The sequence below is a fragment of the Aquibacillus halophilus genome, assembly GCF_009649745.1.
GTDB classification, from domain to species: Bacteria; Bacillota; Bacilli; order Bacillales; family Amphibacillaceae; genus Aquibacillus; species Aquibacillus halophilus.
Window position 1 is genome coordinate 1 of sequence record NZ_WJNG01000004.1, and the last position, 115,343, is coordinate 115,343.

Sequence of the window (115,343 nt, forward strand, 5' to 3'; positions counted from 1 at the left end):
TAACTACTACATTAAACCAACCAGAGTTAAATACTTATAATGGTTGATTGTGGTGTAGACAATCGACTCTAGAGTGAAAAGTAACAAAGGTCTCATGCGACGAGTAAGCGCAGGTATTTTCGAAATGTCTATGGATTCCGTCTACGCTAGTAGTAGTGTTTTTTTATTAAAGAAAAACCCATGAATTTATTGTCTCAAGGATCCACCCTTGAACAGTGAGCTACTCAAAGCGGAGGAAAAATACGACACTCCTATGGGAAAGGAACAGTCTGAAGACCCCGCAGTGAGTGTTCTTTACGAGCGAGGAGGCTGAGGCGTTCCCCATGGAAAGGGAGTGTTTTTCCGCAGCGGCGAAATAGCACTATTCCCAATAAAGACCGTAAGGAAGTCAGATAGTTACGTCGGAGTTTATAGGTATTCTGTCATAAACAATCTTTTTTCTAAGTCAATTCTACCTAGGTTTCCTCTTAGCTTATATTCGTCTAAAACCCTCTTGTTGAAGATAATCAGCAGCACCATTATAGGTTGCATAGCTTCCGTCTAACATTTCCCCAGCATAAACATTCCACGAATCAAAATCGTTAATTACCTTTAGGGTCTGATTTTCAGAATTTACCCATGTTTCCTCAAAAGGTTCTTGTTCAGAGAGGGATTCAATTGACTGCTTTATTACTTTTCGAATTTCCTGCTCAGAAAAGTCACGAATATTTACCATTCCTTTATTGTCAATAACATAATCGTCATTTATTAATTCAGCATAGACAAATCCATTCCCATTTGGGTGTAGATGATAGACTACAAGCTTTTTATCAATTACACTTTCTTCAAAATGGTAATTGTGACGACCCAAAGATACATCTTTCCGTTGTAATTCAGTGAAAGATTCTATAATTGCTATTTTTTCATTATATGTAAGCATGTTAGCCTCCAATTAGTGTAGTTTCCTGTATTTAAATCGTATTATAACACTCAAATTTTTAAAAATACTATTTTCTTAATCCGATTTTTATCAGCCTGTTTCAGTGAGTGCTCTTTAAACTAATTCCAACTAAGCAAAAGTATCCTTTTAAATCAAGGTTAGATTCGTGAGATAGAAAAAGATTCATCTTTTATAGAAAAACAAAAAAGGCAAACCGATTTTTGGGCTTGCCTTCAACTATATTTATAAAATGTAGCAGGTTATCCGCGTCTTCCGCCTCTACCGCCCCGTTTTGTTTCGGTGCTACGTTTAAGATTATATAAATTTTCTTCACTAGTCTTTAGGAATTTTGACATTTTATCTTCAAAACTTTCCTTTGGTTTAAAGTTGCTTTTTGAACGGAAGTTTTTGGAATTCCTATCGTCTCTTCCTTGGCGCGCTGGGCGTTGGGAATAAGAAGAGGTTTGTCCTTCAGGTCGATCTATCGCTTTTTTGATGGACAAGGCAGTTTTTCCGTCCTTCTCACTGATTACTTTAACTTCAATTTGGTCGCCAACTTTAAGATGATCATTAACATCTTTTACATAGCTATCTGCTACCTCACTGATGTGAACAAGACCTGTCGAGCCTCCAGGTAATTCTACGAATGCTCCAAAATTGGTGATGCCTGTTACCTTACCTTGTACCTTGCTGCCTACTTCGATTGACAAAAAAAGTTCCCCCTCAATAATTTTAAAACCAATTCATTATAACAAATTATAGCAATTTAATCAAATGGTTATAAGTATTAAAAATAAAGTTGTATCACTATTCTTTATAGATTATAAAAAATAAAGTTGTGTTTTTCAAGGGATTTCCTTGTTTTTATTATGACCAGTGTTTTTATTTCTAAAATAATTAAATATGCAAGTATAAGAGTATGCCCCAAAAATTCCTTTTATTTAATTAGTTATTATACCTTACTTCTGGACTGAATTCCACCAAGAAAAGACAGTATAGTGGTATTAACTGGTAATAAAGTGTATACTGATTAAAAAAGGGTAAGCCCTTTGGTCTTCTGGTGGTTCAACTCATCGGCAGAGGGTTTGAGACCAATACGAAAGGATGACCAAAATGACAGGTATGTTATATCAGGCAAAAATTGGTGATGGATTTAAGAAAAAGGGATTGAATAGAAGAGGTACTTTTTTTAAAACACCAAAAGAAGCTGTATCAGAAGCTTTGGCTTTAAAGGAAAGTATTGATCAAACGTATAAGAATGGAATAGAATGGGACTATAACGGTAAAATGACAGGTTCGGTAAAGAAGGTTAAAATATTGCGAGGATTTTTAAATGGTGACAGAGAGTCGGAACCATTTTATTTACAAATTTTAACTGTCAAAAAAGAGAAGAGTAGCGCTGTAACTCCTAAGAAACCAAAAACAGTTACGACGAAGGATAAGAAAGTATTAGATAAGGTTATGGAATTGTTAAAGTAAAATAACAGTAATATTTGAATATAAAAAAACCGCTTTGATAATAGGCGGTTTTTTATATTCTAGTGAAACTATTCTAATACACTTATTATTGGCGGTCTATTTACCTTTTATTTTGTTCTGTTTTACCCCTATAAGCGTTTAGTCTTAAAGTGAGTTAGGAATTTTTAACAGGGGGAATCCTATGGATCAATTTAATCAGTCCCTTGAATTTCTAATAGAAGGTACTGGATGGTTAGCTCCAGTTCTTTTTATCCTATTGCATTTATTTCGGCCGTTTTTCTTCCTTCCGGTTATTGTCGTTTGTATTGGAGGTGGGGTATTATTCGGTTTTATTAAGGGTGCATTATTATCTTTTATTGGCCTTTCTCTCATGAGTTTAGTTTCCTATCAGTTGGTTATTAAATTTCCAAGATTTCGTAAAGGCGTCACCCATTTAAAGAAAAAAGTATTTCAAGATCGAACTGTTTCGGTTAGCCAGGTGATGATTTTACGTATTATGCCGTTCGTCCACTTCCATTTACTTTCTCTTTATCTAATGGAAATGTCAAAATCATTCAAGGAGTATATGTACTTTTCAGTTTTAGGTCAAATTATGCCAGCTGTTCTTTATACAGCTTTTGGTGAGGCTATTACTGAGCTACCTTGGTACTCAACTGGAATTATGGTTATTATATTAGTTTCCATTTATGGCTATCTTGGTAAAAGGAACAAAGCACATATAAAAGGTAGTTGAATGGATTAGGAGTGGATGTAGGCTATTGCTTATGTATTAGTAAATAATAGAAGTGAAACACAATACTTTTTAACTAATCCCACTTAGCTAACTAAATATATAGTAAACTGAGGAAATTAAAGTAATATTTTGTTATAGTAGAGTAAAAAGTGGAGGTATATCATGGCAAAAGATAGTTCATTTGATGTTGTATCAGAAATTGACTTACCCGAAGTTATAAATGCAGTCACAATGGCAACTAAAGAAATAAAGACTCGCTACGACTTTAAGGGAAGTAAAAGTACTATAAATGTAGAAGATGAAGAGCTTGTGTTAGTTTCCGATGATGAATACAAATTGGAGCAGCTTAAAGATGTATTAATTAGTAAATTGATTAAACGTAATGTTTCCACAAAAAACATTGATTATGGCAAAATCGAAAATGCTTTTGGGGGAACTGTACGCCAACGAGCAAAGCTAATTCAAGGTATTGATAAAGAACAAGCAAAAAAAATAAATAAAATTATTAAAGATAGTGGACTTAAAGTAAAGAGTCAAATTCAAGATGACCAAATTCGTGTGACTGGAAAGAATCGTGATGATTTACAAGCTATCATGGCAGCGATTAGAGAAGCCAAACTGACGATTGATGTACAGTTTATAAATTATAGATAAAATATTTTTAATGAATTAAACCTTTCTGCTAGTAATGTGGAAAGGTTTTAATTTTTTTTTAATATTTTTTAAATATGTAATGTTAATGGGTGCATAAGCCTAATTTATACATATACTAATAAAAGGTAATTGGTGATATCTATACTTAACCTCCTTCAATTGATCTTTTTTGTAAGATTTATACTCCATAAGAAAAAAGGAGAGGATTGTGTGAAGTTTAGAATTCAATATCTTCCACTAAGCAAGATTAGACCTGGTACATCTATTAGAATGACAGAGGAAATAAAAAAGCTCCATATCTTAATGTTAGATTGTATGCATCTTCTAGTTGTGAGAAAAAATAAACAAGACAATAACTATACTATCTTAAGTGGTCTCAGTCGATTCGAATATCTCCGGAAAAATGATGGCAAAAAGTATGTACCCTGTATTGTTGACGAACAAAGGGATTTAAATTTAAAGTCTTTAGTTATTCATTTAAACAATAAGTTTTATTCAAACGAAAATTCAATCCTCCATAGTTGGTCAATAATTAAATCTTTTCAAAAGACCGATCGGCGGTTCGATCAATTGTCCATGGTACAAAAAATGAAGGTGCTTTTTATCGGGATACGATATAAGCGAACAGTTATTTCTGCTATGAAAAAAAAGATTGATCATTTTGAGAAGTGAACGATTTCCCATTAATGCTTGTTTTTTTCAGTGGATGAGCAGTAAACCTTTTGGATAATAACTAATAGTAGGACGAGCAATTATATAAGGTAAATCTAAATTCCTAGTTAATTTAAATGGGAGAAGGTGATTAAAGTGCAACTGATCGATGAACTGTTAGATGATTTAATAGAGGTAGCTAGCAACTATAACAATGAGTTTATTGATAAAATTGAACTTGATTTAAAACTACAATTACTCATATCGAAAGTTGATAGAATTGAAATAAATTTTAAGGTTACTCCATTGCAAAAGCTGGTTGCTAGAAGACACACAAAATCATTTAATCAGCTATTATACAGGTCTAAGTATAAGGCTACTGAATCTTTATTAAAGTTGAAAGGGGCAAGTAATAAACGTTTATTTAATAGTAAATTAGATCAAATTTTAGCGAATAGTCTAGAGTTTAATTATCTATACAACATGTTAGATGCAAGCTGCAACGCTTATATAACGAGAAACCAATTGGAACCACTTCCAAAACCAATTCAAATTTTTATGTACACTAGAAGAAGCGATTAAATTTTTCTAGTAAGATTGAATGGCAAACCGGTAATATTCCAATGTGGCTTTTAGGGATTCCCAGTGGTAAGCATACAGCTCTGGACAGTCTTCAATAATCTGACTGAGATAAAAGTTTAGCTTATGATCCCTGCATGCATCAAGAAAATCATTATACTGTTTTAATCCACACTCTAACTCCTCAAGTAGTTCAAATTTATTTCCTTCGTATTCCTCCTCTAGATCAATAATAATAGCGTTCACTACGGTGTTATATATTTCTTCCATTATAGTTTCTCCTTCAGTGAGTTGTATTTTATTCAGTAATTCCTCATTTCCCACTGATATTCCTCCAACTGTAAGCAAATCTATTTACACAGCTTTATTTATTCTCGCCTTTATAACAAAAAGTTGTTCAATAACTATTAATAAAGCTCGTAATCTTCTAATTTAACAAATTCAAACCCCAGGTCCTTTAATTGAGGAACTGCAATAGCAACTCCTTCTGCGGTACCAGAGTTAGGTTGGTTCATATGAAGAATAACGATGGAGCCTGGCTGTGCTTGGAGGAGAGAATTTTTAACTTGATTGGCTGTATAGGTAGCACCTGCGTCACCGTTAATATCAAAGTTGACTACTTCAACTCCTAAATTGTCTAGTAATGAGACAGATACTTCATCATAGTGTGCCGTCCCTGAACGGAAATACCTAGGTTTCTTGCCGGTAATCTGGTATATTTTTTGGTAGTTTGTCATTACTTCTTCCAAAACCTCAGACGGAGAATTTGTGCCATTTATCCCATATGCTTTCTGACCATCTATACTCAGAGGTTTATGGTGGGTACCATGATTTTCAATTTGGAAGAGATCTATTCCTGCCAAAAATAAAAATGTTTCCTCATTTGCTGTAATCCAGCGTTCATTAATGAATAGAGTAGCTGGAATTTCATTATCTATTAAAAAATTAATCAATTGTCCATCAAAGCCATTTCCGGTGGAAGAGCCACAAGCATCTAATGTTAATGCAATAATAGGCTCTTCTGTATTTATTCGATTTTTCACACCGGAGACATGTAGCCCCCATTCTTTTGGTGAAGGATAGACTTGCAGTGATAGATATTTTATTGTTCTTTGTAATTCATGAAAAATAACAGCTTGAATGAGAGGATGATCATCTGAGAAGTCTTTTTGATGGGGAAATCTGTCGGATTCAGAAAGTGATTTTGCCGAAAGTGTTCGATTATTATTTGGATAAGCAATGGTAACAATCACAGAAAGTGAAATGAGAAAAATGATGATCCTTTTCATTTGAATCCCCCGTTCTAGATTAACTGATTTCATTATAGTGGATTATTAAATTATAAACTAGTAACCTATTAAGAAACCTGAATTTTATTAGTTGTTACTAACCTGTTTGGTTTTTACCCTAATTCATGTTAAATGACAGAAAAAATAGAATTTTATCCTCATGTATGGCATTACTAAGATGGTGGAAGATTAGTAAGTGGTGACACTCTAGTCGCATACAAAAATGTTACTTAAACAGGACTTGAATAAACAATTCCAATTATTCGTCAAAAATTCAACTACAATCTTAAATTGGAAATTTAGCCAAGTAACAGATAAACTAGAAAATAAATTAGTGTGACTAGCATTGAAGTAAAGTGGTGGAGGGCCTTAAGTTTTTGGGGAAGATTGCTTAACTCCCGTGGCATTCATAGAAACAAAGACGATAAGGAATTCTGTTCATGTTATACGAAAGTCCATCCAATGTTACTTTGCAGGAAGTATATAGAAGGGGATTGATAATAAGTGACTTATTTATTTTTAATTATAGGTTTTGCTTTGTTAATTAAAGGTGCAGATTTTTTTGTTGACGGAGCATCAAAAATGGCTAGAGCTTTCCATATCTCACCACTATTGATAGGACTAACCATCGTAGCATTTGGTACTAGTTCACCGGAGGCAACCGTGAGTATAGTTGCCGCACTAGAAGGCAATGCTGGTGTAGCTATTGGAAATGTTGTTGGAAGCAATATTTTTAACATTACTTTAGTAGTTGGATTGACTGCGATGATTAATCCATTAAAAGTTGACAGTGTAACAATTAGAAAGGAAATTCCATTTACTTTACTTGCTAGCATAGCATTATTGATCCTAATTAGTGATATAAGCTTCCAGTTATTGAGTGAGAACTTTATTACCAGAGGCGATGGCTTTATTCTTTTATTGTTTTTTACTATTTTCTTATATTACATATTTGAGGTAGCAAGAAATAATCGAGAAAAAATAAAAGAAGATAGCGGCGCAAATCAGGAGAGTTCCCCATGGGGGAAGAATATAGTTATTACACTAATTGGTCTCGCTGGAATTATAATAGGTGGGGATGTAGTAGTTAATAATGCAACTACAATTGCAGTGTCGTTTGGAATGAGTGAAACTTTAGTTGGTTTAACAATTGTAGCAGTGGGGACATCATTACCAGAATTAATTACTTCAATAACAGCAGCCCTTAAGAAGGAAAGTGAAATTGCATTAGGAAATATTGTAGGGAGTAACATTTTTAACATATTATTTGTACTCGGTTCAGCCTCGGTTATTGCTCCACTTGCAGTAGAGGGAAAAATATTTGTTGATGTTCTATTAATGATACTGCTAACTGTAACTTTATTAGTTTTTTCTCGAACATCTTTCAGGATTGGAAAACAAGAGGGAATTATTCTAACTGTTGCTTATATAGCTTATATGATATTTATTATCATGCGTAATTAGGGTTTTATTTGAATGGTTTCTAGTAATGGAAACAAGGAGTTACTCTGACGCCTTTCAACATTCAGTCTTTGTAACCTTAGTTATAGTCGGTCAATTGATTAGTCTTGAAAAATCAATTTGTCTCATAGGTAGCTGAACCATACCCTTTAGCTATTCCATAAATCAACATACAATTTTTTTAGGTCAATTCATCCAACGTACTTTGCAGCTTCAATTACAAAATATCTTTGGTTTGATTAATGCTCATTATAATTCGATTTCCTCTTTCTTTCTTGGTGAAGGATGGGCAAACACAAAAGTTATGAGATTGAGGTGCTTAGTGCTACAATTATGGGTGGAATTGTCACATAAATTAGTGAGGGTGAATCCATGTACTTAACAATTAAAGAGGCTGCAGAGTTCATTGAAATACCTGAGAGTCAAATTAAGAAGTTTATTGACCAAGGGCGAATTCGTGCAATTCATGACGGGGAACAATATGTAATTAACAAAGAGCAATTTACTACACATATGGAACAATTGGAAAATTATAAAAAACTAGTGGATGAATTTTGGAATGAGCCAATTCCAGAAGATATCGATATCAAGGATGAAGATTAATTATTTTAAAAGTGGGGCCAACTAGGAGGAAATTATTGATCGTGAAAAACAGACAGAACAAATCAACAAAAAATGTGGCTAAACCTGAATTGTATATTGTTGAAGAGGAAGCTGAATTGTTACCTTTCCTATTAGATACTTTATCAAATCGAAGTCGTAACTCGGTGAAGTCTATTCTTACTCGTGGCCAAGTGTACGTGAATGGTGAGGTTATAACCAAACATAACTTTCAACTGGAACCCGGTTACAAAATTTCGATTGAAAAAAATATAGTAGCAAAAGCAGCTTCTTTTACTGGATTGAAAATTGTCCATGAGGATGATGACATCATTGTCATTGAAAAAGAATCTGGGTTATTGTCGATCTCCTCACCAAAAGAAAAGTCACTGACAGCCTATAAGCAACTAATGACATATGTACAGAAAATAAATCCGAAAAACAGAGTTTTTGTCGTTCACCGATTAGACAGAGATACTTCAGGAGTAATGATGTTTGCTAAGAGCGAGAAGGTAAAATTAAAGTTGCAAAATTCATGGAAAGATATAGTTGAGGAACGTGCTTACATAGCTCTTGTTGAAGGCGTAATTAAAAAACAAGAGGGAACAATAACTTCCTGGTTGAAGGAAAGCAAGACATTAAAAATGTATTCCAGTTCCAATCCAAACGATGGACAACATGCGGTCACACATTACCAAAAAATCCAATCAAACACTAACTTTACATTATTGAACGTTCATCTTGAAACTGGAAGGAAGAATCAAATTCGTGTTCACATGGAGGATATTGGTCATCCAATCGTAGGAGACAAAAAATATGGTTCAAAGGTCAATCCAATAAGTAGACTTGGTTTACATGCGAAGACTTTAGCCTTTAAACATCCAACAACAGATGAAATAATGAGGTTCGAGTCAAATACCCCTAAGTCTTTTTTTGATAGTTCTAAATAAGACCAACTAAGATATTTTCCTTTGTTTATTACAATGATTTTAGGAGAATCTATAAGTTAACGTTGTAGAATGATGAGTTTGGAGATTCTTTACATTATTTCAGGTATATCAGGAATGATATGGTTGAGGAGGTGAGAAGAAATGCCTAACCCATTTGAAGCAGTTTGGAACTCATTAAAGTTAGCTATTGATAATACAGATGAGCCTAAATCGCCATTACATGTAATCGAAGTAGGTGATTGTTGGAAATATGTTACGATGGTGGAGGAATTTATTCGGTATGAGGAAATTGGATTAAATACCTCTTCAGATGATGAAATAATAGAAATGTTGACAGATGCAGTACAATTGTGTGAATCCCATGTGAAAAAGATGAGTCAATTTATGAGGCAGGAGGGAATTTCCTTGCCAGATGTCACATCATCAAAACCTAACTCAGATTCAAAGGAAGTACCTTTAGGGGTAAAGTTGACAGATAGTGAGATTTCCAATGGAATTGCTTTTAAATTAGTAATATGCATGCAGCATTGTGCTAAAGGACAAGCTGACTCGCTTCGTAATGATATGGGTATGATGTGGCTTAACTTTTATTCAGAGTGGGTTACGTTTAGATCAACTTTAAAAACGCTGATGCGAAAAAGAGGTTGGATTAAAGTACCTCCGTATTACTATCCACCCGGCTATCCGAATCAATGAACCTACAAAAACCAACTCTTAGATCTGGAGTTGGTTTTTGTAGGTTAAAGCCCAATTCTAATTACTCCAAATAAGCTTGTCACTGGAACCTAGTAAAAATTGAGATTATAATAACTATTATATACTTTTATTGACATGTCAAAAAGGAGGATAATAATGAATTTGGATTCGGGTGTTGCTATCTTTTTGATCTATGTTTTTCCTTCATTGTTGTTTGGTTTGGGTCTTTTTTTAATTGCTCGTTTTTATTCTAAAAGAAGAAAACTAATTTATCCTTTGATTACAGCTAATACAGGAATTGTCCTTTATTATCTCGCAATGCTAATGAGTGGATGGATGATTTTAATACTAATACTAGCTGCTATTATGTTACTCGTTGTCGGCTGGTTAACTTTTGTTATTATGCATTTAACATCCAGGGCAAAGAATTAAGAATGAAGGAAGAACGGATTGCAATGATGCTACCCTTTTCCCAATTAGTCAAGAGAGTAAGGGATAGTATCAAAAATTGATACTATCCCTTCGTATAACCATCATTCATTTTTTTGCCATACCATCAAACATCATAACTAATCTAGTTAAAGCATAACCGACGATAGTATAAATAATAGTAGCGAATAATGCGGAAAATTCAATTACAAATGTACCATCAAGATTGGCGGTTGGGAATATTCCTTCGAATGGATAAAGTAATGGCGCACTTGTTTCATAGATCCATCGAACAAACGGTGCAGTTTCATTGGCTCCAAATAATCTTAAAACAATCCTTAGCCCCAAAATCAACTGAGCAATTCCGATTACTATATTTATTAAATGGATAATAATTGGTTTCCCCTTGATACTATCCCTCCTAATAAGTTTGTTTTATATAACCTTCCCAGTTTGTAAGAGCTTGAAACAGGTAGAGACAAACAACCCTAACATTATTTGCCTCTAGGATTTAAAATCTGGTATGCAACTTATCCGTCCGAATACTACTATTTTATAATATGAAGTCAGAATTATTTATTGAATACAAAATTTTTCTGGCCAAAGTAATTAAGAATAGTATAGATTGTAGTTCCAAAAAATATGGCTAGATATCCACTGTAAAATGATGGAAGCAATAATAAATTTTGAAGCAACCAGATAGAAGATTGTTTTCCAATATAATAAGCAAATAAATAGCACAGGATTACCACAAGGAAAAAACGAAAAATGGTTTGTAAAACGGATTTCTCGCTGCGAAAAGTAAAAGTTTTGTTTAATAGGTAACTAACACAGGCACCTACTAGATTTCCGATAAATGTTGAAATCCAATATGACAACCCACTAAAGAATAGGAAGTACATAAGTGTTAAACTGACTGCTGTGTTGACCAGACCCACTAAAACAAACCGAGAAAAGGGAGAAATATTCTTCATATTATTTCTTCATTTGCAGTTTTTTTCCAGGGATTATTGTACTAGTTGTGGTTCTTAAATACTGGAACGGGTCCTTATCCGTGTACAAATCTATATCTATTGCATATTTTGGTCTTTTTTTTACCTCCATAAAGATTCTGCCGATATATTCACCAATAATTCCTGTACCCATTAATTGTAGTCCACCTAAAAGCCAGATGGAAATCATTAATGAGGTCCAGCCTGCATCAGTATTTCCAATTATTTTTTGTATAATAGCATACATACCGGCAATCCCGCCTAAAAAAAATAAAAAGAAACCTAAATAAGTAATGAAACGAATCGGAGCAATGCTAAATGATGTAATTCCATCAAATGCAAACGATAACATTCTTTTTATAGGATATTTGGTATCGCCTGCATATCTTTCTTTTCGATCGTACATTACTTTAGTAGTTTTAAAACCAATCATCGGAAGAATTCCTCTTAAGAACAATTTTTCCTCCTGGTATTGATTAAGCTCCTCAAGCACTCGTTTACTCATTAAACGATAATCTGCATGATTATAAACTAGATTAATCCCAAGTTTATTCATAACCCGATAAAAACCTTGAGCAGTTATCCGTTTAAAATGTGTGTCGGTTTTTCTACTACGACGCACACCATAGACAACATCATACCCCTCATGATACTTCAAGACAAAATCACGAATAACATTAATGTCATCCTGTAAATCTGCATCGATAGAAATAGCACAGCTAGATTTTTCTTGGGCTCGTTTTAATCCAGCAATAAGAGCCGTCTGATGTCCTACGTTACGGGAAAGCTTTAAGCCTGTAACATACCTATTTGTTGCACATGCTTTAGCTATTAATGTCCATGTACCATCCTTACTTCCATCATCTACGAACAATAGCTTGCTTTTATCCGAAATTAAATTTTCTTCTACAAGTTTATTTAATTGTATCGTTAGTTGTTCAATGGTTTTATTTATGACTTCTTGTTCTTCATAACAGGGTACGACTATAGTCAATAAAGTATGTGATATCTTCAATCTTTTTCCTCCTATTAGGATGTTTAACTAAGATGTTTGATATAAGTAAATTTTCCAAACTGATTCGGGATGTGTAAACTCTTTTACCAATCTAATATTATTTTCGTTGGCGTTGTTAATTGGTACAGCGGAGATAAAGTAACGTCCACCCATCTCTTTAAAGACTTCAGTATTTAAATTAAGATTTTCGATTTGTTTATTTGAGTTTTTTCTGAAATCATAATTCTTCCCTAATTCATCTACAAAAATGTAACACCGGCTGCCCCATTCATCGTAATACCTTTTTAATGTTTTGTTCTTATCTAATTCCTCAGAAATTATTCTTCTAAATTGATGTTTATAAGAGATAGGGTAAAGGTTATTGTAAGTATCTAATGTGTAAAACCCATTATATTGTGAAATGGCAGGATGAATCCCAATACTTGCGACCCGATAGGATTCCTGAGGCTGACCAATATGTTCTTTAATATCCTTGAACTGCTCCTCCGCATAAAATTCCCGAAAAGAAGGCGACTTATGATAGAAGCCATAATGTATTTCCTCGTTAAATGGAAGGAGTACAACTAACTGAGCAATAATAGCGATAACAACAACTTTTCGCCACCTTTCACCAAGCCTCCATAAAATCACACATGCAAGGGCAAAACTAAGGTAAATGATTAAAGGTCTTAAGAAGTGAAAGCGAGCAAAATTAAATGTAACGAGTATATCTATTGTTCTTTTTAAGGGAATCCAAATGTTGTTAAACCACATCGCATACCATAGAGAGAGAGCGTAGTTGGTGACGAACAGGAGTATAAACAACTTCTCTGTTTTCTTCTTTTTGTGAAAAAAAATAATACCTAGCGTTAAAAATAGTAAAGGAATAATAACTAATGTGTGTACGGTCATTACATGGGTGTGACCTAAAAAGAAATTTTTAAAAGAAAGCCGTATTGAGTGCCAAAAATCATGCCTCGAGGATATAAATTCAATTCGATGCATTGGTTCTAGAGCTGACAGTAGTGATAAAACAAGTCGGTACTCAATAAATAGAAACATTCCAGACATCAGTCCGATACTTGCTAGAAATGGTACATTCCAATTCCGCTTAAAAACAAGGTCAAATACCCATATGGTAGCAACTAATACTAGAAAAAACATAAAGCCAAGGACAAGACTAGAGTATAGCGGTAATAGAATGAGTGTTAGCCAATTAACCCACCTGTAGTTACCATTTCTAATGTTTAAAAATGCCCATAGTGCAAGTGGATGGCCTAAGGTACTGAGCATTCCTGACGGCCAAAAAGGTGTTAAAGCAAATGCTAATGCAACCCCTACTCTTATCATTGTGGCATCTTCATCACGAACAAAATGTCTCATTAAGAGTAAGTACATACCGATAAAAGCAACCACTCTAGTTATCGTCTGACTTATGGCATAAGCTGTCATCGTTGGAAATAAAGCGTGTAGCCATACAATTCCACTAAATTCAGAGCCAAATGCATTTCTTGGTAAGCCATTAGTCACCTGTGGAATTGTCGAACCAACTTCCCCGAAAATTTCTCCACTTTCAGTTAGTACTTTGTACCATGCCAAATTAGAATCCAGATTATCATGAACTCGAATGTGAGCATCTTCCCCAAGTAAATAAAGAGGTGATAGGAATAATAGTAATATTAAAAAAGCTATTGATAAATAAACTCTCTCTTTTCTACTTTTTTCTAAACCAAATGACAACATCCTTACACATCCGTTACTTTTTTTAGTTAATATAATCACATGTCAAATTTAGTATTGGCTCTAACGTTTTGGAAAATGTATATAATAAATGAAAAATTTTCTTCGTTAATAATATAACCATTTATGGCCCCAATAATTGCAACTAATGGGTAAACTTGTTACTATAAAGTTAATATTGCAAATAGCAATAGTTATCTCTAAGGAGTTGGATATAAAATGGATTTTAATTTATTTATGAATGACGCAGTGAATTCTGCGCGAAAAGATATTACTGAAGCAGGATATGCTGAATTATCTACACCTGAAGAGGTAGATGAAGCTCTAAATCGTAAAGGTACAACATTAGTTATGATCAATTCGACTTGTGGATGTGCTGGAGGGGTAGCGAGGCCAGCTGCTGCTAATGCAATCCATTACGATAAACGTCCTGAGCACCTGGTTACAGTTTTTGCTGGACAAGATCGAGAAGCCACAGAACGAGCAAGAGAATTCTTCGAAGGATATCCACCGTCGTCTCCATCATTTGCTCTTTTAAAAGATGGTAAAATTGTCACAATGGTCGAGCGACATGATATTGAAGGGTTTGGTCCAGTAGATGTAGTTGGTCGCCTTCAAAAAATATTTGATGAGCATTGTGAAGAACTATAATTGAATGTTTATTAAACAATAAGTTCCTTTGTCGTCACAATCTGGCAAAGGAACTTTTTTTCTTATCCTTTATAAGACTTGAATGATAAGAGCTTAATTTAAACTATTGAACATTAAAATAATAATTAGGGAGTTATTAAGTTGAGAATTGGTTACCGAACAATAAAGACAGCCATTGGTACACCCTTCGCCATTTGGATAGCAGAGCTGTTATCACTTGAAAACTATGTTTCTGCTGGAATCTTAACTCTTTTATGTATTCAACCAACGAGGAAACGATCGTTTTTGAGCTCTTGGCACCGATTAGGTGCATGTCTTTTAGCTATGGTATTTGCATTTGTTGTATTCGAATTAGTAGGTTACCATCCAGCGTCTATTGGTATATTATTAATTTTATTTATCCCGGCAACTGTAAAATTAAAATTAACACCAGGTATTGTAACAAGCTCTGTTATCTTATTACATCTCTATAGTTCACAGTTTATTACTTGGAATTTAATCTGGAATGAATTGGGCTTAATTGTCATTGGTATTGGGACAGCCCTGTTATTAAACCTGTATATGCCAAGTCTAGATACGAACCTAATAGAAATGCAGAAAAAGCTGGAAGATAATTTTAAAATTATTTTACAAGAAATTGCTATTTATTTAAGAGAAGGAAGACAAACATGGACCGGAAAAGAAATTACTGAAACAGAAGATCTATTGAATGAAGCAGAGAGAATGGTATTACGAGATTTAGAAAACCATTTACTCAGAGGTAATCATCCCTATTACGATTATTTTATAATGCGGAAAAAGCAATTCGAACTTTTAAGGAGAATGTTACCATTAATTAGTCAAATGACAGTCTTATATGAGCAATCCTACCGAATGGCTGATTTATTTGACGATTTAGCTGACTCAATACATCCAGGTAACACGGCTAGTATTCATTTACAAACAATTCGAGAATTAAAACAACAATTTGAAGGAGATGAATTGCCCAAAACAAGAAAGGAATTTGAAACCAGGGCAAATTTGTTTAGGTTACTTTATGAAATAGAGCAATACTTAGTTTTAAAGAAGAATCGTACACCAAGGCAAAATGTGAAAACTACCTAACTCATTAAATTTCTTTAAACGGTTAAACTATTCATAGAACATCAAGAAATGAGGTGGATTTCACGAAAAGTTTAGTATTATTGATGTTATTCTTATCTCCGTTATGGCCCTTAGGAGAGAATCCGACACCATATGCCCCTCTTGTAATTGTTAATAAACAAACAAACGAACTTGCATATATATATAAAAATCAAATACAGGAAATCTACCGTGTCGCCACTGGTGCTACTAATGAACTAACACCAAACGGGTTGCACACTATTCTTATAAAAGCTGTTGACCCATACTATCGTAAAAAGAATATTATAGGGGGATCTCCAGAAAACCCTTTAGGAAGTCGTTGGATTGGATTTGATGCTAAGGATACCGATGGAAGGATTTATGGTGTACATGGGACGAACCAACCAAACTCTATTGGAGAAAATGTTTCTGCGGGATGCATTAGAATGAAAAATGAAGATGTTGAGAAGCTGTTCTCACAAGTGCCAGTTGGAACCAAAATATTTATTACAAGGTCTGATCAGGACTTTGAATCGATTGCAAAACAACTGAACGGAATAAAAACAGACTGAATAGGGAGAGAACTCCATAATTCAGTCTGTTTTTTTGTGTGATTGAATGGTTCTATATTAAAGAAACATCGCTAAACCTGCTGTTAGAGTCGATAAAACCATAGCAATTACCATGATATAAACAACTATTTTAATGCGTTTTTGACGTTTGGATAACTTTCTTGTTGCCATTGTTTACTCCTCCTTCATGCCCTGTGCTACTAGTATTTTAACTTGAATTGTCTAATTGGACAAGTCCATAATTTTTTTAATACTAACTTTGATTGTTCAGAATATATATAAAATATGGCTAATTTTATAACATCAAGGAGTGACTAAACATGAGTGGTCCTCACAATGGTGGTAAGAGCGAGGGGAATATAAGCGATAATAAACACAACGGCATTAAAAATCACCCAAAGGAAATAGATATCTTATATACGAATTCAGGAATTCCTATAGAGTTTATATACAATAAAAAAAGTCATATTCCAAATACTTTATCAGGAGTTTATCCATATACAAGAGGAATTCACCCATATATGTATCGTAGTAAACTTTGGTCAGTTAGACAATATTCGGGTTTTGGTTCTGCGAGTGATTCGAATGCTCGCTTACGTTATTTATTAAATCAAAGGCAAAACGCTTTATCAGTCGCATTTGATTTACCAACCCAAATAGGCTATGATTCTGATCATCCATTTGCAGAAGGTGAAGTCGGTAACGTTGGAGTGGCTATTGACACATTACAAGATATGGAAATGTTATTTAATAACATACCTTTGGAAAAAGTTAGTACATCTATGACTATAAATGCGCCCGCAGCTATTTTATTTTGCATGTACGTTGCAACAGCCGAAAAAAGAGGAATTTCACCTACACAACTTTCAGGAACAATTCAAAATGACATTTTAAAAGAATACGTTGCTCGTGGAACATATATCTATCCCCCAAAGGCTTCTATCAGGTTAGCTACTAACCTTATTACCTACATTAATATACATTTCCCTAAATTCCATCCAATTAGTATTTCTGGTTATCATATAAGAGAAGCAGGTTCCACTGCTATCCAGGAGGTAGCTTTTGCTTTTGCAAATGCGAAGGTTTACTTAGATGAAGCTTTAAAACAAGGTGAAATAGTCGATCACTTTGCACAAAGGCTATCTTTTTTCTTTAGTGCAGATAATGATTTTTTTGAAGAAGTGGCAAAATTTAGAGCTGCTCGTAGAATTTGGGCGAAAATTATGAAAGAACATTATCATGCGAAAATGCCTAAAAGCTGGCAACTCCGATTTCATACGCAGACAGCAGGATCAAGACTAACTTCACATGAACCGGATAACAATATTGTTCGAGTAACCATCCAAGCTCTCGCAGCAGTTTTAGGCGGTACTCAAAGCCTACATACTAATTCAAAAGATGAAGCATTAGCTTTACCAACTGAAGATTCTGTTCGTATCGCACTCAGAACTCAACAAATAATAGCTGAAGAAAGTGGAGTAATTAAAACTGTCGATCCTCTAGGTGGTTCGTATTTTGTTGAATACCTGACAGATGAAATTGAAGCAGGTGTAGTCAAGCTTCTTGATGAAATAGAACAAACTGGAGGTATGATAAAGGCTATTGAAACGGGTTTTATCCAGCGGGAAATAAATGTAGCTTCTTATCAGTCATTTAGGCAAACAGAAGAAAAAAAACAAAAGGCAGTTGCATCAGAAGGTTTTTCTCTGGATAATCAAATGACATTACACGAGAATAATCCTTTATTAGAAAAAACCCAAATACACTCCCTTAACGAGATAAAACTAAATAGAGATAATCTACTTGTCTCTCTATGCTTAGATAACCTTAGAAAAGCCAGCTACGATGAACAGGCTAATCTAATTCCGTTCATTATGGAGGCTGTAAAAGCTTATTGTACTGTTGAAGAAATATCAAACGTATTTAGAACCGTATTTGGTGAATTTAAAGAGGGTAATCCCAATGGGTGATTCCGTTCGTGTGCTAGTAGCCAAAGTTGGTTTGGACGGACATGATCGAGGTGCTAGAATTCTAACAAACATACTAAGTGCTAGTGGGATGTTTGTTTATTATACGGGCATCAGGAAAACACCAGTTCAGATTGCAGAAATAGCGGTAGAAAATAAAATCGATGTAATTGCTATATCGATTTTATCAGGAGGACATAATCACTTGATTCCCAGGTTGATAGAGGAATTGTGTAATGGTGGAGGCAGCGAGATTCCAGTTATCATTGGTGGAATTATCCCTGAGAAGGACAGAGGATTTCTTATTGATTTAGGTGTAAAGAGAGTGTTCAACGGAAGTGAATCCGTGTCAGAGATAATTAGGTTTATAACGGATATAGGGAAGAAACAATTTAATCGCTAACGTGTTATTAAGATACCTGTTTCTAATTGACAATTAGCAGTCGTTTCGCTAACGTACTAATTAATTGATACTACTAGGAGGATATTTCATGATAGCAATTAATCAAGATAGGTTAGTTAATGAATTTATTGAATTAGTTAAGATAGATTCTGAAACGAAAAATGAAGGAATGATTGCGGAAGTTTTAAAGAAAAAGTTTGAGTCTCTAGGCCTAGAGGTTCATGAAGATAATAGCAAGGCCCAAACTGGTCATGGTGCTGGTAACCTGATTTGTAATTTAAAGGGAAAAAAGAATGACGCGGATACAATTTATTTCACATCTCATATGGATACAGTTGTTCCAGGTAAAAACATAAAACCATCAATAAAAGACGGCTATATCGTCACTGATGGTACAACGATACTTGGTGCGGATGATAAAGCCGGTTTGGCGGCAATGCTTGAAGCGATTCGAGTGCTACAAGAAAACGATATAGAGCACGGAGATGTTCAATTTGTAATCACTGCTGGTGAAGAATCAGGGCTTGTTGGTGCAAAAGCATTAGATACTTCTTATCTAAAAGCAAAATACGGCTATGCGGTTGATAGTGATGGTAAGGTCGGGAATATCATTATTGCAGCGCCTACACAAGCAAAGGTACATGCGATAGTTAAAGGGAAAACTGCACATGCAGGTGTAGCCCCTGAAAAGGGCGTATCGGCAATTACGATTGCCTCCAAAGCAATAGCTAAGATGCCATTAGGTAGAATTGATTCAGAAACAACCGCAAATATTGGTCGCTTTCAGGGTGGATCGCAAACTAATATTGTTTGTGATCATGTGGAAATTCTTGCAGAAGCAAGATCCCTAGTTCCTGAGAAAATGGAAGCTCAAGTTAACAAGATGAAAAAGGCGTTTGAAGAAGCTGCTGAACAAATGGGTGGTAGCGTTGAGTTAGATACATATGTAATGTATCCAGGGTATAAACAAGAAGCTGGAGACCATGTTGTTGAAATCGCTAGGAAAGCCGCAAAAGCAATAGGAAGAGACAGTGAATTGAGAAAGAGTGGAGGAGGAAGTGATGCGAACGTTATTGCTGGACACGGTATTCCTACTGTAAACCTCTCTGTAGGATATGAGGAGATTCATACTACTAATGAGCGCATAGCGATTAAAGAGCTAGTTAAAATAGCTGAATTTATTACTTCGATCACTCAAGAAGCTGCTAAGTAAAAAGAATGTTAACCGCTGGGATAGAACACCTTATCCCGGCTTTTTTTATTGTTTTACATTTAAGCAAAGCAGTTGTGAATCTATATTGATTACCGCTTCCGACTATATGGTATAATAGATAGAACAACCGTTCTTAAAAGGAGATAGTTATGTCAAAATGGTATCCAAAAAAAGGACGCGTCATTTTTCACGTTGATATGAATAGTTTCTATGCTTCAGTAGAAGCGGCTTATGATCCTAAACTTAAAGGCAAACCTATAGCTGTTGCTGGAAATCCTGAAGAAAGAAGAGGGATTATTGTTACAAGTAGCTATGAAGCAAGAGCTAAGGGTGTTAAGACCACCATGCCACTCTGGGAGGCTAGACGGTTATGCCCAGAGTTAATTGTCATGCGCCCTAATTTTGAAAGGTATAGAGCTGCTTCTAAAGAGATGTTTAAAATACTGTCAGAAATAACTCCAAATGTACAACCTGTATCAATAGATGAAGGATATATGGACATTACTGAATGCCAAGATTTAGGTAGTCCATTAGAGATTGCTGCAAATATACAAAACAGAATTGCAAATGAGCTAGATTTACCTTGTTCAATTGGAATAGCACCAAATAAATTTTTAGCTAAAATGGCATCAGATATGAAAAAGCCAATGGGGATTACTGTGTTAAGAAAAAGAGACCTACCCAAGAAATTGTGGCCGCTAAAAGTCGAGGAAATGTATGGTGTTGGATCCAAAACAGCTGAAAAACTAAATGGGATAAATGTTCATACAATTGAGGACTTGGTCTCTACCGACGTTTACCAGCTTAAGCGTTTGCTAGGAATTAATGGTGAACGACTAAAAAATAGAGCGATAGGAATTGACCCTAGTCCAGTAGATCCTGATGCTGTTTATGATTTTAAAAGTATTGGAAGTTCGGAGACATTACCTAATGATACTGTTGAAGAAACTGAAATAAAAAGGTTGTTTCGAAATTTAGCAAGGAATGTGGCTAGGAGATTAAAGCGAAAGCAAGCAGTTGGTCGAAGTGTTCAAATTATGATTAGGTTTCATGACCGAAGAACCATTACTAGAAGTGTAAAACTCCCCAATTACCTTGAGGATGAAGATGAAATATTTGCTGTCAGCAATGATTTATTTGAGCAGAATTGGAACGGTGATCCAATCAGATTGCTCGGTATCACAATCCAAGATGTTGCAGAAAAGAAAGAAATCGCACATCAGTTAGATTTATTTACTTATGAGCAGGAAGCTAGCAAAGAAGGTCTTTATAAAGCAATTGATAAGTTGAATGAAAAATATGGAAAAAGTACTTTCATAAAATTAAATTCTAATCAGGAGGATAATCAACCTCGAACTAGTTTCCAAAAGGATTTTCTGGATGATTATAAAAAATAAAACCCAATCCTCCTACAAAGGAATTGGGTTTTAACTAGTTAATTTAGGAATTTAGCCAATCTAACGCTTGATCCCTTTGACCTCGATCAAAATGTTTAGTTTCAATTTTAGGTAAATAACTACCTATTTTTGTTGCTATTTCTAACCATTTTTTATCACTTGTTACTGCAATTTTATTTACATCTTTCCAATGATTTGCCTCAAATTTCAGATCTTCAATTAAACCCTGCATCGAGTAACCTTCTATCTCTTTTATAACTAGTAAAAGATTTATTTTACCATCGGCAGCTTTTTTTAATTTAAAATATTCTTTGAATTCCTCCATGTCAGTTTCAGTAATTTTGCCATCTACGTTGACTTCAACTACAGATTCTAGGTTGTTAGTAGTTAAGGTAATCATTGAAATCCTCCTTTAAAAATCTCTTGTTATAAATTACCCGTCAAATAGATTTGTAAACAAGAAATTATTAAATCAGAAAATTTTTAGTTAAAAGTGGACAAAAATACGATTTGTCACTGAAAAGTTGAAAACACTCAATTATTGTCAATTTTTAAAGAACTTTGCGCTTTCCCAGGAAATAATTAAGTTTTTTTATAAAAGAATTCCCACACAAATTTTCTTCGTTTATAATTACCTACATTTATTTTAAATTGTCACATTGCCTATGGTATTTCATAAAATACAATAGAAAAGGTTTTACAAAGATTCGAGGTGAATAGGTTGACTCAAAAAAACTTACATCCATCAATAAAAGAGTTTAAAGAGTTTGTAAGAGAACATCCTGGCATTATAAAAGAAGTTAGGAATAATGGGGATAAGTGGCAAGATTATTATGAAAAATGGGTCCTTTTAGGGGAGGATGACCCCTCATGGGAAAAGTATAAAAAAACAGGTACTTCTACTTCAAAGACATCAGATTCAACTAATACTGAATCAAAGAAAGATAAACAAGAGATTATGAATCAGATGATGAAAATGGTTGAAAATGTTGATTTAAATAAGGTTGAAGGTCATATAACTCAATTAAATGGGGCAATTACTAATATTCAATCATTAATTGGACAGTTTAAAGAAGCGAAAAAACAATTCCCATCCAAGAAGAATAATGAAAGATCACCATCACCATTTAACATAAATAGAGATTAGGAGGTGTCCTAAGTGGAACCCAATCTTTATCAATTTCTGCGTTCGCGACCAGAATTACTAAAATTTATCCGTCTTAATCCACAGTGGTATAGAGAGTTAACGAGAAATCCTTCTCGCATACAGGATTTAGAGAAAGAAGCGAATGTATTTTATGGGAGGACTGTACCACAAAGAATAGAAAAGATATCGAATCAAGTGCAAATGGTTTCCATGTTAATACAAATGGCAGGTGCAATGAAAGATTAGATTTCACTTGCCTCTTTTATTTATTGATAATAATTGGTATGATAGTGTCAGTGGAGGTGGGAGAATGTTAGCCACAATAGAAATTGTTGATATTTTAGATCAATCAGAACAACTTGGTCAGTGGATTCTTAAATCTGACGTTATGCAAGAATACAATAAAGCAAAAGACGCTTTATCTAATGATAAAGAGGCTCAAAGCCTCATTTCTAACTTTTCCAAAACAAAAGATCAATATGAGGAAGTTCAACGTTTTGGTAGATACCATCCAGACTACAGTTTTATTATGAAAGAGATTCGGGCAACGAAACGAGAAATGGATATGAACGAGCTCGTTGCCTTATATAAGATTGCAGAAAGAAATCTACAAAATCTGTTAGATGAAGTAAGTGAAGTAGTTGCCCATAGTGTTAGTCACCAAGTGAAGGTTCCTAGGGATGGAGCATTGCTTAAAGAAGGTGGCTGTGGTTGTGGATCAGGAAGTAGCGGCTGCGGTTGTGCATCATAGATGTTTTAATCGAACTAAAAAAGTCTATCTTGAAAAAGATAGACTTTTTTAGTTATTTTCGGGAAGCTATTTTCTTGTTGTCAACTGTTAATTCTCTTAAAATTCTAGCGATTCTAATAATCAACGTTGATGAACTTCAATTATTTTGATAAACTAATGTAAAGTAGTTATAAGTGAGGACTTATTATGAGAACAAAACGCCAAGGAATTATTGTTTGGTTTCAGCATATGAAAAATGTAAAGCAAATTAAACGATTTGGACATTTAATTTATGTTTCAAGAGAGTTAAGATATGCTGTTATCTATGTTGATCAGGAAGAGGTAGAGGACAAACAGGATAAACTAAATCTACTTCCTTTTGTTTCAAAGGTAGATTTGTCTTATAAACCATTTATTAGGACAAACTTTGAAAATGCTAAAATGGATAAAGCAAAAGAGTACGATTATAAAATGGGAATATAACGATAATGAAACTCCCCTTAACAATTTGTTAGGGGGAGTTTCATGTTAACTAACCTAGATTTTAAAAAATTATTGGTATGGCTTTAAAAATCGGTTCATTCTAAAAATACCTAATAAATATTGATAATATAAAGACTTATCATGGAAAAAAGTGGACGGTTTCACAGTTATTTCTCTTATTTGCTGATTGGTTTGATTCGCTATTTGCTCAAATAGCTGATATCTTTTCGTCACTTTATTTGCTGGATTTGGTACGCCTTCAAAACATATATAGATAGGCTGGAAGTCTCCTTCAGCACCTGGCTTCATAATAATTGCTAATGATGTTAATTCCTGTCCGTTCTTATTAGTATGAATGGCAATAATTTTTTCAATTCTTGTTTTCATATAGTTAGCCAAGTCTACTAACTCGTAGACGTCAGAATATCCGTCTCCTAGTTCGATAAAACGCTGTATCATTCGTATGTACACCTCTTTTTAATTAATCTTATCATGGTGAATAAAAAAAGTGAAAGTATTAAAGTTATAAAAAAAAGCCTGCAGAAATAATCTGCAGGCCCTTTTTGCTTTCAATTAAGAAAAACAAAAAGGCAAAGGGAGAGGAGAAACCGGAGGAAGAACTTATGGGGAAACGTAAGTCTTCTCCGTGTTCAGAAGCAACTAATAGGATTGTTAGCTGCCTCAATAATATTATGGACTTCGTCTAAAAATATATACATGCTTAAAAAATTTTAAAAGAGGGTGTTTTTAAAAGATTGGTGTTTTTACAAAAAAACCATAGATGCGACGTAACCTTTTATTAATTTTTTTTACTACTTTTTAATCGACTGCTATATAACCGCTTCGGCAGAATCCTACGCTTTCCGTGGGTACGATCTCAGCTCTCGATGGCAGAGTAACTGCAGGCCAAAGAGCGATTCTTCCGAGGAAGGTGAAGCGTTGCCCGCGTAAAGCGACTGCCTTAAGTGGAATTCAACATACAGTCGCATTTTTCATCAATAGTAACAAACAAGAATAAAGAGCCTTAAAATAAAATATATTTCCTGATTAAAGACTTTTGTGGTAGCATTAATGTCGAAATATGATAGAAGGGTTGTCCTATATGAGAGTTATTTCAGGTATACACAAAGGGCGTCAAATTAAGGCGGTACCAAACCAATTAACTAGACCTACCACTGACAAAGCAAAAGAAGCGTTGTTTCAGATAATTGGCCCATTTTTTGAGGGTGGTCAATGTTTGGACTTATTTGCTGGTAGTGGTTCATTAGGTATTGAGGCTTTGAGTCGTGGTATGGATCATGCTATTTTTGTTGATAAACATCCCAAAGCTATACATACTATTCATGATAATCTTAAAACATTAAAATTAGAAGAACATGCAGAGGTTTTTCGCAATGATGCTTTTCGTGCGATAAAAGCTGCGGCAAAAAGAGAGTTAGTCTTTGATCTTATCTTTTTAGATCCACCATATGCAAAAATTTCCTATGAGGATCTTTTGGATGAAATTAGTAAGTTTAACCTTTTAGCTTCAGAAGGTTTAATTATTTGTGAGCATGATAAAAGGAAAACATTACCAGAAAATTATAGTGGTTTTGTTAAATTAAAATCAGAGCTCTATGGTAGTGCAACTGCAATTACCTTATTCGAAAAAGGGGATAATACACATGAGTAGGTTAGCTATTTGTCCAGGAAGTTTTGATCCTATTACCTATGGTCATCTAGATATCATTCAACGAGGAGCAAAGGTTTTTGATCAAGTCATCGTAACAGTATTTAATAACCAATCAAAACAGCCTTTGTTTTCTGTTGAGGAAAGAATGGAACTTTTGAAAGCTGTTACAAAAGATCTTGAAAATGTAAGGGTTGATACTAGTAGTGGTCTGTTAATGGATTATGCAAGGGAGCAAAACGCACAAGTCATATTAAGAGGTCTACGGGCAGTAAGTGATTTTGAATATGAAATGCAAATAACATCAATGAATAGAAAGTTGAACGAGAATATTGAAACCTTTTTCATGATGACAAATAATCAATATTCCTTCTTAAGTTCTAGCATGGTGAAAGAAGTAGCAAAATATCATGCAAATGTGTCAGATCTTGTTCCTGAAGTAGTAGAACAAGCCTTAAAACATAAATTTGCTCAAAATAAATGATAAAACTGGTAGATTTTAATCTACCAGTTTTATTTATAAAAAAGGTTATATACTACTGATATGTTTAGCAAGACTCATAAGTACTTTTGCTTAACAGTTAACCTTAGAGTGATAATCAAAGCAGCTAATGATAATGAAAATAAGGTTACCGCTGGTCCAAGGGATTGTAAAGTGTGTAATGCATCTAACCAAGGATCTGGATTCTCTTTTGGGAGAAGCACAGGTATATCTTGATAACCAAGGACCTTTTTATTTAAATACAAGGGTTTAAACAAGATGGCTGCCAACAAACTTGCAAAAATTCCATGGAGTATTCGAGCGAAAAAATAAGGACCAAAACGTATGTCTGTTTCAGCTAGAATGCTTGCAACTTGTGCTTGAACGGAAAAACCATTAAATGCAAGTATAAAACTAATAACAATTGCTTGTGTATAGAGGCTAGTTGTATCTGATTGTGATATTAATTGTGATCCAAGTGTAATCTCGAATAGACCAGAAAACATTGGTAAGGCAAGTTCAGGTGGCAAACCTAGCCCTTTTAAAATTACGGCTAATCCACCAGCCAAAATATTAGAAATCCCAACAAGGAAAAGTAGTTTTGTAAACACTGAAAATAAGATGATAAAACCGCCAATCATTAACAACGTTTGTACGGAATTAGTGACAGCATCTCCTAATATTTTTCCGAAGGGCCGAGTATCTTTTAACCGTGTGCGATGAAGCTCTTGGAGTGCTTTGTAAATTGATACTTTTCGGTCCTTTCTCCTGGACATTTCAACAGTATCTTTACCGTAAAACCTCATGCAAACTCCCACTAAAGCATTACCGGTATAATGACAAACAGCTAGTAGGATTCCAAGTTGAGCGTCATGAAAAAAGCCTACGGAGACTGCTGCAATAATGAACAATGGGTTTGAAGCATTTGTAAACGAAACAAGTCGTTCTGCCTCAATTTTTGTCAATTGTTTTTCTTGACGCAGTCTTGCTGTCAATTTTGCACCGGAGGGGTATCCACTCGCCATTCCCATTGCCCAAACAAAACTCCCAACACCTGGTACATTAAATAATGGTCGCATAATCGGTTCAAATAGTACTCCTATAAATCGAACTACACCAAAACCAATAAGTAATTCAGCAGTGATAAAGAAGGGTAGAAGAGAAGGGAATACAGTTCCCCACCACATATCTATTCCACGGGTACTTGCTTCTAACGTTTCTCTTGGAAATTTTATTAGCGCAATAGCAATAAATAGTGCCACTCCTGCTAAACTTATTGACTTTACTTTTGATTTCAAGATTAGTGCCTCCTAGCTATGAATTTCACACATTTCTGTACTTATTATTTTGATAATAGTAGAATATGAATAGCTTCCTAAAAGGTACAAGCATTTCTTTACAATATACGCTCATAGTTAGTTTTTTTATGCCATATTATATAAAAACTGTTTTTATTTAAGTGCGAATTCATGTAACTCCGTGTTAGAATCCTGTAAACAACCCTGGGATTGTGTTGGAACTGTCCCTAATTAAACATAAGGGTCCGGGGTGATTTTGTACTGATGATCAACATATAGATAATTTTATACTCCATGGATATATGGAAGGGGAAAAGTAATGAGGTTTAGCCGTCGAAGTTTTATACTTAGCATCATAGTCATTATAGTAATGGCTTTTTTAGTAGGGTATCGCCTTCCGTACTATATATATAAACCTGGTGGAGCAGACGCTCTTAATCCAATAGTTGAGGTTAGTGAAGGATTTACAAGTGAGGGTGACATGCATCTGGTAACAGTAAGAGGTGGTATCGCAACCCCGATTCAGTATTTATTGGCATCAATTAGACCATATCAAGACATACAACCCATAAGTGAAGTGTTTCCAGAGGGAATTTCACAAGATGATTACTTTCAAGTCCAGTTGCAGATGATGGAAAGTTCTCAAGAAGCTTCAACTGTAGTTGCTTATCAGGCTGCTGAAAAACAGATTGAAATAGAATATGAGGGCGTTTATGTTGTAGCAGTTATTCAGGATATGCCGGCTGATGGAATATTACAATCAGGAGATAAAATTCTTGGAGTTGATGAACTTTTAATAGAGCAAACAGACGAGTTGATTGATTATGTATCAGCAAAAGAAGTTGATACTGTTATAACTGTAACCATTGAAAGAGATGGAGAAGAATTAACAGAAGAAATAAAGTTAGAGTCCTTTCCTGGAATGGATGATAAGGTCGGGATTGGTATTCAGTTGGTGACAAATCGAAATGTCAAAGTTGATCCAGAATTAACTTTTGCGAGTGGTAATATTGGTGGACCTAGTGCTGGTTTAATGTTTTCTTTAGAGATATATGATCAATTAACTGAAGAAGATATCACTAAGGGATATCAAATAGCAGGTACGGGAGAAATTAGTTATGAAGGTGAAGTAGGTAGTATAGGCGGAATTGATAAAAAAGTTATAGCGGCTGATAAAGAAGGATGTGATGTATTTTTTGCGCCGAACGAGGGCGGTTTGGAAAATTCTAATTATCAATTAGCATTACAAACAGCGGAAGATATAGGCACTGATATGAAGGTGGTACCTGTTGACACATTTCAAGATGCATTGAGTTATTTACAAGGCTTGGAAGCGAAATAAAGAAGTTAGGTTTGATTGGTTCTAATCAAACCTAACTTCTTTTGTTTAATATATAAGGCGGGTTAAGTTCTTGTTTATATAACTTTCTCCGTTGAATTGGACTAACAACACTGTAATAAGCATAACTAGCCTGCGATTCAATAGCTGAAATTTGATGACGCCCGTTTTTTAATCCAGTTATAATTGGAATTTCCATACTTTTTTTTATTTGATTCAGATATGCTTGACCCTTGTCTGTCATGGCAAGTAAACGAATGTATGGCAATTTTTCTTCAGTTAGAGATACTATTGATTCTTTTTTTGTATTTACTAGGATATGCGCAAACATCCGCTGTAACCTTGTCCATGTATATCGTTTTGTTTTGACGTCATTCATCCAAGAATCAAAGCTAGTAGCTTTAGATGCTGTTCGTTTTAGTCTGTATTCTAAACCCTCGTCTACACCATGAACTTGACGGAGTTCCGCCTCAGTCATTGTGAGTACACGATATTGTAATATGTTAAAGTAATGCTCCCAGTGGTGCCACAAACCCGAATATTGCTTATACTCATCTAATCCTTCTATCATTTTAGATGGAAGTGCTTCTTTTGCAAGTGTTGTAACTTTATTATAAGCCACTAATTCTTTACGTATACTTGTAGCACTAGCTATTTCGTTTTTGATTTCTTTATCATGGTAGTTATTTTTTGTTCGTTTTATTGTCATAGGTCTAATAGAAAAATTGTTTTGGTAAATACTTTTAAGGTAACTAAACCCTAGAATATTGTTCGGCTGAGATAAATCAATACTACCTTGTGTTAAACCGATTGCTTGGTATGCTTGTCTACTAGCTTCTGGAAAAGATATTCCGTAGGACAATTGCTTTTTTAATTCAAGCTTATAGCGTTCTTGTTTATTTTGGAATAGTTTATAAGCGTTAATGAAATCGTTTATCTGTCCGCTTTCACTTCCAAAACAAAGAGATTTAACACCAAGTGCTGCCAAAATCGAGACTGCACCTCTTGCAAATAAATCACTGTTTTGGACGGCATAAATAAAAGGTAACTCTACGACGATATCAACTCCCTGTTGAACGGCGACACGTGCACGGTGGAATTTGTCTGTAATGGCCGGTTCCCCTCGTTGTAAAAAATTACCGCTCATGACTGCTATCATACAATCAGAATTAGTAGCCTGTTTGGACTGTTCTAGGTGATAATAATGACCATTGTGAAATGGATTGTATTCGACGATCAATCCGCATGCATTCATAGTTAACAACCCCTATATGTGTTAAACTTATTATACCTTTTTTTTAGGTTATGACCAAGCTGTGAGGCCAGTTGTAAAATGGAATTAGGATATGTTAGGCTATGTAAACATGATCCTTGCAAAAAAAATGTGTACACTGTTATGGTCAAATAAACATCTGTAAAGAAAAAATATTGACAAAAAGCGTTATTCCTAATAAAATAACCTTTGTTGCCTAGAGGTGATAGTGATGAAAATTCCTGTTCAAAAATTGAAGTTTAATGGGGCAGAACCATTACACTTTGAAGAAGATGTAGATGTTTCTGACATTGTAGAAATGAATAATGATATTCGACAAATCGACCCTGTTCAGGTTAAAGGAAATGCAACCATGCAGGGAAATGAAATTACTTTTCATTTTTCAATTGATGGTACAATGATTTTACCATGTGCAAGAACCCTAGTTGATGTAAAATATCCTTTTCAAGTGGATGTAATAGAGGTTTTCTCTACTTCTCCTTATTACAAAGAAGAAGATGAATCAGAAATTCATCCTGTAAGTGGAGAAATGCTTGACTTAACTCCGTATATCAAGGAAAATGTTTTATTGGAAGTTCCTTTTCGTGTGTTTTCAGATGATAAGGAAGTTCAGGAAAATGCATTAACAGAGGGGGAAGGCTGGGAATTACTATCTGAAAAGCCAACTGAACAGAAAGTAGACCCACGTCTTCAGAAATTGCAATCATTACTAGATGATAACAATGAAGAGGAAAATCGGTGAGGTAAAGTGTTATGAAGAACTCTGCCTTTGCCTTATTTATGATTACGGATAAGGATGATTTTCGTTTCGTGTATAAAGGAGGTGTAAGACATGGCAGTACCAAAAAGAAAAACTTCTAAAAAAGTAAAGAATCAACGTCGTACGCACAAAAAGCTACATGTACCTGGCATGATTGAGTGTTCTAATTGTGGTGAGCTTACGAAATCACACCATGTTTGCAAATCATGTGGACATTATGATGGTAAACAAGTGGTTGAACAATAATATCGATATTAAAAAGATGACTGTAGCATGCAGTCATCTTTTTTTTGGAGAATTCTACACACAACTATAGAATAAAAATAAAATTATAAATGTTATTACAAATATCAATAACTTAATAAAATAGAAAAGAAATTATTCTATCACTCCTATCGTTTGCATACATTGATAGCAAACGTCTAAATAGAGGAGGGATGAGATGAATAATACGAGACAAGATGCATGGAGCCAGGATGAAGACCTACTTCTTGCTGAGACTGTGTTGCGATATATAAGAGAAGGAAAGACTCAACTAGAAGCTTTCAAAGAGGTAGGTAAGCGTCTGTCCAGAACACCTGCTGCATGTGGTTTTCGTTGGAATGCATCCATCAGAAAACAATATCAAAAAGCTATTAATATTGCCAAAAAGGATAGAAAGCAACAAGCTGAAACCTACCAAACGTTATATTCTAATACTGAACAGAATGAAGAAGGAACACTTGATGCTGCTATTTCCTTGTTAGAAAAAATGAAAGTAAATTATTATCCAAATGAACAAAAAAGTAGTTCCTTAGAAAACAACGTACAATTACTTACTGAAGAGATTAATGAGTTGAAGCAACAATTGAAAAGATATGAGCAAGCTTGGCAAGAAATGGGCCAATTGTGGCGTTGGATCGAACCTAACGAGAAAGGGAAGAGCTATACCGAGTGATTATCTCTAATTAATGTCTTATTATATAAAATCAAACCCTCGCTGATCATCATTACGAATGACGGCAAGGGTTTTTAAAGTTAGTTTTAAATAACTATATGTATCAAAAACAGTTTCGTTGAGAAGAAATCCCCTCTGGTTTCCAAATTAAAGGGTTCTCACCTAAATCACTCTCCGTTTGATATTTAGCCTTCTTAAAGACCGTTTTATCCTAGAATCCATCAGAATTAACTCTTGGGTTTGTTTTTAAAGGTAACATGTAACTTTTAGCGAAAATCCACTTATTGCCTGACCGCATCCTTTACACCACAATTTGGCAAACCCTCTAGTTTCCATAATTGAAGATTGTCTTGTGGAGGATAGAAATGCTTATCGTATTTAGCGCTAACCTTATAAAGACTCATTTATGCCACTAAAGCGTTTCTAATGACGTAAAATGGGAATTCACTATTTTCAATTATATTGTCTTGTAAATCCTCTATCATCGTAAGCTTCTGCCCATATTTTCTGAAGTTTTTAAATTTTTCTAATGTTGATAACTCACTAACAGTCTTTCAATTTCAACAGATTCCATTCCCCTTTTCTGTACAATTTTTAAAATGTTATAAATTACTACGAGATAGTTACTCTACCATTTGAACAAGATGAAACATATTGTTTTGTTTTTTCTGTGTTTTATATTTGTTTAAATTTTATATTGTTTGTACAATTATATAATAGGAGAAATCATATTTTGTGTGGAGTTGTATATTAAATGAAAATTGGAATTATTGGTGGGGGATCAATTGGTCTTCTGATGGCTTCTATTTTAGCAGGACATAATAACGAAATTACACTCTACGTTAGAAGAGTGGAACAAATGGAAACCATAAATAAGAATGGTATAACCATATTTCCTAACAAAGAAACATATAAAGTAAGGTCGTTGTTATTAGACGATATTGATTTAAGTGATGAAATGTTACTAGTTTGTGTGAAACAATATCAATTAACAGATATTTATCCTTTCCTACTTAATAGCACCTGTCCATTAATCTTTTTACAAAATGGTATGGGACATATTGAAGATATCCAAGATTTTAACTTTACCAATGACGTATTGTTGGCTACCTCCGAGCATGGTGCAATTCGCGAAAGTGATTCTATTGTAAGGCATACTGGTAAGGGGCATATAAGCATTGCTAGTCTATCTGGAATATCTTCTATTTTAGACGAAATACATAGCTTATTAGTTAATGAAGATTTTCCTATTAAAATCGAGGGAGATTGGTTTACAATGCTTGCTAGAAAATTAGTGATTAATGCAGTAATTAATCCTATAACCGCCATATTTCAAGTTGAGAACGGGGAGATCATAAAGAATCCATACCTTAAAAAACTTAGCGAGCAGTTGTGTAAGGAAGTCTGTAGTGTGCTTCAGGTCGATTCATTAGAACATTGGAACAGAGTAGTATCAGTTGCTTCAAATACCCAAAATAATCATTCTTCTATGAAGGTGGATGTTTTTAAACGCAGAAGAACAGAAATAGATGGCATATTAGGTTACATCCTTAAGCAAGGTGAGGTTAATTTTCCATATACTTCATTTGCATATAATAGTATTAAGGCTCTCGAATGGAATTATAAACAGGAAGTGAATTTAAAGTGAATGAGATATCTTACTTGATTGGATTAGTCATAACAGTTCCGATCTTACTAACAATGATTACTTATATAATTGCTAGAAATCTATATAAAAATAAATGGAAAGCCATTCATATATCGGTAAATTATACAACGATGTTTTACATATTTTCAGTTGCAACGTTAATTCATGTAATTTTTAATATTAATTTTATTGGTCTAATTCTTATTGTTTTAATAACTAGTCTAGCTATTTCAGTAGTTATACAGTGGAAAGTAAAAGAAGAAATAGTGTTTCGTTATGCGTGGAGGGGATTCTGGCGATTTTCCTTCCTTCTGTTTGGGTGTAGTTATATTGGACTCATTTTAATAGGAATCACAATGAAAATTTTAAACTTGTAAACAGAATATGTGAATTTGTAAGTGCTTTTATGTAAAATACTTCATAGTAAGGGAAATTATAATAGAAGGAGCAAGTATTCTATGCGGATCGACCCGATCAAGTTAGAAACAAAAAACAAATTAATAGATGAATACCGTAATAACGGTGAAATTATGAATAAGTTTGATTACCTGCCTTTTGAAGCGTCAACCTTTCAACAACGTTTTACTGATTTACAAGAGAGGGAGTTCGACAGAGAAGGACTTGCAACTGTATTGCAGAAATTAAATGATAATTGGGGAGCACCTGCTGCTACTTTAGAAAATATAGAAAGACTAAAGGACAAAGATAGTGTTGTCGTTATTGGAGGTCAACAATCTGGACTACTAACAGGTCCACTTTACACGATCAATAAGATTATTTCGATTATTAATCTTGCTAAGCAACAGGAACGACAACTAAAGGTACCGGTAGTTCCTGTTTTTTGGATCGCTGGTGAAGACCACGACTTTGCCGAAATCAACCATATTATGCTTGAAAAAGGTTCTAGAATGAAAAAGTATAAAATACCGCAACGGGTTAGTTCGAAAACTTCAATGTCAGAACTTGACCTTGATAAAGATATTGCTAAGGCATGGTTGCACCGAGTTTTTGGGGAGTTACAAGAAACGGAATTCACGAATTCTTACCTTGAATTGTTTGAGAAATGTTTAAATGAATCTAATACAACAGTAGATTTTTTTGCTAAGGTAATCTTTAGTATATTCAATAAAGAGGGCTTAGTCTTAATTGATTCAGGAAATAAGTTGGTCAGACAATTAGAAAGTGAACATTTTGTAACAATGATTAAAAATCAACAGTCTGTTAGTGAGGGTGTTTATCAAGCAAATCAAGAAATTAAGCAATCGGGTTATTCTATATCGATGGATGTGGAAGAGAATGAGGCTCACCTTTTCTATCATAAAGACGGAGAAAGAATACTATTAGTTCGGTCTGAAGATGGTTCTTGGATTGGAAAACAAAATGAGTGTGAATTTACTACAGATGAACTTTTACATATAGCAAAAAATAACCCAGAATTGTTAAGCAATAACGTTGTCACTCGTCCCTTAATGCAGGAGTTGTTATTTCCCACGTTAGCGTTTTTGGGTGGTCTTGGAGAAATTGGTTATTGGTCTATTTTAAAACCAGCATTTCAGACGTTAGAAATAAAAATGCCGCCTATTTTACCAAGATTGTCGTTGTCTCTAGTTGATCGATCAACCGACAAGAAACTCAAGAAATTTTCTATTCCTCCAAATCAGATAGTTAATTTTGGCGTTGAATTAGAACGGGGCAATTGGCTAGCGACTCAAACTTCATCCCCTATTGAAATGTTGACTGATCAAGTTAAGTTTTCGATTGAACGTGCTCATAGGCCATTGAAAGAGCTAGCGAAAGAAATACGTTCTGATTTGGGCGATGTAGCAGAAAAGAACTTATTTTATTTATTTCAGGACATAGAATTTCTTGAAGACAAATTGATGAGAGCTTTGGAAGAAAAGTATCACCAAGGATTAGATGATTTTGATACTTTACAAACGATGCTGCGACCAGAGGGTGGTTTGCAAGAGAGGTGTTGGAATATCATCCCGTTTCTAAATCTTTATGGTGATGCCTTTATTGATCAACTATCAGAACAGTCGTATGATTATAAAGTAGATCATTATCTTATATATTTGTAAATAAAGATATTCTCCCACTCTCCACCACTATTTTAAAAATAAAATATGAATGGACCTTTAACGCTAGATGGCTCTTGCCATTCTAGCGTTTTTTTGTCTATAGAATAACTCTGGATCTACGAGACAACCAAAGAAGAAAACAATTTTGTTTGTAAATTCTAAAAATGAGTGGTGAAAGGTGGGGGATTGTGGTACTATGGAAAAAGAAAGTGGGGCGAACTATATGTTTATGGGAGAATTCCAACATACTATTGACGCTAAAGGTCGCATAATCGTCCCAGCTAAATTTCGTGAGGGACTCGGAGATATGTTCGTGGTCACCAGAGGTTTAGATCAATGTTTGTTTGCTTATCCCATGAACGAATGGCGCATCCTTGAAGACAAGTTAAAAAAACTCCCACTTACTAAAAAAGACGCCCGTGCTTTTACACGTTTTTTCTTTTCTGGTGCAGTTGAATGTGAAGTAGATAAACAGGGTAGAATAAACATTCCGGCACCTCTTAGAAAATATGCAACTCTTGATAAAGACTGCGTTGTTATTGGTGTCTCAAATCGTATTGAATTCTGGTCTACCAATGAATGGGAAGCTTATGTGGAGGGTTCTGAAGAATCTTTCGCTGAAATTGCAGAGAACATGCTGGATTTCGATATCTAAAGTTCTCGGTAGTTTTTAACACCTAACACGAAGAAATATACCTTGTAGTAAAAGCAGGTGATGAAATGTTTGAGCATTTTAGTGTATTGAAGCAAGAAGCTGTAGAAGGCTTGAATATAAAAAGTGATGGTACCTATGTAGATTGTACTCTGGGTGCAGGTGGTCACTCTGAAGTGATTGCTAAAAAGTTGGGTAAAGATGGTTTATTGGTTGCATTTGACCAGGATTTAGATGCTATAGCAGCAGCAAAAGAGCGTCTTAATCAATATAGTGACCGAATTTTATACATACATTCAAATTTTAGATACTTAAAAGAAAAACTAGAAGAGCATAACATTCAACATGTTGATGGAATATTGTTTGATCTAGGAGTATCTTCTCCTCAATTGGATCAGGAAGAGAGAGGGTTTAGCTATCAGAATGATGCCGCACTAGATATGCGAATGGACCAAACTCAGGAAATCACCGCATACGAAGTGGTTAATCAATGGTCATACGAACAATTAGTAAAGATATTTTTCAGGTATGGCGAGGAAAAATTTTCTAAACAAATTGCCCGAAAGATAGAGGCGAAGAGAAATATAAACGAAATTCGAACCACGTTCGAATTGGTTGAGATAATAAAAGATGCAATTCCGGCTCCAGCACGCAGAACAGGTGGACATCCAGCAAAACGCGTGTTTCAAGCAATTAGAATTGCTGTAAACGATGAGTTGAATGCCTTCTATGATGTATTGCATCAGGCGGCAGAAGTAGTAAGTGTTGGTGGAAGAATATCTATTATAACCTTTCATTCTTTGGAGGATAGGTTGTGTAAACAAGCATTTAAAAAGTGGAGCACTTTACCCCCAATTCCAAGGAATATTCCAGTAATTCCTGAGGGCAGTAACCCACCATTTAGATTAATAAACAGAAAACCAATATTAGCTAATGATGAAGAGTTAGAACTAAATAGAAGGTCTCGTTCAGCTAAGCTACGAATCATAGAAAAAATGAAGCCTTGGGACCAGAAATTCATGTATCAGGAAGGGCGGGGTAAATAATGAGCTCAAGTCAAGCTAGAAATTGGCAAAATTCATGGCAAGAACAACCTGTTAATCCAACTAGACAAACAGATACAAAACAAAAAGTAAAGGTAAAAGTCAAGAAAAGTTGGATTACAACAGGTGAGAAATTTCTTTATACTTTTTTAAGTGCAGTTGCTCTCATTGTATTATATTTTACTGTATCATTCAGCGCGACTACTGATTCATTGAATCGTGACGTTCAAAAGCTTGAATCTGACGTTAAACAACAAGAAGTACAAAATGAGAACTTACAATATAAAGTTAAGGAATATAGCAATCCAGACAGAATTTTACAAATAGCAAAGGAAAATGGCTTGTCAATTCAAAATACTCAAGTAATTCAAGCGACCCAAATTTCCAATTAAAGAGACAGGACGGGGATATCGGTGAAGAAAAACAAAACTACTCAGAACATGTCATCTCTGTTAATGTTTGTTTTTGCGGTAATGTTTTTAATCCTGTCAGGTCGATTTCTATACATACAAGGTACAGCTGAAGTGGCTGGTATTTCTTTGCATGATTGGGCAGATAAAAAACGGACAAGCTCCTATGAGCTACAAGCGCAAAGAGGAACAGTTTATGATCGTAACGGGATGGAGCTTGCACAGGACCGAGCTACCTATCGTATTTACGCCATAGTTCGAGAAAGTTATACTTCAGACCCTAAGGAGCCAAAGCATGTTGAAAATTCGCAAGAAACTGCGGAAATGCTGGCTCCTTTCTTAAATATGGAAACATCTGAAATAGTATCTGCAATTGAAAAAGCTAAAGATGAAGAATTATTTCAGGTTGAATTCGGTGTGAATGGAAAAGATCTTTCTCAAGAACAAAGAGACGAAATTGAAAATTTAAAATTACCCGGGGTTGAATTTATAAAGGAATCAAAAAGGTACTATCCAAATGGAATGTTCGCATCACATGTGATTGGATTGGCACAGAAGAAGGAAGTTGTTACTAAAGATGAAAAAGGAACAGAAGTTAAAGAGTTTATCACCAAGGGTGTGATTGGTATTGAACAACAAATGGATGATGCTCTAAAAGGTGAAGACGGAAGAATCTCTTATAAGCGGGATAAATACAATACCAAACTATTAAAACCTGAAGAAGTAATTAAAGAAGAGCAAGATGGAAACGATGTCTATCTTACTATTGATCAAAAAATCCAAACACTACTTGAGGATGCAATGTCACAGGTTGAAGAACAATATAACCCTGAAAGAATGACGGCAGTAGTGATGGATCCAAATACTGGTGAAATATTAGCTATGAGCAATCGTCCTAGTTATAATCCTAACCAAATCGGTAATGTTGAAAACTGGTACAATGATGTTATATCATCCCCCTTTGAACCAGGTTCAACGATGAAGATATTCACCCTAGCTGCCGCTATTGAAGAGGGGTTATATAACCCTGAGGAAATCTTTCAATCTGGTAAATATAGAATAGATGAAAACTCATCTATTAACGATTGGAAAATAGGTGGGTGGGGTCCTATTACTTTTCGAGAAGGAATTCAACGTTCTTCAAATGTAGCAGCGGCCATTTTAGCTTATGATAAAGTTGGACCTGAAAAGTTTTATGAATACTTACAGGCTTTTCGATTTGATCAACCTACAGGAATTGACTTGCCAGGTGAATTAGTAGGGAAACTACAATATACCTATAAAAGTAATAAAATTACAGCCTCCTATGGCCAAGGATCAACAGTAACGCCGATCCAACAAATGATGGCTGCCAGTGCCATAGCTAATGACGGAAATTTAGTACAACCATATATAGTTTCAAAGGTTGTTAATTCAGAAACAGGTGACATCCTACAAGAAAGTGGACCCACTATTGTTGGGAATCCTGTGTCTGCAGAAACTGCCATGCAAGTAAGAGATGAATTAGAAACAGTTATCACTTCAGAAAAAGGTACGGGACAAATGTATAAGTTAAATGATTATTCACTAGCAGGAAAAACAGGAACTGCTCAGATTCCGGATCCAGAAGACCCGCCATACATGAATGGCAATGGAAATTACATATATTCCTTTCTGGGTATGGCACCAAAGGATGACCCTGAATTAATGATGTATGTTTCAGTCAAACAGCCAGAATTAAGCGGAAATGAACTGGGGTCGGAACCAGTCTCATTTATATTTAAGACAGTTATGGAAAACAGCCTGCACTATTTGAAAATAGAACCAGACAACGTGATTAAAGAAGATATACACACGGTAAAGATTCCTGAAATTGTTGGTGTTTCTTTAAGTGAAGCGAAAGAACGACTAGAAAACTATGATTTACAGTTGGTTACAATAGGAACTGGTAATACAGTTAAAATGGTTGATCCACCAGTGAATGATGAGGTACTTCCAAATGAGAAAGTAATTTTATTAACTGATGATCCTAAAATGCCTGATCTGACGGGTTGGTCTATCAGAGATGTGATGAGACTTGGACATCTATTAAACTTGGAAGTTGAAATTAAAGGTAGTGGTTATGCCATATCACAGAGTATAGAAATGGGCAACGGTATAAGTAGTAAAAATCAACTAGTTGTTGAGTTTGTCCCGCCTAATAAGGAAATCGATAGTAATAATAGTGGTTGAAATGAGGAAGATGTTAATACCGAGAATCCCGAGGTTAATTAAGCAGTACATAAGCAGTGTTCTATTCAGTTTCATTAATTCATATATTGGATACAAGCATACCTGTAAGTAAGGAGATGTTCTATGAAACGAGTATCCAATGTAACGATGAGGAAACGATTAGTCACTGTTTTTCTTTTGGGAATTTTAGTATTTACAATTATTACCATTCGATTAGGCTATGTCCAATTTGTAATTGGGGACGAGCTGATGAATCGGGCGCAAGAGTCATGGAGTAGGGACATTATCTTTGAACCTGAGCGTGGAAAGATTTTGGACAAGAATGGCGAGATTATCGCAGAGAATGTCTCAGCTCCAACTGTAATGATTGTTCCTCGACAAATTAAGGAACCACAAAAGGTTGCCGAACACTTAGCAAGTATTTTAGATATGTCAGTTAAAGATGCATATCAAGAAGTAACCAAAAAAGCAAGTATTGTTAGGATACACCCAGAAGGAAGAAAGATTTCAGAAGAGAGAGCAGATGCGATTCGAACGTTAAATCTTGATGGAGTTTATATAGCTGAAGATTCTAAACGCCACTACCCAAATGATGAATATTTGTCTCATGTTTTAGGCTTCAGTGGTATTGATAATCAAGGTTTAATGGGTTTGGAGTTGTATTATGATGATTTGTTAAAAGGTGAAAGAGGGACACTTTCCTTTTTCTCTGATGCAAAAGGACATCGTATGCCGAAAATGGCTGATGTTTATGAAGCCCCAGTAGACGGTAATAATCTACAGTTAACTATCGATTCCAGAGTTCAAACAATAATAGAAAGAGAGTTGGACTTAGCAGAGGCTAAATATAATCCGGACGGGGCACTAGCTATCGCTGTTGATCCAAATACTGGTGGTGTTTTAGCCATGTCTTCACGACCTAACTTTAACCCAGAGGACTATCAAAAGGTTGATCCAGATATCTACAATAGAAATCTACCAATATGGAGCACCTATGAGCCAGGCTCTACATTCAAAATTATTACGTTGGCAGCCGCCCTAGAAGAAGAGGTTGTTGATCTTCATGAAGATGAATTTAATGACGATGGTTCCATTAAAGTGGGAGGAGCAACACTTCACTGTTGGAAAAGCGGGGGGCATGGTCATCAAACTTATTTAGAGGTTGTACAAAACTCTTGTAATCCAGGCTTTGTTACTCTAGGGGAGAAATTAGGTGCCGAAAGATTATTTTCTTATATCAATCAATTCGGCTTTGGTCAAAAAACTGGAATAGATTTACAAGGTGAAGAAAATGGAATTTTATTTAAACCTGAACAAGTAGGCCCAGTTGAATTAGCAACTACTGCTTTTGGTCAAGGGGTATCGGTTACACCAATTCAGCAGGTGATGGCTGTTTCAGCTGCTGTTAATGGTGGGTATTTGTATGAGCCATACTTAGCTGACGAATGGCTGGATCCTGTTTCAGGGCAGACTATTTCGAAAACAGAACCTACTTTAAAGGATCGGATTATATCAGAGGAAACATCTGAGGAAATTAGAAATGCATTGGAAAGCGTAGTTGCTGTAGGAACCGGTAGAGGGGCTTATGTTGAGGGATATCGAGTGGGTGGTAAAACAGGTACTGCTCAAAAAGTTGGCGATGATGGAAAATATATGAGTAATAATCATGTGGTTTCCTTTATCGGTTTTGCACCTGCTGATGATCCTGAAATTGTTGTCTATTTAGCAATCGATAATCCCAAGAATACCGTTCAGTTTGGTGGAGTTGTAGCTGCTCCGATTGTTGGTAATATCATGGGGGACAGTCTAAGAGCTTTAGGAGTTGAACGCAGGGAAGATGGTTTAGAAAAAGAATATAGATGGCCTGATGAACCCTTAGTAGAGGTTCCAGATTTACGGGGACTGACTAAAAAGGATTTACAGGAATATTTAGTTAATTTGTCAATCGAGGCTAACGGGTCTGGGGATTACATCATTGATCAGGCACCAGAACCGGGTGTGAAAATACCGCAAGGAGAAGAAATTCGGATTTATTTCGATGAAGAAAAACCAGACTAAAAATGCAATGTTCTATTCTGCAAGTTCTGTTATAATTAAATGACACTTTCTTTAGTTTTTTATAATTTTAAGGTTACAATAATTGATAGAGATAAACACCTAGCGAAATATAAGAAAGTGTTATTTATATGAATTAGGATGTGTATGGATGAAACTTAAAGATATTGCAGAAGCCTTACATTTTTATAAGGCTACGTCTAATCTAGATGATATTGAAATTACTGGCATAGAAATGGATTCAAGGAAAGTTAAGAGAGGTAATCTTTTTGTTTGTATTGCAGGATTTACTGTTGACGGACATGATTATGTTAATGATGCTATAGAAAGAGGAGCAAGCGCAATAATTGGTGAACGTTCGATAGATGTAGTTGTTCCGGTTATTATTGTAAATGATTCATCTAGAGCTTTAGCGCTTGTTTCCAATAAATACTATGACTACCCAACAAATAAGTTGAAATTAATTGGTGTCACCGGAACAAATGGTAAAACTACTGTAACACATTTGTTGAAAGAAATTTTTAGTAGGCACGACCAAAAGACAGGCTTAATTGGCACAATCCAAATGGAAATGGACAATGAGGTTTTCAATGTAAAAAATACTACCCCAGATTCTTTATTCTTACAAAAGAGTTTTGATGAGATGATAAACCGCGATATACAATCCGTATTTATGGAGGTTTCTTCACATGCATTGGATTTAGGCCGAGTATTTGGATGTGATTTTGATATTGCTGTATTCACTAACTTGACACAGGATCATTTAGATTATCATGATACAATGGATGATTATCTTCGGGCTAAATCCTTATTGTTCTCGCAACTTGGTAACAGTTATGATGGTAAACGCCCTAAATTTGCAGTGATTAATCTTGATGATCAACATAGCCCATTTTTGATAAAAAGCACACCTCAGCCAGTAATCACATATGGAATTGACTCTAGTGCGGATGTGACGGCATCTAATATAAAATTAGATGCCAGTGGATCTGAATTTATATTAAACACGATGGATGGTGATGTGTTAATCCGTAGTAAACTCATGGGTAAATTCAGTATCTATAATATGCTAGCAGCAACAGCAACAGCTATTTGTGCTGATATCCCATTAGAAACTATTAAAAGTGCTCTAGAATCGACAACTGGAGTAAATGGAAGATTTGAACCTGTGGTACTTGGCCAATCATTCGGAGTAATTGTTGATTATGCACATACCTCAGATTCTCTTGAAAATGTTTTAACTACTGTTAGATCATTTGCTAAAGGTAACATTTACGTTGTCGTTGGCTGTGGAGGCGACAGGGATCGTAAAAAGCGTCCGCTAATGGCCGGCGTGGCCACAAAGTATGCTGATACAGCGATATTTACCTCAGATAATCCTAGATCTGAAGATCCTGCAGCTATTGTTGATGACATGGTTATGGGAATTGGTAAAGACAATTATTTAATTACTCTAAACCGAAAAGACGCAATCGATCTCGCAATTTCTATGGCTCAAAAAGATGATATTGTTCTAATTGCTGGAAAAGGACATGAGACTTATCAAATTATTGGGGAAAAAGTTATTGATTTTGATGATAGGAAAGTTGCATCGGAAGCGATTAGGAATAAGTTTGATAAGGAGATTTAATTGATGTTATTTAATACGAGTTTTTTATTTGATTTATTCCCTGATACTAAGGGAGCTGTTGCTGATGGTATTCCAATTCTGGAAGTAACTACGGACAGTAGGAAAAAGACTAAAAAGTCACTTTTCATTCCACTACGTGGAGAATCTTTTGACGGACATGAGTTCATCAAAGACGCATTTAATAATGGTGTAATTGCTACGTTATGGGAGAAGGGTGTTGATTTACCTACTTTTCTGCCTACGGACTTTCCAGTGTTTTTTGTCGAAGATACTTTGTTAGCTTTACAGCAACTCTCTAGACGTTACCGTGAAGATATAGATCCTATTGTTGTTGGTGTCACCGGTTCTAACGGGAAAACCACTACCAAAGACTTAATAGGAACGGTGTTACAATCCTATTATAAGACCCACCGTACAAAAGGGAACTTTAACAATCACATTGGCCTGCCTCTAACCATTTTATCGATGCAACGAGATACTGAAATACTTGTTCTTGAGATGGGTATGAGTCATTTTGGGGAGATTGAACTTTTATCCAACCTTTCTCAACCGGATTTTGCTGTAATTACAAATATTGGGGAATCTCATATTGAATATCTAGGTTCTAGGGAAGGAATCGCTCAAGCGAAAGCCGAGATACTAGCGGGTTTAGAAGAGAACGGTTTACTATTAATTGACGGGGATGAGCCCCTTCTTCAAGGTTTGCGCAATCAAAAAAATGTAATGGCAATCGGTTTTGATAAACAGAATGATGTTGTTATTGAAAACTATTCAATGACCTCTAAGGACACATCATTTCATTTAAATGATAGCCATCAGTATCAACTGAACTTATTAGGTAAGCATAATATTAAAAATTCAGTTTTTGCAATTAAAATTGCTGAATGTTTAAATGTACCAACTGACAATATTCACCAAGCCTTAAGGAACATAGAACTAACTGGGATGCGTTTTGAAATAACAAAAGGTAAAAATAAGGTTACAATTATCAATGATGCATATAATGCTTCACCAACCTCTATGAAGGCATCAATTGAAATCATCAAACAAATGAAAGACTTTAAAACAAAATTACTTATTCTTGGAGACATCTATGAGCTTGGGGAACATTCAAAAGAACTTCACAGAACTGTTGCAGAGGTTATAACGAATGAGATAGATGTTGTGTTTACAGTTGGGGATGACGTAAATGAAATTTCTGATCAAGTTATCCGAAATAAACTTAATATTGAGGTAAAACATTTTAAAAACAAACAGCAATTAGTGGAAAATTTGCAACAGTATTTAAATGAACAAACAATTATCCTTCTCAAAGCATCACGAGGAATGAAATTTGAAACAATACTAGAAAAAATCATAAATAAGTAATAAAATAAATGGGCGGTTTTTTGTAGCAAAGGAGGAAAACAATGAGTGTTTACGTATTAATAATAACTATGGCAATTGCCTTTTTGATAACCGTCCTAATTTCACCGGTCTTTATCCCGTTTTTAAGAAGGTTGAAGTTTGGTCAGAGCATTCGCGAAGATGGGCCAAAATCCCATATGAAGAAGATGGGTACACCTACGATGGGTGGACTTATGATATTGTTAAGTGTAACTGCAACAACCTTTATTATGACTGGGAAGTTCAATCCTGGTTCGGTTAATTTTGAATTACTATTATTGTTATTGGTATTGCTAGGTTATGGTTTATTAGGATTTCTAGATGATTTTATAAAAGTTGTGCTAAAAAGAAATTTAGGTCTAACATCTAAACAAAAGATGGCCGGACAAGTTCTTATTGCAATTATTTTTTATTACATACTAAGTTATCATGGTTTTCCTACTTATATTCAAATTCCAGGGACAAGTATCCAATGGGAGCTCGGTTGGGGTTACGCTATTTTGGTAGTGTTTATGTTGGTTGGTGCATCGAATGCAGTTAATTTAACAGATGGTCTTGATGGGCTACTAGCCGGAACAGCTGCAATAGCATTTGGAGCATTTGGAATCCTTGCTTGGTTTGCCTACCCTCAATTTGAGGTAACAATATTTTCTCTGGCAGTTGTTGGATCGTTATTAGGATTTCTGGTGTTTAATGCTCACCCTGCAAAAGTTTTTATGGGCGATACAGGGTCCTTAGCCTTAGGTGGTTCGATAGCTGCTGTCGCTATCTTAACAAAATTAGAAATTTTGTTAATCATTATTGGTGGCGTATTCGTGCTAGAAACTTTATCAGTTATTATTCAAGTTATATCATTTAAAACTACAGGAAAACGAGTGTTTAAAATGAGTCCACTACATCATCATTATGAGCTGCTAGGCTGGTCAGAATGGAGAGTGGTTACAACCTTCTGGCTTATTGGATTGATTTTTGCTGCACTCGGAATTTATATTGAGGTGTCGTTATTTTGAACTATTTAACTGATTTTCCATACAACCACGTACTTGTATTAGGTTTAGCTAAAAGTGGAACTGCCGCTGCGAAACTCTTAAAAACCAGTGGGAAAAAAGTGATTGTCAATGATTTAAAAACTAATAGTGGTGCACCAGAAGTTGCTACCCTAAAAGGGATGGGGATTGATGTTGTCTTGGGCAGCCACCCTTTAAGTGTGTTGGATGGGGTAGAGATACTTGTTAAAAACCCAGGAATACCTTACGACAATATCATTATTAAAGAAGCAACAGAAAGAGATATTCCAATTATTACTGAAATTGAATTAGCATCGCATTTATTAAAAGGTTCTCTAATTGGAATAACTGGTTCGAATGGAAAAACAACAACAACGACGCTTATTTATGAAATGATCAAGCAGAGCAATAAAGGTGTTAAAATTGCTGGCAATATTGGAAAAGTCGCGACTGAAGTTGCGCAGACAATGACTGAAGAAGAAACAATGGTCATTGAACTCTCTTCCTTTCAATTGCTTGGAATTCAAACATTTAAGCCTAGGGTAGCGGTCTTGCTCAACCTTTTTGAAGCTCATCTTGATTATCACAAAACACTAGAGCATTATAAGCATGCCAAGGCAAATATATTTTTGAATCAAACGGAAGATGACTATTTAGTTTATAACTTCGATGATGAAACTGTCTTAAGTATGGTTAAGGGAGCTAAAGCAGAGAAGATACCTTTTTCGACTAAACTAAAGATGGAAAGTGGAGCTTGGGTTGATGAGCACTATTTGTATTTCAGGCTGGAAAGAATAATAGCATTAAATGACATTGCATTAGTAGGAAAACACAATTTAGAAAACATTCTAGCTGCTGTATGTGCTGCTAAGCTTGATGGCGCTTCAAATGACGGTATTATTCAGGTTTTAAAGACTTTTACTGGTGTAAAACACAGGTTGCAATTCGTTGAAAATGTTAAGGGAAGATTGTTCTATAATGATTCCAAAGCAACAAATATCCTAGCTACTTCTAAAGCATTATCATCATTCAACCAACCAACCTTATTGTTGGCAGGAGGTTTGGACCGTGGGAACGACTTTGACGGTCTAATACCATACTTGGAAAATGTGAAGGCAATGATAGTGTTCGGAGAAACTTCTGAAAAGTTAAAAACAACTGCCTTAAAGGCAGGAATAAAGACGATAGAATTCGTCGATAATGTAAAATATGCCACTGAAAAAGCATTTCAGCTTTCTGACATTGACGATGTTATCCTTTTATCTCCGGCGTGTGCGAGTTGGGATCAATTCCGCACTTTTGAAGAAAGAGGGGACATGTTTATCGAGGCTGTGCATACATTAAAGTAGGGGCTTGTTTTACTTTTTACTATCAAAGGAAAATATATTAAACGATAGTATAGGAAAAAATGAATCGCAATAAAGATATGTAAAAGTAAGGTTATTTAATGACTTACTTTTTCAAAGATCTATATGGTGATAATCATTTTTTCTGATGAGCCCCATGTTCCAATGTTTCGGAAATGGGGTGTTTTTTTGTCTAAATCAAAGCAAAAGTCGCTAAATGCACCTGATTTACTTTTAACTATTTCTATTTTTACCCTTTTAATAGTTGGGGTAATTATGGTGTATAGTGCTTCAGCGATATGGGCGGATTACAAGTTTAATGATTCTTTTTATTTTGCTAAAAGGCAACTCTTATTTGCAATAACTGGAATTTTGGCGATGTTTTTTATCATGAACATTCCATATCTAACTTGGAGAAAGTACGCTAATCCAATTTTAATTGTTTGTTTTATTTTACTTATTGCCGTCTTAATTCCAGGGATAGGATTGGAAAGAGGGGGAGCACGAAGCTGGATAGGTGTAGGTGCATTCAGTATTCAACCGGCTGAATTTATGAAACTTGGCTTAATTGTTTTCTTGTCTACTTATTTGGCGAACAATCAAAAGTATATTACCTCCTTTTCAAAAGGATTTATTCCATCCTTGTTATTAATTTTTGTTGCGTTTGGCTTAATTATGCTGCAGCCAGACTTAGGGACAGGTGTTGTCCTTGTTCTCACCTGTTTAGTTATGATATTTGTAGCAGGTGCTAGAATTTCTCATTTTATCGGCTTAGGTATTATTGGGTTAGTTGGATTTCTGGGTTTAATCATTTCCGCACCCTATCGAATTAATCGAATTACAGCATTCCTAAATCCTTGGGAAGATCCTTTAGGAAATGGCTTTCAAATTATTCAATCTCTTTACGCAATCGGTCCAGGTGGGTTAATGGGTATGGGATTGGGTCAGAGTTTACAAAAATTTTTCTATTTGCCTGAACCCCACAATGATTTTATCTTTGCGATTTTGGCAGAAGAGTTAGGATTTATTGGCGGAACGTTTATCCTACTGGTATTTCTTCTGTTATTGTGGAGAGGGATTCGAGTCTCATTGGCAGCACCAGATACATTTGGAAGTTTATTGGGCCTAGGCATTATTGGTATGATATCCTTACAAGTTATGATTAATATTAGTGTTGTAATAGGATTAATCCCCGTTACTGGTATCACGTTACCTTTTTTGAGTTACGGTGGATCTTCACTAACACTTACGCTTTGTTCAATTGGAATTTTATTGAATATTAGTAGATATGCAAAACTTTAGAATAAACCACATAAAAACAGTCCTTAACTATCACTAAAGGTAGATAAGGACTGTTTTTATGTGTAAAAATATAGAAAAAAAGAATTATAATCCATATACATGTAAAAATGGAATACGTGTACTATAAAATATGATATAATTTTAACTATATCAAATGGCATTTTATGTCCACTAATTTAAAGGAATATTAAAAAAATGGGAAAAAAGGGAAGAATTATGGAATGAGTCAAAAAAAGATTGTCTCCATTGAGGATCGAATTCCTAAATTAAAACAAGAAAGAAAGAAAAAAGCAAATAGACGATTAATATTTTATCTCTCCATATTTTTTGTGTTAATATCAATTGTGGTTTATCTTCAATCTTCCCTAAGTCAGGTACATTACGTTGAAGTTTATGGAAATAATTATGTTGCCGATCAGGATATTACTACATTAAGTGAAATTACTACCAATGATAATTTTTGGAGTGTTAGCAAAGAAAGCTCGGAACAAAGAGTGGGCAAACATCCAGAGATTAAAGAAGTAAGTATTTCTAAAAAGTTTCCTACTACAATAATAATTAATGTACAGGAATTTGAACGAATTGGCTATGTGAAAAAGGATAATTCTTATTTTCCGTTATTAGAGGATGGCTTACTTTTAACATCACAATCTTTAAATTCCATTAAAGGTGATGCACCACTATTAACAAACTTTAACAAACAAACATACTTGGAAGAATTAATTGGAGAGATTCAAAATCTCCCAGAAAGTATTGTAGATTTAATTTCTGAAATTAGTTGGGCACCTACGGAAGGCAATCCATACAAAATACTAATGTATATGAATGATGGATTTGAAGTAGAGGGATCGATAAGGAACCTCTCTAAAACAATGAAGTCCTATCCTTCGATTGTTGGCCAACTAGATCCTGACAGCGAAGGTATAATACATATCGGTGTAGGAGCTTACTTTGAATCATATAGAAATAATGAAGAGGTAGAACCCACACAAGAGGAGAATCAAGATGAAGTTGAAGGGTAGACATCTAGTATTGTCTCTTGTCCTTTTAGTTTCTGGTTTTCTTATTGCGTTTAGTTATCAGCATACAAAAAGTGAATCTAGAGTAATTCAATTGTCAGATCAGGAGTGGGAGAAAGACTACTATTATCGACAACAATTGATAAGTTTAGAAGATAAGAATAAGGAACTACGTGGAGAGCTAGAGGGTAATCGACAAATTATTCAACAAATAGAGAAACAACTTGGTCAACAGGAAGAAGCAATAGGTAATTATGTCGAGCAGAAAAAGGAACTGCAGATGCTAACTGGCGAGTTGCCAATTAAAGGAAAAGGTATGCAAGTTACTTTGAGAGACGCTAATTATATCCCTTCAGAGGAAAATGCTAACCAGTACATTGTTCATGAGCGACATATTCATTTGATAGTAAATGAATTATTTAGTGCAGGTGCGAAAGCTATATCTATCAACGGACAAAGACTCTTTAAGGATAGTTTCATTTCTTGTGTAGGTCCCGTAATATCTGTAGATGGCTTCCAATATTCAGCACCTTTTGTTGTGTCTGCGATTGGTAATCAAGATGCACTAGATGCTAGTTTAAATTTGACGAATGGTGTTGTTGACATATTAGTTGGGGATAATATTGAAGTAGCTATTGAAAAACTTAATACTATCGAAATGAATGCAAGGGTTAACTAAGAAAGGTGATTTTTAATTGAAGATAAGAAGTAAAATAACCATTTCTTTAGTATGTGCTTTTGCTGGTCTTATGATTGCTATTCAACTGCAATCAATTCAAGAACCAAATGAACGCGATACTAGAGACTTATGGGAGATTAGATCACAACTACAACTAGAACAAAAACAACAACAGCAACTATACCAGCAAATATCTGAATCGGAAAGTGTATTGGAGCAATACATGGAATTATCTGAACAAGAACAATTAGATACATTAAAAGAAACGATTGAAGAACTAGAGAAGGAGTCTGGATTGACTGAAGTAACTGGAAGTGGAGTTGTAATAACAGTTACCCCATTATACACAGGGATGGAAAACATTCAAGAATATCCTACTGTAACACCGGACTTACTCAACAGACTTCTCAATGAATTAAACATATATGGTGCAACCGATATATCGATTGGGAATGAACGTATTATTAACGTAACACCTATCCGTTTTGTGAATGGTAAAACCTATGTGAATAATCACGCGCTCCCAACTGTTCCTATGGAAGTAAAGGTATTATCTAATAATCCTAACCGTTTGTTAGACTATATACAGGTTAGTCAATCAAGAGATGATTTCGCAATTGAAAATCTAGAGCTGACCCCTGTTGTTGTTGATAACATAACATTACCTAAGTATGAAGGAACTATTCAAATGGATGAAGTAGAAGTAAATGAATTAGAAGAAACAGGTGAAAATTAATGTGGCTACCAGCATTATTTTTGGTAGTTGGTTTAACTCTAGGGTTATTAACTAACATAACGATCCCAGACCAATATACGAATTACCTCTCTATAGCCCTTCTGGCAGCGTTTGACACTTTATTCGGGGGTATACGAGCTCATTTAGAGGGGAAGTTCAGTGACAAAGTCTTTATCACTGGTTTTTTCTTCAATGTTAGTTTAGCAGCTCTTCTAGCCTTCTTAGGATTGCAATTGGGTATAGACTTATATCTTGCGGCGGTCTTCGCGTTTGGTGTAAGATTATTCCAGAATATAGCAATTATAAGAAGTAAAATAATCGATGAAAAAATTATATTGAAGAAAATACGAAATTTTAAAAGAAAATAAGAGGAAAATAGTCGTTTTATGTTGAATATTGTATATACTTGAATTAAATCCAAAAATAAAGAAAAAAGGGTCTTTATAGTAGAGATGTAAAAAAAAGTAAATAATACATTTTTTTTTATTTTAATTAAATCAATTGTAATTTAATTAAATATTCGATACTATTTGTACTATTCAGATCCCTTAAGATTAGGAGGTGCCTTACTTTGAACAACAATGAAATTTTAGTCAGCCTTGATATAGGTACATCGAAAATTAAAGTGATAATTGGTGAAGTCCATAACGATTCCTTAAATATTATAGGGGTTGGCACTTCTAAATCAAATGGAATGAAAAAAGGTGCTATTGTCGACATAGATCAAACAGTTCAATCAATAAAAACAGCAGTTGAACAAGCTGAGAGAATGGTTGATATGCAAATTGATCGTGTAATTGTGGGCATTAATGGAAACCACATACAATTACAGCCTTGCCATGGTGTTGTTGCTGTATCTAGTGAAAACAGAGAAATAGGCAATGAGGATATCAAAAGGGTCATTGATGCTGCACAAGTTATTTCTGTTCCACCGGAACGGGAAATTATTGATGTCATTCCAAAGCAGTTCATCGTCGATGGATTAGATGAAATTAATGATCCGAGAGGAATGCTTGGTGTTCGGTTAGAAATGGAAGGGACAATTATTACTTGTTCCAAAACAATGCTACATAATATATTGAAATGTATTGAGAAGGCTGGTCTTCAAGTGTTGGACGTTTGTCTACAGCCGTTGGCTACCGGATCCATTGCTTTGTCGAAAGATGAAAAGAATCTTGGAGTTGCCTTAATTGATATTGGAGGTGGAAGTACCACAATATCAGTTTTTGAAAATGATCATTTAGTTTCGTCGAGTGTGATTCCTTTAGGTGGAGACAATATTACAAAAGACCTTTCAATTGGTTTGCGTATATCTTCAGAGGAAGCAGAAGAGCTTAAAGTAAACCATGGACATGCTTATTATGATGATGCAAGAGAAGAAGAAACTTTTGAAGCTTCGATAATTGGTAGTAATAAAAAGCAAACATTTAATCAATTGCAGATTTCTGATATGATTGAAGCTAGATTAGAAGAAATTCTTGCTTATGCTGAACGAGAAATAAGAAAAATGAGTTATAATGAATTACCTGGTGGTTTTGTACTTACTGGTGGCTGTATGAGTATGCCCGGAGCTTTGGAACTCGCTCAAGACTTATTTCAATCAAATGTTCGTATTGCAATTCCTGATTATATAGGTGTGAGAGAATCTCAATTTACTTCAGGGGTAGGCATCTTGAAATTTGCCTATCGGAATGCAAAGATACAAGGCAAAGAGATTTCCGAGTCGGTTAGGATAGTTGAACAACAACCATCAAAACCCCAGAAAGTTAAAAGGTCAGCCAAACAAAACGATTCAACTCCAGGTAAGAAAAAAGAATCTGGAATCGCTAATTTGTTTAAGTACTTTTTTGACTAAACAAGCGTTCCCTAAACACATATTTAAATGAACTTCAGTGAATCTTGTAATCTTGCAAATTAGGAGGAACGAAAAATGTTAGAGTTTGATACAAATATGGATCAGCTTGCGACGATTAAGGTAATCGGTGTCGGTGGAGGTGGAAGTAATGCTGTAAACCGAATGATCGAGCATGGTGTACAAGGTGTTGAATTTATTGCAGTAAATACGGATGCTCAAGCCTTAAATCTATCTAAAGCTGAAGTTAAAATGCAAATTGGAACAAAGCTTACTCGTGGTTTAGGTGCTGGTGCGAATCCAGAAGTGGGTCGCAAAGCTGCCGAAGAAAGTAAAGAACAGCTAGAAGAAGTGTTAAAAGGTGCGGATATGGTCTTTGTAACTGCTGGTATGGGTGGAGGAACAGGAACAGGTGCTGCCCCTGTGATAGCTCAAGTTGCAAAAGAACTAGGTGCATTAACAGTGGGAGTTGTTACTCGTCCATTTACTTTCGAAGGGCGTAAACGTTCTGCTCAAGCTGTTACTGGAATTGATGGTTTAAAAAGTAGTGTAGATACATTAATCGTTATTCCTAATGATCGTTTATTAGAAATAGTTGACAAAAACACGCCAATGTTAGAAGCATTTCGTGAGGCAGATAATGTACTTCGTCAAGGTGTACAGGGTATTTCTGATTTAATAGCCGTACCGGGATTAATTAACGTAGACTTTGCTGATGTGAAGACTATCATGTCTGATAAAGGTTCTGCACTTATGGGGATAGGAATTGCAACTGGTGAAAATAGAGCAACGGAAGCTGCAAAGAAAGCCATTTCATCTCCCCTTTTAGAGACTTCTATTGATGGAGCACACGGTGTATTAATGAATATCACTGGTGGGACAAACTTAAGTCTTTATGAAGTTCAGGAGGCTGCGGATATCGTTACTTCTGCCGCTGATCAGGAAGTAAATGTTATTTTCGGTTCAGTAATAAATGAAGAACTTAAAGATGAGATTGTAGTAACTGTAATTGCAACTGGATTTGTTGAAACGCAGGCAACGAACCCTGCACAGCCTAAACAAAGGCCTGTGGCTACTGCAAATCAGCATTCAGGTGAAAGAAAAAGAGACGATGCTCGTAGGGAAGCACCTACTCAGCAGAAAGTAAAGCAAGAAGAAGATACGTTGGATATTCCTACGTTCTTACGTAACAGAAACCGTAGAAGATAATAGTAAGTTTAAAAAGAGCCACCTGAAACTAATGTTTCAGGTGGCTCTTTTTTTGAACAAATTATTAAAACACGATTGGTCCGTAAAACTCACTTTAAAAATATAAAGTATCACTGTATGACAAATTCACTAATAACTTCTGAAAATAAGTTGTGAATGTACCACAAAATATGACAGACTTCTAAATTTAACTTCGATATACTAACTACAAATCCTTTAATGCAAGACTAATGAAAGGAAGAATCGAGTGACTATCTATTTAGATGCGATTTGGTTACTTAACTTTTTACTAGATTGGATGATTCTACTGTTGACACAATCCCTTGTAAGAGATAATACCAAATCGCTAAGAATTATTTCTGGGGCATTCGTTGCCTCAGTTTTAGTACCTATCACGTTATTTTTTCCGGATTCTTTTTTTTCATCAACAGTAGGAAAGGGACTTTATTCTTTACTAATAATAATGACGGCGTTTGGATTTAAAAATATACGTCAATTTATTAAAAAGTTATTATCATTTTACTTTATATCTTTTGCACTCGGAGGTGGATTAATTGCATTGCATTTTATGTTAGGTAAACAAATTTCAGCTTCTAATAATGGCATATTAACATTTCAATCAGGCTACGGTGATCAGATAAGTTGGTTATTTGTAGGTATAGGATTTCCAATTATCTGGTGGTTCACAAAGTCGCAAATGGACAAGCAAGCTTTACAAAACTTTCGCAATGATCAGTTGTATAATGTGACAATTCAATTAAAGGGAAAATCATTTACTACAATTGGATATGTAGATAGTGGTAATCAATTAGTTGATCCTTTTTCTAAAAAGCCCGTTGTTATCTGCGATCAGTCATTTTTAAGTCATTGGTTTACAGCTTATGATTTACAGTTACTAGAAAGCGCTCAAGTGAATTTAGATTTTGAACAAATTCCTAGCGAATGGGAGGATGTCATACATTTAGTCCCATACCAAGGTGTAGGTGGAAATCGTACCTTCATGATTGTGTTAAAACCGGATAAAATTCTAGTAAACTATGAAGATAAGGAAATTTCAACAAAAAATGTACTAATTGGGATACAGTTTGGGGACCTAGCATCTGATGGAAGTTATCATTGCTTGTTACACCCAAAACTATTTAAACATTCGGTAGCAACTTCCGCATAGCAAAGAGAAAAGGAGATGTTCACAGATGAATACATGGAAGTTAAAAATCCAATTATGGTGGTATAAGTTATTAATCAAGTTGGGATTTAAATCAGACGAAATATATTACATAGGTGGAAGTGAAGCGTTACCTCCGCCATTGTCCAAGGATGAAGAGCAAGAATTATTAAAAAGGTTACCAGTTGGAGACAAAGCAGCAAGGGCAATGCTCATTGAAAGAAACTTGAGATTAGTTGTTTATATTGCAAGGAAATTTGAGAATACTGGTATCAATATTGAAGATCTTATTAGTATAGGGACAATTGGGCTGATTAAAGCAATTAATACCTTTAATCCGGAGAAAAAAATAAAATTAGCAACCTATGCATCTCGCTGTATTGAAAATGAAATATTAATGTATTTAAGGAAAAACAATAAACTAAAGTCTGAGATATCCTTTGACGAACCATTAAATATTGACTGGGATGGAAATGAATTGTTATTGTCAGATGTGCTAGGAACAGATGACGATGTTACGATTAAAGATTTGGAAGCCAATGTAGATAAGAATTTACTTAAAAAGGCATTGTCACAGTTGAACGATAGAGAGAAGCAAATCATGGAACTACGATTTGGTTTAATTGGTGAGGAAGAAAGAACTCAAAAAGATGTTGCAGATATGTTAGGTATATCACAATCATATATTTCCCGTCTTGAGAAAAAAATAATACGACGATTAAAAAAAGAATTTAATAAAATGGTTTAACCCTTATACCACAATGTTTTTAACTTATTTACGTCATTCTAGCGTGAAATGTCCTGCATAAAAGTTCTTTCGGACGGAGATACTGTTCCTTGAATAGCATCTCCAACCGGGAGGGTAGATCATGACAAGACATAAAGTAGAAATTTGCGGAGTAGATACCTCTAAATTACCTGTATTAAAGAATGATGAAATGAGAAAATTGTTTAAAAAAGTACAAGAAGATGGTGATTTATTAGCAAGAGAACAGTTGGTTAATGGTAATTTACGACTTGTTCTGAGTGTTATTCAGCGCTTTAATAATCGTGGTGAATATGGGGACGATTTATTTCAGGTAGGTTGTATCGGCCTTATGAAATCAATCGATAACTTTGATTTAGGTCAAAATGTTAAATTCTCCACTTATGCTGTGCCGATGATTATTGGTGAAATTAGAAGATACTTACGGGATAACAATCCTATTCGTGTATCACGATCGTTAAGGGATATTGCCTACAAAGCCTTACAAGTAAGAGAAAAGTTAATAAACAAATCATCAAAGGACCCAACTCCAATGGAAATTGCAGAAGAGATGGGAGTGCCACATTCAGATATTGTATTCGCAATGGATGCTATTCAGGATCCAGTATCGTTATTCGAACCAATATATAATGATGGTGGTGATCCTATCTATGTAATGGATCAAATTAGTGATGAGAAAGACAAAGATTCTAGTTGGCTTGATAAACTATCCTTAAAAGAAGGAATGCATCGTTTAAATGATCGTGAAAAAATGATTCTAAATAAGAGATTTTTTCAAGGGAAAACACAAATGGAAGTTGCTGAGGAAATTGGAATTTCCCAAGCTCAAGTTTCTCGGCTTGAAAAAGCAGCAATCCAAGAAATGAATAAAGAAATGTTCGAATAAGTCTATAAGCCTTTATCTCATGTATATGTGATAAAGGCTTTTTTGGTACGTTTGGATATATTTTCAAATAACCGAAAAGCTTTACAATGATTGTACTAGAGAAATTTCATTCTAGACAAATAAACGGCTTACCGTGCATATAGTAATAAAAAGGTAGGTGTTTAGGATGGTTACTTTAACAGATTTGCAGATTAAAGATATTATTATGGTCGATGATGGTAAAAAGTTGGGAAATATCACTGATTTAGAAATTGATGTTGATAAAGGGAAAATCTTATTTTTAGTTATAGGAACGAAAGGAAAAATAATGGGTATGTTTGGTAAAGAAGAAGAGATAGTTATACCATGGGAGAATATTGTAACTATTGGTTCAGATGTAATCCTGGTAAAGAAAAATGAGCATCCACGACTATTCACAGAAACTAACAAGTTTAGTTAAACAAGAAAATAAAAATAAAATGTGATAAAATAGTGGGAAACTACGAGGATGTGAAGTATGGAACACTTTCAAAAAGCAGAAGATTCAGTCTTGATGATTGAAAAGTGGGTCCAAATGGAACCAACATTAAAGGTTGGATTCACTACAAGATCAGGAGGTGTTAGCTCATCACCTTTTAATTCGATGAACATGGGACTCCACGTAGCTGATAACTATGATGATGTATTAACAAATCGAACTGTGCTATCTGATATAATAAACATACCATTAGATAATTGGGTTATGGGAGAGCAAGTTCATGGTACAGATATTGTAGTAATTGACCAAAATCATGCAGGAAGAGGGGCGCGAACTGATCAAGATGCTCTTGAAGGTATTGACGGTATTATAACAAATCATACTAATATACTGTGTACTGCCTTTTTCGCTGATTGTGTCCCCTTATTCTTTTTTGACCCAAAAACGAAATGGATTGGTGTTGCACATGCGGGCTGGCGTGGAACAGTTGATCAGATGGCAATGAAAATGGTAAACAAATTGATAGAAGTTGGCGTTAATACTAGGGATCTGATGGTTGCGATTGGTCCTTGTATTAGCAAATTAAACTATGAAGTAGACGATCGAGTTATATCTAATGTCCCGGATCAATTGAAAGAAAAGGTTGTAACAAGGAATGAACATGGTTTTCTACTTGATTTACAACAGTTAAACAAGGAATATTTAGTTGAAGCTGGAATTTTGGAAGAGAACATTAGTGTCACAAATTATTGTACATATAACGACAAAGAAATGTTTTTTTCACATCGCCGAGATCATGGAAAGACAGGTAGAATGTTAGGATTTATTGGGTTTAGCCAAGAACTGTAGAAAGGAGATTATCCATTGAGTGTACTAGCTAATGTAGAAGAAATTCATTCGAATATTAGACAAGCATGTGAAAAAGTAAATAGAAATGTAGAAGATATTACAGTCATAGCAGTCACAAAATATGTTACAATAAAACGAGCAGAAGAAGTGATAGAAGCGGGTGTACACCATTTAGGTGAAAATCGCTTAGAAGGTCTTTTAGACAAGTACGCTACGATTAAAAATCAAGTGAATTGGCATTTCATCGGGTCGCTTCAATCTAGGAAGGTAAAAGACTTAATAGACAAGGTTGACTTTGTTCATTCATTAGATCGAAAATCGCTAGCAAAAGAAATCAATAAACGAGCAAATCGGACAATTCCTTGTTTTGTTCAAGTGAATATTAGTGGAGAAGAGACAAAACATGGTCTTGATCCAAAAGATGTACCCGATTTTATTGATGAATTAGTAAATTATTCGAATGTAAAAGTTGTAGGACTAATGGCAATGGCACCACATGTTGATGATGAACAAATGATTCGGGATAATTTTAAAAGATTAAGAGTATTAAGAGATGAAATAATGAACAAATGGCTAAAGCATGCTCCCTGTTCATATCTGTCGATGGGTATGAGTAACGATTATGTTATTGCAATTGAAGAAGGGGCAACACATATAAGAGTAGGATCAAGATTAGTTGGGTCCAGCGATTGAGGTGAAATGAGATGAGCTTTAAGAATAAAATAAAAACCTTCTTTACTATGGATGATGAATACGAGTATGTAGAAGAAGAACTAGAATTACCAGAAACAGCTAACAAAAATAAGAACAATACAAAGAATGTAGTGAGTTTAAAAGCCATGCAATCGTCCTCTAAAGTGGTTCTATGTGAACCAAGATCTTATAGTGAGGCGCAAGAAATCGCTGACCACATTGTAAATCGACGATCTGTTGTTATTAACTTGCAACGAATTGAGCATAAACAAGCCAAACGAATTGTAGATTTTTTAAGTGGAACTGTCTATGCAGTATCCGGAGAAATACAGAAACTAGGAGCTCAAACATTTCTTTGTACTCCGGATAATGTGGATGTGTCAGGAAGTATAACTGATATTATAGATGACAATGATATAGAATAAAAAGGGTGGTAGAAATAAATGTACCAATTGTTTAGCATAATAAGTACGCTTATGGAGCTTTATAGTTTTGCTTTAATCGGTTATATTTTAATGTCTTGGTTTCCAGGAGCTAGGGAGTCATCTATCGGTAATTTTTTAGGTAAAATAGTCGAACCATATTTAGAACCATTTAGAAAAATTATTCCTCCTCTAGGGATGATTGATATCTCACCAATTGTAGCTATCTTAGTGTTGCAGTTTGCCTCTGGTGGATTATGGGCCCTATACGGCATGCTTTAACTATAGGTCAGAACTTTACAAAATCCAATTTTTTAATGCTATTATATTTTAGAAACATTTAACCAGGGTGATAAGCAAATGGATATATACCAACATTTTAGAAAAGAAGAACACGCATTTATTGATCAGGTCCTCTCTTGGCGTGATAATGTACAACAAAATTACCAAGTAAAAGTTAGCGATTTCTTAAATCCAAGAGAACAGAAAATTTTCACATCAATTATTGGGAAGAACGAAGATTATACATGGGGGCTTTTTGGTGGTGGAGCAGATACGGAAAGACGACGTGCAGTTCTTGCTCCTTTCTATGAAGAAATAAGTATCGATGATTATGGTATTACCTTATTAGAGGCAAGGTACCCAACTAAATTCATTACATTAGAACATCGTGATGTATTGGGAGCTTTTTTATCTATGGGAATTAAAAGAAAGAAGCTAGGTGACCTAGTTGTCCAAAATGGAATTATACATATCATAGTGTCTTCTGAGATTGATACATATGTAAAACTTAACTTAAAAGAAATAAAGAAATCGAAAGTAACATTTGAAGATGTTCCCTTAAAAAACCTACTGAGTGAGAATGAAACCTGGGAATCACAGGCTACAACTGTCACGTCTTTGCGACTTGATGTTATTATTAAGGAGATATATAATATCTCTCGTCAAAGCGCGGCCACTTATATCCAAAAAGGGCTTGTGAAGGTTAATTTTAAAATAGTAGAAAATCCTGCATTTCAATTAGAGGAATCCGACTTAATTTCACTTAGAGGCAAAGGAAGAAGTAAATTAAAAGAAATCCAAGGTCTATCAAAAAAAGAAAAATGGAAAATCACTACTGAAAAATTAAAATAATTAGATTTTTTTGCAGGATTTTTAAACTTTGTGTCGAATTTATAACTTACTGATAGTCTGTAGTGGATAATTCATTGGATTAGACATTTTATCTTAACTGCAATTATTTGGAGTATGGTTAAGGATAGTTAAGATTAATTGTTAGGTGCGAATTTAAAATAGACTTCTGTGAGGAGGTGGCCGGTGTGCCATTAACGCCATTGGACATTCATAATAAAGAGTTTACTCGTGGTTTTAGAGGTTATGATGAAGATGAGGTAAATGAATTTTTAGACCAGATTATAAAAGACTATGAACTTGTTATCCGTGAGAAAAAAGAACTTAAAGAAAAAGTAGAGCAGTTAAATGAAAAATTAGGACACTTTACAAATATCGAAGAAACATTAAATAAATCAATCTTGATTGCTCAGGAAACTGCTGAAGAAGTTAAGGGAAATGCAAAGAAAGAATCGAAGTTAATTATTAAAGAATCAGAGAAAAATGCTGATCGAATTATAAATGAAGCACTTCATAAATCGCGTCGTATTTCAATTGAGGTAGAAGAGTTGAAAAAACAAGCGAAAGTATTCCGTACCCGTCTAAAAATGCTTGTTGAGGCTCAGTTGGATTTAATTGAGAATGACGACTGGGATGGATTATTTGATACTGATGTAGATCGAGACGAAGAATCTGAATACACAGAGGACAAGGTTAAAAATAATTACTAAACCTTGACGTTTATCCTATTTTTACATATAATTCATTAACATAAGTATTTTAATTATGTTAATGGTTATCCTTAGTTTTAATTAAAAAAATAATTGATAAATACGCGGACAGGGAAAGTATAAAGGTATATGTTTGCTAAAGCGAGTTAGGGATGGTGGAAGCCTAATGCAATGGACTTTTTAGAAAATCACCCTTTAGTATCCATTCGAAATATCTTTGAGTAGAAATGGACGCCTCATTCACGTTACGAATTTCAAGTGGGTTTTAATCCCTTCTAGTCTATTATAGATTAGAAGGGTATATTAAAGTCTATAAGGGTGGTACCGCGAGTTCTTCTCGTCCCTTTGGGATAAGAAGGGCTTTTTTTATTTGTCCGGAATTACATGAATTCGATTATTTTGTTTTTCAGAGGAAATAAGTTATCAATACTTTTCAAGGAGGAAATCAGATGGATTATAAACAAACCCTGTTAATGCCCCAAACGGAGTTTCCTATGCGCGGAAACCTACCAAACAAAGAACCGCAAATGCAACAACAATGGGACGAAGTAAACATTTATGCACAAGTACAGAAACGTACAGAAGGAAGACCTTTATTTGTATTACATGATGGACCACCTTATGCGAATGGTGATTTGCATATGGGGCACGCACTAAACAAAGTTTTAAAGGATTTTATTGTTAGGTATAAATCAATGGCCGGTTTTCAGGCGCCATATGTACCAGGTTGGGACACTCATGGATTACCAATTGAGTCAGCCCTAGCAAAGAAAAAAGTAGATCGCAAGAAAATGTCTGTTGCTGAATTTAGACAAAAGTGTGCTGAATATGCTTTAAGCCAAGTAGATAATCAACGAACTCAATTTAAGCAACTAGGTGTTCGTGGTGATTGGGAAAATCCATATATTACTCTTACAAAAGATTATGAGGCTGCTCAAATTAAAGTGTTTGGTGATATGGCAAATAAAGGTTATATTTACAAGGGTTTGAAACCTGTTTATTGGTCTCCTTCTTCAGAATCTGCCTTGGCAGAAGCTGAAATTGAGTATCAAGATAAAAGGTCAGCATCAATTTATGTTGGGTTTAAAGTTAAGGATGGAAAAGATTTGTTAGATGGTGACGAGCAGTTTGTAATTTGGACGACAACACCATGGACAATTCCAGCTAACCTAGCAATTAGCTTGAATCCAGATCTTGATTATTCAGTAGTTAAAGTTGATGAAAAAAAATATATTATTGCTCAAGAATTGTTAGGGACTGTTTCAGAAGTATTAGAATGGGCTAACCCTGAAGTTACCAAAACCTTTAAAGGGAAGCAGGCAGAGAATCTTGTTGCTAAGCACCCTTTCTATGATCGTGATTCATTAATTATCCTTGGTGAGCATGCTACAGCAGAAAGTGGTACTGGACTTGTCCATACAGCTCCAGGACACGGGGAAGAAGACTTTATCGTCGGAAAGCAATATGGCTTAGATGTTCTTTGTCCTGTTGATGAAAAAGGAGTCTTTACTGATGAGGCACCCGGGTTTGAAGGTTTATTTTATGATGCAGCTAACAAGGAAATAACACAGAAGTTAGAAGAAGTCGGCGCATTGTTAAAATTAGAGTTTATTACTCACTCTTATCCACATGATTGGCGGACTAAAAAGCCAACAATCTTCCGTGCTACAAATCAGTGGTTTGCTTCTATAAAAGATTTCCGAGAGGATATCTTAAAAGAAATCAAACGAATCAACTGGTATCCAAAATGGGGCGAGACTAGACTTCACAACATGGTTCGTGATCGTGAGGATTGGTGTATTTCGCGTCAACGTACTTGGGGCGTACCTATCCCGGTATTTTACGGGGAAGATAGAACACCAATAATTACTAAAGAAACGGTTAATCATGTATCAAACTTATTTAGAGAACATGGTTCTAACATCTGGTTTGAATGGGAAGCGAAAGATCTATTACCTGAAGGATTTAATTCTGAACATAGTCCAAATGGAACTTTTACAAAAGAGACGGATATAATGGATGTTTGGTTTGATTCAGGTTCTTCACATGAAGCTGTGTTAGAAGGAAGACCAGAGTTACAGCGACCTGCAGATCTTTATTTAGAAGGTTCTGACCAATATCGTGGCTGGTTTAATTCATCTATTTCTACCTCTGTTGCTGTAACCGGAAGATCTCCGTATGAGAACATTGTTAGTCATGGCTTTGCCCTAGATGGCAAGGGGAGAAAGATGAGTAAATCAGTAGGGAACGTTGTGGTACCATCAAAAATCATGAAACAATATGGAGCAGATATACTACGTTTATGGGTTGCTTCAGTAGATTATCAAGCAGATGTACGAATCTCTGATGATATCATTAAGCAAACATCTGAAGGATATCGTAAAATAAGAAATACATTCCGGTTTATGCTTGGAAATTTACATGATTTTGATCCAACTAATGACAAAATTAGTGACGAAAACTTGCAAGAAGTTGATCGTTACATGCTATCAAAACTACAAGAGTTGATTAAGAAGGTTAGAGATGCTTATGATAGCTATGAATTCTCAACTATCTATCACAACATTCATAACTTCTGTGCGATTGATTTAAGTTCTTTCTATTTAGACTTTGGAAAAGACGTCCTTTACATTGAAGGTGCTGATAGTATTAGACGTCGCAGCATCCAGACGGTTTATCATGAAATTATTACGACATTAGTAAAACTTCTTTCTCCTATTATCTCTCATACAGCTGATGAAGTGTGGAGTTATATTCCAGGTGTAGAAGAAGAAAGTGTCCAATTGACAGATATGCCTGAACCTAAAAAGGTTAAAGATAAAGAAGAGCTAAAAGCTAAGTGGGATCACTTTATGGATGTTCGTGACGATATTTTAAAAGCTTTGGAAGAAGCTCGTAGTGAGAAAATTATTGGGAAATCATTAGAAGCAAGTATTAAATTAGTTGCTAAAGATCAAGCAACTAAAGACTTACTCGCTAATGTAGAACATCTACATCAGTTATTAATTGTCTCTAGTGTGGAAGTGGTAGAAGCTGATTCTAATGCTAAAGAATATGAATTTGTTAACGTTGTTGTTGATAAACATTCCGGTGAAAAGTGTGAACGTTGTTGGGTTGCATCTGACAATGTAGGTAAAGATGAACAGTACCCAGAATTATGTAATCGTTGCGCAGACATCGTCAAAGAACACTATTCGGATGTAGAATGAAAAACAAAAACCAACTAGCTCATATGAGTTAGTTGGTTTTTGTTCTTAACATAGAGTCAAGCTCATCATTCAGTAAATATATCTTTTTGATTCTTTAATGAGACGTTATCTCTTCTCGTTTTAAGCTCTGGTAGTATTCTTTTTATAATCATCAATCCTATGAAGCCAGTAAGTAATATGAGGAGGGACATTGTTTCAGAGTTAAACAAAGCCCCGAGTGAAACGAAAATCGAACTTACCATCATTGAACCATAAAACACCATACCATACAAAGCCATGTAAGAGCTTCTTTTGTCATCAGTTGGAATACTTGCTAAAAAATCTTGTTGAATGGGAACCCTCATTAGCTCTCCGATTGTGGCGATGGCCATAAAAAGTAACAGTACCCAGACATTATTGAAGTAGCTGACCGCGACATAGCCGGTTGTAAATATAAAAATAGATAATAAAAAAGTCCGTTCTTCTTTCAATTTTGAGACCCACCGAGTGATGAAGACTGTCAAAAGAACAACAATTATCGTATTCTCAGCTTTTAAAAATCCGACCATCTCTATACCTGTAACATCAATAAATAGCAAAGATTGTTGAGGCATCTCCTGGTTTAATCGAATCCCAATATAGTTCTCCATTTGGTTTTCAATTGACTGTAGCAAAAGTCCAGCTAAAATAAAGTAGAGAAATAACTTATCTCCCGCTACTTCTTTATAACTCTTGAACATGTTTAGAAGTACCTGTTTTTGTCTTACAGTTTCAATTTTTCTCAATGTTTCCTCAATAAAAAATATAACTAATATATTTGAGAGTAAACTACTAATGGATAAGACAACTAATAACTCAAATAAATAATTTTTAAATGTTAGAGCCCCAAGAATACCACCGACCGCAAAAGCTAAATTGAAGCTCCAATAAATCAATGAGTACACACCCTTACGCTCGCTTGGCTTTGTTATATCAATGATCATTGCATCAGCAGCAGGTCCGTCTAAGCCTAAAGAAGAACCTACTAGTAAAGCCATTAAAAATGTTAATTCAGGTGAAATAAACAATGGTGAATTAGCAATGGCCATAACAATAAAAGCGAACATTCGTATAAATCCCGCTATAATCATTAACTTTTTTCTACCTATTAGATCAGCATAATATCCACCATACAACCCAACAATAAGTCCAATAACAACGTTTATAAATAATAGTAATCCAGTAATTGTGGCTCCGTAATATTCGGAAAAATAAATAGCGATAAATGGAAATATAGCTCCAGCGACCATGTCAGAGAAGAAGATCTGAATGATTCTAATTTTTACATTTTTATGATAATCTCTGAATCTGGTCAAAGTATATCCCTCCTCTTCTAGATGATTACATTTGTTGTTTGAGAAATTTCGGAATACGAACTATAATACCATAGAATAAATGAGTTGTACTGATTGTGGTTAGAGACCTAGTTATTCTACTGCTCAAAAAGACAGAAAAAAACTCCAAAAACCGCACTTGCCGATTTTGAAGTGGTTCATCCTAATTAGCTTAATATTTTACCTACTTAATAGAATTCACTCTAGATTAAGACTTTTAAAAAGGCTATCTAAAAGATTGTTGCTTTCGACACAAAATCTATAAACTGTCGTAACTAATATGTTGATTTGCCCTCCGCTCCAAGCATCATATAAGCAGAGTTATTAACAGTATTATTAGCGTTGTAAATACACTAAAACTCATAAAAAAATACAAACTTCTACGCAATTAAAATTTCAAATTAGTAAGTAGTGATATTCATTACATTAAGCATTTCTTGGAGTTCTTCTCAATTAAACAGAAAGCGACTTTAAGCTGCTAATAAACACTCCCTTTCAATTGGAGAAAGGTCCGTGAAACTTAATGATTACGGGTTTTTACTATCGCTAATCAGAACACCATTACTAGTGGAGGCAGAATACGTAGACTCCTCGAAAATGAAGTTCAATTTTCTTCGTGCGTAGTGATTCAGGAAGATAATTCAAGTCCTATGGGAACAGCGCGTTCCGAAGACCCCGGAAGAATCGTTCTTTGATTCTGAGGAGGCTAAGGTCGTGCCCATGGAAAGCGAAGTATTCTGCCGAAACGGTAGTATAGCACCGATTTAACTAGAGCGAAAGAAAGCAAATAAATGCAGTAGTTACGACGCAATTTACATCAAGTTCGAAGTTAAAAAAACGAACAAGATTAAGAATTGAGCCTTAAAAAATGCAACATATCATCTGAATTTAGTGGCTTGCTAAATAAATATCCTTGCGCTTCATCACATTTATGGCGCTTGAGAATCTCTAACTGATCCTTAGATTCAACTCCTTCTGCAATAACACTTAATCCTAAGTTGTGTGCAATTACAAGAATAGTAGTTGCAATGTTCTCATCATCCTTACTTTTGTTAATATCACTAATAAAAGACTGGTCTATTTTTAAGGAATCAATTGGAAATGTTTTAAGATAACTTAGCGAGCTATATCCTGTACCAAAGTCATCTATCGAGATATTAACGCCAATATTTTTTAATTCGTATAGAATAGATGTTGCTGTTTCTACATCCATTGTCATGCTTTCTGTGATTTCAATAGTTAGTTTACTAGGATTAATCTCGATTTCCTTGATAATATTATCAATCATTGATATGAGATTCGGTTGATAAAATTGGCGGATAGATAGGTTCACGGAAATTTTCAAGGAATGAAAACCATTGTTTTCCCAACTTTTCAATTGCAAACAAGCAGTCCGCAAGACCCATTCACCAATCGAAATAATTAATCCCGTTTCTTCTGTAATAGGTATAAATCGATCTGGGGAGACTTTTCCTAGAATAGGATTATTCCATCGTATTAATGCCTCGACACTCTTAATCTCATTGCTAGTTAGGTCCATAATCGGTTGAAACTGAAGTGAGAATTCATTCATATCCAGTGCTTTTCTAAGTTGGTTTTCTATTTCTAATCTTTCATGATTTTTTTTATCTAGTAACTTATTATAAAATTGAAAGTTATTTCTTCCTTCTTTCTTTGCCTGGTACATGGCAACGTCAGCTTTTCTGAGAAGTTCATCCGGATTTCCATCATCTGTCGGATAAAGACTTACTCCAACACTAGGAGTGATGAATATTTCATGACCATTAATTAAAAATGGTTTTGCCAGAAGATTTAGGATTTTCTGAGCTGTTTTGCTTACTTCTTGTTTTGAGACATTTATTAATAAGAGCGTAAACTCATCTCCGCTCTTTCTTGAGATTGTATCTTCTGTTCGAATGCAGGTTCGTAGCCGTTCTGCTACTTCTTTTAACAACTTGTCACCCGTGTTATGTCCAAGTGAATCATTAATTAATTTAAAACGATCTAAATCTAAGTACATAATACCTAGCATTTTATTTTTATCTTGATCCGTATCTGACCTAGTTATCGCTATACGTACATTTTTATCAAATAGTCTTTTATTAGGTAATCCTGTTAATTCATCATGGAATGCCATAAAGTTGATTTTTTCTTCTGCCTGGTAATGTTGGATAACCAAGCTGACAAGGTATGTTGCTTTTTTTAGTATGTTCATATCCTCTTTTGATGGAGTATTAGGTTTGTCATAATACATAGCAAATACACCTAAGACCTTTTGAAAATTATCATAGACAGGCGATGACCAGCAAGCTCTCAATCCATAGTTCAACGCTTCGTCCTTAAAGTCAACCCATAGAGGATCGGTGGCAATGTCTTCTACTATGATGGTACGCCTCCGATATGTAGCAGTACCACAACTACCAGCAGAAGGTCCAACAGGTATGCGTTTGATAAAATTACTATAGCCCAAAGGTAGGTTTGGTGAAGAATTACGAATTAAACTTGTTCCATCTTCATTAACTATATGAATAGAGCATCTTCCACCATTGGAAACCTTTTCGACTAGATAAATAATCGTGTCTAAGACTTCTTGTAAAGATGATCCTTGGGTAACCATTTCGAGTATATTGTTTTGGCCACTTAATAATGTTTCTAAAGTATTTTTTTCGGTAACATCCTTTGCCATGCCTACAACACCGCAAATTTGTTCATCAATATAAATTGGAACCGCTGTTATAGATAGATCTACTCTAGTTCCACTTTTATGGTAAATCGATGTATCGAATTTTTCTCTGTTTCCTTGTAGTAAACTATTAAAGTAATATAGTGTATTTTTTGAAGATTCCTTTTGTATTAAAGAATAAAATGACATTTGGAGAGCCTCTTCTTTAGAGAATCCTGTTATGTCAACAGCAGCTTTATTAAAAAGTACAAATTTCCCCTCTAGATCAAGTGCATAACAGGCATCATGGTTATAGTCAAAGAGAGATTTATAAGTTTCGAAAAGATCATCATAATTTATTTTAGTTTTCATAAATTCCATTTGCCCCCTCATAACTTATATTTATATACTACTAAAGATCTAGTTCTATATCACTAATTTTTTGAAAAATTAATATTGGAAAAATAAGGATATGACTTGAATATTTTCACTTCTTAATGGCAACCTAATGAACCTATGTTGAATTTAATAATGGGATTTACTTTTTTTAAGACTTTTATGATAAAATGCTATATAGTGTGTTGATAGAATAGAACGGGGGAAGAATTGTGTTTTATTATGTTATTGCAGCTTTGGTGATAGGATTGGATCAACTAACAAAATGGATAATTGTAACAACAATGGAGCTGAGAGAGAGTATTCCGGTCATAGATAACCTTTTTTACATAACCTCACACCGCAATACTGGTGCAGCCTGGGGAATCTTACAAGGACAAATGTGGTTCTTTTACATTGTAACTGTAATTGTGATTGTTGTTATCGTCTATTATATTCAAAAATTTGCTTTAGACAGTAAACTAATGGGATGGTCCCTTGCGTTACTACTAGGGGGAGCAATAGGTAATTTTATTGATAGAGTTTTCAGAAAAGAAGTTGTTGATTTTTTTGATGTTTACATTGGAAGCTATGATTTTCCAATTTTTAATATTGCTGACTCGGCACTAGTAGTGGGTGTTATTCTTGTATTAATTGCTACATTTATGGATGAAAAAAAGAAGGGAAGATCTAATGCATGACTTCAGCTAGTCACACAGTACAACCAGAGGAAAAAGGACTACGGATTGATAAGGTTTTAACAGAAGTAAATCCAGAAATATCAAGATCTCAAGTGCAGTTGTGGATTAAGGATAATCACGTTACTGTAAATGGCGAGCCTATTAAAAGTAATTATAAGTGCCATCAGGGCGATACAATTGAATGGGAAATACCCGAACCAGAAGAATTAGACATTAAACCGGAAAATATACCACTTGAGATTGTTTATCAAGATAGTGATGTACTTGTCGTGAATAAACCTAAAGGGATGGTTGTTCACCCTTCTGCAGGACACGGTACAGGAACTCTTGTTAATGCACTAGTTTATCACATTACTGATTTGTCGGGCATTAACGGAATTATTCGACCTGGAATTGTTCATCGAATTGATAAGGATACAAGCGGTTTATTAATGGTTGCCAAAAATGACTTAGCGCACGTATCACTTGTTAACCAGTTAAAGGATAAAACGGTAAAGAGATCCTACCAAGCAATAGTTCATGGGGACATTACACATGAGTATGGAACAATTGATGCTCCAATCGGTAGAGATCCTAAAGATAGACAAAAAATGGCAGTTATTGACGGTGGAAGGAATGCTGTAACGCATTTTGAAGTTCTACAACGATTTGAAACCTTTACCCATGTTAAATGTGTACTTGAAACTGGTCGAACGCATCAAATTCGTGTCCATATGAAATATATTGGTTTTCCATTAGCAGGAGATCCTAAGTATGGTCCAAGAAAAACATTAGAGGTGGAAGGACAAGCATTACACGCTGAGGTATTAGGTTTTGAGCATCCAAGGACGAAAGAGTGGATGGAATTCAGTGTAGAGCCACCAGAGGATTTTCAAGACATATTAAAAATGTTGTCGAAAATGAGTTGACAGAAGCTCATTTTTTTGGAATAATTAACGTAGCTTAAATAAGACCTTTAAAACAGTCCCGTGAGGCTGGAAAGGAAACGGTAGACATAGGTAGTACAGGTATGTCCAACCCCTTTTTTCCACACGGAGAAGAGGGGTTTTATTTTTGAAATCTTATTTTTTTGAGAGGGTGGAGCAATGAAGAAGAAAGCAACTGTACTAGACCAATCAGCAATCAATAGAGCATTGACAAGAATTGCTCATGAAATCCTTGAAAAAAATAAAGGCGTTGAGGGATTGACGTTGGTAGGAATTAAAACAAGAGGCATACCAATAGCAAAACGATTGAGAGAAAAAATTGCTGAGATAGAAGGTGTGGAAGTTCCGCTCGGCGAGTTGGATATCACACTTTATAGAGATGATCTTAGTCATGTAGGACAGGATCAGGAACCAAAAATTAATGAAACAAAAATAGGTGATCAAATTACAGGGAAGACGTTAATTTTGATTGATGATGTACTATTTACTGGGAGAACTGTTAGAGCAGCAATGGACGCAATCATTGATCAAGGAAGGCCGTCACAGATTCAACTAGCAGTTTTAGTCGATCGGGGTCATAGGGAATTACCAGTAAGAGCAGATTATATTGGGAAAAATATCCCGACATCTCAAGACGAAGTTATTGTAGTAGAACTTGGAGAGATTGACGGGCAGGATCAAGTTAGTATATATGAAAAATGAATAGTAAACCTTTAAGCAAGTCCAGAGAGACTCGCAAGGTGGCTAACGATACGTGTGTCTAAAACACGTTTGCCTCTTTGCGACCTGCAAAGAGGTTTTTTTAATGAAAAAATAAATTTAAAAGCATAACAGGGTATCAATATGAGGGGGAAAAGGATATGAATCAAAATAATATCGCAATGGACGTACACGAAGTTCCTAAAATTCACAAATGGATTACATTAAGCTTACAGCATTTATTCGCCATGTTTGGTGCTACAATCTTAGTTCCGTTTTTAACTGGTTTATCACCAGCAGTTGCTCTTGTCTCTAGTGGTTTAGGTACACTAGCGTATCTATTAATTACAAGAGGACAAATTCCTGCATATCTTGGTTCAAGTTTTGCTTTCATTGCACCAGTAATAGCTGCGAGTGCTGCTAGCGGAGTACCTGGAGCCATGATTGGTAGCTTTTTAGCCGGTTTAGTATATGGCCTGCTAGCCCTATTAATAGGAGCATTTGGTTTAGATTGGCTAATGAAAGTTCTTCCTCCAATAGTAGTAGGACCCGTAATTGTAGTTATTGGACTTGGTCTTGCCTCAACAGCAGTTGATATGGCAATGAATGTTGATGGAGCATATAGCAGTAAACACTTTACAGTAGCTTTAGTTACCTTAGCTATAACAATAGTAGCATCATTATTTTTTAAAGGTTTCTTCGGTCTAATTCCAATTTTAATAGGTATTGTTGGTGGTTATGTCTTTGGAATGATCCAGGGTGTTGTCGATACTTCTGGTGTACAAGCAGCATGGAACGATATAATTTCTGCCGATTCCATTGGGGCCTTTTTTGGAGCAATTTTTATAGCACCAGATTTCGTTGTACCGTTTGTCCATTATTCTCCACTTGAAATTATTAGCTGGGAAATTGCATTGATCATGGTACCTGTTGCTGCGGTTACTATAGCAGAACATATTGGTGACCAAATGGTATTATCCAAGGTCGTTGGACGAAATTTCGTTAAAAAGCCAGGATTACATCGTTCAATTCTTGGTGATGGTGTAGCAACAATTATTGCTTCGTTCCTCGGTGGACCACCTAACACAACGTACGGTGAGAACATTGGTGTTCTAGCCATTACCAGAGTATTTAGTGTGTTTGTTATTGCAGGTGCAGCTTGTTTTGCAATACTGTTTGGCTTTGTTGGAATCATCACAGCAGTTATTGCTTCAATTCCAACCGCAGTAATGGGTGGTGTATCGATTCTTTTATTCGGTATTATTGCTTCTAGTGGTTTGCGAATGTTAATAGATAATCAATTAGACCTGGGGGATAAACGCAATTTAATTATATCTTCTGTAATTCTTGTAATTGGTATTGGTGGTGCATTAGTGCAAATTAATGTTGCTGGAGTTGATGTTCAGGTAGCAGGAATGGCTCTAGCTACATTAATCGGTATTTTTCTAAACTTGGTATTACCAGGGAAAGAATCAGGTTTTGGAAACGGAAATATGTTCCAGGCAGATCCTGACACCGAAAATGAAACTCAAGTAGAGTAGTTTAAAATGAGGGACTGTTCAAAACCACATGTGATACATGTGGTAGAGAGCGGTCCCTCAATATGAGGAGGAGCAGTATGAAACATTTTGTATCGATGAAAAATCTTTCAGAGCATGAAATTTTACAGCTTATTAAATTATCTGATGAATTTAATCAAAAAGAAATTAAGCCTTTCGAAAAGCAACTGTTTGCTGCAAATCTATTCTTTGAACCTAGCACAAGAACGAAAATGAGTTTTACTGTTGCACAGAGAAAGTTGGGTATAGAAGTTTTGGATTTTTCAACGGATAACTCTAGTGTGAAAAAAGGTGAAAGTATCTATGATACAGCAAGAACATTTGAGTCAATTGGAGCCTCGTTGTTAGTCGTAAGACACCCTGAAGATAATATTGTTCAGCAGTTATCCGAGCAATTATCGATACCAGTCATTAATGCAGGGGATGGCAAAGGTGAACATCCTACACAATGCTTACTAGATTTAATTACAATCCACCAAGAATTCCAAAAATTTAAGGGACTTAAGGTTGCGATTGTAGGTGACATCAAACATAGTCGGGTTGCACGATCAAATGCCTATGCGTTAACTACACTTGGGGCGGAGGTATCATTATCTTCTAAAACAGATTGGCAGGACGAGACGATGCCATTTCCTTATATCACAATAGATGAAGCTGTTGAACATGCCGATGTTATCATGCTACTAAGAATTCAACATGAGCGACACCAAGGGCAAACATTGATGACTGATGAACAGTACTTACAAAGCTATGGTCTAACTATTGAGCGAGAAAAACGAATGAAGCGCCATGCTATAATTATGCATCCAGCTCCAGTTAATAGAGGAGTAGAAATTGCCGATTCACTTGTCGAATGTGAACGTTCAAGGATATTCAAGCAAATGACTAATGGTGTCACAGCAAGGATGGCAGTTATGTATCGATTACTACAAGATGGAGGGATAAGCCATGCGAACGGTTTTAATCAACGCAGTGCAGTTAACAGCAGATAACAAACTAATACCTTGTGAGATTGCTATTAAAGAAGGTTTTATTGAAGAAATCGGAGAAAAATTATCCCGAACGGAAGATACAGTGATTGATTGTAATGGCAATTTAGTAACTCCTGGGTTCATCGATGTTCATGTTCATTTAAGAGAACCTGGTGGAGAAGCTAAAGAGACGATAGAAACAGGTACCAAAGCCGCTGCAAGAGGTGGATATACTACAGTCTGCTCGATGCCTAACACAAGACCGGTACCAGATAATGAAAAATCATTAAATGAAATTCTAAACAAAATTAAACAAACAGCACATATTCGTGTGATTCCATACGCTTCTATAACAGAAAGACTGTTAGGCGAAAATCTTACTAATATGGAAGAGTTGAAAAATGCCGGGGCATTCGCATTTACTGACGATGGTGTAGGTATTCAAACTGCTGATATGATGCTTCGAGCGATGCAACAGGCAGCGAATCTAAATATGGCAATTGTGGCACATTGTGAAGATAACTCACTCATTCATAAAGGAGTACTCCATTACGGGGCAACAAGTGAAAAGTTGAATGTACCAGGAATTCCTTCCATATGTGAGTCGGTTCAAATTGCTAGAGACGTGTTACTAGCAGAAGCTACAGGCTGCCACTATCATGTATGTCATGTTAGCACCAAGGAATCTGTTCGAGTAATTCGAGATGCTAAAAGAGCCGGAATTCATGTTACAGCAGAGGTTACACCTCATCATTTACTACTAAATGAAGAAGATATCAAAGACAATGATAGTAATTATAAAATGAATCCACCTCTACGATCGAGAGAAGACCAGCAGGCTTTAATCGAAGGTTTGCTAGATGGAACCATTGATTTCATTGCTACTGACCATGCGCCACATACTGAAGCTGAGAAACAACAAGGATTGTTACTAGCTCCTTTTGGAATCGTAGGATTTGAAACAGCCTTTTCCTTATTAAATACTTATCTGGTTCAAACAAGTAAAATTACACTAAAACAACTTATTGATTGGATGACAATTAAACCAGCTAAAGTGTTCAACTTGCCTTTTGGAGAAATAAAACAAGGTGCAGCTGCTGATTTAACGGTGATTGACTTAACCACCAAACACAAGATAGATAAACACAACTTTTACTCAAAAGGAAAAAACACTCCATTCCACGAATGGAAAGTAGAAGGATTACCTGTTAAAACAATCGTTGCAGGAAAAATCGTCTTTGAGGAGGCCAACTATGGAAAAGCGACAACTCGTACTTGAGGATGGCACGACATTTATTGGAACAGCATTTGGAAGTAAAGAGGCTAGTATTGGTGAGGTGGTTTTTAATACTGGGATGACTGGTTATCAAGAGATATTATCTGACCCATCGTACTGTGGACAGATTGTAACAATGACGTATCCACTAATTGGGAACTATGGCATTAATAGAGATGATTTTGAAACGATTACTCCTTCAATTCACGGATTGATTGTCAAAGAAGTCTGTAATCACCCATCTAATTTTCGTAATGAAGAAAGCTTGGATAGTTATTTAACTGCAAATAACATTCCTGGAATAGCAGGAATTGATACGAGAAAACTGACGAAAATTATAAGGAAACACGGCACAATGAAAGCGATGTTCACGTCTGTCGAACAATCTCCAGAAGAGGCAGTACTTACAATTGAACAGACTCCAATAATGCTAGATCAAGTACAAAAAGTCTCGACTGTAAAACCTTATGTTGTTCCTGGTCGTGGACATAGAATAGTTCTAGTAGATTTCGGGATGAAGCACGGAATACTACGAGAACTAACAAAAAGAAATTGCCATGTCACTGTTGTACCGTACCATTATAGTGCCGAAAATATTCTACGGTTAAAGCCAGATGGTGTCATGCTAACCAATGGACCAGGGAATCCCAAAAGTGTTCCTGAAGCAATTGAAATGATTACTAGTATCATAGAAAAGGTTCCAGTTTTTGGAATTTGTCTAGGACATCAGCTACTTGCCTTAGCATGTGGAGCAGATACGGAAAAAATGAAGTTTGGTCATAGAGGATCGAATCATCCAGTAAAAGATTTACTGTTGAACAAAACCTATATGACTTCACAGAATCACAGTTATGCTGTCAGATTAGACTCATTAACAAATACGAATCTCGAATTAACACAAATTGCTTTAAATGATAATACAGTTGAAGGAATACAACATTCGCTGTTCCCAGCGTTCTCTGTTCAGTACCATCCTGAAAGCTCTCCGGGGCCAGAGGATACAAACCATTTATTTGATGACTTTTTAACAAAGGTCAAAAACAATAAATCTATCATCAAGGAGGAAACTTCATGCCTAAGCGTAAAGATATAGATAAGATTCTTGTGATTGGTTCAGGTCCCATTGTCATAGGGCAAGCAGCAGAATTTGATTATTCAGGTACCCAAGCCTGTCAATCACTGAAAGAAGAAGGCTATACAGTTATCCTTGCGAACTCTAATCCAGCTACTATTATGACAGACCATACGATTGCAGATACTGTCTACATGGAGCCTCTAACCGTTGAATTTTTAATTAAAATTATTCGTAAGGAGCAACCGGATGCTATCTTACCAACACTTGGTGGACAAACCGGTCTAAATCTAGCAGTACAATTAGAAGCAACTGGTATTTTAGAAGAATATAATACGGAGTTGTTAGGTACCTCTTTAGATGCCATTCAACAGGCAGAAGATAGAGAAAAATTCAGAAATCTAATGAATGAATTAAATGAACCTGTACCAGATAGTGCGATTGTGACTACTGTAGAACAGGCTTGTGACTTTGCTAATGAAATAGGGTTCCCGTTAATCGTTCGTCCAGCATACACGCTAGGAGGAACAGGTGGAGGTATGTGTTATAGTGAGGTTGAATTAAGAGAAATCACACGTAATGGATTGTCTTTATCACCTGTAAACCAATGTCTAATTGAAAGAAATATAGCTGGCTTTAAAGAAATAGAGTATGAAGTTATGAGAGACAAAAATGATCAAGCTATCGTTGTTTGTAATATGGAAAATATTGACCCTGTTGGTATCCATACCGGTGATTCTATCGTTACTGCTCCATCACAGACACTAAGCGATAGAGAATACCAATTATTACGGAATGCTTCACTTAAAATTATTCGGGCATTAAAAATAGAAGGTGGTTGTAACGTACAGCTAGCCATTGATCCCAATAGTTTTCAATACTACATTATCGAGGTAAATCCTCGTGTTAGTCGATCTTCTGCGCTTGCTTCGAAGGCAACAGGTTATCCGATTGCAAAGATTGCAGCAAAAATTGCAGTTGGTATGACTTTAGATGAGATTATCAATCCAATTACAGGAACAACCTATGCATGTTATGAGCCAGCTTTAGATTACGTTGTAACTAAGCTACCACGTTTTCCTTTTGATAAATTTACAACTGGAAATCGTACACTTGGTACCCAAATGAAAGCAACTGGTGAAGTAATGGCAATTGGAAGAAACTTCGAAGAGTCTATTCTAAAAGGAATTCGTTCATTAGATATCAGCTCAGAGGATTATTGGTTAAAAAGTTTAATTGATTCTTCTATAGAGGAATTAAAAGCTAGATTAATCAAAGCAGATGATGAGCGGATTTATATCTTGGCCGAAGCTTTTCGCCGTGAGTTTACTATTGAAGATATTTTCGAATTAACCAAAATTGACCGATTTTTCCTAACCAAACTGAAGAATATTATAGATATGGAATTAGTATTACAAGCAAACTATGGATCGTTAGAAAGGCTATTAGAAGCTAAAAAAATGGGCTTTTCCGATACAACTGTTGCAAGATTGTGGAATATGAATGTGGATGAAGTTTATCAACTTAGAAAAGAAAATGGAATCCGCCCAGTTTATAAAATGGTAGATACGTGTGCAGCTGAGTTTGAATCAGAAACTCCTTATTTTTATAGCACATATGAGGAAGAAAATGAGTCGATTTCTTCTGATCGTAAAAAGGTGATTGTTCTTGGTTCAGGACCAATCCGTATTGGCCAGGGAATAGAGTTTGATTACGCCACCGTACACTCCGTCCTTGCCTTAAAAGAAGCGGGATATGAAGCAATTATTATGAACAATAATCCGGAAACAGTGTCAACGGACTTTAGTGTGTCTGATAAACTATACTTCGAACCATTGACGCTAGAAGATGTGATGCATGTTGTGGAATTAGAAAACCCACTAGGAGTAATTGTTCAGTTTGGTGGACAAACAGCTATTAATCTAGCCGATGGATTGGAACGTAGAGGAGTTAATATTCTTGGAACATCGCTTGAAGCTACGGATAAGGCTGAAGATCGTGATAAGTTTGAAAAATTACTAAGTGAATTAAATATATCACAGCCACAAGGCAAGAGTGTACGTCATTTAGATCAAGCAATCGAAGCTGCCAATCAGATTGGATATCCAGTTTTAGTTAGACCTTCTTATGTAATTGGCGGAAGTCAAATGGAGATTGTTTACAATGAAGATGAACTTTTTAATTATTTAAAGAAATCCAAGAAAATTGAGCATAAGCATCCAGTGTTAATAGACAAGTACCTAACTGGAATTGAAGTGGAAGTAGATGCAATCAGCGATGGAGAGACAACAATTATTCCAGGGATTATGGAGCATATTGAACGAGCAGGTGTCCACTCTGGTGATTCAATTGCAGTTTATCCTACTCAGCGAATTAGTCAGCAAGTAAAGAAAAAATGTGTCGATATTACACTGAAAATCGCGTCTAAACTTCAAGTAAAAGGATTAATAAACATTCAGTTTGTAGTCCATAAAGATGAAGTGTATGTTTTAGAGGTTAATCCAAGAGCAAGTAGAACCATTCCATTTTTAAGCAAGATTACCGGTGTGACAATGGCCAATCTTGCTACTAGGTGTATTATTGGTCAATCACTGAAAGACTTAGGTTATCAAGATGGTGTGTTACCAGAACCTGACAACGTATCTGTTAAAGTGCCCGTTTTTTCTTTTGAAAAATTGCGTAGTGTCGATACAATACTAGGACCTGAAATGAAGTCAACAGGAGAAGCAATTGGTCGTGATAAAACGTTGGAGAAGGCACTCTACAAAGGTTTACTTGCTTCAGGAATAGCAATCCCTATGGAGGGATCAGTATTGCTAACTGTTGCAGATAAAGATAAACAAGAGATGGCAGAGATTGCGAAAAGTTTCCACCAACTTGGCTTCCATCTATTTGCAACAAAAGGTACAGCTTTATACCTAGCTGAATATCAAATACCAGTTAAACAGGTAGGTAAAATTGGTTCTGAGGGTGAAAATGTCTTATCAATTATTGAAAATGGATCAGTACAGTTTGTCATTAACACGTTAACTTCAGGAAAACAACCACGCTCAGATGGTTTCAGAATTCGTCGAGAAGCTGTAGAACATGGAATTGCTTGTTTAACTAGTTTAGATACAGCCCAGGCCATCCTAAACGTCATCGATTCAACCACATTTACAGCAAGACCAGTAGTTGAAAAAAGGGCTGTTGTATTGTGATAAACAAACAAATGATGACGATAGTTAAAAAGGAACAAATCGCTAAAGATACAATTGAAATGCAGATTTGTGGTACTTCGATAGTAAGTTCAGCTGAACCAGGTCAATTTGTCCATATTAATGTTGGCGACGGTAACTCTAATTTATTAAGAAGACCGATATCAATTGCAGATGTGAACAAAGGCGAACAAATGATAACCATTATTTTTAAAGTAATTGGATCAGGTACAGATCAACTTAGTCGGTGTATCGTTGGTGAAGAACTCGATGTTCTTGTTCCATGTGGTAAGGGTTATCCAATTAAGAGTTTATCAATTACTAAAGCACTATTAATTGGAGGGGGCATTGGTGTGCCTCCGCTCTACTACCTTGCAAAACAATTACAGGAAAAAGGAGTAGAGGTTACTTCTATACTTGGTTTTCAAACAAAAGAAAATGTTTTCTATCAATCTGAATTTGAGCAATTTGGACCTTGTCACATTGTAACCGATGATGGAAGTTATGGGTTTAAAGGTTATGTTACGGATTTACTAGATAAAGAGAGCGTTGAATTTGATTATTTTTTTTCATGTGGACCAACCGGCATGCTAAAAGCGGTATCTAAGAGGTTAGAAAATCACAAAGGATATGTTTCGATTGAACAACGGATGGGATGCGGCATTGGTGCTTGCTACGCCTGTGTTGTTCCAACTTGCGATGAATCCAATGGATTTAAAAAAATCTGCAAGGACGGACCTGTATTCCGTGTGAATGAGGTGGTACTATAATGTCCCTTCAAACAACTCTACCTGGACTAAGTTTAAAAAATCCAATTATGCCTGCTTCTGGTTGTTTTGGATTTGGTCGGGAGTACAGTGAACTATTTGATTTAAATCAGTTAGGTGCAATTATTATTAAGGCTGCAACCAAAGAGGGAAGATATGGAAACCAGACTCCAAGAGTCGCCGAAACATCATCTGGAATGTTAAATGCTATCGGTCTGCAAAATCCAGGGGTAGATAAGATTATTGACAATGAATTGCCGTTTTTAGCTAATTATGATGTTCCGATTATCGCCAATGTTGCTGGAAGTAGTGTCGAAGAATATGTAGAAGTAACAAAGGCTTTCGCCCGAACATCAACCGTTAAAGCAATTGAATTGAATATATCCTGTCCAAATGTAAAAGAAGGCGGCATTCAGTTCGGAATGGATCCAGAACTTGCAAATGAAGTAACACGTCGAGTGAAGGAAGTAAGTCATGTACCAGTTTACGTGAAATTATCACCTAATGTGTCGAATATCGGAGCAATGGCCAAAGCAGTTGAAGCTGCCGGTGCTGATGGTTTAACAATGATAAACACATTGACTGGTATGCAAATAAATTTATCAGCTAAAAGACCTCTACTTGCTAATAAAACTGGTGGATTATCTGGACCAGCTATTAAACCAATAGCTGTGCGAATGATCTATGAGGTAAGGCAGCAAGTTTCTATTCCAATCATTGGTATGGGTGGAATAATGACTGCTGAAGATGTCTTAGAATTTCTGCTTGCAGGAGCAAATGCCGTTGCAATTGGAACGGCAAACTTTAATAATCCAATGATTTGTCCAGAAATAATTAAGGCTTTGCCATCGGTTTTGAACAAATATGGATTTGAATCTGTTGAAGACGCAATTGGAAAGGGGCATGAAAATGAACACACCGATCTATCTCGCACTTGATTTTCCAACATGGAAGGAGAGTAGCGCGTTTATTGACGCCCACCAATTACGAGGAGTTCCCGTTAAAGTAGGAATGGAACTTTTTTACCGGGAAGGACCCGCGGTAATCGAACGATTAAAAGAAAACAACCATCCGATTTTCCTGGATTTAAAACTTCATGATATTCCAACAACAGTGAATAAAGCAATGAAAAATCTAGCAAAACTAGGTGTGGATGTAGTCAATGTACATTCATTAGGTGGTAGTGAAATGATTCAGGCTGCCAAAGAGGGCCTTGTTGAAGGTGCATCAGATTCTCAAGCGCCACTACTGCTGGCTGTTACGTTGCTAACCTCAATGGATGAGGTTACACTTCAACAGGAACTACATGTGAATGATACAGTTAATTCAACGGTTAGCCATCTTGCAAAGTTAGCAAACAGCAGTGGAGCAGATGGGGTTGTTTGTTCAGCGCATGAAGCAGCTAGAATAAAGGAGACTTGCGATTTGGGTTTCTTAACGGTTACACCTGGTATTCGTTTATCAGATTCGTCTAATAATGATCAGAAACGTATCGCGACACCTGAATTCGCTAGACAAAACGGTGTAGATGCAATCGTAATCGGTAGAAGTATCACTCAAGCAAAAGAACCAAAAAAAGCTTATCAACAAGCATTAAAGGAGTGGGGATATGTCAAAGAGTAAACAAATAGCGAAAGATCTGTATCAAATTGAAGCGATTCAGATAAAGCCTGATCGTTCATTTACTTGGACTTCAGGAATTAAGTCCCCAATCTATTGTGATAACCGTTTATCCCTTTCCTATCCAGCAGTTAGAGACAGAATTGCCGCAGCTTTTGTTGAAATTATTGAAGTAATGGAAGATAAACCTGATGTAATTGCTGGTTGTGCAACGGCTGGAATTCCACATGCGGCCTGGGTTGCTCAAAAGCTGAACTTACCTATGGTGTATGTTAGAGATAAACCAAAAGCACATGGTAAGGGAAATCAAATTGAAGGTAAGGTAACCGAAGGTCAGAAGGTAATTATTATCGAAGATTTGATATCTACTGGAGGTTCTTCGATAAATTCTGCCTTAGCTTTGCGTGAAGTGGGTGCTGAGGTGCTTAGTGTTCTTGCTATTTTTAGCTATGGCATCAAGCAGGCAAATGAAAACTTTACGAATAACAATCTTAGCGTGACCACTATTACTGACTTTGATGTTTTGCTTAAAGAATTAATTGGCTTAGAAAGATTAACAACCAATGAAGAAGCTGATTTGCTTGAGTGGAGAGATAATTTATTTGCAAAACTTTAGGCTGTTATATTGTTGATTTGACAGAATTTCTATAAACTTTGTCGTAACTAAAATGTTGATTTGCGCTCCGGGCAGCCGCTTTCCGCGGGCAACGCTTCAACTTCCTCGGAAGAAAATCACTTCCTGTGGGATTTTCAACTGTTGGGACTGCGATTACTCGTCCCATCGAAAACATTTGCTTTTCCCGCAGGACAAGGAAGGCTTCGGCAGCATTGCATCGCACGAAGAAAATTGAACTTTATTTTCGAGGAGTCGACTGCCCTTCGCTCCAATCAACCATTATATAAGATTAAATAGCTGTTGTTTGGTTTAATGAAGTTATCAAACACTACTAGCATTAGAAATACATGAAGATTCCAAAAAAAAAATTGTCCAATAAAGTTTTCTAATTGATAAATAGTTTTATGTTCATGATTAAAAAATTTCTTGGAGTTTTTCTCATCTGAACAAAAAGCTATTTAAAGCTTCGGAAAAATGCGACACTCCTATGGGAAAGGAACAGTCTGAAGACCCCGCAACGAGCGGTTTTTCTCGTGAGGAGGCTGAAGCGTTCCCCATGGAAAGGGAGTGTTTTTCCGAAGCGATGGATGATCACTCATCCTATACAGGATGGGGGTAAGTCACGACAAAGTTACGACGTTTTTTACATCAAGTACGTCGAACTTAAAAACAACAAACCTTGATGAACAAACTCAAACTTTAAAAAAATATGGTTTTTCAATCATGTGGATCCATTTGGTTCACATGATTTTTTTATTACTGCTATACTTAAAGTTAAATACTTCCCAGTCTCTACATTAAATCTATATAAGAATGGGGTTAAAATGAGTACTTATAGCAGAATGTTAAATAAGCAAAAAGATTTTTTTTACACTGCCAAGACTAAATCTATATCGTTTCGAATAGATGCACTAGAGAATTTAAAACAAGCAATTAAAAAAAATGAAGATCTATTAATGTCAGCACTGAAAGCTGATTTGAATAAATCTGCTTTTGATACCTATACAACTGAAATTGGAATATTATATGAAGAAATCAAATTTAATAAGCGCCATCTTAATGATTGGAGTAAGCCTAAAAAAGTAAAGACACCGATAACTCATACCGGTTCAAGGAGTTTCATCTATTCCGAACCATATGGATCGGCTTTAGTTATCGCTCCGTGGAACTATCCGTTCCAGTTAGCTATTGCACCTATCATTGGTGCAATAGCAGCAGGTAATTGTGTGGTATTAAAGCCGTCAGAGCTTACGCCAACGACTTCAGGGGTATTAAGAAAACTCATCTCTGAAACTTTTCCAGAGGAATATATATGTGTAGTTGAAGGTGGGGTAGAAACTAGCCAAGCGTTATTAACAGAGCCGTTCGATTACATATTTTTCACTGGAAGTATAGCAGTTGGCAAGGTTGTAATGGAGGCAGCCGCTAAGAATCTCATCCCCGTCACATTGGAATTAGGAGGCAAAAGTCCAACTATTGTCCATGAGGACGCACATCTAAAATTAGCTGCTAAACGAATAGCATGGGGTAAATTCACCAATGCAGGCCAAACATGTGTAGCTCCAGATTACCTATATGTCCATCGTCAAGTTAAGCAACAATTTTTAAATGAACTACAGCATGCAATAATTGAATTATATGGGGAACACCCGCTTACTAACGATGACTACACACACATTGTCAGTGAGAAACATTTTGACAGGTTAACCTCTTTATTAAATGTTGAAAATCAATGGTATGGTGGAAAAGTTGATAAAGACAACCTAGTCATTGAGCCTACTGTTTTGATAGATATCAACTGGTCCGACAAAATAATGGAAGATGAAATATTTGGTCCAATTTTGCCTATCATTGACTATGAAGAACTAACAGATGTAATAAACGAAGTAAATAGTCAGCCGAAACCACTAGCTCTATACTTGTTTTCTGAAAGCAATGATGTTCAGGAAACTGTCTTAAAAAACATTTCATTTGGTGGTGGATGTATTAATGATACAATCTATCATCTTAGTTCTCCACACTTGCCATTTGGTGGTGTAGGCTCTAGTGGAATGGGATCATATCATGGGAAATCAGGTTTTGACACATTCTCGCACAAGAAAAGTATTATGAAACAAACGACAAAGTTTGATATTCCACTAAGATATCCGAATGTTAAAAATGGTTTGAAGAAAATTAAAATGTTCTTAAAATGAGAAAAAATGTGAACATAAGGCTTAAAGACCTTATGTTCACATTTTTTTAAATACTATAACCAGCATCAAGTTGCCTTGGTGTGAGTCGTTTTCCTCCCAATGTCAATGCGGCTTCATTTGCCCAAAAAGGATTTCTCAGCATACCTCTTCCAACAGCAACTAGATCGGCTTTTTGATCATGAATGACTTGATTACTAAAATCTGCATCGTCCATTCTACCGACAGCAATAGTTGGAACACCAAGTGCATCTTTGAGTGCTTTAGCATAATTTACTTGATATCCAAGGCCAGTTGAAGATGGACCATTTGTGCTTTCTCCTCCAGAAGAAACATCAAATATATCCACGCCAGCTTCTTTGTAGCGCTTTGCTATATCAATCGCATAATCTAAGTCATAACCATCTTGATCGTATTCAACGGCGGAAATTCTCATGATCAAGGGCATATCCTCTGGTATAACTTTTCTTGCTGCTTTTATGATCTCTACACCGAAAAGACTTTTGTCTTGTCCGTACTTATCTGTTCGTTTATTAGTTAGTGGGGACTGAAATTGGTGAATTAAGTAACCATGTGCACCATGTAGTTCAATTGTATCGACACCCGCTTTTATAGCCCGTTCAAAGGCCATTTCAAATTTAGTTACTAGTTTTTCAACTTCCACTGTAGTCATTTCTCGAGGTGTTTTATACTTATCTGAAAAAGCAATGGCTGAACTAGAAACAGGTTGTTCTGCATCTTCTGCTTTTCTCCCGGCATGAGCAATTTGGATACCTACCTTTGCACCATAACTATGGCAACTATCAATAATTTTTTTAAAGGCAGGTATATGGTCATCGGACCAAATTCCTAAGTCATAATCAGAAATTCTTCCGTCTGGTTCTACATCTGTCATTTCCATTAATATTAATCCAGTACCACCTATTGCTCGACTTGTATAGTGGATGAAATGCCAATCATTTGGTATTCCATCTTTTGCTTTAACTGAATACTGACACATGGGTGACATAACAATTCGATTTTTAAGAGTTAAACCTTTTAATTCAAAAGTATCTAGTAAGTCCATATTAATTTCCCTTTCTAAACTATGGTAGTAGTGTTAGTTTTTACCTTAACGCTCAAAATATTATAGATAAGTAAATAAAGAATCAAGTAAACTGGCTTAGCCAATTACTTGATTCTTCCAAAAGATTACTTTGTTTTTCTTTTTAACTTTTCTACTGTATCTATTTCTGGTGTTACAAATAGAGTTTTTTGATTATCGTAGGTTACGTACCCGGGCTTTGCACCGTTAGGTTTTTTGACATGACGAATTAACGTATAATCCACTGGAACTGAAGCAGATTGTTTTGATTTACTAAAGCTTGCTGCCAATTGAGCAGCTTCAAATAGTGTTTCCTCGCTTGGATTTCTATCCCTAATTACAACGTGTGAGCCAGGGATATCCTTTGTGTGTAACCAAATATCATCCCTAGCAGCTATACGTGTCGTTAAATATTCGTTCTGCTTATTGTTCTTACCAACTAGGATTAATGTGCCGTCACTGGCAAAAAACTGTTCTGGTTCAGGTTTGCTTGGTTTTTTATTTTTTTTCTTTTGCTTGGATTTTGCTTTGAGGTATCCTTCTTCTCTTAGCTCTTCTCTAATTTCTTCTATATCCTGTACTCTCGCCCCGTCTATTTGCTGGATTAATTCATCTAGATAGTTGATTTCTCTTTCTGCTTTTGAAATCTCTTGAACAACCATTTGTTTAGACTTCTTTAGTTTTTGATAGGTTTTAAAATAGGATTGAGCATTCTCGCTAGGTGATTTATTAGGATTTAATTCAATTGTTATTTCGTTTTGCTCAGGGTCGTAATAATCAATGACAGATACGGATTTATCTCCAAGCTTCAATACATGCATATTAGCGGTTAATAGTTCACCAAAACGCTGGTAGCTTTCAGCTTTTTCAGCTTTAGTAAAAGTCTGTTTGAGTTTTTTAATCTTGCGAACGTTCTTATCCCGTTCGTTTTTTAGAAACCTTATCAAATCGCCTGCCTGTTGTTTTACCCGATCTCTTTCCGCTTTGCCAGAGTAAAACTGGTCCAACAACATGCTTATTGATGAAAAACCTTCTTTATCACCAGCAACTGATGAAAGAGATAAAACATAAAAGTCTTGCTTTTCTCCTTTTATAAGCTCTGGTTGATAGTCGTGGTTTAAGAGAGTTGACTGGATATTGGAAAAAACCTTTTTATACACTTCATACGACCCTAAGTTAGCTCGGTGTACTATTTCTTTTGCAATTAGTGGAGAGAATCCCATAAATATACCGACTAATTGCTTATCAAGTTGTCCAGCATTAAAATCTAGTTTCTTAATAAATGTATCCTCATCAACTGTTAATGGATTTGTTTTTCCTTGATCTGGCGGAAGTTTATACCCTTGTCCAGGCATAATCGTACGAAATCTATTTTGAGTTGGTGGAACATGTTTAATGCTATCAAGAATATGTCCTTTTTCTTTGTCAATTAGAAGAATATTACTATGTTTACCCATTACTTCTATAATCAAGGTCTTCTTTGTTTCATCGCCGATCTCATTTGTTCCTCTTGTATGAATAAATATAATTCGCTCATTTTCATGTTGTTCTATATTCTCGATAAACCCACCTACTAGGTGCTTTCTTAACAACATACAAAACATAGATGGCTCTTTAGGATTTTGGTAGCTATCAGTTGTTAGGTGAAAGCGTGCATAGCTAGGGTGGGCAGATAAAAGTAATGACTTATTTTCCCCTTGGCTTCTTATCGTTAGTATTAATTCGGATTCTGTTGGTTGATAGATTTTTATCAATCGACCAGAGACTAGTTCGTTATTCAATTCATGTGTCATTGCTCGGGTTACTATTCCATCAAACGCCATTTTATCACCTCGTTACAAATTAAAGCAGAATGGGCTTGCTATGTAAAATGAATAAGATTGATTATAGTAACATACATTTCTATCACAAGTAAAAGTTTTATCTAGGTTGAAGTTTACAGTTATAGACTACTATAGAATACAATTTTATCGTATTTCCTTTAGCTCGCCCATGTAGCTAGATTATAATTATAGCATTTTTTTGGACAAGCCTGAATACATATACAAGTGACTGACTTGTACATGGAGGTATGCTATGTGAAATGGTATAAATTAGATACAGATGAATTAAAACAGCAGCTGGGTGTAGATGATAATAAAGGATTATCTTCAAATGACGCAGCAAGTCGCTTAAAGAAATTCGGGGCAAATGTACTCGACGATGGAAAGAAGACTTCATTATTGCTTATATTTTTAAAGCAATTTCAAGATTTTATGGTGCTTGTTTTACTTGCAGCAACACTCATTTCAGGCTTGCTTGGTGAATATGTTGATGCGGTTGCCATTATGGTTATCGTATTAATAAATGGATTAATTGGTTTTTTTCAGGAACAAAAAGCTGAAAAGTCATTGGCTAAGTTAAAAGAGTTATCAGCACCAATGGCAAATACCTTACGAGATGGCAAATGGATTAAAATACCCTCGAGTGATTTAGTGATAGGGGACATAATTAAACTTACCAGCGGAGATCGGGCATCTGCTGATGTTCGTATCACTAAATCTAAGAGCCTAGAGATGGAAGAGTCAGCACTTACAGGGGAGTCACTTCCTATTGCGAAACATGATTATCCAATTAAACAGGATAATTTAGAACCAGCTGATCAAAAAAACATGGCATTTATGGGTACCCTAGCTACTAGGGGTAGTGGAGTTGGAATTGTTGTTGGGACAGGTATGAAGACGGCAATGGGGCAAATTGCTGATTTGCTTGTCAAAACGGAACAGGTTGTCACACCGTTAGAAAGAAAACTAGCTGAGCTTGGTAAAATCCTTATACTAGTGGCTTTAGTATTAACAGCATTTGTTGTATTTGTTGGAGTCTATCAAGGACAACCAATGTATGACATGTTCTTGGCTGGAGTATCACTAGCAGTGGCCGCAATACCTGAGGGATTACCTGCTATCGTAACAGTCGCCCTGTCTCTTGGTGTTCAACGTATGATCAAGAAAAAAGCAATTGTCAGAAAACTCTCTGCGGTGGAAACGTTAGGAAGTGCCTCAGTTATTTGCTCAGATAAAACAGGCACAATGACAGAAAATCAAATGACTGTAAAAGAAATTTATTTAAATCAAGAAACTGTATATGTTTCAGGTGAGGGATATGATACGAAAGGCTCTTTTTCTAAAAAAGATTCAGGGACAGAGGATTCAAGTTTAGATAGTTTACTGCTTTATGGAGCGTTATGTAACCATGCTATTTTAAACAAAAAGAAAGGAAAATGGCTCATTGATGGGGATCCAACAGAAGGAGCTTTATTAGTAGCTGCTAGAAAAGCGAATATTACTCTTGAAGATACTGAAAAATTTCGTATTGTCCATGAGATTCCGTTTGATTCGGATAGGAAGAGGATGACGGTAGTAGTAGAGGATGAAGATAATAATCGTTTTGTAATTACAAAGGGTGCTCCCGACGTACTACTACCAAGAGCGAATTACATTTCAGATCATGGAAACAGAAGACCATTACGTGCGAAGGATCAAAATCAAATTAATCATGCGATTGAAAATATGGCTGAAAAAGCACTAAGAACAATTGCAATTTGTGTAAAAGCTATTTCACCTAATCAGAAGCTTGATGATTTATCCTTAGAAAAAGACCTTACTTTTATTGGACTTAGTGGAATGATAGATCCACCTAGGAGAGAAGTAAAGGATGCGATTAAAGAGTGTCATAGTGCAGGAATTAAAACGGTTATGATTACAGGGGATCACGCTAAAACAGCACACGCGATTGCAAAGCAACTTGACTTGATTCCTACCCATGGAAAAGTACTCGAAGGATACCAGGTTAGTCACATGACAGAGGAACAGTTGAGCGACATAATTGAAGATGTATATGTTTTTGCAAGGGTGACACCAGAGCACAAATTAAAGATTGTAAAAGCATTTCAAAACCGAGGTCATGTGGTAGCGATGACTGGTGACGGTGTCAATGATGCCCCAGCTATAAAAGCGAGTGACATTGGAATAAGTATGGGACATAGCGGTACGGATGTTGCTAAAGAAGCATCTGCTTTAGTTTTACTAGATGATAACTTTGCTACTATTAAATCTGCGATTAAAGAAGGCAGAAACATATATGAAAATATCCGAAAGTTTATAAGGTATTTACTAGCATCGAATGTTGGTGAAATACTAGTTATGTTATTCGCGATGTTGCTTGGATTACCACTCCCTCTTGTTCCAGTCCAAATATTGTGGGTCAATTTGGTGACTGACGGATTACCTGCTATGGCACTTGGACTCGATCAAGCTGAAGATGACGTAATGAAAAGAAATCCAAGGAACCCCAAAGAAGGAGTATTTGCTAGGGGGTTAGGGTTTAAAATAATCAGTAGAGGAATAATGATTGGTATAGTCACTTTGATTGCCTTTATAACAACCTATCAAGGCAATCCAGAGCACTTAAGGTATGCGCAAACAGTTGCTTTCACTACCTTAGTTATGACCCAGCTCATTCACGTATTTGATTGCCGAAGTGAACGTTCAGTATTTGCAAGGAATCCATTTCAAAACCTTTACCTCGTCGCTGCAGTAATATCATCTTTACTTTTATTGTTGGTCGTACTGTACTTTGAACCACTACAAGACATTTTCCATACGATGGACTTAGGACTAAGAGATTGGATATTTGTACTAGCACTTAGCTCAATTCCAACTGTGTTGTTTGGATTTACAAAAAAATAAGTTTAAAATAAACCCTGTTATAGTTAACAGGGTTTATTTATGTCATCTGTCAGAATTATCATTAGGTCCTTTTACCATTTTTTGATATTATTGGTATAGGGTTGCCAAGGAAATATGTAATTGGGATGTGATTCAATGGTAAATAGTATGACTGGATACGGAAGAAATGTAGTTCATGTCAATAACACTGATATTTCGGTTGAAATTAGAACTGTCAACCACCGATTCTTAGATATTTCAACAAAAATACCTCGCTCCTTATTAGTAATGGAAGAGCAAATGAAAAAGGTTATTCAATCTTTTTTTCATAGAGGTAGAGTTGATATATTTGTTAATATTGAAGGAGAAGGGTTAATTCAACGAAAGCTAATTGTTAATTGGGAGTTAATGGATCAATACATAACAAGTTTGCAAGAGATTAAAGAAAAATATCATTTAAATGGGGATATTCCAATTGAAATGGTGACAAAAATTGAAGATCTATTCACAATCCAAGAAAATGAACAAGAACATGACTACATGTATGATGCGATTCTTTCTGCAGTTGAAAGTTCGAGCAAGCAAGTAGCAGAAATGCGGAGTAAAGAAGGACAAGAACTAGTCAAAGACCTGGTCTCTCGAATTGAAATAATTCAAAATATAGTAAAACAGTTGGGGGAACGTAGAGATATTGTTATAATAGAATATCGAGAGCGAATAAAAGCTAGAATTGAAGAATATCTGAATGAGGATTTAACTGGTGACAAGTTTAAATTAAATCAAGAAGTTGCTATGCTTGCAGAAAAAGGGGATGTTACAGAAGAGGTTACACGTCTGAATAGTCACATCAGTCAATTTCTTAAAACAATTAGCCAAAAAGGTCCAATTGGAAGGAAATTAGATTTTATTCTACAAGAAATGCATAGGGAAACAAATACGATTGGATCAAAGTCCAATGATGTGTTAATAAGTGAGTGGGTTGTAACACTAAAGAGTGAAATTGAGAAAATAAAAGAACAGGTTCAAAATGTTGAATAATTAAATGTTTTTGTTTACTCATTTCTTGTACTATAATAAATAGAGTACTTTTAATTGTAGTAAATATGTTTGAAAAACGGTTTTTTCTGAAATACTGTTCTCTTACATAGAATTTAAGAAACGTGCAGACAAGGATCTGTACAAGAGGGGGAGCCAATTTTGAGTTTAAGACTAATCAATATAGGTTTTGGAAATGTTGTTTCAGCTAATCGAATTATATCTATAGTTTCTCCAGAATCAGCACCAATTAAGCGAATTATTACTGTTGCTAGAGATAATAATAAATTAGTAGATGCTACATACGGTCGCCGCACAAGAGCGGTAATTATTACGGATAGTGATCATGTCGTGTTATCTGCTGTTCAACCTGAGACAGTTGGACAACGTGTTATTAGTCATGATGATATCTCTGATGAATAGCTAGGAGGATGAATATTGATTGAAGAGAAGGGTATTTTATTTGTTTTGTCAGGACCATCAGGGGTGGGAAAAGGAACGGTCCGAAAAGCTCTCTTTGAAAAGGATACAGGATTAAAATATTCGATCTCCATGACCACTCGCCCCATTAGAACTGGTGAACGAGAAGGTACCGATTATTTTTATCGTTCAAAGGAAGAGTTTGAAAAAATGATTTTAAATAATAACTTGCTGGAGTATGCTGAATATGTAGGGAATTATTATGGTACTCCGAGGGACTATGTGGAGGAGACACTGGAAGCAGGAAAAGATGTTTTTTTGGAGATTGAAGTCCAGGGAGCGCTCCAAGTGAAGAAGAATTTTCCTGAGGGTGTGTTCATCTTCTTGTTTCCACCGAGCCTAGAAGAACTTAAAAATAGAATTGTTAGTCGAGGTACAGAGACTGAAGATCTTGTAAGAAATAGACTAATGGCGGCTCGGGAAGAAATTGAAATGATGGATGCCTATGATTATGTAGTAGTTAATGATAAAATAGAAACGGCAGTTCAGAAAGTTCAATCAATAGTTCGAAGTGAACATTGTAAACGTGAGCGGGTAGCTGTGCAGTATAAAAAAATATTGGAGGATGATTTAGCATGATGTTAGAGCCATCGATTGATAAGTTACAATTAAAAATCAATTCTAAATATACATTAGTTACACTTTCAGCTAGACGTGCACGTCAAATTCAAGATACAAAAAAACATCAATTAGAGAACCCAAAGTCTTTTAAATTTGTCGGGATTGCTTTAGAAGAGATCCAGGCTGATAAATTAACATATATTCCAGCTACTGATGAAGATTAATATATAAGTCCCACCGTTGAGTATTGTTTCCGAAATACAATTCAATGGTATTTTTAAGCCCTCGCTTGTGGCTATGCTGGCGGGGGTTTATTGTATTTTTTGCTTATAATTAATTGGCTTAAGTCTATTTATGATATAACTAAAAGTAAGAAAAAAGCTCTAACAGAAGGTGTTATTTGAAAGGGGAACTATAGATGGTAAAAGGAATGAATATTGTATTAGGTGTAACCGGAGGTATTGCGGCGTATAAAGCCTGTGCTTTGACAAGTAAATTAGTTCAACAAGATGCTAACGTAAAGGTAATTATGACTAGTAGTGCTTCTCAATTTGTATCTCCCCTAACATTTCAAGCACTTTCTAGAAATCCAGTTTATACGAATACATTTGACGAAAAAGACCCAGAAAAAATTGCCCATATTGATTTAGCTGATTGGGCTGACCTCTTTATTTTAGCACCTACAACGGCTAATATGATTGGAAAAATAGCAAATGGGATTGCAGATGATATGCTATCAACTGTTCTTTTAGCAACAGAAGCACCGGTTTATATTGCACCTGCAATGAATGTGCATATGTATGCGCACCCAGCAGTAATTGAAAACATGAAAAAACTTGAATCTTGGGGATACAAATTTATTGAACCTGGTAGTGGTTATTTGGCTTGCGGATATGTCGGGAAGGGACGATTAGAGGAGCCTGAAACTATTGTCGAGGTAGTGATAAATGATTTACTAACTAAAAAACCATTAACAGGGAAAAAAGTGTTAATCTCGGCAGGACCAACGAAGGAGAAAATAGATCCTATTCGTTATTTTACCAATCATTCTTCAGGAAAGATGGGGTTTGCTTTAGCAGAAGAAGCTCAACGGCTAGGTGCTGACGTAACCTTAGTAACGGGAAAAGTATCACTTTCTACGCCAGTAAATGTAAAACGAGTAGATGTTACTACTGCAGAAGAGATGTATCAGCAAATGATTAAGCATTTTCAAGACAAAGACATTGTTATTAAAGCAGCGGCTGTAGCTGATTATCGTCCTATAACTACATATGATAAAAAAATGAAAAAGCAACCAGGTAATTTGGTTATTGAGTTTGAGCGAACAAAAGATATCCTTAAAGAGCTAGGTGATATAAAAACAACCCAATATTTGGTAGGTTTTGCAGCGGAAACGAATGATGTTATTAATTATGGCCAAAAAAAATTACAAGATAAAAATTTGGATGCCATTGTGATTAATGATATACAGGCTGAGGGTGCTGGTTTTGCTGGAGACACAAATGTGGTTACGTTTATTACCAGTGGAGGCATACAAAAGAATATTGAATTAACTACCAAAAACAATATCTCTAAACAGCTCCTTATGCTAATAAGTTCAGACCTTAAGGATGATACCAAGTGAATATAGCAAAAGTAGTCGTAGATGTTCCAGCTAGTCAGACAAATCGTATTTTTGACTATAAAATACCGGAAAATTTTCAGGGATCTGTTAAAAAAGGAATGAGAGTAATCGTTCCTTTTGGCCCAAGAAAAATAATGGGATTTGTGCTTGAACTTACGAATCACTCAGATTTTGATCGTTTACGCTTTATTGACGACTTAATGGATGTCACCCCAGTTCTTACCGAAGAGTTAATTAACTTAGGTAAATGGTTATCTGAAGAGACATTAAGCTATTATATTTCCGCTTTTCAAGTAATGCTCCCTCAAGTGTTAAAGGCAAAATATAAAAAAGAACTCCAGCGGTTAACAGAGGAAGAACTTCCTGAGATATTAGAAATTATTTTTGCAAATAGGGACGTTATTCCTTATGAAGAGTTTGTATCTCGTGATGGTAGCTTTTATCACCTACAAAAAGCGATTGATCAGGGATTAATAGAGGTTAGCTATCAGGTTCATTCCAGAGAAACGTTTAAAAAAGAAACGATGATTGCTCCTAATCGAGAATCTTTTCTGTTGGACGAAGAATTAGCAAACCTCCCTAAACAAGCAATAAAACAAGCAGAAATACTAAGCTATTTTATTGAACATCCACAGGCAATCCTTCAAAAAGAGTTACTAAGCTTGCTAGATACATCCAGGTCAAGTTTAAAAGTATTACTTGAACGAAAGTTACTACGTGAATATAAAGAAGAAGTATATCGTAATCCATACAAAGAAGATAAGTATCCAAAAACTACTCCCTTGCAGCTTACAGAGCAACAAGAAAACTCTATAAAACCAATTCTGTCTACGATTGAAAAGAAAAGTCATCAAGTATTTTTATTACATGGAGTAACAGGGAGTGGAAAGACGGAAGTTTATTTGCAATCAATTCAGGAAGTAATAAAAAAGGGTAAGGAAGCAATTGTTCTAGTTCCGGAAATTGCTTTAACTCCCCAAATGGTCGAGCGTTTCAAAGGAAGATTCGGTTCTGAGGTAGCTGTTCTGCATAGTGCTTTATCGGCAGGGGAAAAATTTGATGAATGGCGTAAAATTCAGCGGAAGCAAGTAAAAGTGGTAGTTGGAGCACGGTCTGCAATTTTTGCACCACTTGAAAATATTGGGATTATTATTATCGATGAAGAACATGAGACAAGCTATAAACAGGAGGATCATCCACGCTATCATGCTAGGGACGTAGCGATATTTCGCGGTGAACAGCATAACTGTCCGGTAGTTCTTGGTAGTGCAACTCCAGCATTAGAGTCATTCGCAAGAGCACAAAAAGGGGTATATCAATTATTAACGATTTCTAAACGTATGAATAACGCTGTAATGCCAAAAGTTAAACTAGTCGATATGCGTGAAGAGTTGCATGCAGGAAACCGTACAATGTTTTCTCGACAATTGATGAAAGACATCGAAGAAAGATTAAAAAGAAAAGAGCAAATGGTACTCTTTTTAAATCGACGTGGGTATTCAACGTTTGTAATGTGTAGAGACTGTGGACATGTGATTGAATGTCCACATTGTGACATTACTCTTACATATCATCGGAGTAAAAATAGTTTGAAATGTCATTATTGTGGCCATGAAGATGATATGCCAACTAAATGCCCATCTTGTGAAAGTGATACGATCCGATTTTTTGGTACCGGAACACAGAAGGTAGAAGAGGCTTTGAATAAATTAATGCCAGAGGCAAGAGTAATTCGAATGGATGTCGATACGACAACAAGAAAAGGCTCTCACGAAAAGTTATTAAATCAGTTTGCTAACCACGAAGCTGACATCCTGCTTGGGACACAAATGATTGCAAAAGGGTTGGATTTCCCAAACGTAACTCTCGTAGGAGTTCTAGCAGCTGACGCATTACTCAATTTACCTGATTTTCGTGCTGCAGAAAAAACGTTTCAATTACTTACTCAAGTTAGCGGACGAGCTGGACGACATCTCTTGCCAGGTGAGGTGGTCGTTCAAACCTATACACCTGAGCATTATAGTGTACAGTTAGCAAGTGAATATGATTACGACAGTTTTTTTCAAAAAGAAATGGAAATCCGAAAGACATTCCAGTATCCACCTTATTTTTTCTTAACGCTCATTACAGTTTCTCATCCGAACCAAGTGAAGGTAATCGAGGTTACAAAAACAATAACAAAGCTTCTGAATAAACATCTTTCTTCACAGACGAGAATTCTTGGGCCAACACCGTCGGCTCTTACAAGGATCAAGGATAGATATCGTTATCAATGCATGATAAAATACAAAAACGAACCGAATCAAAGAAAAGTTATTAAGAAAGTTTTGAGCTTCTATCAAAAAGAAATACAGAAAAATGACTTATTAATTAGTGTGGATTTACAACCCTATCAATTGATGTAGGAAGGGGAATATTATGAAGAGAATCGTTTTTATGGGTACCCCGGATTTTGCCGTACCTGTTTTACAACAATTAATTAGTGATAACTACCAGGTGGAACTAGTGGTGACACAGCCGGATCGACCAAAAGGAAGGAAAAGAGTATTAACCCCACCTCCGGTAAAGGTCGAGGCTGAGAAACATGGTATTCCTGTGTTCCAACCTGAAAAAATAAAAGATGATTATCAGTATGTATTGGAATATAAGCCTGACTTAATTGTAACAGCGGCATTTGGACAAATTCTTCCAAAGCCACTTTTAGAGGCACCTATCCATGGATGTATAAATGTACATGCTTCGCTTTTACCAGAGTTACGTGGAGGCGCACCAATTCATTACTCCATTCTAGAGGGGAAAGAAGAAACAGGTGTTACCATTATGTTCATGGTAGAACAACTTGATGCGGGTGATATTCTAACACAAGTAACCGTGCCGATAGAAAAAAATGACCATGTGGGAACATTACATGACAAATTATCTAAGGCAGGTTCTAATCTCCTTCATGAGACACTTCCAGCGTTATTGGATGGTCGATTAAAAGGAACCAAACAGGAGAATGACAAGGCTACCTATGCTTATAATATTTCAAGAGAACAAGAAAAAATAGACTGGGAATTACCTAGTCAACAAGTCTATAACCATATTCGTGGTCTTCATCCATGGCCAGTAGCCTTCACAACACTACAGGAGAAGGTTTTGAAAATCTGGTGGGCTGAACCTTTTGAAGGAACAAATGATGCCTTGCCTGGAGAAATAACACAATTGCTTGATGATGGATTGATTGTTGCCTGTGGCGATCAAAAAGGTGTTAAAATTACTAGTTTGCAACCTTCTGGTAAAAAAAGAATGTCAGCGGAAGATTTTTTGCGGGGTACTGGTAACGGAATACAAGTTGGGGAAAAGTTAGGAGACAATAATGGCTAAAAATTTACTTCGAAGTACTGCATTAGATATTTTAATAAGGGTTGGTGAAGGTGGAGGCTTTAGTCACCTGTTAATTGACCATGCTATTAAAAATAAGGGGTTGAGTGAAAAAGATCAATCGTTACTAACAGAAATGGTCTATGGTACCATTCAACGAAAATTAACGCTTGAATATTTTCTGGCTGGTTTTGTAGATCAAAAGAAGAAGCTATCTCCTTGGGTTAAATGGCTTCTCTATTTATCGTTATACCAGATGAAATATTTAGATAAGGTCCCAGATCACGCAATTATTCATGAGTCAGTAGAGATTTCAAAAAAACGGGGACATAAAGGTATAGCGTCTTTAGTAAATGGCGTATTAAGAAGTATCCAAAGAAAAGGTTTTCCTGATCCAGCTAAAATAACTGATCCAACTAAAAGAATCAGTATAGAAACAAGTCATCCGTCTTGGTTGATAGAAAGATGGATCAAGATGTATGGCACAAAAATTACTGAAGAAATGTGTCAGATTAATTTAACACATAAACCGATAAGTGTTCGTGTTCAGCCAATGAAATTGTCTAGACAAGAGGCTATTGATCACTTGGTAAATAATGGGTTTGATGTTGAACCTTCGTTCTTTTCTGGCCAAGGAATAATAGTAAATAAAGGTAATATTTTGAGAAGCGATTTATTCAAGAATGGCTTTTTAACGATTCAAGATCAAAGCTCAATGTTAGTTACTGAGATGCTAAAAGTTGAGAAAGGAATGACTATTTTAGATGCTTGTAGTGCTCCAGGAGGAAAGACTACACATATTGCTGAGAAGATGAGTAATGTTGGGCAAATACACGCCTATGACCTTCATGACAAAAAAGCAAAGCTTGTTACAAAAAAAGCTTTGGAATTAGAATTGAGCATTATCAGTTCGAAACAAGCAGATTCTCGGACATTAAGATCACTTCACCAGGAAGAAACGTTTGACCGAATTCTTTTAGACGCACCATGCTCTGGCTTAGGTGTGTTGCGAAGTAAGCCTGACATTAAGTATCATAAAAGTGAACAAGATATTAAGCAACTGTCACTAATTCAATTAGAATTATTGGAAAGTGTTTCCTCATTATTAAAGAAAGATGGTAAACTATTGTATAGTACTTGTACTGTTGACAAAAACGAGAATGAGAAAGTCATTGAGGAATTCCTTTTGAAACATCCTGAATATGAAATTGATCAGGAATTTTACCAGGAGCTTCCTGAAAATTTAAAAGATACCGAAGGAAAGACTAAATGGGGTTTGCAATTATTTCCACATGAATGTAATACTGATGGATTCTTTTTAACAAGGTTGAAAAAAAACAGTCAATAAGCAAGTATAATAAAAAAGATCTTTTCAAATTTGACTCTTCATTTAATTTTTGAAGAATCAACTGGGACGGGGTGAATACGATGAATGGTTACTTTATGACGGATAAAGGTAAAGTAAGAGATCATAATGAGGACAATGGAGCAATTCTGGAAAATTCTAAACAACAGATTTTAGCGGTAGTTGCCGATGGAATGGGTGGACATAAAGCCGGTGACATTGCAAGTGCGATGGTCATTACTTCATTGAGGGAAGAATGGGCTAAATCAGGTTTTCTCGCTTCTCCTGAAGAAGCTGAGGAATGGTTAACAACATCGATAACACAAATAAATAACTCAATATACAATCATGCTCAAGAACACGAGGAGTGCAATGGCATGGGGACAACCGTTGTTGCTATCGTATGTGGTCCTGAGTTTATAACGATTGGACATATAGGCGATAGCAGAGCTTATTTATTAAATGAAAAAGGATTTAGCCAAATAACCGAGGACCATTCTCTAGTTAATGAATTAGTTCGTACTGGTCAAATTTCAAAAGATGATGCAGAGTATCATCCTAGAAAAAATGTGTTATTAAGAGCACTAGGAACTGAGAAAGATGTCACACCAGATGTTCAGACAATTGGATGGGATAAGTCAAATAAGCTATTACTATGTTCTGATGGACTATCAAATAAATTAACTGAATCTGAATTGCATAATTATGTTCAAGATACACAGGACTTACAAGAGAATGCAGAAGAATTAATTAACGAAGCGAATAATCGAGGTGGCGAGGACAATATATCATTGGCTCTCGTTTACTATGATGACTCAGAGAAAGAGGGTGAATCATAGTGCTAGATGGTCGATTATTGAATGAAAGATATAAGATTAAGAAAATGATTGGTGGCGGAGGTATGGCCAATGTCTACCTTGCCAGAGACATCATTTTAGATCGAGATGTAGCAATTAAAGTGTTACGTTTAGAATATGCAAATGATGAGGAATTTATAGCTAGATTTCATAGAGAAGCACAATCTGCAACAAGCTTATCTCATCCTAATATTGTTAATATTTATGATGTTGATCAGGAAGACAATATCTATTATATGGTAATGGAATTTGTTGATGGCATGACACTCAAAAAATACATACAGACATACGGACCAGTAGAGGTGCAGGAAGCGATAGATATTATGAAGCAAATTACATCTGCCATATCTCATGCACATGAGAATGATATAGTTCATAGAGATATCAAACCTCAAAATATATTAATTGATCCTTTTGGTCAAGTGAAAGTAACGGATTTTGGGATTGCTATCGCTTTAAGTGCAACCTCACTGACACAAACGAATTCAGTGCTAGGGTCTGTCCATTACTTGTCACCTGAACAAGCAAGAGGCGGAATGGCTAATAAGAAATCTGATGTCTATTCCCTAGGAATTGTATTATTCGAGCTACTGAGTGGGCGCTTGCCATTTTCTGGTCAAACGGCAGTATCAATTGCTTTAAAGCATTTACAGAGTAATACGCCTTCTATTCGACGTTGGAACCCTGAATTGCCACAAAGTGTTGAAAATATCGTGCTTAAATCTACAACGAAAGATCCGTTTCATCGCTATGAAACAGTATATGAAATGCAGGATGATTTAGAAACAGCACTGGACCCTAGCAGATTAAATGAAAAGGTGTTTTATCCTCCAGAGGATAGTGGAGAAGAGACTAAAGCAATCCCAATAATAACTGACGAAACCTTTAAAAAACATCAGTCGCACCAAGATACTATTATCCATGACACTAATACTAAAACCGACATTTCCAAAGGTATAGAAGAAAATAAGGGTAAAAAGAAACGTAAAAAAGCGTTTATTTGGGTTACAGCAGTTTTGTTTATTCTGTTTGGTGCTATTCTAGCTGCTTTATTTATTTTGCCAAGTTTGTTGCAACCAGATGATGTAGAAATACCTGATGTAACAGGAATGGAATATAATGAAGCTTTTAGTGAATTAAGTAATTTGAATCTAGTTGTTGAAAGAGAAACGATGTATTCTGAGGATGTAGAAGAAGGTTACGTGGTCAAAACAGATCCTGCATCTGGAGATGTAGTGAAAGAGGGACGTACGGTCACCGTGTTTTCAAGTCAAGGGAAAGAAAAAGTAGCTTTTGATGATTATGTTGGACAAGATTACACTCAGGTGGAAAGGTTATTGAGGCAAACTGGTTATAAAGATGTGAAATTTTACGAAAAAGTATCTGACAGGCCAGTTGGAGAAATTATTGCTCAATACCAGCCTCAGCCAGGTGCAGAGGTTATCCCAGAGGAAACCAACGTCATTTTTGAGATTAGCAGCGGTCCAGAAAAAGTAACCTTAAGTCAATTAGTTGGTATGTCAGAGCAAGAGGCGCGGGATTATTTAACAAATAATAATCTTTCTGTTGACTTAATTGAAGAGAATTCAGATGAAGTCCCTGAGGGGAGAGTTATTCGTCAGAACCCTGGAGCGAACAGTCAAGTGGAGGAAGATTCTATAGTAGAAATTGTTGTGTCTATTGGACCTGAAGAAAAACCACCAATTACACATCCTGTAACATTTTTGATCCCTTATACAGGTAACCAAGAAACAAATGATGAAGGCGAGACTATAGCCCAGGAACAGGAAGTAAGAATATATAAAGGTGATCTAGAAAAAGATATTACAATGCTACATGAACAACAAACCATTACATCAGATACAGAATTCACGATTCGATTAATTATCCCGGCAGGTGGAACGGCTGAATATAAGGTGGAGCGTGACGATACGGTAGTACTTCAAAAAACCGTAATATACGAAGATGTAGAGGGGTGAGTGAATGAATGCCAGAAGGTAAAATCGTTAAAGCATTAAGTGGATTCTATTATGTAAAAACTGATGACAACCTCTATCAATGCAGAGGGAGAGGTTTACTTAGAAAAAATAAAATAAATCCGCTTGTTGGTGATCATGTGGTTTTTGAAAAAAGTAATCCTGGCGAGGGATACATTACTGAAGTTAAAAAGCGGAAAAATGAGCTTGTACGTCCACCAATTGCTAATATAGATCAAGCGGTAATTGTTGTTTCGGCAACACAACCAGATTTTAGTACATTGCTTCTTGATCGCTTTTTGGTACTTATTGAATCGAAGGGCATAGATCCAGTTGTTTTTATAACTAAAATGGATACAATCAATCCAGAACAACAAGACGTAATTAACCAATTTAAAACTGACTATGAGCAAATTGGATATACAGTTCAAACATTATCAACAAAAGAACCGGAAAAGTTATTCGATGTAATAAATCAATTTAAAGATAAGATATCTGTAATTGCAGGTCAGTCAGGTGTAGGTAAATCGTCGATGTTAAATGCTATTAACCCGTTGCTGAAATTAGAAACTAATGAAATCTCAGAGAGTCTCGGAAGAGGAAAACACACAACGAGGCATGTAGAATTAATTGAGATTAATGGCGGACTAGTAGCTGACACACCAGGTTTTAGTTCACTTGAATTCAGTGAAATTGAATTAGAGGAACTTCCCGATTGTTTCCCTGAAATGAGCGAGCTAAAAAGTGAATGTAAATTCAGGGGTTGTATGCATAATAAAGAACCAAAATGTGCAGTGAAACTGGCTGTCAAAGCAAATGAAATACCAGCATACAGATATGAACATTACTTGCAATTTTTTGAAGAGATTCATGACAGAAAGCCGAGGTATTAATTATGACAAAAATTGCTCCATCAATATTATCAGCTAATTTTTCGATATTAAAAGATGAAATAGAGGATGTTGAAAAAGGTGGGGCCGATTATATACATGTTGATGTAATGGACGGTCATTTTGTACCTAATATCACTATAGGTCCATTAGTAGTAAAAGCTATAAGGCCAATTACATCACTCCCACTAGATGTTCACTTAATGATTGAAAACCCGGATAAATTTATTCGTGAGTTTGCAGATGCAGGTGCTGATATTATCACCGTCCATCAAGAAACTTGTCCTCATTTACACCGGACTATTCAATCAATCAAAGGAGCAGGGGTAAAAGCTGGAGTAGTAATTAATCCAGCCACACCAGCAGAATTAATTAAACCTGTTTTACCTGATGTCGATCTTGTTTTGTTAATGACTGTCAATCCAGGTTTCGGTGGTCAAATATTCATTCCATCAGTGTTGGCTAAAATTAAGACGATTGCTACATGGAGAAAAGAGATGAATTTGTCATTTGAAATTGAGGTTGATGGTGGAATAAATCCAGAAACCGCAAAGTTATGTAAAGAGGCTGGTGTAGATGTCTTCGTCGCTGGAAATGCCGTATTCAATAAAGAAGACCGGAAAAAAGCAATAGCAAGTATCCGCCAAGCATAAAGAGAGGTTGCCAATTTGGCAACCTTTTTATCTATCTAAAAAACTTTTGTATATTAAGAAGGTGTGGTAAAGGTAATGTCAACGATAGCTATTGTCGCAGGTGGACCTACAAATAATATTCCAATTCTCCAGTCGTACAATGCAGAAATAAATACCTGGATTGGAGCAGATAAAGGAGCGATGACTCTCCTAAATCAGAAAATCACACCAGATATTGCAATTGGTGATTTTGATTCAATAACAGAGTCTGAGTTAAAATTAGTTAAACAGGAAAGTCATCATTTTGAAATTTTTCCTATTGAAAAGGATGAGACGGACTTAGAACTAGCTGTAAAGAAAGCACTGGAGTTAAAACCAACAAAAATATATTTATTTGGTGTTACTGGTGGAAGGTTAGACCATGGAATGGCGAGCATTCAACTACTATACAAATTAATAGAAGAAAAAGTTAGCGGTATTATCATTGATGGTAGTAATCAAATGGAGTTAAAAGCACCGGGTGTTTATCACATTTACGATGATCCGATTTATTCGAATATTTCATTTCTACCTTTCTCACAAAAAGTAATAGGCATATCTCTCGAAGGTTTTTACTATAGTTTAAGTAATACAACTATTAATTGGGGCTCAACACTTTGTATTTCTAATAAGCTTCTTTTAGAAAAAGGTACTTTTTCATTTAGGGAAGGCATATTATTAGTAATAAAGAGCCGAGATGTACTTAATTAAGGTTATTAACATAGGATAATCTGAAGTGATCTTTTATTGCTATCCGGAAAAAGAGGAGGGGGATCTCATGAAATTTTATACGTTTAAACTCCCGCGGTTCATTGGTGGCTTTGTACGTGCAATTATGGGTACCTTTAAAAAGGACTAAAACAAAAAAGCACCCATATGGGTGCTTTTTTGTTAATCCAATGTATTATACTCGTTCGACTTTGCCTGACTTAAGAGCTCGAGCAGATACATAAACGCGTTTTGGTTTACCATCAACCATAATGCGTACTTTTTGAACATTAGCTTTCCATTGACGTTTATTAGCGTTCATTGCGTGAGAACGAGCGTTTCCGGCTGAAGTCTTACGACCAGTAATAACACATGTGCGTCCCATAAAAATCCCTCCTACTAGCATGTATATCTTTACATACTAATATAATCTATCATAGGGTAACGGATAATGCAATATCTCTTCTTGAATAATATCAAGAATGTTAACTTGACATATCTTCTATTTTCGTCCATTGTATAAAGGGGTTTATTCTGATTTTTAAGTAGAATATTCAGAGCCTGAAGTATTTTATTGTTAAGGGATTTAAGGCTATTATTTTAAATAAATAATATGTTTTAAAGGATACATAATTATTTTAAAGTGAAACAGCTTTCATATTTTTAAAAGTTATAGTAAAATGACCTTAAATTTACGACTTTGCCAAGGAGGATTTTTATGTCCATTGAACTTAACACAAAGGATGGTCATGTAACTATCACAAACGAAGTAATATCAACCATTGCTGGTGGTGCAGCGATTGAATGCTACGGCATTGTAGGAATGGCCTCAAAAAACCAACTTAGAGATGGTATTGCAGAAATTCTCCGAAAAGAGAATTTTTCTAAAGGAGTAGTCGTTAGACAAGATGGAGAAAATTTACATATAGATATGTATATCATTGTTAGCTACGGAACGAAAATTTCAGAAGTTGCTAATAATGTACAATCTCAGGTGAAATACACATTGGATAAAACTCTTGGTTTATCTATTAGCTCTGTAAATATTTATATTCAAGGTGTAAGAGTAGCAAATGACTAATCTATCCTGATCCTGATCATGTAGATTTTTGGAAATAACCATTCTATTTTTCAGAATAACAATAGCTCTTATTAGATTATATTTAAGAGCTCGGTCTAAAGTGAGACCGTTGAAGAAGGAGGAAGTTGTAAGTGTCGTTACAAAGGTTAGATGGAATTGCATTCGCACAAATGGTACTCTCCGGAGCACACCACTTAACTAATAACTCTAAAAGAATTGATGCATTGAATGTTTTTCCTGTTCCTGACGGGGATACAGGAACCAATATGAACCTATCAATGACTTCAGGAGCCAATGAAGTAAAGAATATAAAAAGTGAAAATGTTTCTGAGGTAGCACATGCACTAGCTAAAGGATTGCTAATGGGAGCAAGGGGTAACTCTGGGGTTATTCTTTCTCAATTGTTCCGAGGGTTTGCAAAGGGTGTAGAGGGCGAAAAGTCCTTGACTACTGCAAATATAGCTAATGGCCTTGATGTGGGTGTTAAAACTGCATATAAGGCAGTTATCAAACCTGTTGAAGGTACGATTTTAACTGTTGCTAAAGATGCTGCACATAAAGCCCAGGAACTTGCTAAATCATCCGACAAAGACATCATTGAGTTTATGGAAGGTGTTCTTACTGAAGCAAAAGCATCGTTGAAACGAACTCCAGATTTATTACCCATTCTAAAAGAGGTTGGAGTAGTTGATAGTGGTGGACAAGGCCTTGTTACTATTTATGAAGGATTTTTGGCTTCACTTAAGGGTGAGGAGCTTCCTGAGGGTGCTGATAATTCTATTGATATTAGTGATATGGTCAATGCAGAACACCATAAGCTAGCTCAGGATTTTATGAGTGCAGAGGATATTGAATTCGGTTACTGTACGGAATTTATGGTTAAGTTTGAAGAGGATAAATTAACAACCAATCCATTTAGTGAAGAAGAATTTAGAAATGAATTAGATGGATACGGTGACTCTTTACTTGTTGTTTCTGATGATGAAATTGTTAAGGTTCATATTCACGCCGAGCATCCTGGAGAAGTATTAAATTTAGGCCAACGCTATGGAAGTTTTCTAACTATTAAGGTTGACAACATGCGAGAACAGCATACATCAATCGTTGGTGATAAAAAGAAGCAAAAAAATAAGCCAAAAGAGAAATCAGAGTATGGTATTGTTTCTGTTGCAATGGGTGAAGGTTTAAAAACATTGTTAGAAAGCTTGGGAGCTACGGTAGTGATTCAAGGTGGACAAACGATGAATCCTAGTACAAAAGACATTACAGATGCTATTAAAGAAGCAAATGCTAAAAACATTATAATCCTTCCAAATAACAAAAATATTATAATGGCTGCTGAACAAGCTGCGGATTTAGCTGATGAAAATGTTGCGGTTGTACCTACTAAAACAATACCCCAAGGGATGAGTGCTTTGCTTGCTTTTCATCCGGAAGTTCCTTTGGATGAAAACAAAGAAAGTATGGTAGATGCAAGTAAACTGGTTAAAACTGGGCAGGTCACTTATGCTGTTAGAGATACGCAAATCGATGGTATGACAATCGAAAATGGCCACTTTATGGGTCTAGCAGACGGAAGTATTAAGTCAACAGATAAAGATAAATTAGAAACAACAAAAAAATTGTTGCAAGAGATGCTTACTGATGAAGACGAGATCATAACAATTCTTCAAGGTGAGGATGCAAGTGAAGAAGAGCTTGCTACTATAACTAACTTTATAGAAGAAAATTATGAAGACATCGAGTTAGAAACCCACAAAGGGAATCAACCTATCTATTCGTTTATTTTCTCAATTGAATAAACAAAGGCCTTTTCTTTAAAAAGAAAGGGCTTTTTTTATTGTATTGGTAGTAAAATATATCGCTAATTTTATGGTTGAGACTAATAGTTGAATTTATTTTGTCAGATAATTCAGAAATGCGAAGTTTTTTCTTATCTACTTCTTTTTTAAATTACTTACCGTTATACTAATTATATCGGTTAAATTATTATAAGGGACGGTGCTAGAATGAAGTATAGGTCCGTTTTCGATATTATAGGTCCAGTGATGATTGGTCCTTCAAGTTCACATACAGCAGGAGCAGCTAGAATTGGAAAGGCAGCTAGAACATTATTTGGTGAGGAACTAACATGGGCGGAGATTTATCTTTATGGATCTTTTGCTAAAACATATAAAGGTCATGGAACCGACGTTGCAATAGTCGGGGGCTTACTTGGATTTGATACAGATGACAAAAGGATAAGTAACTCTTTGATTCTAGCAGAGCAAAAAGGAATGAGGGTGTCCTTTCATGAGGATGAAGCAGCTACTGACCATCCGAACACTGCTAGAGTCAAAATCGGGAATGGGATAGATGATCTTGAACTAGTTGGTATCTCTATTGGTGGTGGTAAAGTGGAAATCACTGAATTAAATGGATTTGATCTTCATCTCTCAGGAAACCATCCGGCAATACTTGTAATGCACAATGACCGGTTTGGAGCAATAGCGTCAATTACACAAATTCTTGCTAGACATGAGATTAATATTGGAAGAATGGAAGTGTCTAGAAAAGATATAGGAAAAGAAGCCTTAATGATTATAGAGGTTGATCAAAATGTTGAAGACAACATTGTTAAAGAATTGGAAGAAGCTGATCACATTTTACAAGTTGCCAAAATTGTTGATTAATTAATCATGGTTCTTATTAACATAGTCATAAAACATCAACTGAGATGACAACAACTTGGTAGACAAGGGGAGGAAATACGTATGTTTCGTAATGTAGCTGAATTAATAGAAATAGCTGAGAACGAAAACATGTTAATTTCAGAGGTAATGATAAGGCAAGAAATGGATGTTCACGATAAAACAAGAGAACAAGTAATGGGTCAAATGGAGAAAAACCTGCAAGTTATGGAAAAGGCTGTAGAAGATGGATTAAAGGGTGTTTCCTCACGTTCTGGTTTAACTGGTGGAGATGCAGTTCTATTACAAAAATATATGTTAGAGCAGGAACCATTATCAGGAACGTTATTATTAGATGCAGTTAGTAAAGCTGTGGCAACCAATGAGGTGAACGCGGCAATGGGAACAATTTGTGCAACACCAACCGCTGGGAGTGCGGGATGTGTTCCAGGTACTCTATTTGCTGTAAAAAACAAGTTAAATCCAACAAGAGAACAAATGGTGCAATTTTTATTTACATCAGGAGCATTCGGTTTTGTTGTTGCAAACAACGCATCTATTTCTGGAGCAGCAGGTGGATGCCAAGCTGAAGTTGGTTCAGCATCGGCAATGGCATCTGCTGCCATTGTAGAGATGGCTGGAGGAACCCCACAACAAAGTGCCGAAGCATTTGCAATAACCCTAAAAAACATGCTTGGATTGGTTTGTGATCCAGTTGCAGGACTAGTAGAGGTACCTTGTGTGAAAAGAAATGCAGCGGGGGCATCAAACGCAATTGTATCTGCAGACATGGCTTTAGCAGGCGTCACAAGCAGAATTCCTTGTGATGAAGTAATTGGAGCTATGTATCGCATAGGTAAAACAATGCCAAGTGCTTTAAGGGAAACAGGTGAAGGTGGCTTAGCAGCGACGCCTACGGGTCGTGCGTTAGCATCTAAAATATTTGGAATTCCAATCGAGAAAGAGTGATCGTGTTGTTGAACGAACCGGTTAGTAACGTTAAGGGAATAGGCGAGAAACTAAGTGAAACAATATCTGAAATTGAAATTCACTCTGTGGAGGATTTGCTTTTTTATTTTCCAAATAGATACGATATATTTGAAATAAAACCTCTAAGTGAACTAATACACGATGATAAAGTTACTATTGAAGGGAAGGTTATTGGACAACCTTCCCTAACTTTTTATGGAAAGAGAAAATCAAGATTAGTTATAAACATACAAGTGGATCACGTGGTTGTTAAAGCTATTATGTTTAATCGTTCTTTTGCAAAAAAACAACTCCAAGATGGTGATGTTGTTACAGTTACTGGCAAGTGGGATCAGCATCGTTTGCAAATCACAGTAAGTAATTACAAAAAAGGCAGTGCTGACAACCAATCTCCAATTCAGCCTGTATATCCTTTACGTGGTAATGTAACAAATTATCAACTAAAAAAAATTATTCGCCAGGCTTTTTCTCAATATAGTAATCAAATCGAAGAAATAATTCCTGAAGTCTATTTAAAGGAATATAAATTACCTAATAGGAATCAAGCACTCCTTCAGATGCATTTTCCAACTAGTAACCAAATGTTAAAGCATGCAAGAAGAAGACTTACATATGAAGAATTTTTACTATTTCAGCTTAAAATGCAATGGCTACGAAAAAGAACACGAGAAGCTACCAGTGGTAACAGTCAACAATTTGATCGAGAAAAAGTGGAGACGTTTATTGAACGATTACCTTTTAAGCTAACGAAAGCTCAATCAAATTCTCTAAAAGAAATTCTGACAGATATGCATTCCCCTTATCGAATGAATCGTCTATTGCAAGGTGATGTGGGTTCAGGCAAGACGGCAGTGGCAGCAATTTGTCTATACGCTTCAATTACTGCAGGAAAGCAGGGAGCTTTAATGGTACCTACTGAAATTCTTGCCGAACAACATTACAAGTCCCTTCAAGACCTATTTGCAGATCAAGCGAAAATTGTTCTGTTAACAGGATCAATTAAAGGGAAGCGTCGTAAAGAAATTCTAGAATTGATCCAAACCAATAAAGCGGATATCGTAATTGGAACACACGCCTTGATACAGGAAGAAGTGGTGTTCGGTAATCTGGGAATGGTAATTGTCGATGAACAACATCGCTTTGGTGTAAATCAGAGAAGAACACTAAGAGATAAAGGACTAAACCCAGATGTATTATTTATGACTGCTACTCCAATCCCAAGAACACTAGCGATTACAGCTTTTGGTGATATGGATGTATCTCAAATTGATGAGATGCCTCTAGGTAGAAAGGAAATAGAGACTTATTGGGTTAAGGATAACATGCTAGACCGTGTACTGGATTTTATAAAAAAGGAAGTAGAGCAAGGTCATCAAGCTTACGTGATATGCCCACTTATTGAAGAATCTGATAAATTGGATATTCAAAATGCAATAGATCTTTTTCACCAGCTTGAATCTTATTATGCACCTGATATAAAGGTTGGACTGATGCATGGTAGATTACATGCTAATGAAAAGGAAGAAATAATGAGGCAGTACGCCGATAATGAAGTACAAGTACTAGTTTCGACAACAGTGGTTGAAGTGGGTGTGAATGTGCCGAATGCAACAATAATTGTTATCTATGATGCAGAGCGGTTTGGGTTATCTCAATTACATCAGCTTCGAGGTCGAGTTGGTCGAGGACAAGTTCAAAGTTATTGCATTTTATTAGCAGATCCCAAAGGTGACGTAGGTAAAGAGAGAATGCGAATCATGACAGAGACCACAAACGGATTTGAATTATCAGAACAAGACCTACAATTGAGGGGTCCTGGAGACTTTTTTGGTAAAAAGCAAAGCGGACTACCGGAGTTTAAGGTTGCTGACATGGTCCATGATTATCGTGCCCTAGAAACGGCTAGAAAGGATGCACAAGAAATTATCTACTCAAACCTTTTAGAGAAAGATAGTTCATACTTTAGCTTGAAAAAAATGCTAAGTAGAGAAGTTGAAAAAGGTTTAAATTTCGATTAAGTGATATGCTTGCATAATTTTTATTGGTATTATATATTACTATTAGTACCTAGTCTTAATTTTTAGATTTTATTATTTGTAACGTTTGATTTTAGGATAACTTGGATGGTGTGAGTGATGAGAAAAAATAAGAAAACTAGGCAAAGCCTACTTAAAGAGACTATTGCAGAGTTACCTTTTATTACAGATGAAGAATTGGCAAAAAAATTTGAAGTAAGTATTCAAACAATTCGTCTGGATCGAATGGAGCTATCTATACCAGAATTAAGAGAACGGATTAAATCAGTTGCAACATACCAATGGAATGAAACAGTAAAAGCGTTGCCAATTGATGAAGTAATAGGGGAAATTGTTGATTTAGAGTTGGATAAGCGTGCAATTTCTATTTTAGATATAAGGGATGAACATGTTTTCTCCCGGAACAAAATTGCACGTGGACATCACTTATTTGCCCAAGCAAATTCTCTTGCCGTAGCGGTGATCAATGATGAACTGGCATTAACAGCTAGAGCTGAAATTAAATTTTCCAATCAAGTGAAGCAGGGAGAACGAGTAGTAGCAAAAGCTAAGGTGGTTAGTTTAAATCAAAAAGACAGAACTAGCGTGGAAGTGGAGAGCTTCGTGGAAAATGAAAAAGTATTTTCAGGAATATTCGAAATGTTTCGTTCAAACGAACAAAAAGGAGAATAAATTATGAAAATAGCCATTGATGCAATGGGTGGGGATAATGCTCCTAAGGAAATCGTTTTAGGTGCAATGGAAGCAATAAAACAACTACCAAACTTAGAAATTACCTTAATAGGTGACAAGGAAAAAATATCTTCCTATTTAACCGATTCAACTAGAATTAAGGTCATACATACAACGGAGGTTATTACTGGTGAGGATGAACCAGTTCGTGCAGTGCGCCGTAAGAAAAACTCCTCGCTAGTATTAATGGCCAATGAAGTTAAGGAAAAAAGAGCAGACGCCTGTATTTCGGCTGGAAATACCGGAGCACTAATGAGTGCGGGTTTGTTCATTATTGGACGAATAAAAGGAATTGACCGCCCGGCATTAAGTCCAACCTTGCCAACACAAGATGGGAAGGGTTTCGTATTATTAGATGTCGGTGCTAATGTAGATGCTAAAGCAACCCACTTAGTGCAATACGGCATTATGGGTTCAATCTATACAGAAAAGGTACGAGGAATAGCTTCGCCTAAAGTTGGCTTGTTGAACATTGGTACCGAGGATGGCAAAGGAAATGAGCTCACTAAAAAAGCTTTTGAGCAATTGAAAAAAGCACCGATTAATTTCGTTGGTAATATAGAAGCGCGTGATTTACTAAATGGCGTTGCTGACGTTGTTGTAACAGATGGTTTTAGTGGTAACATTGCCTTAAAAACAATAGAAGGTACTGCTTTAACCATGTTTTCAATGTTAAAGAAGACGTTCATGACAAATGCGAAAACGAAGTTAGCTGCTGGTTTAGTAAAATCAGATTTAAAAACATTAAAAAATCAATTGGATTACTCCGAGTATGGTGGTGCAGGATTATTTGGTCTAGCATCCCCAGTAATAAAGGCCCATGGTTCTTCGAATGCTAGAGCGATTTTTAGTGCTATTAAACAGGCTTGTCATATGGTCGATCATAATGTCACAGAAACAATCGAGAATACAATGAAGTCGATCGATTTACAAGAGGAGGAATAAAATGAAGCGAGTGGCTTTTGTGTTTCCAGGCCAAGGTTCTCAAACTGTTGGTATGGGAAAGCAAATGTACGATAAATATATAGATGTAAAAGAGATGTTCAATCAAGCTGACCAACTATTGGGTGATTCATTAACATCTTTGATGTTCGAAGGGCCGGCAGACGTACTTACTAATACAGAAAACGCTCAACCATCTTTATTGTTAACGAGTGCAGCTATAAATAAAGTATTAAATGATAATGACATTTATCCAGTAATGACAGCTGGGCATAGTTTAGGAGAGTATTCGGCACTTGTTGCTTCTGGTGCACTCCCTTGGGAAGAAGCATTGCCACTTGTAAGAACAAGGGGTACTTTGATGGAAAAAGCTTATCCAGAAGGTAAGGGTGCGATGGCTGCAGTACTTGGAGCAAGTATTGATGTTATTGATGAAGTGTTAGAAAAAGTAAATCGTACTTCTGATGAAGTTGTAGACGTTGCGAATTTGAACTGTCCAGGTCAAGTGGTTATTTCTGGAACTAGACTTGGGATAGAGCAAGCTTCAGAACTGTTAAAAAATAATGGAGTAAAGAGGGTTATTCCGTTGAATGTCTCTGGCCCATTCCATTCGAGATTAATGGAGCCCGCCTCAACGGAGTTTACTCGTGCTTTACATAACGTTAATTTTAAAGATGCTATAATCCCTGTTTATGCAAATGTAACTGCACAACCGGTTACAGATACAAACGAAATTATGGATCTATTACTAAGACAGTTGTATTCTCCTGTAAGATTTGAAGAAATAATTGAAAATATGTTGAAGGAAAACTTAGATGCAATTGTTGAAGTGGGGAACGGTAAGGTATTAAATGGCCTAGTAAAAAAAGTGAATCGTCAGATAACGACATTCGCTATTCAAGATCCAGACTCACTAGAGAAGTTTATCCAATGGTATAAGGAGGAATCCTAATGTTAGAAGGAAAAGTTGCATTAGTAACAGGCGCATCAAGAGGAATTGGAAGAGCTATCGCGCTTGAATTGGCACAAAAGGGTGCAAAGGTTGCTGTGAATTACGCTGGAAGCGAAGCCAAGGCACAAACTGTAGTTGATGAAATCAAGCAATTGGGTATGGAAGCTATAAAAATTCAAGCAAATGTTTCGAATGAATCTGAAGTGAAGAACATGGTTAAAACTGTTGTAGATGAATTTGGTAGTCTTGATATCCTTGTAAACAATGCGGGGATTACTAGAGATAATTTGTTAATGAGAATGAAGGAAGAAGAGTTTGATGAAGTAATTAACATCAACTTAAAAGGTGTTTTCCTTTGCACCAAAGGTGTTACTAGACAGATGATGAAGCAACGAAGTGGGAGAATAATTAATATTGCTTCTATTGTTGGAGTGAGTGGTAACCCGGGGCAAGCGAATTACGTAGCTGCGAAAGCTGGTGTGATAGGCTTAACTAAAACAACAGCAAAAGAATTAGCATCAAGAAATATTCTTGTTAATGCTATTGCTCCTGGATTTATAGAAACAGATATGACTGACCAATTAACTGAAGAGCAGCGCTCAAGTATGTTAGATATTATCCCTCTTGCTAAACTAGGCAAGAGTGTGGAGGTCGCAAGAGTGGTAAGGTTTTTAGCGTCAGAGGATGCAAATTATATTACAGGTCAAACTATTCACGTTGATGGTGGAATGGTCATGTAATTGTTTGGTTTTGCTCTTTAGCAGTTGATTTGATTGACACATTAAACGTATAGTGGGTTAGTGAGATATTTGAAGGGAGGTGAATATGCAATGTCAGAAACTTTTGATCGCGTAAAGAAGATTGTTATTGACCGTTTGGATGTTGAAGAATCTAAGGTGATAATGGAAGCTTCTTTTAAAGATGATTTAGAAGCAGACTCATTAGATGTGGTTGAGCTTGTAATGGAGCTTGAAGATGAATTTGATATGGAAATCGCTGATGAAGATGCAGAAAAAATCGGAACGGTTGGCGATGCTGTAAACTACATAGACAGCAAGCAATAATAATTTTCGATAAACTGCAAGTAGCAGTGTAGATAATTGTCAGGAAAGTCTCGCTAAAGCGAGGCTTTCTCCATATTAAGAGAGTCTAGTAGGTGGAAAGCTAATGAACTTTAAACAATTACAAGATAAATTAAGTATCTCATTTCAAAATGAAAACTTGCTTAAGCAAGCTTTTACCCATTCATCTTATGTGAATGAGCACCGTAAAAAAGATTTTGAGGATAACGAACGTTTAGAATTTCTAGGAGATGCCGTGCTTGAACTTGGTGTATCACAATATTTGTACCGTGAATTTCCCAAAATGGCTGAAGGAGAATTAACAAAACTTCGTGCATCGATTGTTTGTGAGCCTTCACTAGTTAACTTTGCAAATGACATCGGTTTCAGTCATTATATTTTGCTGGGAAAAGGTGAGGAAATGACTGGTGGTAGGAATAGGCCTGCCCTTCTCGCTGATGTGTTTGAGTCGTTCATTGGAGCGTTATATTTAGATCAAGGATATGAGCAAGTAATTATTTTTTTAGAAAAATATGTTTATCCCAAAATAAGTAATGGTGCTTTTTCTCATGCGATGGATTACAAAAGTCAGCTACAGGAGATTGTACAACGTAACAAGAATAGTACTGTAGAATATGAAATCACTGAAGAAAGAGGACCAGCACATGATCGGGAATTTGTGGCTCAGGTTCAAATTAATGGGAACCTAATAGGGGTTGGCTATGGCCGTACAAAAAAAGAAGCGGAACAACGCGCAGCAAAGAAAGCCATTGATGAATATGCTAGTAACTAAAAACAAACTGACACCTTCTAATTTTTAGGAAGTGTCAGTTCTTTTGTACCAATAATATTTTAAAAAATTGCTTGAAAAATAAATGAAAAAAAGTTTTATTTTCTTATATTTGCTAGTTCTTGTACAAATGCTTGGGTTTCAGCAACACTTAATTGTCCCTTTTGTTTCAACAAATCATAAAGAGATTTTAGTTCATCATATTTTTCTAGATCGTAATCTTCTGGATCCATGATGGAACGGTTAACAACCTGCAACATACTAGCCATCTCATTAATCATAGTTTCTAAGTTTTCTTGTGTAGGTTCATTTAAATCACTCACTGTTATCACTCCTCTTAGTTAATATTCAATGAAATCTTCTAAGTACCTTCCCTTTATGATAAAATGAACAAGTTGAAATAAAAAAATATCTTATTTAGCATTATACATAAAGCTTTTACATAAAACAAAATGTAATTTAATAGGAGAATGAATATGTTCCTTAAACGTTTGGATACTGTGGGATTTAAGTCATTTGCTGAACGTATCTCTGTTGACTTTGTGTCAGGTGTTACAGCGGTGGTTGGTCCTAATGGTAGTGGAAAAAGTAATATAACAGATGCAATAAGGTGGGTATTAGGCGAGCAATCAGCGCGATCGCTAAGAGGGACTAAGATGGA

General features: G+C 35.7%; 118 protein-coding genes, 1 pseudogene and 1 other annotated feature (1 of these 120 running past the window's edge). Of the genes and pseudogenes, 98 read left to right on the forward strand and 21 right to left on the reverse strand.

Annotated features, from left to right (window positions below; all coding sequences use genetic code 11):
• Nucleotides 1-472 precede the first annotated feature (472 nt).
• Nucleotides 473-919, reverse strand: a complete 447-nt coding sequence (locus GH741_RS05425) for a hypothetical protein (protein ID WP_153735778.1) — start codon at nucleotides 917-919, stop codon at nucleotides 473-475.
• A 260-nt stretch (nucleotides 920-1,179) separates the two neighbouring features.
• Nucleotides 1,180-1,629, reverse strand: a complete 450-nt coding sequence (locus GH741_RS05430; protein WP_153735779.1) for a S1 domain-containing RNA-binding protein — start codon at nucleotides 1,627-1,629, stop codon at nucleotides 1,180-1,182.
• Between the two features lie 403 nt (nucleotides 1,630-2,032).
• Here GH741_RS05430 and GH741_RS05435 point away from each other — a divergent pair, with 403 nt between their 5' ends.
• The 5 genes from GH741_RS05435 (at nucleotide 2,033) to GH741_RS05455 (ending at nucleotide 5,018) form a co-directional block, all read left to right on the forward strand.
• Nucleotides 2,033-2,398, forward strand: a complete 366-nt coding sequence (locus tag GH741_RS05435; protein WP_153735780.1) for a hypothetical protein — start codon at nucleotides 2,033-2,035, stop codon at nucleotides 2,396-2,398.
• Between the two features lie 181 nt (nucleotides 2,399-2,579).
• Nucleotides 2,580-3,131, forward strand: coding sequence for a TVP38/TMEM64 family protein (locus GH741_RS05440; protein ID WP_153735781.1), 552 nt, complete (start codon nucleotides 2,580-2,582; stop codon nucleotides 3,129-3,131).
• A gap of 162 nt (nucleotides 3,132-3,293) precedes the next feature.
• A complete protein-coding gene (locus GH741_RS05445) occupies nucleotides 3,294-3,785 on the forward strand; it encodes a YajQ family cyclic di-GMP-binding protein (RefSeq protein WP_153735782.1) in 492 nt (163 codons plus the stop codon).
• Between the two features lie 210 nt (nucleotides 3,786-3,995).
• Nucleotides 3,996-4,457 (forward strand): hypothetical protein, encoded by a 462-nt coding sequence (locus GH741_RS05450; protein ID WP_153735783.1) that lies wholly within the window; start codon nucleotides 3,996-3,998, stop codon nucleotides 4,455-4,457.
• A gap of 135 nt (nucleotides 4,458-4,592) precedes the next feature.
• Nucleotides 4,593-5,018 (forward strand): hypothetical protein, encoded by a 426-nt coding sequence (locus GH741_RS05455; RefSeq protein ID WP_153735784.1) that lies wholly within the window; start codon nucleotides 4,593-4,595, stop codon nucleotides 5,016-5,018.
• Between the two features lie 6 nt (nucleotides 5,019-5,024).
• On the opposite strand, the gene GH741_RS05460 is transcribed toward GH741_RS05455, so the two are convergent.
• Entirely contained in the window at nucleotides 5,025-5,285 is a 261-nt protein-coding gene (locus GH741_RS05460; protein WP_153735785.1) for a hypothetical protein, read from the reverse strand.
• A gap of 137 nt (nucleotides 5,286-5,422) precedes the next feature.
• Nucleotides 5,423-6,304, reverse strand: a complete 882-nt coding sequence (locus GH741_RS05465) for a polysaccharide deacetylase family protein (protein WP_153735786.1) — start codon at nucleotides 6,302-6,304, stop codon at nucleotides 5,423-5,425.
• A gap of 504 nt (nucleotides 6,305-6,808) precedes the next feature.
• Here GH741_RS05465 and GH741_RS05470 point away from each other — a divergent pair.
• From GH741_RS05470 to GH741_RS05490, 5 genes are all read left to right on the forward strand, one after another.
• Entirely contained in the window at nucleotides 6,809-7,768 is a 960-nt protein-coding gene (locus GH741_RS05470; protein ID WP_338079256.1) for a calcium/sodium antiporter, read from the forward strand.
• A gap of 369 nt (nucleotides 7,769-8,137) precedes the next feature.
• On the forward strand, nucleotides 8,138-8,368 hold the full coding sequence (locus tag GH741_RS05475; protein ID WP_153735787.1) for an excisionase family DNA-binding protein: 231 nt from the start codon (nucleotides 8,138-8,140) through the stop codon (nucleotides 8,366-8,368).
• A 35-nt stretch (nucleotides 8,369-8,403) separates the two neighbouring features.
• Nucleotides 8,404-9,315 (forward strand): RluA family pseudouridine synthase, encoded by a 912-nt coding sequence (locus GH741_RS05480; protein WP_153735788.1) that lies wholly within the window; start codon nucleotides 8,404-8,406, stop codon nucleotides 9,313-9,315.
• A gap of 141 nt (nucleotides 9,316-9,456) precedes the next feature.
• The gene (locus GH741_RS05485; protein WP_153735789.1) at nucleotides 9,457-10,011 is read left to right on the forward strand and encodes a DUF3231 family protein; all 555 of its coding nucleotides are present in this window, start codon (nucleotides 9,457-9,459) and stop codon (nucleotides 10,009-10,011) included.
• 156 nt (nucleotides 10,012-10,167) lie between these two features.
• Entirely contained in the window at nucleotides 10,168-10,443 is a 276-nt protein-coding gene (locus GH741_RS05490; protein WP_153735790.1) for a hypothetical protein, read from the forward strand.
• A 105-nt stretch (nucleotides 10,444-10,548) separates the two neighbouring features.
• Here the strand turns inward: GH741_RS05490 and GH741_RS05495 are convergent, their stop codons facing one another.
• From GH741_RS05495 to GH741_RS05510, 4 genes are all read right to left on the reverse strand, one after another.
• Entirely contained in the window at nucleotides 10,549-10,866 is a 318-nt protein-coding gene (locus GH741_RS05495) for a YggT family protein (protein WP_338079269.1), read from the reverse strand.
• A gap of 146 nt (nucleotides 10,867-11,012) precedes the next feature.
• Entirely contained in the window at nucleotides 11,013-11,414 is a 402-nt protein-coding gene (locus GH741_RS05500) for a GtrA family protein (RefSeq protein WP_153735792.1), read from the reverse strand.
• Nucleotide 11,415: 1 nt separating this feature from the next.
• Nucleotides 11,416-12,447 carry a glycosyltransferase family 2 protein gene (locus GH741_RS05505; protein WP_153735793.1) on the reverse strand — a complete coding sequence of 344 codons (1,032 nt, stop codon included), beginning with the start codon at nucleotides 12,445-12,447 and terminating at the stop codon, nucleotides 11,416-11,418.
• Between the two features lie 27 nt (nucleotides 12,448-12,474).
• Complete coding sequence (locus tag GH741_RS05510) at nucleotides 12,475-14,169, reverse strand: DUF6044 family protein (protein WP_153735794.1); 1,695 nt, start codon at nucleotides 14,167-14,169, stop codon at nucleotides 12,475-12,477.
• A gap of 216 nt (nucleotides 14,170-14,385) precedes the next feature.
• Between GH741_RS05510 and GH741_RS05515 the strand changes: the two genes are divergently transcribed.
• The 3 genes from GH741_RS05515 to GH741_RS05525 all read left to right on the forward strand — a co-directional run bounded on the left by GH741_RS05515 (nucleotide 14,386) and on the right by GH741_RS05525 (nucleotide 16,493).
• Nucleotides 14,386-14,817: a BrxA/BrxB family bacilliredoxin gene (locus GH741_RS05515; protein WP_153735795.1), complete on the forward strand. Its 432-nt coding sequence runs from the start codon at nucleotides 14,386-14,388 to the stop codon at nucleotides 14,815-14,817.
• Between the two features lie 141 nt (nucleotides 14,818-14,958).
• Nucleotides 14,959-15,921 carry an aromatic acid exporter family protein gene (locus GH741_RS05520; RefSeq protein ID WP_153735796.1) on the forward strand — a complete coding sequence of 321 codons (963 nt, stop codon included), beginning with the start codon at nucleotides 14,959-14,961 and terminating at the stop codon, nucleotides 15,919-15,921.
• Nucleotides 15,922-16,004: 83 nt separating this feature from the next.
• Nucleotides 16,005-16,493 (forward strand): L,D-transpeptidase, encoded by a 489-nt coding sequence (locus tag GH741_RS05525; protein ID WP_153735797.1) that lies wholly within the window; start codon nucleotides 16,005-16,007, stop codon nucleotides 16,491-16,493.
• 57 nt (nucleotides 16,494-16,550) lie between these two features.
• Here GH741_RS05525 and prli42 read toward each other — a convergent pair whose 3' ends face one another.
• Entirely contained in the window at nucleotides 16,551-16,664 is a 114-nt protein-coding gene (gene prli42 / locus GH741_RS05530) for a stressosome-associated protein Prli42 (protein WP_153735798.1), read from the reverse strand.
• Nucleotides 16,665-16,813: 149 nt separating this feature from the next.
• On the opposite strand from prli42, the gene GH741_RS05535 reads away from it, so the two are divergent.
• The 4 genes from GH741_RS05535 to GH741_RS05550 all read left to right on the forward strand — a co-directional run bounded on the left by GH741_RS05535 (nucleotide 16,814) and on the right by GH741_RS05550 (nucleotide 21,473).
• Complete coding sequence (locus GH741_RS05535; RefSeq protein ID WP_153735799.1) at nucleotides 16,814-18,463, forward strand: acyl-CoA mutase large subunit family protein; 1,650 nt, start codon at nucleotides 16,814-16,816, stop codon at nucleotides 18,461-18,463.
• On the forward strand, nucleotides 18,456-18,863 hold the full coding sequence (locus GH741_RS05540; protein WP_153735800.1) for a cobalamin-dependent protein: 408 nt from the start codon (nucleotides 18,456-18,458) through the stop codon (nucleotides 18,861-18,863). The genes GH741_RS05535 and GH741_RS05540 overlap by 8 nt, the downstream gene beginning before the upstream one ends.
• An 88-nt stretch (nucleotides 18,864-18,951) precedes the next feature.
• Nucleotides 18,952-20,076: a M20/M25/M40 family metallo-hydrolase gene (locus tag GH741_RS05545; RefSeq protein ID WP_153735801.1), complete on the forward strand. Its 1,125-nt coding sequence runs from the start codon at nucleotides 18,952-18,954 to the stop codon at nucleotides 20,074-20,076.
• Nucleotides 20,077-20,225: 149 nt separating this feature from the next.
• Nucleotides 20,226-21,473 carry a DNA polymerase IV gene (locus GH741_RS05550; protein ID WP_153735802.1) on the forward strand — a complete coding sequence of 416 codons (1,248 nt, stop codon included), beginning with the start codon at nucleotides 20,226-20,228 and terminating at the stop codon, nucleotides 21,471-21,473.
• A 43-nt stretch (nucleotides 21,474-21,516) separates the two neighbouring features.
• On the opposite strand, the gene GH741_RS05555 is transcribed toward GH741_RS05550, so the two are convergent.
• Nucleotides 21,517-21,873: a SpoIIAA family protein gene (locus GH741_RS05555; RefSeq protein WP_153735803.1), complete on the reverse strand. Its 357-nt coding sequence runs from the start codon at nucleotides 21,871-21,873 to the stop codon at nucleotides 21,517-21,519.
• A gap of 321 nt (nucleotides 21,874-22,194) precedes the next feature.
• On the opposite strand from GH741_RS05555, the gene ylbD reads away from it, so the two are divergent.
• From ylbD to GH741_RS05575, 4 genes are all read left to right on the forward strand, one after another.
• Nucleotides 22,195-22,620, forward strand: coding sequence for a YlbD family protein (gene ylbD, locus GH741_RS05560; RefSeq protein ID WP_153735804.1), 426 nt, complete (start codon nucleotides 22,195-22,197; stop codon nucleotides 22,618-22,620).
• A 12-nt stretch (nucleotides 22,621-22,632) separates the two neighbouring features.
• Complete coding sequence (locus tag GH741_RS05565) at nucleotides 22,633-22,866, forward strand: YlbE-like family protein (RefSeq protein WP_338079257.1); 234 nt, start codon at nucleotides 22,633-22,635, stop codon at nucleotides 22,864-22,866.
• Between the two features lie 64 nt (nucleotides 22,867-22,930).
• Nucleotides 22,931-23,371: a YlbF/YmcA family competence regulator gene (locus tag GH741_RS05570; protein ID WP_153735805.1), complete on the forward strand. Its 441-nt coding sequence runs from the start codon at nucleotides 22,931-22,933 to the stop codon at nucleotides 23,369-23,371.
• A 186-nt stretch (nucleotides 23,372-23,557) separates the two neighbouring features.
• Nucleotides 23,558-23,833, forward strand: a complete 276-nt coding sequence (locus tag GH741_RS05575) for a YlbG family protein (protein WP_153735806.1) — start codon at nucleotides 23,558-23,560, stop codon at nucleotides 23,831-23,833.
• A 69-nt stretch (nucleotides 23,834-23,902) separates the two neighbouring features.
• Here the strand turns inward: GH741_RS05575 and GH741_RS05580 are convergent, their stop codons facing one another.
• Nucleotides 23,903-24,292, reverse strand: a complete 390-nt coding sequence (locus GH741_RS05580; RefSeq protein ID WP_153735807.1) for a DUF7147 family protein — start codon at nucleotides 24,290-24,292, stop codon at nucleotides 23,903-23,905.
• 406 nt (nucleotides 24,293-24,698) lie between these two features.
• On the opposite strand from GH741_RS05580, the gene GH741_RS05585 reads away from it, so the two are divergent.
• The 3 genes from GH741_RS05585 to coaD all read left to right on the forward strand — a co-directional run bounded on the left by GH741_RS05585 (nucleotide 24,699) and on the right by coaD (nucleotide 25,986).
• Complete coding sequence (locus tag GH741_RS05585; RefSeq protein ID WP_153735808.1) at nucleotides 24,699-24,851, forward strand: hypothetical protein; 153 nt, start codon at nucleotides 24,699-24,701, stop codon at nucleotides 24,849-24,851.
• An 84-nt stretch (nucleotides 24,852-24,935) separates the two neighbouring features.
• Nucleotides 24,936-25,505 (forward strand): 16S rRNA (guanine(966)-N(2))-methyltransferase RsmD, encoded by a 570-nt coding sequence (rsmD, locus tag GH741_RS05590; RefSeq protein WP_153735809.1) that lies wholly within the window; start codon nucleotides 24,936-24,938, stop codon nucleotides 25,503-25,505.
• Complete coding sequence (gene coaD, locus GH741_RS05595) at nucleotides 25,498-25,986, forward strand: pantetheine-phosphate adenylyltransferase (RefSeq protein WP_153735810.1); 489 nt, start codon at nucleotides 25,498-25,500, stop codon at nucleotides 25,984-25,986. Before rsmD ends, coaD begins: the two co-directional genes overlap by 8 nt.
• A gap of 74 nt (nucleotides 25,987-26,060) precedes the next feature.
• Here coaD and ylbJ read toward each other — a convergent pair whose 3' ends face one another.
• Nucleotides 26,061-27,281 (reverse strand): sporulation integral membrane protein YlbJ, encoded by a 1,221-nt coding sequence (gene ylbJ / locus GH741_RS05600; RefSeq protein WP_153735811.1) that lies wholly within the window; start codon nucleotides 27,279-27,281, stop codon nucleotides 26,061-26,063.
• 319 nt (nucleotides 27,282-27,600) lie between these two features.
• Here ylbJ and GH741_RS05605 point away from each other — a divergent pair, with 319 nt between their 5' ends.
• Nucleotides 27,601-28,623 carry a SepM family pheromone-processing serine protease gene (locus GH741_RS05605; RefSeq protein WP_153735812.1) on the forward strand — a complete coding sequence of 341 codons (1,023 nt, stop codon included), beginning with the start codon at nucleotides 27,601-27,603 and terminating at the stop codon, nucleotides 28,621-28,623.
• Between the two features lie 31 nt (nucleotides 28,624-28,654).
• Here the strand turns inward: GH741_RS05605 and GH741_RS05610 are convergent, their stop codons facing one another.
• On the reverse strand, nucleotides 28,655-29,875 hold the full coding sequence (locus GH741_RS05610; RefSeq protein WP_153735813.1) for a nucleotidyltransferase: 1,221 nt from the start codon (nucleotides 29,873-29,875) through the stop codon (nucleotides 28,655-28,657).
• Between the two features lie 229 nt (nucleotides 29,876-30,104).
• Between GH741_RS05610 and GH741_RS05615 the strand changes: the two genes are divergently transcribed.
• The 3 genes from GH741_RS05615 (at nucleotide 30,105) to GH741_RS05625 (ending at nucleotide 31,590) form a co-directional block, all read left to right on the forward strand.
• Nucleotides 30,105-30,635, forward strand: coding sequence for a YceD family protein (locus GH741_RS05615; RefSeq protein ID WP_153735814.1), 531 nt, complete (start codon nucleotides 30,105-30,107; stop codon nucleotides 30,633-30,635).
• Nucleotides 30,636-30,725: 90 nt separating this feature from the next.
• Nucleotides 30,726-30,899, forward strand: a complete 174-nt coding sequence (gene rpmF / locus GH741_RS05620; protein ID WP_153735815.1) for a 50S ribosomal protein L32 — start codon at nucleotides 30,726-30,728, stop codon at nucleotides 30,897-30,899.
• Nucleotides 30,900-31,095: 196 nt separating this feature from the next.
• Nucleotides 31,096-31,590: an RsfA family transcriptional regulator gene (locus GH741_RS05625; RefSeq protein ID WP_153735816.1), complete on the forward strand. Its 495-nt coding sequence runs from the start codon at nucleotides 31,096-31,098 to the stop codon at nucleotides 31,588-31,590.
• A 103-nt stretch (nucleotides 31,591-31,693) separates the two neighbouring features.
• Here GH741_RS05625 and GH741_RS21905 read toward each other — a convergent pair.
• A pseudogene (locus GH741_RS21905) lies at nucleotides 31,694-32,164 on the reverse strand (GNAT family protein).
• 180 nt (nucleotides 32,165-32,344) lie between these two features.
• Between GH741_RS21905 and GH741_RS05630 the strand changes: the two are divergent.
• From GH741_RS05630 to ileS, 30 genes are all read left to right on the forward strand, one after another.
• Nucleotides 32,345-33,238 (forward strand): 2-dehydropantoate 2-reductase, encoded by an 894-nt coding sequence (locus tag GH741_RS05630; RefSeq protein WP_153735817.1) that lies wholly within the window; start codon nucleotides 32,345-32,347, stop codon nucleotides 33,236-33,238.
• The gene (locus GH741_RS05635) at nucleotides 33,235-33,615 is read left to right on the forward strand and encodes a DUF3397 family protein (RefSeq protein ID WP_153735818.1); all 381 of its coding nucleotides are present in this window, start codon (nucleotides 33,235-33,237) and stop codon (nucleotides 33,613-33,615) included. Before GH741_RS05630 ends, GH741_RS05635 begins: the two co-directional genes overlap by 4 nt.
• Nucleotides 33,616-33,696: 81 nt before the next feature.
• Nucleotides 33,697-35,319 carry a bacillithiol biosynthesis cysteine-adding enzyme BshC gene (gene bshC / locus GH741_RS05640; protein WP_153735819.1) on the forward strand — a complete coding sequence of 541 codons (1,623 nt, stop codon included), beginning with the start codon at nucleotides 33,697-33,699 and terminating at the stop codon, nucleotides 35,317-35,319.
• A gap of 223 nt (nucleotides 35,320-35,542) precedes the next feature.
• Nucleotides 35,543-35,974, forward strand: a complete 432-nt coding sequence (gene mraZ / locus GH741_RS05645) for a division/cell wall cluster transcriptional repressor MraZ (RefSeq protein WP_153735963.1) — start codon at nucleotides 35,543-35,545, stop codon at nucleotides 35,972-35,974.
• A gap of 65 nt (nucleotides 35,975-36,039) precedes the next feature.
• Complete coding sequence (rsmH, locus tag GH741_RS05650; RefSeq protein WP_153735820.1) at nucleotides 36,040-37,017, forward strand: 16S rRNA (cytosine(1402)-N(4))-methyltransferase RsmH; 978 nt, start codon at nucleotides 36,040-36,042, stop codon at nucleotides 37,015-37,017.
• Nucleotides 37,017-37,406 (forward strand): cell division protein FtsL, encoded by a 390-nt coding sequence (ftsL, locus tag GH741_RS05655; protein ID WP_153735821.1) that lies wholly within the window; start codon nucleotides 37,017-37,019, stop codon nucleotides 37,404-37,406. Before rsmH ends, ftsL begins: the two co-directional genes overlap by 1 nt.
• A 21-nt stretch (nucleotides 37,407-37,427) precedes the next feature.
• Complete coding sequence (locus GH741_RS05660) at nucleotides 37,428-39,635, forward strand: penicillin-binding protein (protein ID WP_338079258.1); 2,208 nt, start codon at nucleotides 37,428-37,430, stop codon at nucleotides 39,633-39,635.
• Nucleotides 39,636-39,758: 123 nt separating this feature from the next.
• On the forward strand, nucleotides 39,759-41,693 hold the full coding sequence (locus GH741_RS05665) for a stage V sporulation protein D (RefSeq protein WP_153735822.1): 1,935 nt from the start codon (nucleotides 39,759-39,761) through the stop codon (nucleotides 41,691-41,693).
• 148 nt (nucleotides 41,694-41,841) lie between these two features.
• Complete coding sequence (locus GH741_RS05670) at nucleotides 41,842-43,320, forward strand: UDP-N-acetylmuramoyl-L-alanyl-D-glutamate--2,6-diaminopimelate ligase (RefSeq protein ID WP_153735823.1); 1,479 nt, start codon at nucleotides 41,842-41,844, stop codon at nucleotides 43,318-43,320.
• A gap of 3 nt (nucleotides 43,321-43,323) precedes the next feature.
• Nucleotides 43,324-44,688: a UDP-N-acetylmuramoyl-tripeptide--D-alanyl-D-alanine ligase gene (locus GH741_RS05675; RefSeq protein ID WP_153735824.1), complete on the forward strand. Its 1,365-nt coding sequence runs from the start codon at nucleotides 43,324-43,326 to the stop codon at nucleotides 44,686-44,688.
• Nucleotides 44,689-44,729: 41 nt separating this feature from the next.
• A complete protein-coding gene (gene mraY / locus GH741_RS05680; RefSeq protein WP_153735825.1) occupies nucleotides 44,730-45,716 on the forward strand; it encodes a phospho-N-acetylmuramoyl-pentapeptide-transferase in 987 nt (328 codons plus the stop codon).
• Complete coding sequence (gene murD / locus GH741_RS05685) at nucleotides 45,713-47,062, forward strand: UDP-N-acetylmuramoyl-L-alanine--D-glutamate ligase (protein WP_153735826.1); 1,350 nt, start codon at nucleotides 45,713-45,715, stop codon at nucleotides 47,060-47,062. The genes mraY and murD overlap by 4 nt, the downstream gene beginning before the upstream one ends.
• Before the next feature lie 162 nt (nucleotides 47,063-47,224).
• Nucleotides 47,225-48,361 (forward strand): stage V sporulation protein E, encoded by a 1,137-nt coding sequence (gene spoVE / locus GH741_RS05690; protein ID WP_153735965.1) that lies wholly within the window; start codon nucleotides 47,225-47,227, stop codon nucleotides 48,359-48,361.
• A 221-nt stretch (nucleotides 48,362-48,582) separates the two neighbouring features.
• Nucleotides 48,583-49,383: a cell division protein FtsQ/DivIB gene (locus tag GH741_RS05695; RefSeq protein ID WP_153735827.1), complete on the forward strand. Its 801-nt coding sequence runs from the start codon at nucleotides 48,583-48,585 to the stop codon at nucleotides 49,381-49,383.
• Nucleotides 49,367-50,059 (forward strand): DUF881 domain-containing protein, encoded by a 693-nt coding sequence (locus GH741_RS05700; RefSeq protein WP_170287570.1) that lies wholly within the window; start codon nucleotides 49,367-49,369, stop codon nucleotides 50,057-50,059. The genes GH741_RS05695 and GH741_RS05700 overlap by 17 nt, the downstream gene beginning before the upstream one ends.
• Nucleotides 50,060-50,075: 16 nt before the next feature.
• Entirely contained in the window at nucleotides 50,076-50,795 is a 720-nt protein-coding gene (locus tag GH741_RS05705; RefSeq protein ID WP_153735828.1) for a DUF881 domain-containing protein, read from the forward strand.
• Nucleotides 50,795-51,163, forward strand: coding sequence for a small basic family protein (locus GH741_RS05710; RefSeq protein ID WP_153735829.1), 369 nt, complete (start codon nucleotides 50,795-50,797; stop codon nucleotides 51,161-51,163). The genes GH741_RS05705 and GH741_RS05710 overlap by 1 nt, the downstream gene beginning before the upstream one ends.
• A gap of 203 nt (nucleotides 51,164-51,366) precedes the next feature.
• Entirely contained in the window at nucleotides 51,367-52,650 is a 1,284-nt protein-coding gene (ftsA, locus tag GH741_RS05715; RefSeq protein ID WP_153735830.1) for a cell division protein FtsA, read from the forward strand.
• Between the two features lie 75 nt (nucleotides 52,651-52,725).
• Nucleotides 52,726-53,856 carry a cell division protein FtsZ gene (gene ftsZ, locus GH741_RS05720; RefSeq protein ID WP_153735831.1) on the forward strand — a complete coding sequence of 377 codons (1,131 nt, stop codon included), beginning with the start codon at nucleotides 52,726-52,728 and terminating at the stop codon, nucleotides 53,854-53,856.
• A gap of 247 nt (nucleotides 53,857-54,103) precedes the next feature.
• Complete coding sequence (gene spoIIGA, locus GH741_RS05725; protein WP_338079259.1) at nucleotides 54,104-55,024, forward strand: sigma-E processing peptidase SpoIIGA; 921 nt, start codon at nucleotides 54,104-54,106, stop codon at nucleotides 55,022-55,024.
• Nucleotides 55,025-55,049: 25 nt separating this feature from the next.
• The gene (gene sigE / locus GH741_RS05730) at nucleotides 55,050-55,769 is read left to right on the forward strand and encodes an RNA polymerase sporulation sigma factor SigE (RefSeq protein WP_153735832.1); all 720 of its coding nucleotides are present in this window, start codon (nucleotides 55,050-55,052) and stop codon (nucleotides 55,767-55,769) included.
• Nucleotides 55,770-55,890: 121 nt separating this feature from the next.
• Nucleotides 55,891-56,673, forward strand: coding sequence for an RNA polymerase sporulation sigma factor SigG (sigG, locus tag GH741_RS05735; protein WP_153735833.1), 783 nt, complete (start codon nucleotides 55,891-55,893; stop codon nucleotides 56,671-56,673).
• Nucleotides 56,674-56,839: 166 nt separating this feature from the next.
• Entirely contained in the window at nucleotides 56,840-57,112 is a 273-nt protein-coding gene (locus GH741_RS05740; RefSeq protein WP_153735834.1) for a YlmC/YmxH family sporulation protein, read from the forward strand.
• 57 nt (nucleotides 57,113-57,169) lie between these two features.
• Nucleotides 57,170-57,979 carry a peptidoglycan editing factor PgeF gene (gene pgeF / locus GH741_RS05745; protein WP_153735835.1) on the forward strand — a complete coding sequence of 270 codons (810 nt, stop codon included), beginning with the start codon at nucleotides 57,170-57,172 and terminating at the stop codon, nucleotides 57,977-57,979.
• A gap of 15 nt (nucleotides 57,980-57,994) precedes the next feature.
• Nucleotides 57,995-58,672 carry a YggS family pyridoxal phosphate-dependent enzyme gene (locus GH741_RS05750; protein ID WP_153735836.1) on the forward strand — a complete coding sequence of 226 codons (678 nt, stop codon included), beginning with the start codon at nucleotides 57,995-57,997 and terminating at the stop codon, nucleotides 58,670-58,672.
• A gap of 11 nt (nucleotides 58,673-58,683) precedes the next feature.
• Nucleotides 58,684-59,097: a cell division protein SepF gene (locus tag GH741_RS05755; RefSeq protein ID WP_153735837.1), complete on the forward strand. Its 414-nt coding sequence runs from the start codon at nucleotides 58,684-58,686 to the stop codon at nucleotides 59,095-59,097.
• Nucleotides 59,098-59,115: 18 nt separating this feature from the next.
• On the forward strand, nucleotides 59,116-59,376 hold the full coding sequence (locus GH741_RS05760) for a YggT family protein (protein WP_153735838.1): 261 nt from the start codon (nucleotides 59,116-59,118) through the stop codon (nucleotides 59,374-59,376).
• A 78-nt stretch (nucleotides 59,377-59,454) separates the two neighbouring features.
• Nucleotides 59,455-60,228, forward strand: a complete 774-nt coding sequence (locus GH741_RS05765) for a YlmH family RNA-binding protein (protein ID WP_153735839.1) — start codon at nucleotides 59,455-59,457, stop codon at nucleotides 60,226-60,228.
• A 185-nt stretch (nucleotides 60,229-60,413) separates the two neighbouring features.
• Nucleotides 60,414-60,935, forward strand: coding sequence for a DivIVA domain-containing protein (locus tag GH741_RS05770; protein WP_338079260.1), 522 nt, complete (start codon nucleotides 60,414-60,416; stop codon nucleotides 60,933-60,935).
• A gap of 96 nt (nucleotides 60,936-61,031) precedes the next feature.
• Nucleotides 61,032-61,283 (forward strand) — a binding site (T-box leader).
• A gap of 101 nt (nucleotides 61,284-61,384) precedes the next feature.
• Nucleotides 61,385-64,144: an isoleucine--tRNA ligase gene (gene ileS, locus GH741_RS05775; protein WP_153735840.1), complete on the forward strand. Its 2,760-nt coding sequence runs from the start codon at nucleotides 61,385-61,387 to the stop codon at nucleotides 64,142-64,144.
• A 65-nt stretch (nucleotides 64,145-64,209) separates the two neighbouring features.
• Here the strand turns inward: ileS and GH741_RS05780 are convergent, their stop codons facing one another.
• Together GH741_RS05780 and GH741_RS05785 are read right to left on the reverse strand one after the other, a co-directional pair.
• Nucleotides 64,210-65,478 (reverse strand): MDR family MFS transporter, encoded by a 1,269-nt coding sequence (locus GH741_RS05780; protein WP_153735841.1) that lies wholly within the window; start codon nucleotides 65,476-65,478, stop codon nucleotides 64,210-64,212.
• Between the two features lie 865 nt (nucleotides 65,479-66,343).
• Nucleotides 66,344-68,530 carry a bifunctional diguanylate cyclase/phosphodiesterase gene (locus tag GH741_RS05785; protein WP_170287571.1) on the reverse strand — a complete coding sequence of 729 codons (2,187 nt, stop codon included), beginning with the start codon at nucleotides 68,528-68,530 and terminating at the stop codon, nucleotides 66,344-66,346.
• A 236-nt stretch (nucleotides 68,531-68,766) separates the two neighbouring features.
• Between GH741_RS05785 and lspA the strand changes: the two genes are divergently transcribed.
• The 12 genes from lspA (at nucleotide 68,767) to pyrE (ending at nucleotide 81,937) form a co-directional block, all read left to right on the forward strand.
• Complete coding sequence (lspA, locus tag GH741_RS05790) at nucleotides 68,767-69,234, forward strand: signal peptidase II (protein ID WP_420809388.1); 468 nt, start codon at nucleotides 68,767-68,769, stop codon at nucleotides 69,232-69,234.
• Nucleotides 69,231-70,142, forward strand: coding sequence for an RluA family pseudouridine synthase (locus GH741_RS05795; RefSeq protein WP_153735843.1), 912 nt, complete (start codon nucleotides 69,231-69,233; stop codon nucleotides 70,140-70,142). The genes lspA and GH741_RS05795 overlap by 4 nt, the downstream gene beginning before the upstream one ends.
• A gap of 177 nt (nucleotides 70,143-70,319) precedes the next feature.
• Nucleotides 70,320-70,862 (forward strand): bifunctional pyr operon transcriptional regulator/uracil phosphoribosyltransferase PyrR, encoded by a 543-nt coding sequence (pyrR, locus tag GH741_RS05800; protein ID WP_153735844.1) that lies wholly within the window; start codon nucleotides 70,320-70,322, stop codon nucleotides 70,860-70,862.
• A gap of 158 nt (nucleotides 70,863-71,020) precedes the next feature.
• Nucleotides 71,021-72,400, forward strand: coding sequence for a solute carrier family 23 protein (locus tag GH741_RS05805; protein ID WP_153735845.1), 1,380 nt, complete (start codon nucleotides 71,021-71,023; stop codon nucleotides 72,398-72,400).
• Between the two features lie 77 nt (nucleotides 72,401-72,477).
• Nucleotides 72,478-73,410 (forward strand): aspartate carbamoyltransferase catalytic subunit, encoded by a 933-nt coding sequence (locus tag GH741_RS05810; RefSeq protein ID WP_153735846.1) that lies wholly within the window; start codon nucleotides 72,478-72,480, stop codon nucleotides 73,408-73,410.
• Nucleotides 73,367-74,668: a dihydroorotase gene (locus GH741_RS05815; RefSeq protein ID WP_153735847.1), complete on the forward strand. Its 1,302-nt coding sequence runs from the start codon at nucleotides 73,367-73,369 to the stop codon at nucleotides 74,666-74,668. Before GH741_RS05810 ends, GH741_RS05815 begins: the two co-directional genes overlap by 44 nt.
• Nucleotides 74,643-75,758, forward strand: a complete 1,116-nt coding sequence (locus GH741_RS05820) for a carbamoyl phosphate synthase small subunit (RefSeq protein WP_153735848.1) — start codon at nucleotides 74,643-74,645, stop codon at nucleotides 75,756-75,758. The genes GH741_RS05815 and GH741_RS05820 overlap by 26 nt, the downstream gene beginning before the upstream one ends.
• Nucleotides 75,737-78,937, forward strand: a complete 3,201-nt coding sequence (gene carB / locus GH741_RS05825) for a carbamoyl-phosphate synthase large subunit (RefSeq protein ID WP_153735849.1) — start codon at nucleotides 75,737-75,739, stop codon at nucleotides 78,935-78,937. The genes GH741_RS05820 and carB overlap by 22 nt, the downstream gene beginning before the upstream one ends.
• An 11-nt stretch (nucleotides 78,938-78,948) precedes the next feature.
• On the forward strand, nucleotides 78,949-79,704 hold the full coding sequence (locus tag GH741_RS05830) for a dihydroorotate dehydrogenase electron transfer subunit (protein ID WP_153735969.1): 756 nt from the start codon (nucleotides 78,949-78,951) through the stop codon (nucleotides 79,702-79,704).
• On the forward strand, nucleotides 79,704-80,639 hold the full coding sequence (locus tag GH741_RS05835) for a dihydroorotate dehydrogenase (RefSeq protein ID WP_153735850.1): 936 nt from the start codon (nucleotides 79,704-79,706) through the stop codon (nucleotides 80,637-80,639). Before GH741_RS05830 ends, GH741_RS05835 begins: the two co-directional genes overlap by 1 nt.
• Complete coding sequence (gene pyrF / locus GH741_RS05840) at nucleotides 80,611-81,324, forward strand: orotidine-5'-phosphate decarboxylase (RefSeq protein WP_153735851.1); 714 nt, start codon at nucleotides 80,611-80,613, stop codon at nucleotides 81,322-81,324. The genes GH741_RS05835 and pyrF overlap by 29 nt, the downstream gene beginning before the upstream one ends.
• Nucleotides 81,311-81,937, forward strand: coding sequence for an orotate phosphoribosyltransferase (pyrE, locus tag GH741_RS05845; protein WP_153735852.1), 627 nt, complete (start codon nucleotides 81,311-81,313; stop codon nucleotides 81,935-81,937). The genes pyrF and pyrE overlap by 14 nt, the downstream gene beginning before the upstream one ends.
• Before the next feature lie 4 nt (nucleotides 81,938-81,941).
• Here the strand turns inward: pyrE and GH741_RS05850 are convergent, their stop codons facing one another.
• Nucleotides 81,942-82,103: a hypothetical protein gene (locus GH741_RS05850; protein WP_170287572.1), complete on the reverse strand. Its 162-nt coding sequence runs from the start codon at nucleotides 82,101-82,103 to the stop codon at nucleotides 81,942-81,944.
• Between the two features lie 658 nt (nucleotides 82,104-82,761).
• Here GH741_RS05850 and GH741_RS05855 point away from each other — a divergent pair.
• Nucleotides 82,762-84,132, forward strand: coding sequence for an aldehyde dehydrogenase (locus GH741_RS05855; protein WP_153735854.1), 1,371 nt, complete (start codon nucleotides 82,762-82,764; stop codon nucleotides 84,130-84,132).
• Nucleotides 84,133-84,178: 46 nt separating this feature from the next.
• Here the strand turns inward: GH741_RS05855 and GH741_RS05860 are convergent, their stop codons facing one another.
• Nucleotides 84,179-85,195 (reverse strand): NADH:flavin oxidoreductase/NADH oxidase, encoded by a 1,017-nt coding sequence (locus GH741_RS05860; RefSeq protein WP_153735855.1) that lies wholly within the window; start codon nucleotides 85,193-85,195, stop codon nucleotides 84,179-84,181.
• A 125-nt stretch (nucleotides 85,196-85,320) separates the two neighbouring features.
• Entirely contained in the window at nucleotides 85,321-87,036 is a 1,716-nt protein-coding gene (locus GH741_RS05865) for an Rqc2 family fibronectin-binding protein (protein WP_153735856.1), read from the reverse strand.
• Nucleotides 87,037-87,291: 255 nt separating this feature from the next.
• On the opposite strand from GH741_RS05865, the gene GH741_RS05870 reads away from it, so the two are divergent.
• From GH741_RS05870 to spoVM, 15 genes are all read left to right on the forward strand, one after another.
• The gene (locus tag GH741_RS05870; protein WP_338079261.1) at nucleotides 87,292-89,940 is read left to right on the forward strand and encodes a calcium-translocating P-type ATPase, SERCA-type; all 2,649 of its coding nucleotides are present in this window, start codon (nucleotides 87,292-87,294) and stop codon (nucleotides 89,938-89,940) included.
• Between the two features lie 135 nt (nucleotides 89,941-90,075).
• A complete protein-coding gene (locus GH741_RS05875; RefSeq protein ID WP_153735858.1) occupies nucleotides 90,076-90,957 on the forward strand; it encodes a YicC/YloC family endoribonuclease in 882 nt (293 codons plus the stop codon).
• A 159-nt stretch (nucleotides 90,958-91,116) separates the two neighbouring features.
• A complete protein-coding gene (gene remA, locus GH741_RS05880; protein WP_153735859.1) occupies nucleotides 91,117-91,377 on the forward strand; it encodes an extracellular matrix/biofilm regulator RemA in 261 nt (86 codons plus the stop codon).
• A 15-nt stretch (nucleotides 91,378-91,392) separates the two neighbouring features.
• A complete protein-coding gene (gene gmk, locus GH741_RS05885; protein ID WP_153735860.1) occupies nucleotides 91,393-92,013 on the forward strand; it encodes a guanylate kinase in 621 nt (206 codons plus the stop codon).
• Nucleotides 92,010-92,219, forward strand: a complete 210-nt coding sequence (rpoZ, locus tag GH741_RS05890) for a DNA-directed RNA polymerase subunit omega (protein WP_153735861.1) — start codon at nucleotides 92,010-92,012, stop codon at nucleotides 92,217-92,219. The genes gmk and rpoZ overlap by 4 nt, the downstream gene beginning before the upstream one ends.
• Before the next feature lie 194 nt (nucleotides 92,220-92,413).
• Nucleotides 92,414-93,619, forward strand: a complete 1,206-nt coding sequence (gene coaBC, locus GH741_RS05895; RefSeq protein ID WP_153735862.1) for a bifunctional phosphopantothenoylcysteine decarboxylase/phosphopantothenate--cysteine ligase CoaBC — start codon at nucleotides 92,414-92,416, stop codon at nucleotides 93,617-93,619.
• Nucleotides 93,616-96,024, forward strand: a complete 2,409-nt coding sequence (gene priA, locus GH741_RS05900; protein ID WP_338079262.1) for a primosomal protein N' — start codon at nucleotides 93,616-93,618, stop codon at nucleotides 96,022-96,024. Before coaBC ends, priA begins: the two co-directional genes overlap by 4 nt.
• Before the next feature lie 13 nt (nucleotides 96,025-96,037).
• Nucleotides 96,038-96,985: a methionyl-tRNA formyltransferase gene (gene fmt, locus GH741_RS05905; protein WP_153735863.1), complete on the forward strand. Its 948-nt coding sequence runs from the start codon at nucleotides 96,038-96,040 to the stop codon at nucleotides 96,983-96,985.
• A complete protein-coding gene (gene rsmB, locus GH741_RS05910) occupies nucleotides 96,978-98,330 on the forward strand; it encodes a 16S rRNA (cytosine(967)-C(5))-methyltransferase RsmB (protein WP_153735864.1) in 1,353 nt (450 codons plus the stop codon). Before fmt ends, rsmB begins: the two co-directional genes overlap by 8 nt.
• An 80-nt stretch (nucleotides 98,331-98,410) precedes the next feature.
• Complete coding sequence (locus GH741_RS05915) at nucleotides 98,411-99,166, forward strand: Stp1/IreP family PP2C-type Ser/Thr phosphatase (protein WP_153735865.1); 756 nt, start codon at nucleotides 98,411-98,413, stop codon at nucleotides 99,164-99,166.
• Nucleotides 99,166-101,163 carry a Stk1 family PASTA domain-containing Ser/Thr kinase gene (gene pknB, locus GH741_RS05920; protein WP_338079263.1) on the forward strand — a complete coding sequence of 666 codons (1,998 nt, stop codon included), beginning with the start codon at nucleotides 99,166-99,168 and terminating at the stop codon, nucleotides 101,161-101,163. The genes GH741_RS05915 and pknB overlap by 1 nt, the downstream gene beginning before the upstream one ends.
• 8 nt (nucleotides 101,164-101,171) lie before the next feature.
• Nucleotides 101,172-102,053, forward strand: coding sequence for a ribosome small subunit-dependent GTPase A (gene rsgA, locus GH741_RS05925; protein WP_153735866.1), 882 nt, complete (start codon nucleotides 101,172-101,174; stop codon nucleotides 102,051-102,053).
• 2 nt (nucleotides 102,054-102,055) lie between these two features.
• Entirely contained in the window at nucleotides 102,056-102,703 is a 648-nt protein-coding gene (gene rpe / locus GH741_RS05930; RefSeq protein WP_153735867.1) for a ribulose-phosphate 3-epimerase, read from the forward strand.
• A 75-nt stretch (nucleotides 102,704-102,778) separates the two neighbouring features.
• Nucleotides 102,779-103,432 carry a thiamine diphosphokinase gene (locus GH741_RS05935; protein WP_153735868.1) on the forward strand — a complete coding sequence of 218 codons (654 nt, stop codon included), beginning with the start codon at nucleotides 102,779-102,781 and terminating at the stop codon, nucleotides 103,430-103,432.
• 67 nt (nucleotides 103,433-103,499) lie between these two features.
• Nucleotides 103,500-103,580 (forward strand): stage V sporulation protein SpoVM, encoded by an 81-nt coding sequence (gene spoVM, locus GH741_RS05940; RefSeq protein WP_153735971.1) that lies wholly within the window; start codon nucleotides 103,500-103,502, stop codon nucleotides 103,578-103,580.
• A gap of 45 nt (nucleotides 103,581-103,625) precedes the next feature.
• Here the strand turns inward: spoVM and rpmB are convergent, their stop codons facing one another.
• A complete protein-coding gene (gene rpmB, locus GH741_RS05945) occupies nucleotides 103,626-103,814 on the reverse strand; it encodes a 50S ribosomal protein L28 (protein WP_153735869.1) in 189 nt (62 codons plus the stop codon).
• Nucleotides 103,815-104,147: 333 nt separating this feature from the next.
• Between rpmB and GH741_RS05950 the strand changes: the two genes are divergently transcribed.
• The 11 genes from GH741_RS05950 (at nucleotide 104,148) to rnc (ending at nucleotide 114,685) form a co-directional block, all read left to right on the forward strand.
• The gene (locus GH741_RS05950) at nucleotides 104,148-104,510 is read left to right on the forward strand and encodes an Asp23/Gls24 family envelope stress response protein (RefSeq protein ID WP_153735870.1); all 363 of its coding nucleotides are present in this window, start codon (nucleotides 104,148-104,150) and stop codon (nucleotides 104,508-104,510) included.
• A gap of 131 nt (nucleotides 104,511-104,641) precedes the next feature.
• Entirely contained in the window at nucleotides 104,642-106,312 is a 1,671-nt protein-coding gene (locus GH741_RS05955; protein WP_338079264.1) for a DAK2 domain-containing protein, read from the forward strand.
• 207 nt (nucleotides 106,313-106,519) lie between these two features.
• Nucleotides 106,520-107,182, forward strand: coding sequence for an L-serine ammonia-lyase, iron-sulfur-dependent subunit beta (gene sdaAB / locus GH741_RS05960; protein ID WP_153735871.1), 663 nt, complete (start codon nucleotides 106,520-106,522; stop codon nucleotides 107,180-107,182).
• An 81-nt stretch (nucleotides 107,183-107,263) separates the two neighbouring features.
• Complete coding sequence (gene sdaAA, locus GH741_RS05965) at nucleotides 107,264-108,148, forward strand: L-serine ammonia-lyase, iron-sulfur-dependent, subunit alpha (RefSeq protein ID WP_153735872.1); 885 nt, start codon at nucleotides 107,264-107,266, stop codon at nucleotides 108,146-108,148.
• Nucleotides 108,149-108,153: 5 nt separating this feature from the next.
• Entirely contained in the window at nucleotides 108,154-110,187 is a 2,034-nt protein-coding gene (gene recG, locus GH741_RS05970; protein ID WP_153735873.1) for an ATP-dependent DNA helicase RecG, read from the forward strand.
• A gap of 117 nt (nucleotides 110,188-110,304) precedes the next feature.
• Entirely contained in the window at nucleotides 110,305-110,877 is a 573-nt protein-coding gene (fapR, locus tag GH741_RS05975; RefSeq protein WP_153735874.1) for a transcription factor FapR, read from the forward strand.
• A 3-nt stretch (nucleotides 110,878-110,880) separates the two neighbouring features.
• Nucleotides 110,881-111,882 carry a phosphate acyltransferase PlsX gene (gene plsX / locus GH741_RS05980; protein WP_153735875.1) on the forward strand — a complete coding sequence of 334 codons (1,002 nt, stop codon included), beginning with the start codon at nucleotides 110,881-110,883 and terminating at the stop codon, nucleotides 111,880-111,882.
• A gap of 1 nt (nucleotide 111,883) precedes the next feature.
• Nucleotides 111,884-112,831, forward strand: coding sequence for an ACP S-malonyltransferase (gene fabD, locus GH741_RS05985; RefSeq protein WP_153735876.1), 948 nt, complete (start codon nucleotides 111,884-111,886; stop codon nucleotides 112,829-112,831).
• Nucleotides 112,831-113,571, forward strand: coding sequence for a 3-oxoacyl-[acyl-carrier-protein] reductase (gene fabG / locus GH741_RS05990; RefSeq protein ID WP_153735877.1), 741 nt, complete (start codon nucleotides 112,831-112,833; stop codon nucleotides 113,569-113,571). The genes fabD and fabG overlap by 1 nt, the downstream gene beginning before the upstream one ends.
• A 90-nt stretch (nucleotides 113,572-113,661) precedes the next feature.
• Nucleotides 113,662-113,895, forward strand: coding sequence for an acyl carrier protein (locus GH741_RS05995; RefSeq protein WP_153735973.1), 234 nt, complete (start codon nucleotides 113,662-113,664; stop codon nucleotides 113,893-113,895).
• A gap of 103 nt (nucleotides 113,896-113,998) precedes the next feature.
• Nucleotides 113,999-114,685 (forward strand): ribonuclease III, encoded by a 687-nt coding sequence (rnc, locus tag GH741_RS06000; protein WP_153735878.1) that lies wholly within the window; start codon nucleotides 113,999-114,001, stop codon nucleotides 114,683-114,685.
• Between the two features lie 95 nt (nucleotides 114,686-114,780).
• Here rnc and GH741_RS06005 read toward each other — a convergent pair whose 3' ends face one another.
• The gene (locus GH741_RS06005) at nucleotides 114,781-115,005 is read right to left on the reverse strand and encodes a DUF1128 domain-containing protein (RefSeq protein ID WP_338079265.1); all 225 of its coding nucleotides are present in this window, start codon (nucleotides 115,003-115,005) and stop codon (nucleotides 114,781-114,783) included.
• Nucleotides 115,006-115,158: 153 nt separating this feature from the next.
• Here GH741_RS06005 and smc point away from each other — a divergent pair, with 153 nt between their 5' ends.
• A protein-coding gene (gene smc / locus GH741_RS06010; protein ID WP_153735879.1) for a chromosome segregation protein SMC crosses the window boundary here: on the forward strand, nucleotides 115,159-115,343 show its beginning. The gene runs 3,379 nt beyond the window's last position; 185 of the gene's 3,564 nt are visible here — the first part of the coding sequence; its start codon is at nucleotides 115,159-115,161; its stop codon lies beyond the right edge, outside the window.

Coding starts and splice junctions, on each gene's coding strand:
- GH741_RS05425 (WP_153735778.1), bottom strand. CDS start 919: ATGCTTACATATAATGAAAAAATAGCAATTATAGAATCTTTCACTGAA.
- GH741_RS05435 (WP_153735780.1), top strand. CDS start 2,033: ATGACAGGTATGTTATATCAGGCAAAAATTGGTGATGGATTTAAGAAA.
- GH741_RS05440 (WP_153735781.1), top strand. CDS start 2,580: ATGGATCAATTTAATCAGTCCCTTGAATTTCTAATAGAAGGTACTGGA.
- GH741_RS05445 (WP_153735782.1), top strand. CDS start 3,294: ATGGCAAAAGATAGTTCATTTGATGTTGTATCAGAAATTGACTTACCC.
- GH741_RS05460 (WP_153735785.1), bottom strand. CDS start 5,285: ATGGAAGAAATATATAACACCGTAGTGAACGCTATTATTATTGATCTA.
- GH741_RS05465 (WP_153735786.1), bottom strand. CDS start 6,304: ATGAAAAGGATCATCATTTTTCTCATTTCACTTTCTGTGATTGTTACC.
- GH741_RS05475 (WP_153735787.1), top strand. CDS start 8,138: ATGTACTTAACAATTAAAGAGGCTGCAGAGTTCATTGAAATACCTGAG.
- GH741_RS05485 (WP_153735789.1), top strand. CDS start 9,457: ATGCCTAACCCATTTGAAGCAGTTTGGAACTCATTAAAGTTAGCTATT.
- GH741_RS05490 (WP_153735790.1), top strand. CDS start 10,168: ATGAATTTGGATTCGGGTGTTGCTATCTTTTTGATCTATGTTTTTCCT.
- GH741_RS05500 (WP_153735792.1), bottom strand. CDS start 11,414: ATGAAGAATATTTCTCCCTTTTCTCGGTTTGTTTTAGTGGGTCTGGTC.
- GH741_RS05510 (WP_153735794.1), bottom strand. CDS start 14,169: ATGTTGTCATTTGGTTTAGAAAAAAGTAGAAAAGAGAGAGTTTATTTA.
- GH741_RS05515 (WP_153735795.1), top strand. CDS start 14,386: ATGGATTTTAATTTATTTATGAATGACGCAGTGAATTCTGCGCGAAAA.
- GH741_RS05525 (WP_153735797.1), top strand. CDS start 16,005: ATGTTATTCTTATCTCCGTTATGGCCCTTAGGAGAGAATCCGACACCA.
- prli42 (WP_153735798.1), bottom strand. CDS start 16,664: ATGGCAACAAGAAAGTTATCCAAACGTCAAAAACGCATTAAAATAGTT.
- GH741_RS05535 (WP_153735799.1), top strand. CDS start 16,814: ATGAGTGGTCCTCACAATGGTGGTAAGAGCGAGGGGAATATAAGCGAT.
- GH741_RS05540 (WP_153735800.1), top strand. CDS start 18,456: ATGGGTGATTCCGTTCGTGTGCTAGTAGCCAAAGTTGGTTTGGACGGA.
- GH741_RS05545 (WP_153735801.1), top strand. CDS start 18,952: ATGATAGCAATTAATCAAGATAGGTTAGTTAATGAATTTATTGAATTA.
- GH741_RS05550 (WP_153735802.1), top strand. CDS start 20,226: ATGTCAAAATGGTATCCAAAAAAAGGACGCGTCATTTTTCACGTTGAT.
- GH741_RS05555 (WP_153735803.1), bottom strand. CDS start 21,873: ATGATTACCTTAACTACTAACAACCTAGAATCTGTAGTTGAAGTCAAC.
- GH741_RS05570 (WP_153735805.1), top strand. CDS start 22,931: ATGTTAGCCACAATAGAAATTGTTGATATTTTAGATCAATCAGAACAA.
- GH741_RS05575 (WP_153735806.1), top strand. CDS start 23,558: ATGAGAACAAAACGCCAAGGAATTATTGTTTGGTTTCAGCATATGAAA.
- GH741_RS05580 (WP_153735807.1), bottom strand. CDS start 24,292: ATGATACAGCGTTTTATCGAACTAGGAGACGGATATTCTGACGTCTAC.
- rsmD (WP_153735809.1), top strand. CDS start 24,936: ATGAGAGTTATTTCAGGTATACACAAAGGGCGTCAAATTAAGGCGGTA.
- coaD (WP_153735810.1), top strand. CDS start 25,498: ATGAGTAGGTTAGCTATTTGTCCAGGAAGTTTTGATCCTATTACCTAT.
- GH741_RS05605 (WP_153735812.1), top strand. CDS start 27,601: ATGAGGTTTAGCCGTCGAAGTTTTATACTTAGCATCATAGTCATTATA.
- GH741_RS05610 (WP_153735813.1), bottom strand. CDS start 29,875: ATGAATGCATGCGGATTGATCGTCGAATACAATCCATTTCACAATGGT.
- GH741_RS05615 (WP_153735814.1), top strand. CDS start 30,105: ATGAAAATTCCTGTTCAAAAATTGAAGTTTAATGGGGCAGAACCATTA.
- rpmF (WP_153735815.1), top strand. CDS start 30,726: ATGGCAGTACCAAAAAGAAAAACTTCTAAAAAAGTAAAGAATCAACGT.
- GH741_RS05625 (WP_153735816.1), top strand. CDS start 31,096: ATGAATAATACGAGACAAGATGCATGGAGCCAGGATGAAGACCTACTT.
- GH741_RS05630 (WP_153735817.1), top strand. CDS start 32,345: ATGAAAATTGGAATTATTGGTGGGGGATCAATTGGTCTTCTGATGGCT.
- bshC (WP_153735819.1), top strand. CDS start 33,697: ATGCGGATCGACCCGATCAAGTTAGAAACAAAAAACAAATTAATAGAT.
- mraZ (WP_153735963.1), top strand. CDS start 35,543: ATGTTTATGGGAGAATTCCAACATACTATTGACGCTAAAGGTCGCATA.
- rsmH (WP_153735820.1), top strand. CDS start 36,040: ATGTTTGAGCATTTTAGTGTATTGAAGCAAGAAGCTGTAGAAGGCTTG.
- ftsL (WP_153735821.1), top strand. CDS start 37,017: ATGAGCTCAAGTCAAGCTAGAAATTGGCAAAATTCATGGCAAGAACAA.
- GH741_RS05665 (WP_153735822.1), top strand. CDS start 39,759: ATGAAACGAGTATCCAATGTAACGATGAGGAAACGATTAGTCACTGTT.
- GH741_RS05670 (WP_153735823.1), top strand. CDS start 41,842: ATGAAACTTAAAGATATTGCAGAAGCCTTACATTTTTATAAGGCTACG.
- GH741_RS05675 (WP_153735824.1), top strand. CDS start 43,324: ATGTTATTTAATACGAGTTTTTTATTTGATTTATTCCCTGATACTAAG.
- mraY (WP_153735825.1), top strand. CDS start 44,730: ATGAGTGTTTACGTATTAATAATAACTATGGCAATTGCCTTTTTGATA.
- spoVE (WP_153735965.1), top strand. CDS start 47,225: ATGTTTCGGAAATGGGGTGTTTTTTTGTCTAAATCAAAGCAAAAGTCG.
- GH741_RS05695 (WP_153735827.1), top strand. CDS start 48,583: ATGAGTCAAAAAAAGATTGTCTCCATTGAGGATCGAATTCCTAAATTA.
- GH741_RS05700 (WP_170287570.1), top strand. CDS start 49,367: ATGAAGTTGAAGGGTAGACATCTAGTATTGTCTCTTGTCCTTTTAGTT.
- GH741_RS05710 (WP_153735829.1), top strand. CDS start 50,795: ATGTGGCTACCAGCATTATTTTTGGTAGTTGGTTTAACTCTAGGGTTA.
- ftsZ (WP_153735831.1), top strand. CDS start 52,726: ATGTTAGAGTTTGATACAAATATGGATCAGCTTGCGACGATTAAGGTA.
- sigE (WP_153735832.1), top strand. CDS start 55,050: ATGAATACATGGAAGTTAAAAATCCAATTATGGTGGTATAAGTTATTA.
- sigG (WP_153735833.1), top strand. CDS start 55,891: ATGACAAGACATAAAGTAGAAATTTGCGGAGTAGATACCTCTAAATTA.
- GH741_RS05740 (WP_153735834.1), top strand. CDS start 56,840: ATGGTTACTTTAACAGATTTGCAGATTAAAGATATTATTATGGTCGAT.
- pgeF (WP_153735835.1), top strand. CDS start 57,170: ATGGAACACTTTCAAAAAGCAGAAGATTCAGTCTTGATGATTGAAAAG.
- GH741_RS05755 (WP_153735837.1), top strand. CDS start 58,684: ATGAGCTTTAAGAATAAAATAAAAACCTTCTTTACTATGGATGATGAA.
- GH741_RS05760 (WP_153735838.1), top strand. CDS start 59,116: ATGTACCAATTGTTTAGCATAATAAGTACGCTTATGGAGCTTTATAGT.
- GH741_RS05765 (WP_153735839.1), top strand. CDS start 59,455: ATGGATATATACCAACATTTTAGAAAAGAAGAACACGCATTTATTGAT.
- ileS (WP_153735840.1), top strand. CDS start 61,385: ATGGATTATAAACAAACCCTGTTAATGCCCCAAACGGAGTTTCCTATG.
- GH741_RS05785 (WP_170287571.1), bottom strand. CDS start 68,530: ATGAAAACTAAAATAAATTATGATGATCTTTTCGAAACTTATAAATCT.
- GH741_RS05795 (WP_153735843.1), top strand. CDS start 69,231: ATGACTTCAGCTAGTCACACAGTACAACCAGAGGAAAAAGGACTACGG.
- pyrR (WP_153735844.1), top strand. CDS start 70,320: ATGAAGAAGAAAGCAACTGTACTAGACCAATCAGCAATCAATAGAGCA.
- GH741_RS05805 (WP_153735845.1), top strand. CDS start 71,021: ATGAATCAAAATAATATCGCAATGGACGTACACGAAGTTCCTAAAATT.
- GH741_RS05810 (WP_153735846.1), top strand. CDS start 72,478: ATGAAACATTTTGTATCGATGAAAAATCTTTCAGAGCATGAAATTTTA.
- GH741_RS05815 (WP_153735847.1), top strand. CDS start 73,367: ATGCGAACGGTTTTAATCAACGCAGTGCAGTTAACAGCAGATAACAAA.
- GH741_RS05820 (WP_153735848.1), top strand. CDS start 74,643: ATGGAAAAGCGACAACTCGTACTTGAGGATGGCACGACATTTATTGGA.
- carB (WP_153735849.1), top strand. CDS start 75,737: ATGCCTAAGCGTAAAGATATAGATAAGATTCTTGTGATTGGTTCAGGT.
- GH741_RS05830 (WP_153735969.1), top strand. CDS start 78,949: ATGATGACGATAGTTAAAAAGGAACAAATCGCTAAAGATACAATTGAA.
- GH741_RS05835 (WP_153735850.1), top strand. CDS start 79,704: ATGTCCCTTCAAACAACTCTACCTGGACTAAGTTTAAAAAATCCAATT.
- pyrF (WP_153735851.1), top strand. CDS start 80,611: ATGAACACACCGATCTATCTCGCACTTGATTTTCCAACATGGAAGGAG.
- pyrE (WP_153735852.1), top strand. CDS start 81,311: ATGTCAAAGAGTAAACAAATAGCGAAAGATCTGTATCAAATTGAAGCG.
- GH741_RS05850 (WP_170287572.1), bottom strand. CDS start 82,103: ATGGGACGAGTAATCGCAGTCCCAACAGTTGAAAATCCCACAGGAAGT.
- GH741_RS05855 (WP_153735854.1), top strand. CDS start 82,762: ATGAGTACTTATAGCAGAATGTTAAATAAGCAAAAAGATTTTTTTTAC.
- GH741_RS05860 (WP_153735855.1), bottom strand. CDS start 85,195: ATGGACTTACTAGATACTTTTGAATTAAAAGGTTTAACTCTTAAAAAT.
- GH741_RS05865 (WP_153735856.1), bottom strand. CDS start 87,036: ATGGCGTTTGATGGAATAGTAACCCGAGCAATGACACATGAATTGAAT.
- GH741_RS05875 (WP_153735858.1), top strand. CDS start 90,076: ATGGTAAATAGTATGACTGGATACGGAAGAAATGTAGTTCATGTCAAT.
- rpoZ (WP_153735861.1), top strand. CDS start 92,010: ATGATGTTAGAGCCATCGATTGATAAGTTACAATTAAAAATCAATTCT.
- coaBC (WP_153735862.1), top strand. CDS start 92,414: ATGGTAAAAGGAATGAATATTGTATTAGGTGTAACCGGAGGTATTGCG.
- fmt (WP_153735863.1), top strand. CDS start 96,038: ATGAAGAGAATCGTTTTTATGGGTACCCCGGATTTTGCCGTACCTGTT.
- rsmB (WP_153735864.1), top strand. CDS start 96,978: ATGGCTAAAAATTTACTTCGAAGTACTGCATTAGATATTTTAATAAGG.
- GH741_RS05915 (WP_153735865.1), top strand. CDS start 98,411: ATGAATGGTTACTTTATGACGGATAAAGGTAAAGTAAGAGATCATAAT.
- rsgA (WP_153735866.1), top strand. CDS start 101,172: ATGCCAGAAGGTAAAATCGTTAAAGCATTAAGTGGATTCTATTATGTA.
- rpe (WP_153735867.1), top strand. CDS start 102,056: ATGACAAAAATTGCTCCATCAATATTATCAGCTAATTTTTCGATATTA.
- GH741_RS05935 (WP_153735868.1), top strand. CDS start 102,779: ATGTCAACGATAGCTATTGTCGCAGGTGGACCTACAAATAATATTCCA.
- spoVM (WP_153735971.1), top strand. CDS start 103,500: ATGAAATTTTATACGTTTAAACTCCCGCGGTTCATTGGTGGCTTTGTA.
- rpmB (WP_153735869.1), bottom strand. CDS start 103,814: ATGGGACGCACATGTGTTATTACTGGTCGTAAGACTTCAGCCGGAAAC.
- GH741_RS05950 (WP_153735870.1), top strand. CDS start 104,148: ATGTCCATTGAACTTAACACAAAGGATGGTCATGTAACTATCACAAAC.
- sdaAB (WP_153735871.1), top strand. CDS start 106,520: ATGAAGTATAGGTCCGTTTTCGATATTATAGGTCCAGTGATGATTGGT.
- sdaAA (WP_153735872.1), top strand. CDS start 107,264: ATGTTTCGTAATGTAGCTGAATTAATAGAAATAGCTGAGAACGAAAAC.
- fapR (WP_153735874.1), top strand. CDS start 110,305: ATGAGAAAAAATAAGAAAACTAGGCAAAGCCTACTTAAAGAGACTATT.
- plsX (WP_153735875.1), top strand. CDS start 110,881: ATGAAAATAGCCATTGATGCAATGGGTGGGGATAATGCTCCTAAGGAA.
- fabD (WP_153735876.1), top strand. CDS start 111,884: ATGAAGCGAGTGGCTTTTGTGTTTCCAGGCCAAGGTTCTCAAACTGTT.
- fabG (WP_153735877.1), top strand. CDS start 112,831: ATGTTAGAAGGAAAAGTTGCATTAGTAACAGGCGCATCAAGAGGAATT.
- GH741_RS05995 (WP_153735973.1), top strand. CDS start 113,662: ATGTCAGAAACTTTTGATCGCGTAAAGAAGATTGTTATTGACCGTTTG.
- rnc (WP_153735878.1), top strand. CDS start 113,999: ATGAACTTTAAACAATTACAAGATAAATTAAGTATCTCATTTCAAAAT.